At 41.1% G+C, this 115,343-nt stretch carries 93 protein-coding genes; 63 read left to right on the top strand and 30 right to left on the bottom strand.

Translation table 11 applies throughout. The features are described 5' to 3' along the window. Positions 1-62 precede the first annotated feature (62 nt). Positions 63-2,135 (top strand): M13-type metalloendopeptidase, encoded by a 2,073-nt coding sequence (locus tag E5N72_RS00465; protein ID WP_135922771.1) that lies wholly within the window; start codon positions 63-65, stop codon positions 2,133-2,135. A gap of 524 nt (positions 2,136-2,659) precedes the next feature. Continuing rightward, a complete protein-coding gene (locus E5N72_RS00460; protein WP_135922770.1) occupies positions 2,660-3,112 on the top strand; it encodes a transposase in 453 nt (150 codons plus the stop codon). Between the two features lie 112 nt (positions 3,113-3,224). Here the strand turns inward: E5N72_RS00460 and yjgA are convergent, their stop codons facing one another. Beyond that, the gene (gene yjgA, locus E5N72_RS00455) at positions 3,225-3,746 is read right to left on the bottom strand and encodes a ribosome biogenesis factor YjgA (RefSeq protein WP_135922769.1); all 522 of its coding nucleotides are present in this window, start codon (positions 3,744-3,746) and stop codon (positions 3,225-3,227) included. A gap of 137 nt (positions 3,747-3,883) precedes the next feature. Between yjgA and pmbA the strand changes: the two genes are divergently transcribed. After that, entirely contained in the window at positions 3,884-5,221 is a 1,338-nt protein-coding gene (gene pmbA / locus E5N72_RS00450) for a metalloprotease PmbA (RefSeq protein WP_135922768.1), read from the top strand. Between the two features lie 129 nt (positions 5,222-5,350). Next, on the top strand, positions 5,351-5,767 hold the full coding sequence (locus E5N72_RS00445) for a VOC family protein (protein WP_135922767.1): 417 nt from the start codon (positions 5,351-5,353) through the stop codon (positions 5,765-5,767). 372 nt (positions 5,768-6,139) lie between these two features. Here the strand turns inward: E5N72_RS00445 and E5N72_RS00440 are convergent, their stop codons facing one another. Further along, complete coding sequence (locus E5N72_RS00440) at positions 6,140-6,796, bottom strand: LiaF domain-containing protein (RefSeq protein WP_135922766.1); 657 nt, start codon at positions 6,794-6,796, stop codon at positions 6,140-6,142. A 329-nt stretch (positions 6,797-7,125) separates the two neighbouring features. Here E5N72_RS00440 and E5N72_RS00435 point away from each other — a divergent pair, with 329 nt between their 5' ends. The 3 genes from E5N72_RS00435 to E5N72_RS00425 all read left to right on the top strand — a co-directional run bounded on the left by E5N72_RS00435 (position 7,126) and on the right by E5N72_RS00425 (position 8,375). Continuing rightward, a complete protein-coding gene (locus E5N72_RS00435; RefSeq protein ID WP_135922765.1) occupies positions 7,126-7,695 on the top strand; it encodes a BON domain-containing protein in 570 nt (189 codons plus the stop codon). A 57-nt stretch (positions 7,696-7,752) separates the two neighbouring features. After that, positions 7,753-7,911, top strand: coding sequence for a YqaE/Pmp3 family membrane protein (locus E5N72_RS00430; RefSeq protein WP_064971745.1), 159 nt, complete (start codon positions 7,753-7,755; stop codon positions 7,909-7,911). Positions 7,912-8,165: 254 nt separating this feature from the next. Continuing rightward, positions 8,166-8,375, top strand: a complete 210-nt coding sequence (locus E5N72_RS00425; protein ID WP_135922764.1) for a hypothetical protein — start codon at positions 8,166-8,168, stop codon at positions 8,373-8,375. Here the strand turns inward: E5N72_RS00425 and E5N72_RS00420 are convergent. Beyond that, positions 8,360-10,387: a methyl-accepting chemotaxis protein gene (locus E5N72_RS00420; RefSeq protein WP_135922763.1), complete on the bottom strand. Its 2,028-nt coding sequence runs from the start codon at positions 10,385-10,387 to the stop codon at positions 8,360-8,362. The two genes, E5N72_RS00425 and E5N72_RS00420, sit on opposite strands and share 16 nt — an antisense overlap. A 123-nt stretch (positions 10,388-10,510) precedes the next feature. Between E5N72_RS00420 and E5N72_RS00415 the strand changes: the two genes are divergently transcribed. Continuing rightward, entirely contained in the window at positions 10,511-11,281 is a 771-nt protein-coding gene (locus tag E5N72_RS00415) for an NADP-binding protein (protein ID WP_135922762.1), read from the top strand. On the opposite strand, the gene hutC is transcribed toward E5N72_RS00415, so the two are convergent. After that, the gene (gene hutC, locus E5N72_RS00410) at positions 11,282-11,989 is read right to left on the bottom strand and encodes a histidine utilization repressor (RefSeq protein ID WP_135922761.1); all 708 of its coding nucleotides are present in this window, start codon (positions 11,987-11,989) and stop codon (positions 11,282-11,284) included. A gap of 138 nt (positions 11,990-12,127) precedes the next feature. Between hutC and hutI the strand changes: the two genes are divergently transcribed. Further along, on the top strand, positions 12,128-13,369 hold the full coding sequence (hutI, locus tag E5N72_RS00405; protein ID WP_135922760.1) for an imidazolonepropionase: 1,242 nt from the start codon (positions 12,128-12,130) through the stop codon (positions 13,367-13,369). 121 nt (positions 13,370-13,490) lie between these two features. Continuing rightward, positions 13,491-15,164 carry an EAL domain-containing protein gene (locus E5N72_RS00400; protein WP_205994313.1) on the top strand — a complete coding sequence of 558 codons (1,674 nt, stop codon included), beginning with the start codon at positions 13,491-13,493 and terminating at the stop codon, positions 15,162-15,164. Between the two features lie 198 nt (positions 15,165-15,362). Here E5N72_RS00400 and E5N72_RS00395 read toward each other — a convergent pair whose 3' ends face one another. Further along, a complete protein-coding gene (locus tag E5N72_RS00395) occupies positions 15,363-16,412 on the bottom strand; it encodes a formimidoylglutamase (RefSeq protein ID WP_135922758.1) in 1,050 nt (349 codons plus the stop codon). Between the two features lie 5 nt (positions 16,413-16,417). Next, on the bottom strand, positions 16,418-16,915 hold the full coding sequence (gene rraA / locus E5N72_RS00390) for a ribonuclease E activity regulator RraA (protein WP_135922757.1): 498 nt from the start codon (positions 16,913-16,915) through the stop codon (positions 16,418-16,420). A gap of 212 nt (positions 16,916-17,127) precedes the next feature. On the opposite strand from rraA, the gene E5N72_RS00385 reads away from it, so the two are divergent. The 3 genes from E5N72_RS00385 to E5N72_RS00375 all read left to right on the top strand — a co-directional run bounded on the left by E5N72_RS00385 (position 17,128) and on the right by E5N72_RS00375 (position 20,698). Beyond that, entirely contained in the window at positions 17,128-17,664 is a 537-nt protein-coding gene (locus tag E5N72_RS00385; RefSeq protein WP_235403923.1) for a phosphatase PAP2 family protein, read from the top strand. Beyond that, complete coding sequence (locus E5N72_RS00380; protein ID WP_135922756.1) at positions 17,661-18,695, top strand: MJ1255/VC2487 family glycosyltransferase; 1,035 nt, start codon at positions 17,661-17,663, stop codon at positions 18,693-18,695. The genes E5N72_RS00385 and E5N72_RS00380 overlap by 4 nt, the downstream gene beginning before the upstream one ends. A gap of 122 nt (positions 18,696-18,817) precedes the next feature. Beyond that, on the top strand, positions 18,818-20,698 hold the full coding sequence (locus E5N72_RS00375) for a HAMP domain-containing methyl-accepting chemotaxis protein (protein ID WP_135922755.1): 1,881 nt from the start codon (positions 18,818-18,820) through the stop codon (positions 20,696-20,698). Positions 20,699-20,956: 258 nt separating this feature from the next. On the opposite strand, the gene E5N72_RS00365 is transcribed toward E5N72_RS00375, so the two are convergent. From E5N72_RS00365 to priA, 5 genes are all read right to left on the bottom strand, one after another. Then, positions 20,957-21,331, bottom strand: a complete 375-nt coding sequence (locus tag E5N72_RS00365; RefSeq protein WP_135922754.1) for a gamma-butyrobetaine hydroxylase-like domain-containing protein — start codon at positions 21,329-21,331, stop codon at positions 20,957-20,959. A gap of 76 nt (positions 21,332-21,407) precedes the next feature. Further along, complete coding sequence (gene hslU, locus E5N72_RS00360; protein WP_135922753.1) at positions 21,408-22,736, bottom strand: HslU--HslV peptidase ATPase subunit; 1,329 nt, start codon at positions 22,734-22,736, stop codon at positions 21,408-21,410. A gap of 11 nt (positions 22,737-22,747) precedes the next feature. Next, positions 22,748-23,266: an ATP-dependent protease subunit HslV gene (gene hslV, locus E5N72_RS00355; protein WP_008115012.1), complete on the bottom strand. Its 519-nt coding sequence runs from the start codon at positions 23,264-23,266 to the stop codon at positions 22,748-22,750. An 80-nt stretch (positions 23,267-23,346) separates the two neighbouring features. Beyond that, positions 23,347-23,871, bottom strand: coding sequence for an SPOR domain-containing protein (locus E5N72_RS00350; RefSeq protein WP_135922752.1), 525 nt, complete (start codon positions 23,869-23,871; stop codon positions 23,347-23,349). Between the two features lie 17 nt (positions 23,872-23,888). After that, complete coding sequence (priA, locus tag E5N72_RS00345; protein ID WP_135922751.1) at positions 23,889-26,069, bottom strand: primosomal protein N'; 2,181 nt, start codon at positions 26,067-26,069, stop codon at positions 23,889-23,891. A 233-nt stretch (positions 26,070-26,302) separates the two neighbouring features. On the opposite strand from priA, the gene rpmE reads away from it, so the two are divergent. Together rpmE and E5N72_RS00335 are read left to right on the top strand one after the other, a co-directional pair. Further along, on the top strand, positions 26,303-26,518 hold the full coding sequence (gene rpmE, locus E5N72_RS00340) for a 50S ribosomal protein L31 (protein WP_036973208.1): 216 nt from the start codon (positions 26,303-26,305) through the stop codon (positions 26,516-26,518). A 699-nt stretch (positions 26,519-27,217) separates the two neighbouring features. Beyond that, positions 27,218-28,459 carry a malic enzyme-like NAD(P)-binding protein gene (locus tag E5N72_RS00335; protein ID WP_135922750.1) on the top strand — a complete coding sequence of 414 codons (1,242 nt, stop codon included), beginning with the start codon at positions 27,218-27,220 and terminating at the stop codon, positions 28,457-28,459. An 86-nt stretch (positions 28,460-28,545) separates the two neighbouring features. On the opposite strand, the gene metJ is transcribed toward E5N72_RS00335, so the two are convergent. Next, a complete protein-coding gene (gene metJ, locus E5N72_RS00330) occupies positions 28,546-28,866 on the bottom strand; it encodes a met regulon transcriptional regulator MetJ (protein WP_054563330.1) in 321 nt (106 codons plus the stop codon). Positions 28,867-29,132: 266 nt separating this feature from the next. Here metJ and metB point away from each other — a divergent pair, with 266 nt between their 5' ends. Both metB and metL read left to right on the top strand, forming a co-directional pair. After that, positions 29,133-30,392 carry a cystathionine gamma-synthase gene (metB, locus tag E5N72_RS00325; RefSeq protein ID WP_135922749.1) on the top strand — a complete coding sequence of 420 codons (1,260 nt, stop codon included), beginning with the start codon at positions 29,133-29,135 and terminating at the stop codon, positions 30,390-30,392. A gap of 4 nt (positions 30,393-30,396) precedes the next feature. Further along, positions 30,397-32,742, top strand: a complete 2,346-nt coding sequence (metL, locus tag E5N72_RS00320; protein WP_135922748.1) for a bifunctional aspartate kinase/homoserine dehydrogenase II — start codon at positions 30,397-30,399, stop codon at positions 32,740-32,742. Positions 32,743-32,818: 76 nt separating this feature from the next. Here the strand turns inward: metL and E5N72_RS00315 are convergent, their stop codons facing one another. After that, positions 32,819-35,329, bottom strand: a complete 2,511-nt coding sequence (locus tag E5N72_RS00315) for a PBP1A family penicillin-binding protein (protein WP_135922747.1) — start codon at positions 35,327-35,329, stop codon at positions 32,819-32,821. A 132-nt stretch (positions 35,330-35,461) separates the two neighbouring features. Between E5N72_RS00315 and E5N72_RS00310 the strand changes: the two genes are divergently transcribed. From E5N72_RS00310 to E5N72_RS00270, 9 genes are all read left to right on the top strand, one after another. Next, positions 35,462-36,541: a pilus assembly protein PilM gene (locus E5N72_RS00310; RefSeq protein ID WP_135922746.1), complete on the top strand. Its 1,080-nt coding sequence runs from the start codon at positions 35,462-35,464 to the stop codon at positions 36,539-36,541. Further along, positions 36,529-37,101 carry a PilN domain-containing protein gene (locus tag E5N72_RS00305; protein ID WP_135922745.1) on the top strand — a complete coding sequence of 191 codons (573 nt, stop codon included), beginning with the start codon at positions 36,529-36,531 and terminating at the stop codon, positions 37,099-37,101. Before E5N72_RS00310 ends, E5N72_RS00305 begins: the two co-directional genes overlap by 13 nt. Further along, entirely contained in the window at positions 37,091-37,696 is a 606-nt protein-coding gene (locus tag E5N72_RS00300) for a type 4a pilus biogenesis protein PilO (RefSeq protein WP_135922744.1), read from the top strand. The genes E5N72_RS00305 and E5N72_RS00300 overlap by 11 nt, the downstream gene beginning before the upstream one ends. Next, complete coding sequence (locus tag E5N72_RS00295) at positions 37,696-38,232, top strand: pilus assembly protein PilP (protein ID WP_135926194.1); 537 nt, start codon at positions 37,696-37,698, stop codon at positions 38,230-38,232. Before E5N72_RS00300 ends, E5N72_RS00295 begins: the two co-directional genes overlap by 1 nt. A 22-nt stretch (positions 38,233-38,254) precedes the next feature. Then, on the top strand, positions 38,255-40,312 hold the full coding sequence (locus E5N72_RS00290; protein ID WP_235403921.1) for a type IV pilus secretin PilQ family protein: 2,058 nt from the start codon (positions 38,255-38,257) through the stop codon (positions 40,310-40,312). Positions 40,313-40,491: 179 nt separating this feature from the next. After that, positions 40,492-41,010: a shikimate kinase AroK gene (aroK, locus tag E5N72_RS00285; protein ID WP_036973192.1), complete on the top strand. Its 519-nt coding sequence runs from the start codon at positions 40,492-40,494 to the stop codon at positions 41,008-41,010. A 28-nt stretch (positions 41,011-41,038) separates the two neighbouring features. Beyond that, positions 41,039-42,109 carry a 3-dehydroquinate synthase gene (gene aroB / locus E5N72_RS00280; RefSeq protein ID WP_135922742.1) on the top strand — a complete coding sequence of 357 codons (1,071 nt, stop codon included), beginning with the start codon at positions 41,039-41,041 and terminating at the stop codon, positions 42,107-42,109. Continuing rightward, positions 42,109-43,500 (top strand): AAA family ATPase, encoded by a 1,392-nt coding sequence (locus tag E5N72_RS00275; protein WP_135922741.1) that lies wholly within the window; start codon positions 42,109-42,111, stop codon positions 43,498-43,500. The genes aroB and E5N72_RS00275 overlap by 1 nt, the downstream gene beginning before the upstream one ends. A gap of 38 nt (positions 43,501-43,538) precedes the next feature. Beyond that, positions 43,539-44,390 carry a Dam family site-specific DNA-(adenine-N6)-methyltransferase gene (locus E5N72_RS00270; protein WP_135922740.1) on the top strand — a complete coding sequence of 284 codons (852 nt, stop codon included), beginning with the start codon at positions 43,539-43,541 and terminating at the stop codon, positions 44,388-44,390. Here the strand turns inward: E5N72_RS00270 and E5N72_RS00265 are convergent. Then, positions 44,353-44,538 (bottom strand): DUF2970 domain-containing protein, encoded by a 186-nt coding sequence (locus tag E5N72_RS00265; RefSeq protein WP_135922739.1) that lies wholly within the window; start codon positions 44,536-44,538, stop codon positions 44,353-44,355. The genes E5N72_RS00270 and E5N72_RS00265 overlap by 38 nt on opposite strands. A 4-nt stretch (positions 44,539-44,542) precedes the next feature. Next, positions 44,543-44,839 carry a hypothetical protein gene (locus tag E5N72_RS00260; RefSeq protein ID WP_135922738.1) on the bottom strand — a complete coding sequence of 99 codons (297 nt, stop codon included), beginning with the start codon at positions 44,837-44,839 and terminating at the stop codon, positions 44,543-44,545. A gap of 333 nt (positions 44,840-45,172) precedes the next feature. On the opposite strand from E5N72_RS00260, the gene rpe reads away from it, so the two are divergent. Genes rpe through trpS form a run of 3 tightly spaced genes read left to right on the top strand, consistent with a single transcriptional unit; the run spans position 45,173 to position 47,577 of the window. Then, the gene (rpe, locus tag E5N72_RS00255; RefSeq protein WP_135922737.1) at positions 45,173-45,856 is read left to right on the top strand and encodes a ribulose-phosphate 3-epimerase; all 684 of its coding nucleotides are present in this window, start codon (positions 45,173-45,175) and stop codon (positions 45,854-45,856) included. After that, on the top strand, positions 45,856-46,521 hold the full coding sequence (locus E5N72_RS00250) for a phosphoglycolate phosphatase (protein WP_135922736.1): 666 nt from the start codon (positions 45,856-45,858) through the stop codon (positions 46,519-46,521). The genes rpe and E5N72_RS00250 overlap by 1 nt, the downstream gene beginning before the upstream one ends. A gap of 51 nt (positions 46,522-46,572) precedes the next feature. Next, positions 46,573-47,577: a tryptophan--tRNA ligase gene (gene trpS, locus E5N72_RS00245; protein ID WP_063699907.1), complete on the top strand. Its 1,005-nt coding sequence runs from the start codon at positions 46,573-46,575 to the stop codon at positions 47,575-47,577. Positions 47,578-47,711: 134 nt separating this feature from the next. On the opposite strand, the gene E5N72_RS00240 is transcribed toward trpS, so the two are convergent. From E5N72_RS00240 to uvrA, 4 genes are all read right to left on the bottom strand, one after another. Next, complete coding sequence (locus E5N72_RS00240; protein WP_135922735.1) at positions 47,712-48,605, bottom strand: TraB/GumN family protein; 894 nt, start codon at positions 48,603-48,605, stop codon at positions 47,712-47,714. Between the two features lie 54 nt (positions 48,606-48,659). Next, positions 48,660-48,851, bottom strand: a complete 192-nt coding sequence (locus tag E5N72_RS00235) for a hypothetical protein (RefSeq protein ID WP_135922734.1) — start codon at positions 48,849-48,851, stop codon at positions 48,660-48,662. A gap of 303 nt (positions 48,852-49,154) precedes the next feature. Next, positions 49,155-50,213, bottom strand: coding sequence for a hypothetical protein (locus E5N72_RS00230; protein WP_135922733.1), 1,059 nt, complete (start codon positions 50,211-50,213; stop codon positions 49,155-49,157). Positions 50,214-50,225: 12 nt separating this feature from the next. Further along, on the bottom strand, positions 50,226-53,045 hold the full coding sequence (gene uvrA / locus E5N72_RS00225; protein ID WP_135922732.1) for an excinuclease ABC subunit UvrA: 2,820 nt from the start codon (positions 53,043-53,045) through the stop codon (positions 50,226-50,228). 162 nt (positions 53,046-53,207) lie between these two features. Here uvrA and E5N72_RS00220 point away from each other — a divergent pair, with 162 nt between their 5' ends. The 8 genes from E5N72_RS00220 (at position 53,208) to E5N72_RS00185 (ending at position 63,545) form a co-directional block, all read left to right on the top strand. After that, on the top strand, positions 53,208-54,575 hold the full coding sequence (locus E5N72_RS00220; RefSeq protein WP_135922731.1) for an MFS transporter: 1,368 nt from the start codon (positions 53,208-53,210) through the stop codon (positions 54,573-54,575). Between the two features lie 20 nt (positions 54,576-54,595). Next, positions 54,596-55,288 carry a single-stranded DNA-binding protein gene (gene ssb / locus E5N72_RS00215; protein ID WP_135922730.1) on the top strand — a complete coding sequence of 231 codons (693 nt, stop codon included), beginning with the start codon at positions 54,596-54,598 and terminating at the stop codon, positions 55,286-55,288. 174 nt (positions 55,289-55,462) lie between these two features. Then, positions 55,463-56,785, top strand: a complete 1,323-nt coding sequence (locus tag E5N72_RS00210) for a site-specific integrase (protein ID WP_135922729.1) — start codon at positions 55,463-55,465, stop codon at positions 56,783-56,785. Beyond that, the gene (locus E5N72_RS00205; protein WP_135922728.1) at positions 56,772-58,316 is read left to right on the top strand and encodes a site-specific integrase; all 1,545 of its coding nucleotides are present in this window, start codon (positions 56,772-56,774) and stop codon (positions 58,314-58,316) included. Before E5N72_RS00210 ends, E5N72_RS00205 begins: the two co-directional genes overlap by 14 nt. Continuing rightward, positions 58,309-60,381: a hypothetical protein gene (locus tag E5N72_RS00200; RefSeq protein ID WP_135922727.1), complete on the top strand. Its 2,073-nt coding sequence runs from the start codon at positions 58,309-58,311 to the stop codon at positions 60,379-60,381. Before E5N72_RS00205 ends, E5N72_RS00200 begins: the two co-directional genes overlap by 8 nt. Then, positions 60,381-60,908 carry a hypothetical protein gene (locus tag E5N72_RS00195; RefSeq protein ID WP_135922726.1) on the top strand — a complete coding sequence of 176 codons (528 nt, stop codon included), beginning with the start codon at positions 60,381-60,383 and terminating at the stop codon, positions 60,906-60,908. Before E5N72_RS00200 ends, E5N72_RS00195 begins: the two co-directional genes overlap by 1 nt. 16 nt (positions 60,909-60,924) lie before the next feature. Continuing rightward, a complete protein-coding gene (locus E5N72_RS00190) occupies positions 60,925-61,371 on the top strand; it encodes a VPA1267 family protein (protein WP_135922725.1) in 447 nt (148 codons plus the stop codon). Next, positions 61,368-63,545, top strand: a complete 2,178-nt coding sequence (locus tag E5N72_RS00185; protein WP_135922724.1) for an AAA family ATPase — start codon at positions 61,368-61,370, stop codon at positions 63,543-63,545. Before E5N72_RS00190 ends, E5N72_RS00185 begins: the two co-directional genes overlap by 4 nt. A 121-nt stretch (positions 63,546-63,666) precedes the next feature. On the opposite strand, the gene E5N72_RS00180 is transcribed toward E5N72_RS00185, so the two are convergent. Beyond that, complete coding sequence (locus E5N72_RS00180; RefSeq protein ID WP_135922723.1) at positions 63,667-64,260, bottom strand: 3'-5' exonuclease; 594 nt, start codon at positions 64,258-64,260, stop codon at positions 63,667-63,669. Continuing rightward, positions 64,257-64,997 carry a hypothetical protein gene (locus E5N72_RS00175; RefSeq protein WP_135922722.1) on the bottom strand — a complete coding sequence of 247 codons (741 nt, stop codon included), beginning with the start codon at positions 64,995-64,997 and terminating at the stop codon, positions 64,257-64,259. The genes E5N72_RS00180 and E5N72_RS00175 overlap by 4 nt, the downstream gene beginning before the upstream one ends. A 703-nt stretch (positions 64,998-65,700) precedes the next feature. On the opposite strand from E5N72_RS00175, the gene E5N72_RS00170 reads away from it, so the two are divergent. From E5N72_RS00170 to E5N72_RS00140, 8 genes are all read left to right on the top strand, one after another. Beyond that, complete coding sequence (locus E5N72_RS00170) at positions 65,701-66,273, top strand: recombinase family protein (protein ID WP_135922721.1); 573 nt, start codon at positions 65,701-65,703, stop codon at positions 66,271-66,273. A 143-nt stretch (positions 66,274-66,416) separates the two neighbouring features. Next, entirely contained in the window at positions 66,417-67,961 is a 1,545-nt protein-coding gene (locus E5N72_RS00165) for a site-specific DNA-methyltransferase (RefSeq protein ID WP_135922720.1), read from the top strand. 15 nt (positions 67,962-67,976) lie between these two features. Then, the gene (locus E5N72_RS00160) at positions 67,977-70,679 is read left to right on the top strand and encodes a DEAD/DEAH box helicase family protein (protein ID WP_135922719.1); all 2,703 of its coding nucleotides are present in this window, start codon (positions 67,977-67,979) and stop codon (positions 70,677-70,679) included. A 53-nt stretch (positions 70,680-70,732) separates the two neighbouring features. After that, a complete protein-coding gene (locus tag E5N72_RS00155) occupies positions 70,733-72,958 on the top strand; it encodes a TrlF family AAA-like ATPase (RefSeq protein ID WP_346763505.1) in 2,226 nt (741 codons plus the stop codon). A gap of 144 nt (positions 72,959-73,102) precedes the next feature. After that, a complete protein-coding gene (locus E5N72_RS20660; RefSeq protein ID WP_346763504.1) occupies positions 73,103-73,807 on the top strand; it encodes an AAA family ATPase in 705 nt (234 codons plus the stop codon). A gap of 107 nt (positions 73,808-73,914) precedes the next feature. Further along, entirely contained in the window at positions 73,915-74,790 is an 876-nt protein-coding gene (locus tag E5N72_RS00150; protein ID WP_240704479.1) for an HNH endonuclease signature motif containing protein, read from the top strand. A 499-nt stretch (positions 74,791-75,289) separates the two neighbouring features. Beyond that, on the top strand, positions 75,290-77,278 hold the full coding sequence (locus E5N72_RS00145; RefSeq protein WP_135922717.1) for a methyl-accepting chemotaxis protein: 1,989 nt from the start codon (positions 75,290-75,292) through the stop codon (positions 77,276-77,278). A gap of 364 nt (positions 77,279-77,642) precedes the next feature. Further along, positions 77,643-79,355 (top strand): EAL domain-containing protein, encoded by a 1,713-nt coding sequence (locus E5N72_RS00140; protein WP_168246700.1) that lies wholly within the window; start codon positions 77,643-77,645, stop codon positions 79,353-79,355. Positions 79,356-79,364: 9 nt separating this feature from the next. Here the strand turns inward: E5N72_RS00140 and E5N72_RS00135 are convergent, their stop codons facing one another. After that, positions 79,365-80,273, bottom strand: a complete 909-nt coding sequence (locus tag E5N72_RS00135) for a pyridoxal-phosphate dependent enzyme (RefSeq protein ID WP_135926193.1) — start codon at positions 80,271-80,273, stop codon at positions 79,365-79,367. Positions 80,274-80,493: 220 nt separating this feature from the next. Between E5N72_RS00135 and E5N72_RS00130 the strand changes: the two genes are divergently transcribed. The 10 genes from E5N72_RS00130 (at position 80,494) to E5N72_RS00085 (ending at position 93,596) form a co-directional block, all read left to right on the top strand. Then, a complete protein-coding gene (locus E5N72_RS00130; RefSeq protein ID WP_135922715.1) occupies positions 80,494-82,521 on the top strand; it encodes a formylglycine-generating enzyme family protein in 2,028 nt (675 codons plus the stop codon). 132 nt (positions 82,522-82,653) lie between these two features. Next, positions 82,654-83,697 carry a rod shape-determining protein gene (locus tag E5N72_RS00125; RefSeq protein WP_054552787.1) on the top strand — a complete coding sequence of 348 codons (1,044 nt, stop codon included), beginning with the start codon at positions 82,654-82,656 and terminating at the stop codon, positions 83,695-83,697. Further along, positions 83,697-84,539, top strand: coding sequence for a rod shape-determining protein MreC (gene mreC / locus E5N72_RS00120; RefSeq protein WP_054552786.1), 843 nt, complete (start codon positions 83,697-83,699; stop codon positions 84,537-84,539). The genes E5N72_RS00125 and mreC overlap by 1 nt, the downstream gene beginning before the upstream one ends. After that, a complete protein-coding gene (mreD, locus tag E5N72_RS00115; RefSeq protein WP_135922714.1) occupies positions 84,532-85,011 on the top strand; it encodes a rod shape-determining protein MreD in 480 nt (159 codons plus the stop codon). The genes mreC and mreD overlap by 8 nt, the downstream gene beginning before the upstream one ends. Then, positions 85,011-85,580, top strand: coding sequence for a Maf family protein (locus E5N72_RS00110; protein WP_135922713.1), 570 nt, complete (start codon positions 85,011-85,013; stop codon positions 85,578-85,580). The genes mreD and E5N72_RS00110 overlap by 1 nt, the downstream gene beginning before the upstream one ends. Position 85,581: 1 nt before the next feature. Beyond that, on the top strand, positions 85,582-87,054 hold the full coding sequence (rng, locus tag E5N72_RS00105; protein ID WP_135922712.1) for a ribonuclease G: 1,473 nt from the start codon (positions 85,582-85,584) through the stop codon (positions 87,052-87,054). Next, positions 87,054-90,914, top strand: coding sequence for a YhdP family protein (locus E5N72_RS00100; RefSeq protein ID WP_135922711.1), 3,861 nt, complete (start codon positions 87,054-87,056; stop codon positions 90,912-90,914). The genes rng and E5N72_RS00100 overlap by 1 nt, the downstream gene beginning before the upstream one ends. Then, entirely contained in the window at positions 90,904-91,734 is an 831-nt protein-coding gene (locus E5N72_RS00095; RefSeq protein ID WP_135922710.1) for a carbon-nitrogen hydrolase family protein, read from the top strand. Before E5N72_RS00100 ends, E5N72_RS00095 begins: the two co-directional genes overlap by 11 nt. Next, positions 91,731-93,170, top strand: a complete 1,440-nt coding sequence (tldD, locus tag E5N72_RS00090) for a metalloprotease TldD (protein ID WP_135922709.1) — start codon at positions 91,731-91,733, stop codon at positions 93,168-93,170. Before E5N72_RS00095 ends, tldD begins: the two co-directional genes overlap by 4 nt. Positions 93,171-93,347: 177 nt before the next feature. After that, entirely contained in the window at positions 93,348-93,596 is a 249-nt protein-coding gene (locus tag E5N72_RS00085; RefSeq protein WP_205994273.1) for a hypothetical protein, read from the top strand. 58 nt (positions 93,597-93,654) lie between these two features. Here the strand turns inward: E5N72_RS00085 and E5N72_RS00080 are convergent, their stop codons facing one another. After that, complete coding sequence (locus tag E5N72_RS00080) at positions 93,655-94,389, bottom strand: glutaredoxin family protein (RefSeq protein WP_135922708.1); 735 nt, start codon at positions 94,387-94,389, stop codon at positions 93,655-93,657. Between the two features lie 236 nt (positions 94,390-94,625). Here E5N72_RS00080 and E5N72_RS20575 point away from each other — a divergent pair, with 236 nt between their 5' ends. Both E5N72_RS20575 and E5N72_RS00075 read left to right on the top strand, forming a co-directional pair. Further along, complete coding sequence (locus E5N72_RS20575) at positions 94,626-94,784, top strand: hypothetical protein (protein ID WP_168246699.1); 159 nt, start codon at positions 94,626-94,628, stop codon at positions 94,782-94,784. After that, the gene (locus E5N72_RS00075) at positions 94,774-95,367 is read left to right on the top strand and encodes a Fic family protein (RefSeq protein ID WP_135922707.1); all 594 of its coding nucleotides are present in this window, start codon (positions 94,774-94,776) and stop codon (positions 95,365-95,367) included. The genes E5N72_RS20575 and E5N72_RS00075 overlap by 11 nt, the downstream gene beginning before the upstream one ends. Positions 95,368-95,538: 171 nt before the next feature. On the opposite strand, the gene gorA is transcribed toward E5N72_RS00075, so the two are convergent. Next, positions 95,539-96,900: a glutathione-disulfide reductase gene (gorA, locus tag E5N72_RS00065; protein WP_135922705.1), complete on the bottom strand. Its 1,362-nt coding sequence runs from the start codon at positions 96,898-96,900 to the stop codon at positions 95,539-95,541. A gap of 151 nt (positions 96,901-97,051) precedes the next feature. On the opposite strand from gorA, the gene prlC reads away from it, so the two are divergent. The 5 genes from prlC (at position 97,052) to E5N72_RS00040 (ending at position 103,844) form a co-directional block, all read left to right on the top strand. Beyond that, positions 97,052-99,103, top strand: coding sequence for an oligopeptidase A (gene prlC, locus E5N72_RS00060; protein WP_135922704.1), 2,052 nt, complete (start codon positions 97,052-97,054; stop codon positions 99,101-99,103). A 108-nt stretch (positions 99,104-99,211) separates the two neighbouring features. Continuing rightward, positions 99,212-100,390 carry a response regulator gene (locus tag E5N72_RS00055; RefSeq protein ID WP_135922703.1) on the top strand — a complete coding sequence of 393 codons (1,179 nt, stop codon included), beginning with the start codon at positions 99,212-99,214 and terminating at the stop codon, positions 100,388-100,390. Between the two features lie 43 nt (positions 100,391-100,433). Next, on the top strand, positions 100,434-101,189 hold the full coding sequence (locus E5N72_RS00050) for a class I SAM-dependent methyltransferase (protein ID WP_135922702.1): 756 nt from the start codon (positions 100,434-100,436) through the stop codon (positions 101,187-101,189). Between the two features lie 149 nt (positions 101,190-101,338). After that, positions 101,339-103,264, top strand: coding sequence for a methyl-accepting chemotaxis protein (locus E5N72_RS00045; protein WP_135922701.1), 1,926 nt, complete (start codon positions 101,339-101,341; stop codon positions 103,262-103,264). A gap of 106 nt (positions 103,265-103,370) precedes the next feature. Then, positions 103,371-103,844 carry a peroxiredoxin gene (locus E5N72_RS00040; RefSeq protein ID WP_135922700.1) on the top strand — a complete coding sequence of 158 codons (474 nt, stop codon included), beginning with the start codon at positions 103,371-103,373 and terminating at the stop codon, positions 103,842-103,844. A gap of 66 nt (positions 103,845-103,910) precedes the next feature. On the opposite strand, the gene E5N72_RS00035 is transcribed toward E5N72_RS00040, so the two are convergent. Continuing rightward, positions 103,911-106,040 carry a S8 family peptidase gene (locus tag E5N72_RS00035; RefSeq protein ID WP_135922699.1) on the bottom strand — a complete coding sequence of 710 codons (2,130 nt, stop codon included), beginning with the start codon at positions 106,038-106,040 and terminating at the stop codon, positions 103,911-103,913. 323 nt (positions 106,041-106,363) lie between these two features. Here E5N72_RS00035 and E5N72_RS00030 point away from each other — a divergent pair, with 323 nt between their 5' ends. Further along, positions 106,364-107,548 carry an NAD(P)/FAD-dependent oxidoreductase gene (locus tag E5N72_RS00030; protein ID WP_135922698.1) on the top strand — a complete coding sequence of 395 codons (1,185 nt, stop codon included), beginning with the start codon at positions 106,364-106,366 and terminating at the stop codon, positions 107,546-107,548. Positions 107,549-107,710: 162 nt separating this feature from the next. On the opposite strand, the gene E5N72_RS00025 is transcribed toward E5N72_RS00030, so the two are convergent. The 5 genes from E5N72_RS00025 to E5N72_RS00005 form a co-directional block, all read right to left on the bottom strand. Continuing rightward, the gene (locus E5N72_RS00025; protein WP_135922697.1) at positions 107,711-108,760 is read right to left on the bottom strand and encodes a PD-(D/E)XK nuclease family protein; all 1,050 of its coding nucleotides are present in this window, start codon (positions 108,758-108,760) and stop codon (positions 107,711-107,713) included. Between the two features lie 14 nt (positions 108,761-108,774). Continuing rightward, positions 108,775-109,140 carry a hypothetical protein gene (locus tag E5N72_RS00020; RefSeq protein WP_135922696.1) on the bottom strand — a complete coding sequence of 122 codons (366 nt, stop codon included), beginning with the start codon at positions 109,138-109,140 and terminating at the stop codon, positions 108,775-108,777. A gap of 225 nt (positions 109,141-109,365) precedes the next feature. Beyond that, a complete protein-coding gene (locus tag E5N72_RS00015) occupies positions 109,366-111,066 on the bottom strand; it encodes a diguanylate cyclase (protein ID WP_135922695.1) in 1,701 nt (566 codons plus the stop codon). Positions 111,067-111,194: 128 nt separating this feature from the next. Then, on the bottom strand, positions 111,195-113,408 hold the full coding sequence (gene katG / locus E5N72_RS00010) for a catalase/peroxidase HPI (RefSeq protein WP_135922694.1): 2,214 nt from the start codon (positions 113,406-113,408) through the stop codon (positions 111,195-111,197). A 189-nt stretch (positions 113,409-113,597) separates the two neighbouring features. After that, positions 113,598-115,343 (bottom strand): prolyl oligopeptidase family serine peptidase (locus tag E5N72_RS00005; RefSeq protein ID WP_135922693.1); only part of this gene is annotated, 1,746 nt, incomplete at its 5' end.

The raw sequence follows: 115,343 nt of genomic DNA, 5'->3' as shown, positions 1-115,343 counted from the left end.
GATTAATTAGGTTTGCTAGTTTTTCGATAAATACATCAAAAAATAATTAGTACGGGACTCCCATGAAAAAAGTAACACTTACCGCGGCAAGTATTGCACTAGCCCTCGGTCTTGTTGGTTGTGGTGAAAAAGAACAAGAAACTAAAGCACCAGCAACTGCGGCCGTCACTGAAGCAAAAGCACCTTTAAATTCAGGTATTGAACTGGCGAACATGGACAAGTCTGTTCGCGCACAAGATGACTTTTACTATCACGTAAACGGCGAATGGTTAGAAAAAACAGAAATTCCGGGTGATAAATCAAACTATGGTTCATTCACTCAGCTTTACGATGATTCGCAAAAAGCGATGAAAGAAGTGCTAGAAAAGGCAGCGGCAAACACTAATGTTAAACCGGGGTCAGATGAAGCTAAGTTAGCGGCGTTCTATAACAGCTATATGGATGAAGCAGGCCGTGAAGCGGCTGGTATCAAACCATTAACGCCAGTACTTGCAAGCGTTGATGCAGTAAAGAGCAAGCCTGAGCTTGTTGCTTTAATGGCTGAACTTCGCATTAAAGGTGGTAGCTTACCATTTGGTTATTATGTCAATAATGATGCAAAAAACTCGAGCGAATACGCGATGTATGTTTATCAGTCTGGTTTAGGTTTACCAGATCGTGATTATTATCTAAAAGACGATGAAAAATTCACAAAAATTCGTGAAGCTTACCAAGCATACGTTACAGCTATCTTAAGTAAAGCGGGTGTAGCAGATGCAGAATCTGCGGCTAAAGCTATTATTGATCTTGAAACAAGCATTGCTGATGCGCAGTGGAGCCGTGTTGAAAGTCGTGATGCTACTAAATCTTACAACAAGATGAGCGTTGCAGATGCTAACAAACTTACTGGCGACTTTGACTTTGCAGCTTACCTTGATGCGTCAGGTATTAAAACTGAAGAGGTAATCATTCGCCAACCTAGTTACCTAGAAAAATTTGCAGGTATCTACAAGGATACAGACTTAGCAACTTGGCAGAATTACCTTAAGTTCCACTTTGTGAGCAACTACGCTGCACTATTAGATAAAGAGCTTGTAGATCTTAACTTTGATTTTTACAGCACAACGCTTCGTGGTGTGACTGAGCAATCTCCGCTTTGGAAAAAAGCAGTTGATGCATCAAACGGTGTATTAGGTGAAATGCTTGGTAAAGTATACGTTAAAGATAACTTCCCACCTGAAGCGAAAGCGCGTATGGAAGAGTTAGTTGATAACGTAATTAGAGGTTACGCAGTTGCGATTGAAAACCTTGAGTGGATGAGCCCAGAAACAAAAATCGCTGCAAAAGAAAAGCTTGATAAGTTCACGCCAAAAATCGGTTACCCAGATAAATGGAAAGACTACTCAGCACTTGAAGTTAAAAGCGATGATTTAGTCGGTAATTACATTCGCCACAGCGAATGGGAGTATGCCGATATGATTGCTAAACTAGGTAAGCCAGTTGATCGCTCTGAGTGGCACATGACACCACAAACAGTAAACGCTTACTACAACCCAGTGAACAACGAAATCGTATTCCCTGCGGCTATCTTACAACCGCCATTCTTTAACCTTGAAGCCGATGACGCTGTTAACTACGGTGCAATCGGTGCGGTAATCGGCCACGAACTTGGTCACGGTTTTGATGACCAAGGTGCGAAATACGATGGTGACGGAAACTTACGTAACTGGTGGAGCGAATCAGACCTTAAACAGTTTGAAGAGCGCACAGGTCAGCTAGTTGCTCAGTATAATGAATATAAGCCATTTGAAGATGCTAGCGTAAATGGTGAGCTAACATTAGGTGAAAATATTGGTGACTTAGGCGGCTTAACAGTTGCCTATACTGCTTACCAATTATCACTTGGTGATGAAAAAGCGCCTGTGATTGATGGTTACACGGGTGATCAACGTTTCTTCATGGGATGGTCACAAATTTGGCGTCGTAAATACCGTGACGAAGAGTTACGTAACCGCCTAATGACAGACCCTCATTCACCAAGCCACTACCGTGTAATCGGTATTCTTTCAAACATGCCAGAATTCTATCAAGCGTTTGATGTGAAAGAAGGCGACAAGATGTATATCAAACCAGAAGATCGCGTAAAAATCTGGTAATTGATTATCGATTTAAAAAGGCTCTGAGTGAACGCTCAGAGCTTTTTTGTTTTAGGAGCAGAAAGCTTTGACGTAGGAGGCGTTTTAACGCCGAAATTATAGATAATTTTTATGCGTGATGTTCACGGCTAAAGCCGTTCCTACGGGATTGTAGGAGGTGTTTTAACGCCGAAATATTCAGGCGATCTTTGTACGTGATGTTCACGGCTAAAGCCGTTTCTACGGGGTTGTAGGAGGTGTATTAACGCTGGAATGATAGATGATTGTTGTGCGTGATGTTCACGGCTAAAGCCGTTCCTACGGGGTTGTAGGAGGTGTTTTAACGCCGAAATGATAGATGATTGTTGTGCGTGATGTTCACGGCTAAAGCCGTTCCTACGGGATTTTAGGAGGTGTATTAACGCCGGAATGTTCAGGTGATTTTTTTGTTCGTGATGTTCACGGCTAAAGCGGTTCATACGAGGGTTTAACTTGATTCTTATACGTCTTTGTCTAGATTTAAGATAATAAATGGAGGGTTATGGATGACCGCACATTATCAAAATCTAAGAAAGCATAGGGTATCAATCCCATTTCATTATTACTCTGTTACCACTTCAACGCTTGATAGAAAATGTTATTTCTCTGACTTTAATAATGCACGAGCTTTAATTAACACTCTAAGGGCTATAGAAGAAATTAAAGCTAAAACTATCTGTTTTGTGGTAATGCCTGATCACCTACACTGGTTATTTCAATTACAAGATAAAGTACCTTTAGCTCGATTGATTCAAGAGGTCAAAGGGAAGAGTTCATATCTCATAAACAAGCAAACATGCTCTAAACGAAAAATTTGGCAGCCTGGATATTATGATTCTTTAATAAGGAACGAAGAACATTTGCTTGGAGTATCGAGGTACATCATCGCAAACCCATTGAGGGCCGGAATTGTTAAAAGTGTGCGTGATTACCCTTTTTGGGATTGTATCTATTTATAGGTAAATTCTTCACGGCTAAAGCCGTTCCTACGGGGTTGTAGAAGGTGTTTTAGCGCCGAAATGATTATTAAAAAGCCGCAAAACTATCATTAAGCGGCTTTCTGTATACAAATTAAACCATAATCGCATCTTTAAGATACTGGAATAACTCTTTGTACGCTTTGGCTGGCTTTTCAGCTTTTACTTCTTTTGCGGCGCTGCGTACTAACTGGCGCATTTTTTGGCGCTCAAGAGAAGGGTATTGATCAATTGTTGAATTGATCAGATCGTCACCTTGTTTGATTAAATCATCACGTAGCGTTTCGATTTTGTTCATCAAAACATCCGCTTGGTTGTTTTTGTTGAGCATAATATCGATCATCGCTTGGATTTCATCAACGTTTTCAGTAGTACGTAATACTTTTGCGATATAGTTTAAGTTACGACGGTAAGCATCGCTCTTATCACTTACTTTATCAGAAACAACAAGGGCTTCTTTTAAATCGTGATTGAGTGGTAAGCGATCGCGTTGCTTTTTCGGCATTTTCGCGATTTCAGCACCCAAACCATGATATTGCATGGCTTCACGTTTTAACTCGCTTTTTGATACGTAAATAATTTCTTCTTCGATAAGTGGCTTTTTCTTCTTCGCCATAAGGATGCTCATTCAGTAAACTTAACTATTCGCTATTATACGTCATTTAGTTAATGATTAATATTAGCTGATGCACGTCTCGCAGTGTGTTAGCATTCGCTACACTATAAAAAATATCAGAACCTAGGACACACAAGATGAAAGATCCTATTTATCAACACATTTCTGAAGTGAAAGACGCGGTAAGCGAAGTACTTGAGCATGCAAAAAAGTTGGGTGCTACTGCTGCAGAAGCGGCGATGTCGAGCACGTCAGGTTTGTCTGTTAGTACGCGCATGGGCGAAGTTGAAACAATAGAGTTTAACCAAGACGGTGGCTTAGGTATTAGTGTTTATGTGGGGAATAACAAAGGCTCTGCTTCAACGGCTGATTTAAACCCTAAAACATTACGTACAGTGGTCGAAAAAGCCATTGATATTGCTAAATTCACTTCAGATGATCCATACAATGGTATCGCAGATAAAGAACTGCTTGAATTCGCACCACTTGATTTAGATCTGTATCACCCGTGGGAAGTAAGCCCAGAGCAAGGTATTGAGCTTTGCCATCAAGCAGAGCAGGCGGCACTAAATGCCGATGAGCGTATTGTAAATTCAGACGGTGCGAGTTTTTCTTCTCACCAAGGTTTGCGTGTTTATGGCAACAGCCATGGCATGATTGCAGGTTACCCGCGCACGCGTCATAGCATTAGCACCATGGTGATTGGTAAAGATGGTGAGCAAATGCAGCGCGATTCTGCTTATACCGTAGCGCGACATAAAGATGATTTAAACGATGCTGCAAAAGTAGGCCTCGAAGCGGCAACAGAAACATTGGCTAAGCTGAATAGTCAAAAGCTAGGTACCATGAAAGTGCCAGTTATCTTCAGAGCAGATATTGCCAACTCACTATTCGGTCATTTAGTGTCTGCGATTGGTGGCGGCGCGCTTTACCGTAAATCGAGCTTTTTGCTTGATAGCTTAGGCACAAAAGTATTTAGTGATTGTGTAAATATTTCTGAGCGTCCACATTTATTAAAAGGCTTAGCGTCTTCACCATTCGACTCGGAAGGGTTAAAAACTATCGACCGTGAAATTATTCAAGGTGGTGAGCTTCAAACATATCTATTAGCAAGCTACGCTGCACGTAAACTGTCTATGACACCAACGGGTCATGCTGGTGGTATTCATAACTGGTTAGTTGAGCAAACTCATGCTGACTTAAAAGCACTCTTAAAAACTATGGGCACAGGTTTACTAGTAACCGAGCTTATGGGTCAAGGTGTGAACACTGTAACGGGTGATTACTCACGTGGCGCGGCGGGTTTCTGGGTTGAGAATGGCGAAATCCAATACCCAGTCAGTGAAATCACAATTGCTGGTAACTTAAAAGATATGTTTAAAGCGGTAGTCGGTTTAGGTGGCGATATCGAGCGCCGTGGCGGTATTCAAACCGGCTCTGTATTGATTGAACAAATGCAGGTTGCTGGTAGCTGATTCATCAATAACTACTCAATTTTTAAAGCCTCACGTTTGTGGGGCTTTTTTATTTGAAAAAGTGCTTTACCTGAACTTAACTTGAGGTTTTATCTTGATGGCAGTTTAAAAATAAAAAGGAAAACTACCATGTATTTAGAGCACGTAAACCTTGTTGTTAGTAATGTTGATGCCATGCTGCACTTTTATAAAGCCGCATTCCCACATTGGCGGGTGCGTAGCCAAGGTGATAGCACATGGTCAGGCAAGCCGCGCAAATGGCTGCACTTTGGTGATGATTACCAATATCTTGCACTGAGCGATAACGGTGAAGACGAAAACCGTGATTTAGCAGGGCACCAAGTGGGCCTTGCTCATTTTGCTTATGTGACAAACGATATTAATGCCGTAATTGAACGCTTGGTTGACGCTGGTTATGAAATAGATAAACAGGGTCCAGAAAACCCGTATCGTAAAAATGTATATTTTATCGATCCCGCAGGTTTTGAAGTTGAGTTTGTAGAGTATTTCAGTGATATACCGAGTGAAAGGAATAATGACTTGTAGCTAGAGCAGTCAGCTTTTAGCCGAGCACTAGAAGGTCGAGAAAAATATATGCACAAAGAGAAGAGAATGAGGAAGTGATAATTGTGTTTTTTGTTTTCTCTAAAGCGCAGCGCCTCTTGTCCTCTTTGTGAATTAAAGATCTTTTTCTAACCACAGAGGACACAGAGAGCATAGAGGAAGAGAACTGAGTTTTCTCTTAAGCGAAGCGCCTCTTACCCTCTTTGTGCGATTAGATCTTCGATGTAGGCGTGAAATTTATTTCGCGCGCATTCTAGTAGGTCGTGCTTTAGCGCGTCATTGGTGAAACGTATGCAATATCTTGTCGCCATAAATGACGACCTACATTAACATAATCGCAACTCGCAACTTTTACTACATCTTATTCATCTCTTTCCAACTGGCTTTTAGACTGTTGGCAAAGCTGATGAACTTTTCTTTCATGGTACGTTTAACTGAAATCTCGACTGAGCCTAGCCATACATTACCTTCAATGGTGATGGTTGGGCCTTGGCCTTTATTTAAGGCGACTGATCTGTTCTCTACACTGCCAATAACGCTGAACAGCTTTGATACCACATTGACATGTTCTGGCACATAGATTTCGTCGTTACCTAAAATACAGTTCACGTAAATAGTGACATGTTGGTGCTGGAAAATCGCTTCGCTAAAATCGAGCTCAATTGAACCTAAGCAGTTTGTAAGGTGAATTTCTTTTGGCACTACCCACTGGCCGCTGCGCTCATTTGAACCCAAAATGCTACGAAGCTGCAGACTTTCGTTATCGCTGCTGTGGCCATAATGAGGTTTAAATTGCGCATGCTTTTGCGATTTGTAGTCAATATCAGCTTTTAGCTCTAAGTCAGCAACAAGTTCAACGAGTACTTCGTTGCTGGTGGCTTCCATTGCTTGGTCTAAACGGCGTTCAAATGCTTCAGCTGAAATAACAGCATGACTGTAGTTATAAATGAGTTGATCAATTACTTCTTCTCTTACTTGATCGATTGGGCGATCTTCAAGTTTAACGGCCATGGTAGTTCCCTGTTGTGATTATCAAAGTGATTTTTATGTTATTTGTAATAAAGCAAAGCTTAGGCCAAATTTTATTTTATTATAAATCAATATGTTGTGTTTTGTAGTGTCAACGTTACTTAGTTAAATTAACCACAGATTAATAAAATCAGCAACTAAATGGTTATTTTTGCAACATAGTGAACTTCTTACCGAGCAGCCTGTAAATCTTTACCGAATTGAATATAAATAGTCGCTGAATGAGGGTTTAAGGTATTGAAATTAAACAAATAAATAGTTGGCATCATAGTCGCATTAGTAAAAGTGTCTTAAATCAAAAGGAGAAGATTATGAACACTTTTAACAAATCTATGATTGCCGCTTTAGTAATTGGTGCAACAGCAAGTATGTCAGCTCAGGCAAGCAGTTGGGAAAATGAAAGTAAAGATGCTTGGATTGATGGTAAGGCAGAAACTGTGCTTCTTATGAACACAAACCTTAACAACTTTGACATCAACACTGATGTAACGAATGGCAAGGTTGTACTTACAGGTAAAGTTGATAGTGAATTAGATAAAGAGCTTGCTGAAGAGCTTGTTCTTAGCCTAGATGGCGTTAGCTCTGTTGATAACAAACTAACGGTTGTTAAAAACATGAAGGCTAAGAAAATGAAAGCAGATAAAGCTGATTCAACTGAAAGCGATTTAACAGATGCGAAAATCAGTACTGTAATCACAACACGTTATTTATTTAACTCAGAAGTAGGTGGTACAGACATCGATGTTGATACCGATAACGGTGTAGTAACACTTAAAGGTACCGTTGAGTCTGATGCTGAAAAGCAATTAGCAATCAGTATCGCTGAAAACGCTGAAGACGTTCGCAAAGTAATCGATGAATTAACGATTGTTGCTGAATAACAGCAAGCCTAAATTAGCCCAGCTTTGGCTGGGCTAATAGATTTCAAGGAGTGAGTCATGGATTTAATACGTATTATTTTATCGGTTTTAATTCCACCTCTTGGCGTATTTTTACAGGTAGGTTTAGGTGCGCAGTTCTGGATTAATATTCTTTTAACCTTATTAGGGTACATTCCAGGTTTGATTCATGCTGTGTATATCATCGCTAAGCGATAATTACCTCATTAATCAGCAAGGATGAGTCAGGGAACACAGCAAGGAGCAGCTGTAGGAGTAAAGGACGATAAACCGCAAGGAGTTTACAGTATGGACAATGTAGCACAGCAAAAAGGACAGCAAGGAAGTAACAAAGCGTTATGGAGTAGCGCACAATGGCAACGCTTTATGGATAAAGTGAACGGAGATGACAGCAAGGGATAAGCTCAGGCTTGGAGCCAAACAGGATGAAGCTAGCGTAAGGAGGTGACTATATGGAACAAGTACAAACGCAACCAACACAAGGATTGACCGACAAAGGAGTTGCTTTATGGAATAAGCAACAGTGGCATGAATTTATGGAACACGCGAAAGCGGTTGCGCCACGATTAACAGGGAAGGCTGACGATAAAAACCCGATGTCATCTTCAGGTGACATCGGGTTTTTAATAACTTCGGCAATTTATCTTTATAACTTAAACTGATTTACTGTCTTATTTAAAGACGCTGCCAATTCATTTAAATCACGTGCTTCATCTGCCAATTCATGAGCATGATCCGCAGTGCTATTAACAAGGTGGTTAATAGCCGCCAGGCTATTATTAATATCTTCTGCAACCACAGTTTGCTGTTCTGTTGAAGTCGCAATTTGATGACTCTGATCTTGTACATTTGTCACTGATTGCGCGATATCTTGCAGTGCTTGCAATACAATTTGCGTTTGCTCAACGGAGCCTTCAGCACGTTCTTGACCCTGTTGCATCATAGTTGATGCTTGTTGAGCAATTTGCTGTAAGCGACTGATCATATTTCGAATATCATCCGTTGACTCTTGCGTTCTGCTTGCTAGTGAACGAACTTCGTCAGCCACAACTGCAAAGCCTCGCCCTTGCTCACCGGCTCGTGCCGCTTCAATTGCTGCATTAAGTGCTAGTAAGTTAGTTTGCTCTGCAATTGAGTTGATTACGTCGATCACAGCGCCAATGTTGCCACTTTCTTGTTCAAGACCTGCAACTACTTTAGATGCTTCGCCGATGTGGCTTGCAAGCGCAGTCATTACTGACTGAGCTTGTGTAGAGCGCTTAGTGCCATCGACTGTAATGGCTTGCACTTCTTCGGCTGCATTATTGGTATGCTGCGCATTACGTGAAATTTCGAGTACTGTAGATGCCATTTCAGTAACAGCGGCACTTACACTATCAACCTGTTGTTTTTCTTGCTGAATTTCATCATTGGTTTTTTGCGATACAATTTTCAGCTGACTAGCTGCTTGGCTCAGCTGCTCTGCTTGCGCGGCTGTGTTGAGCATCATTGCACGTAATTTATCGATGAAGGTGTTCATATGATGAGCAAGCTGGCCAACTTCGTCCTGACTATGAATTTCAATTTTTTGTGTTAAATCGCCATCGCCTGATGCGATATCACGCATGATGTAAGTCAGTTTTGTAAGAGGTTTGGTGATCATTTGCGTGGCCCAAAAGATCATCGCAATGATAATCGCAAGGATGATGATTAATGATGTAGTGGTTGTCATCACCGCATCGTTAACTGGCTCATCAATCATGCTAGTTGGGATCAAAATCCCGACATACCAATCAAGATATGGACTTTCTAGTTCAAGGCGATTGTATACAACGTAATATTGCTCACCTTTAAATGTGACATAGCTGCTACCATCTTTTTGGCTTTTCATCGCGCGGTTTAATTCGCTAAAGCCTGATGTGTCGCTAAATTGTTTTTCGAGGGCATCTAAGCCTTCTTTGCCATTAGGGCCTTCGTCAGTCACAGATAATTTATGGCCAGTACGCTCAGAGAAGTGAACAACCTTTTGATTGCCATCTAGTAAAAAGCCAAAACCTTGGCCATTAAAGCGAATGGCCTCAACCATGTCGTTGATATTGTTGAGCTGTAAATCAACCCCACCAAAACCAACAAGTTTGTTTTGTTTATTATAAACTGGCTGTTGCACAACCGCTGAGGCATTACCTGTGGTTAAATCTACAGAAATAGGGCCAACATAAAGTTTGTTGATCTTTAAAGCATCTTGCCACCAACCACGTTTATAAGCGTAATAAGGCTGGCCATTGTAGTGGGTGGTTCGCTCGTTTTCTTTAAAGTATTCGCCTGTTGTTGCTGATGCAAAGAAGGCCGATAGAATGTTGTCATCGTTACCACTGATACGAACAAAATCTTGATTAACGTTGTCGTATCCTGGTTGGTTATCAAGGCTTTGATCACGTTTAGTCCAGTTGTCAAACCAGTTTACTAAATGCGGATTTGTTACGAAGGTTTCAACAACTTTACCGTATTTAGCAAAGTAACCTTGCATTGATAGTCGTTCGCTTTGTAAGTAGCTATCAGCTTCGCGTTGAATCGCTTTGCGAGATAGGTCAGCAATATGATTAACAAAGAAACTAGACGCGATGATCAGTAGTACACTAATCGTCCCGCCAATCAGCAGTAATATTTTTTTACGTAAAGAGAGATTGTTTAACATAGGTGCACGTATTTTTATTATCGGTTAGAGTTATCTATCTAATCATATTTGCGCTTAAATCGCTACTTTGCAAAACGGTAGTTATTAATAAAATATTACAAAATACATAGGGTAAGTTACTAAATGGTTGTGAATGATAATAAAATGGTGGTGCTAGGTGCAGGTTGGTTGGGGCAAGCTCTTTGTCTTAAGGCAAAGGGATTGGCGTGGCAGGTGCAGGGGACACACCGTAGTCGCGATCACGAACATGACTTTCAGCGTCAGTTTGCACTTGAAGATGGTGTACTTAAGCATGACGTATCACTTGAAGGAGCATGGTGGGTGTGTGCAATTCCACCGCGTAGCCGCAGCTCAGAAAGTAATTATTTAGATACATTACAAGCTGGGCTTGAACTTGCCAAACACCTAAATTTTAAAGGCTTTATTTTATGTTCTTCGACAGGTGTTTACCCAACTGACAATGGTTGTTACGACGAAAGCACAGAAATTAACTGCCAATCAGCACGCCAACAAACATTATACGATGCGGAGCAATTAGTGCTAAATGCGGGTGGCAAGGCATTGCGCTTAGCGGGACTTGTAGGCCCCGAACGCGACCCAGGTAAGTTTGTTGCAGGAAAAGAGCTTACTAGCTCAAGTCAGCAAGTGGTGAACATGGTACAACAGCAAGATGTAATAGCGGCGATTTTTTCAGTGCTTGAAAACTGGTCTAACGCCAATAGCATTTATAACGTTGTTAACCCAGCGCATCCAACAAAAGCGGACTACTACCAGCAAAAATGCTCTGAACTGGGTAATCAACCACCCACCTTTACAAGTCATGAAGCTGGCGAACGTATCATTGATGGTTCGGCTATTGAGGCGCTGAACTTTCACTATCAATTGCCAATTTAATTACTTTTTAAAGGTTAAGTGACCGCCGAGTCTGTATTTACTACCTGGTGAGACTAAGCGTGCAAAGCTTACAATGCCATTTGCTGACCACGTTCGGCGGATCACTTGCAAACAAGGCTCTTCATTGTAGAGATTAAGCCATTCGCACATTTCTTGGTTAGGCATAATCGCCTCAACCGTATGTCTGGCCTCAGTTAATGGCGCACTGGTTGATAAATACTCATGGGGGGTTAGGCTGTGGAAATCTTGTTGTAAGTAATCTTTTGCCAGAGCCGGGTTCACAAAGCGCTCTTCTACTTGCAGAGGTTGCTCGTTCTCGTTGTGAACGATGACGCTACGATAAACGTGACTGTCTACATCAACGCCCAATGCAATTGCAATAGGGGCAATTGCACGTATTGATTCCATCACTAAAATTGTACAGCTGTAATCACTGTTACGAGCTTTAACTTCATCAGCGATGTTTTTAATTTCGAGCAATGATGATTGTGACTTAAAGCTTGCTACAAAAGTCCCTTGGCCTTGACTACGAGTTAGTATACCGGCGTCTGTAAGTTCAGATAACGCGCGTCTGGCCGTCATGCGGCTAACCTGAAACTGGCTGGTTAATTCGTTTTCTGAGGGCACGCGGCTATTTTCTTGCCATTGACCCGATCGAATGTTTTCCAAAATATATTCTTTTATTTGCGCAAATTTAGGGACGCTCATTATGAAAGTGCACAGGTAAGTTAACAGTGTGTTACAAGGTGGCATAATTTTCTTGTATATACAAGATGAGTTGTTAAACTTTAAGCTAATTTGATTAGGCGCTTTAAAGCTCGCAGCAGATATAAGTATAGGTGAAAAATGCATACAACGAACGATAGCCAAATGCACTGGGATTTAGTGATCACAGATGCCAATATTGCCACTATGGATCCTCAAGTTGATGCGCCTTACGGTGCTATAGAAAATGCAGCGATCGCATTAAAAGAAGGTAAAATTGCTTGGTTAGGTTCGCAAGCTGACTTACCAAACTTTGATGCATTAGCAACACCGACTATCTCAGCTAAAGGGCAATGGTTAACACCGGGATTAATTGATTGCCACACTCACTTAGTGTTTGCCGGTAGCCGCGCTGAAGAGTTCGAGCAACGCTTGCAAGGTGTCAGTTATGAGCAAATTGCTGCTAATGGCGGCGGTATTGCAAGTACAGTACGAGCAACGCGCGCAGCAGACCACGAAACCTTATTTGTCAGTGCGAAAGAGCGCTTAAATGCGTTATACGCAGAAGGCGTGACTACGGTAGAGATCAAATCTGGCTATGGTCTTGATTGCGAAAACGAAATTAAACTACTCGAAGTGGCTCGTTTACTCGGTGAAAATCACCCGATTGATGTTAAAACCACATTTTTAGGTGCTCACGCATTACCGCCTGAATATAAAGGCCGTAGTGATGAGTACATTGATTTGGTTTGCGGTGAGATGCTTGACCGTGTTGTTGAAGCTGAGTTAGCTGATGCGGTTGATGCATTTTGTGAAAATGTCGGTTTTAGTAACGAGCAAACTCGCCGTGTATTTGAAGCGGCTAAAAAGCACAACTTACCCGTTAAGTTGCATGCTGAGCAGTTATCTAATCAACATGGTGCAGAGCTTGTTGCTGAATTTAATGGCTTATCAGCCGACCATATTGAACATTTAGATGAAGCAGGCATTCAAGCAATGGCCAAAGCAGGCACTGCGGCAGTGCTGTTACCGGGGGCATTTTATTTCTTACGCGAAACAAAATACCCACCAATTGAATTACTTCAGCAGTATCAGGTGCCTATTGCTATATCAACCGACTTCAACCCAGGAACGTCACCATTGTGTTCATTGCATTTAATGATGAATATGGCCTGTACTCTTTTTCGTATGACACCAGAGCAAGCGCTTGCAGGTGTAACACGTAATGCCGCCAAAGCCTTGGGTCTTGATGATCGAGGTGTATTAAAAGTGGGGGCACGCGCTGATATTGCTCACTGGCAAATATCCCACCCTGCGCAATTAAGTTACCAATTCGGCGTAAATAAACTGTTAAATCTGTGGATTTTGGGTAGACTTAGTTAGAAGTTATTTTTACGTATTTTTGGATTAGATGTCATTGATTGCCAGTTTAGCGAGTAACGGTGTAGGGCTCGTAAATTTAAGTAGTGATGCAGTGCCAGTGTTTTTAGCTGGCTGCGTTTTTATGGCAATGATTTGTGCGTTGTGTGTCACTCGTCATCCAATACTTAGACTCAGTTTAGTTGTTAATGGTGTGCTGGGGTTGGCAATCCTCAGCTCCGCTATTCCTTGGTTAATCATTTTATTAGCAATGAGTCTTTGCTTTCATTTATGGCAAGCTTTTCGAACAAATAACTGGTTAGCGATTATTTTTACTGTCGCTGCGGCGATTACGTTTACAGTTATGTATTCTGCCCACTTATTGCTCGAAACTTCCGCGTATTGGCTAGTGATTTCAGTTATTGTTTTATCTGTGTCTGGCTTTTTTAACTTTGAAGAACCAGAAGAAAGTGAAGAAGTCATAGTTGATACTCCTTACCATGATGAAATAGACAGTACTCCACTAACAGGTTTGCCAGATCGCAGTGATTTACGACGTAGCTTTGCTAGCTGGGTTGAAGAACACTCGCATAACTGTGCCCTTGTTATGCTGCGTTTAGAGGGATTTGAAAGTGTTAACCAGCATATAGGTCGGGACTTTGGAGATTTATTACTTGCTCAGTCTGCTACTCGTATTAAACAGCAATTAGACAATGATGCAGTGCTTAATATTAGTAGTGGCGCTGGCAATATAGAAAAGCTTGCTCACTTAGGTGGATTAAATTTTGCCTTCATTTGCTCTCTTGAGGAGCAAAAGCATTTGCATGAGCAACTTATAAGTCAAATAAAACAAGTGACCTTAAAACCCTTCAATGTGGCAAATTGCACTATTGAGGTGAAAGTGCGAGCTAGCTACGTTAGCTGTAACGAGCCTGAATACAGTTTTGAAAACCTTATTTCTTTCGCTAACCTTGCACTTGATTCAAACCCAGATCGGGCTATCGTGCCATATCATCCACAAATGATGATTGAGCAGCTAGAGCAGCAAGCAAGGCTACGTGAGCTGGCGCACCTAGATTTTGCTAGTGAGCTTGAGTTGTATTTTCAACCAGTGGTTCGTAATAGTGACAACAAGATAGAGTTTTTAGAATTATTGTTACGCTGGCAGCATCCAAAACAAGGGATCTTAGCAGCTAACAAGTTTATTGATGATATACGTGTTGCAGGCCTTAGCTATCCGGTTGCTGCTTATGTGATTGAGCGAGCAGCAGAGCTTGCTATGGCATTACGTATGGAAGGCATGCAGCTGCCACTCAGTATTAATGTGTTTGGTCCTGAGATGCTGCATGAAGAGTTTATTGAATTTGTAGACCGTATTGCCACCGAGCATCATTTAGAACCCGGCGCTTTAATTATTGAATGCCCGCTTGATCTATTTATGAGCTTGGATGATCAAGGTAAAGCCATGGTTGCAAGGCTAAGTAGCATTGGTATTAAACTGTGTGTAGATGGATTAGGTGATACCCCTGTTTGGCTATCTAAACTACCAAATTTGAATGTTGAGTATGTTAAAGTTGCAGCATCGCTTACCGCAGATTTTGCTCACCAAACTCAAATACGTAGCCTCGTTTCAGGGGTGGTGGCTATGCATAACCAAAATAATGCTAAAGTGATTTGTGAAGGGGTGGAAACCTTAGAGCAACTTAATTTTATTAAGTCATTAAACACCTATGCAGCGCAAGGTTATTATTTTAATTACCCGCTTAGTAGTGTAGGTATGGTGTCATGGTTAAAGCAATGGCATTTAGAGCATCAGTAATGAAGCTAGCGAGTTTCTAGGGGAAAGTTAGCGAGCTGTTTGACTCGTTACATTGCGTTTTATCTTGAACCTTGCTTCCAATTTAACTTGCTTCCAATTTAAGGGGGGCGGCATAAAGCCGCTGCTACAGGTAGGTGTGAAACTTGTTTCGAGCTGACCTCCCCAAAAATCAGTCGTTATCTCGTTTCTCGCATCTTTCTAACTTGCCTCTCTTGCCTGCAAATACGCATTCACTAGGGCAGTGATGATTTGGCCGGCATCGTTCATGCCTGCTTCTAAACTAACAGGATGTTGTGATGGTGCACCTTCACATAAATGAAGGTAGCGAGCAGTTGTCTGGCTGGCTGCTAAATGCACAAAGTGTTCTGCATCACTCACACTAAAGCCGCAATTGGTATAAGCGCTAACTGGCATTAGCGAAATACTGTCTAAGTCAACTTCGACGCCTAATGGGGCATTATCGAATTTATTAAGTGCTTGTTTACATGCGGTTGATAAGTCTATATTGCGACGAACTTGAATGTCTTGATAACTATCAAACGAGAAGTTTGCTTGAGTTAACGCATTCATAATTTCTTGATTATTCTTAAATTCGTGCAAACCCATCACATGATAATCAGCGAGATGATTTTCGCTGTAGGCATACCTAAAGCCATTACCACTATGGCGACCTTCACAGTCTCTAAAATCAGCGTGAGGGTCTAAGTTAATGGCGTTTACTGGTTTGCCATGCTGCTTACTAAGGGCACGTAATATACCTAAGCAGTTGTTGTGTCCGCCACCTATCACAATTGGCTCAAGGCCAGCTGCAAAAATCATTGCCAGTACTTGCTCAACACGGGTGTCGATATCGCCACACAGTTCACGTAGTTTGGCTAAGTCGGCGTCGTTTTTATTATCAAGGTTAGCTGCTTGTTGGTTTAAATCATCAAGCGCAACTTCACCAAGTAGCAATACACGCTCATGGTTTAAAAATTGGTTATGAGTTTGATTCAAAAAGCGCTTTAAGAAAGCTAGCCATGCTTGCTGTGCACCGCCATTACCTAGGTTAGCACGAGGCCCAATATCTTCACACACGCCAACTAAAACGTAACGAATACCAAACTGTTTGGCATCAATAAGAGCCTGAGAGGCGTTTACATGTGTATCAAGAAGAGCAAGAGCTTGCCATGCTTTTTGTTCATTGGCGCGGCGGACACATAAATGTTTTACCGCCGCTTCATCATAAATTTTAAGGGGATTTATCACTGAGATTAGTCTTCTATTATTTCTAACTCTAATTCTTCAGCAGATAATATAATGCCGGTACTATCGGCGTAAACAAAGTCACCATCAAAGAAAGACACACCGGCAAAATTAACGCCTATACCATCTTCGCCTGCGCCTTCACTGTCTGCAGCAACTGGAATAGAAGCAATTGCTTGAATGCCTAGATCTAGCTCTTCAAGTTCGTCAACATGGCGAATAGCACCGTAAACGATGATCCCTTGCCAGTTATTCTCAAGGGCGATTTCTGCTAGTTCAATATCTATTAGTGCGCGTCGGGTTGAACCACCACCATCGATCAAAAGCACACTATCGGTTCCGTCCGTAGTTAAGATATCGCGGATCAGCTCGTTATTTTCAAAACATTTAACAGTTTTCACTCGGCCACTAAAGCTTGGGCGTCCACCAAAATTGATAAACATTGGCTCGAGCACATCGACCACGTCGGCAAAGTGATCGCATAAATCAGAAGTGCTGTAATCCATTTTTTCATCCTCTAAAGAGACTGTCTGTTTAGTACCCAGTATACCTTGATACAACTCAATAACAACGACTTAATACTGGTTTATTCGTTTAAATCAAAGGAATTTCGTTATCGCAACATTAGTGTCTCAAAAGCGTCACCTAATTGTTATTTTTACCGCCTAAGCTGAGATGAGTATAAAAATTAGACGCAAAGTATGACAAGGAGCTTACCATGGCAAACAACATGCTTACTAAATTGGCCAAAGTGGATGAACAGCTGTTTTTAAGTGTGTTTAACGACGCTTCGCCAAATTGGCTCAGAAAGTCAGCGCTTGGTTTATCAAAAAGCGGTGATGGCGGACTTTATGTGGTGTTGTTCCTTGGGTTTTGGTGGTTTACCGAACAACTTCATTTTCAGCAGCTTGCGATGAGTATATTGGTTGGCTTTGCAATTGAGCGACCCATTTACTTTTTAGCTAAAAAGCGAATTGCGCGGGTAAGACCTTGCGACTGTTTAGTGCAAGGTGCGTATTTAGTGCCAAGTGATCAGTTTAGCCTACCGTCGGGGCATAGTGCTGGGGCATTTGTTATAGCGACTATTTTAACCATGTATTTCCCTGAGCTTACTGTGCTTTGGCTTCTTTGGGCATCGGGTGTAGCAGCATCTCGGGTGGTAATCGGTGTGCATTACCCTGCTGATGTAATTATTGGCGCAGGTATGGGGTCGAGTTGTGCAGTTTTAGCAGTCATGGTGGTGGAATCTATATGAGAATTTTGTACGGTATACAAGGAACAGGTAACGGACACATAACCCGTGCTCGCGTGATGGCAACCACCTTTAAAGCATTAGGGGTCGATGTTGACTACGTATTTTCCGGGCGCAAAGAGCAAGATTACTTTGATATGGCTGATTTTGCCGACTTTAGAACATTTAGAGGTTTATCATTTACCAGTAAATCAGGACAAGTTGATAGTTTAAGAACATTAAAAAATGCACGCCCTTTGCAGCTAATTAAAGACATTAAAAGCTTAGATTTACATCATTATGATTTGGTTTTTAATGACTTTGAACCTATCACAGCGTGGGCAGCAAAACAGCAAGGTATTCCGGTTATTGGTATGAGTCATCAGGCTGCATTTTTGTCTGATAAAGTGCCAATGTTTGGTCGAGCTTTCTTTCGTCGTGCGTTGATCCGTAATTATGCCCCTGCGAATGTCTATCTCGGTGTTCATTGGCAACCTTATGCTGAGAATATTATTCCTCCTTTCATCGCGAGTCATCACCATGACAATCCTGTGATGGTTGAAAATAAAGTCTTAGTTTATTTACCGTTTGAGAACCTAGACAGTGTTGTCGACTACTTAAAGGACTTTCCTGAGCGTGAGTTTTACTGCTATCACCCCGATGCGCAAGATTGCTCAATCGGTAATATTCATCTGCGAGCGCCGTCACGAGTTGGGTTTCTTAACGATTTAGCCAACGCTGGTGGTGTGATTGGTAATGCAGGGTTTGAGCTTGCAAGTGAGGCATTACAGTTAGGTAAAAAACTGTTACTCAAGCCGCTTGGCAAGCAGTTTGAGCAGGGGATTAATGCACAAACGCTGCTAGGCATGGGAGCTGCCCATGTTATGAGTTACCTTAACCCCTATGCGATGGATGATTGGTTGCAATCACCACAAAATAAAAGATTGAACTTTCCGAGTGATCCCGCGCCATTAGTTGAATGGGTAAGGAAAAAGCAGTGGCAGAAATTAGATAAGTTACACCAACATTTATGGCAAAAAGTTAACTTACAGTAAATACAGTTTGTTTGTTGGTTCCTTATATTGGAAAATGCATCGCCTTTTCAGGCTACTTTTTATTAGCTGCTTCAAATAGTTTAGCTATACTTTGAAATGCATGTTGCTATAGGGCACTTTGAATGAATGTATTACAAAATTTAACTATAAAACGTCGTTTACAGTTAAACGCGCTTGTTGTTGGCCTTGCAATGGTTGTAATGCTGTGTGTAATTATTTTTGAGTCACGCATGATGCTTAAGCTCAATGAAACAATTCAAAATGCAGAGGAACTCGATATTCATGAGCTTGCCATGCGCAAGCATGAAAAAAACTTTTTGTTTTATAAAAAAGTCGAGAGCCTTGAGCTTTTTGAAAATGAGTATACCCAGTTAAAAACCAAAATTGCTCGCCTAGATGAGTTAGTCGATGATCTTGATATGGATAGCACTAAACTTGATGAGTTTAAAGGATTAGCAAAAACTTACTATGACGACTTCAATAAGGTTGTGGTACTACAAAAGAAAATAGGTCTACACCCGAAAGATGCACTTTATGGTGATTTACGTGGTGCGGTGCATCAAGTAGAAACATTATTAAGTGAGCGCGAAAACTATAAATTACTAACTTTAATGCTACAGCTTCGCCGTGCAGAAAAAGACTTTATGCTGCGCTTTGATTTAAAGTATATGGGCAAGTTTGATGATTTAGTTGCTAGCTTTAGATCAGAGATTAAAAACGCAGGGTTCGATGCAAATTACGAAAACCAATTGCTTAGTTTGCTTGCGACTTATCAGAGTAAATTTAAAGCCTTAGTTGATGCACAAGTTGCCTTGGGCCTTGATTTAGAGTCAGGGGCACTCGGTGAGATGAAACGCAGTGTTGAGCTTAGTGATGCAATTGTCAGCCAACTGACCACACAAACTAAAGAGTTTGTAGAATCTAGTGCTGCTAGTGCGCAGTTGATTGCCATTCTTGTGTTTATTATTGCGAGCATTTTAGTGATGCTATTAGTTTACTTTACTAGCCGCTCAATTATTCAGCCTATCGAACGTGTATACCACACGATTAACGAAATTCGTCGCAATAACGACTTAAGTATGTCGATTACTCAATCAGGTAAAGACGAAATCACCACAATGACGATCGACTTTAATAGCTTGATCAGTGATTTTAAAAAGCTGATTTACGAGGTAAATACAGCGCTAAGTACTCTTAACGTGGCAACAGAACATTTATCTGAAACGACAGCAGCAACAAGCTCAGGTATGCAAGAGCAGCTTCACGAAGCAGATATGGTTGCTACAGCTGCCACTGAAATGCAGGCGACGATTCAAGATATTTCTCACAACACAGAAGCGGCTGCGAAAAAAGCTGAGTCAACTAACTTAAGTGCGCAGCAAGGTCGTTCGGAGGTTGAATCGACGGTGGTACAAATTAATCACCTATCAGATTCACTCGGGAATGCATCAAGTGTGGTGTCGCAGTTAGAAAAAGACGCTGAAACGATTGGCTCTGTGTTGGATGTTATTCGTGGTATCGCAGAGCAAACTAACTTACTGGCACTCAATGCGGCTATTGAAGCAGCGCGTGCTGGTGAGCAAGGTCGTGGCTTTGCGGTCGTTGCTGATGAAGTACGTTCACTTGCCCAGCGTACCCAAGACTCAACACAAGAGATTGAGAGCATTATTTCGACCCTACAAGGTCGCACACGAGAAGTGGTGAGTATTATGCAGCAATGTCGTACACAAGGTGGCGAAAGCGCGGCGCAGGCAAGCAAAGCCGGTGAGTTACTGCGTTCAATTACCGAAGATGTACAAACCATTATGGATATGAGTACTCACATAGCCACAGCAATTGATGAACAAAGCCAAGTGGCTTCTGAGGTCAATAAAAACGTGGTACGCATTCGTGATATCGCTCAAGAGGCATCGGGTCACGCGGCAACTAATGCACAAACCAGCGAAGAAGTATCTGAGCAAGCGCGTGTGCTTTATCAGGCAATCGATAAGTTTAAAGTTTAATAATTACTTGATACTTTATATTTAAACAAAAGCGCGGTGACGGTTTCGTCATCGCGCTTTTTTGTTGCTTGGGAGTGTATGCCGCGACAAGATTTTAATACCAATCCGCTTAATTAAGTAGACTATTTTGAGGCAATAAAACCTCGTTGATAACAAGGCAAAAATTTCGTTATTTAGTTGTTCTAAATGAGAAATTTTTAACGCAGTTAGCGACAGGTTTAATCCCTCAAAATGATTAAGTATTATTGCGGGTTGGTATTAAGGCACAAACTTAATTGGCACGCTGTCTTTGTTGGCTTCGTGCTCTGTGACTCTGGCTTGATATTGTTGCCAAAGCGCATCATGATTTGCTTGTAGATCAGCTAAGTAATGCCAGCTAAACAAGCCACTATTATGATTATCGCTAAATACCAGTCGAATTGCATAATGGCCAACCGGCTCAATTTTACTAATTCCTACTTGCTGTTTGCCAAGCACCAGTTTCATCTGCTCATTACCGTGGCCTTGTACTTCAGCAGATGGTGAGTGAACACGCAGAAATTCAGCACTAAATTGGGCAATAGTCTGATCATCAAAATGAACATCTAATACTTTACTAACGCTGTGATAATGCACTTTAGTGACTTCTTTCATGTGAGCCTCGAATCTACGATTTATAAACTAAAAAGCCTCCAACTGGAGGCTTTTTAGTATAACGCTAATTTGTTGATTAAAGAATGAAACGACTTAAGTCTTCATCTTCAACAAGTGCACCTAAATGCTGTTCAACGTAATTGGCATCAATTGTTAGTGTTGAACCTGCTTTTTCTGAGGCATCAAATGAAATTTCTTCCATTAGTTTTTCCATCACTGTGTGTAAGCGACGTGCACCGATGTTTTCGGTTTTTTCATTTACCTGCCAAGCCGCTTTCGCGATACGCTCAATTGCATCATCGGTAAACTCAACCTCAACTTGCTCAGTTTTTAACAGCTCACGTTGTTGCTCAGTTAATGAAGCATGAGGCTCAGTTAAGATACGTTTAAAGTCATCAGCACTTAGTGCTTCAAGCTCAACGCGGATTGGTAAACGACCTTGTAGCTCTGGGATCATGTCTGACGGTTTAGCCATTTGGAATGCGCCAGATGCAATAAACAACATGTGGTCAGTTTTAACCATGCCGTGTTTAGTGCTTACTGTTGAGCCTTCGATTAATGGTAGTAAGTCGCGCTGTACACCTTCGCGGCTAACATCAGGGCCAGACGCTTCACCACGTTTACAGATTTTATCGATCTCATCGATAAACACGATACCGTTTTGCTCTACCGCGAAGATAGCTTGCTCTTTTAACTCTTCAGGGTTAACAAGTTTTGCAGCTTCTTCTTCAACTAATAGTTTGAAGGCTTCTTTAATTTTTAACTTACGCTTACTGCGCTTGTCGCCACCCATGTTTTGGAACATGCTTTGTAGCTGGTTGGTCATTTCTTCCATACCAGGAGGTGCCATGATCTCAACATTAGGCTGAGCTTGTGCAACATCGATATCGATTTCTTTATCGTCTAATTGGCCTTCACGTAATTTCTTACGGAAAGATTGACGAGTCGAAGAGTTTTCTTCAGTTTTTGATTCACCAAAGGTGTCGCGCGCTGGTGGTAGTAGGGCATCTAAAATGCGCTCTTCTGCCGCTTCTTCAGCACGGTGCTTAAACTTCTTAGTTTGCTGTTCGCGGGTCATTTTAATTGAAATATCCACTAAATCACGGATGATAGTTTCAACTTCTTTACCAACATAGCCCACTTCGGTGAATTTGGTTGCTTCAACTTTAATGAAAGGCGCATTAGCAAGTTTTGCAAGGCGGCGAGCAATTTCAGTTTTACCCACACCAGTAGGACCAATCATTAAAATGTTTTTTGGTGTTACTTCGGCGCGTAGCTCGTCGCTTAGTTGCATACGGCGCCAGCGATTACGAAGCGCGATTGAAACTGCTTTTTTAGCTTTAGCTTGGCCGATAATGTGTTGATCTAGCTCGTGAACGATTTCTCTTGGCGTCATCTCAGACATGGCAGTTCCTATTACAATTCTTCAATAGTTTGGAAGTTATTCGTGAATACGCAGATGTTGCCGGCAATAGTTAGGCTTTTCTCTACAATTTCACGTGCACTTAGGTCGGTGTTTTCAAGAAGCGCTGTGGCTGCTGATTGTGCGAAGTTACCACCACTGCCAATCGCAATTAGGTCATTTTCTGGCTGCACAACATCACCGTTACCTGTGATGATCAATGACGCAGTTTCGTCTGCAACTGCTAAGAGTGCTTCGAGTTTTCGAAGTGCACGGTCACTACGCCAATCTTTGGCCATTTCAACGGCTGCCTTAGTCAGGTTACCTTGGTGCATTTCTAGTTTGCTTTCAAATCGTTCGAAAAGGGTGAAGGCATCAGCAGTACCGCCAGCGAAACCAGCGATTACTTTGCCATTATAAAGACGTCGAACTTTGCGGGCGTTGCCCTTCATTACGGTATTACCAAGTGAAACTTGGCCGTCGCCACCAATTACGACCTTGTCGTCGCGGCGTACACTTACAATAGTGGTCATGATTATTCCTCATCATCGAGCGGCAAAGCCGCTCGTAAAAAGCGATTGATGAGGTGTTTATATGGGTGAATGAACTAAAATCAAGTCCAAAGCCAAATTCCGCAGCCCATTATTTTGATACGTTTAAGTTTATTTTTATCACTTTCGGCCAAACGTTTGGTTTCGTAAGGGCCTAAACGCACTTTATACCAAACACCATTGCTGCCTTGGGTTTTCTTTACCTCGGCAACCAAGCCGGCAAAAGCGATTTTAGCTTTTAATGTTTGTGCTTGCTCTAAGGTTCTAAAAGAACCGCATTGCATTACATACGGGCCCTTTTGTTCAATCTCTTTTACTTCAACCTGAACTTCGTGCTCTTTAATCTCTTTGATAAATTCAGGTGTTTTAGGTGGCGGAATAACTGTTTCTTCTTGTTTAGTAGGATTGGCTTGTTGTTCCACAAGTTCAGGGTCAGCATTATGTTTGATATACCATAAGCCATAGCTAAACCCGCCTACTAAAATAAGCGCGATTAAAATTAGAATAATAGGAAATGGCTTTTTCGCCGGAGCCTGCTTTTTATTTCTATTTGCTGGTTTTTTATTAATGTAATCGTGTTGTGCCATGACTCTTTTATTGGCCTTTAAATCATATCTATCGGATCAACGTCTAGGCTCCAACGCACTTTTTGCGCTAATTTGCTGGTGCTTATGTAGTCGACCATTTGCGCTAAATATTGGTGCAAGTGGGAGCGTTCCTGCGCCTGAATATGTAATTGAAAGCGATACTTACCAGCCACACGTTCCAGTGGCGCAGGTATCGGACCGAGCAATTGTATACCAGATACGTTCTGGACAGGAACCAAATCAGTTAAAAAATCGACCACTTGATTAATGTTATGTCCTTCGGCGCGCACCATAGCCATATTGGTAATGGGTGGAAGCTGAGCCTCTTCGCGCTCTGTCAGGGCATAGCGGGCAAAATCCTGATAGCCATTGTTGACTAAATCTTGTAGTAATGGATGCTCAGGAAAATGGGTTTGCAGTAATACTTGCCCAGGTTCACCACTTCGACCAGCACGGCCTGCCACTTGTGTGACAAGTTGCGCTAAATGCTCGGTAGCGCGAAAGTCGCACGAATATAAACCGCTGTCGACATCTAAGATTAAAACCAGGCTAACATCAGCAAAGTGGTGGCCTTTTGCTAACATTTGCGTACCAACGAGGATACGCGCACCGCCTTGGTTAATATCATCAAGGGCTTTTTCTAAGCTGCCTTTACGACGAGTTGAATCTCGGTCGATACGACTAATCGGAATATCAGGAAAGGTTTGCGTTAAAAACTCTTCGATTTGCTCAGTACCTTTACCATTTGGAAAAATCTGCGTGCTGCCGCAATCGGGGCATTGATGAGGCACCTGATGTTGCTCACCACAGTGGTGACAAATCATCTGGCCAATGGCTTTATGAAAGGTTGCACTGGTGCTACAACGTGAGCACTCACTTAGCCAACCACACTCATGACATATAAGGGTAGGCGAAAAACCGCGACGGTTTAAAAACACCATCACTTGCTTACCACGTTCTAAATGCTGACGCATATAGGCAAGGCTAGCATGGGCAATTCCGGCTTGCTCTGGCTGACCTTTCATATCCATTAATTGAAACTGGTTATCGGTGCTGGTTTGAGCCCGTTCAGTGAGGCTCAACAGCTGATATTTGTTATTAATTGCTTTATGTAAGGTCTCAAGTGCTGGTGTGGCACTGCCTAGAACGAGCACAATATTATGCTGGTATGCCCTATAAGCGGCTAAATCTCTAGCATGATAGCGCAATGTATCTTGTTGCTTAAACGAGCTGTCGTGCTCTTCATCAACGATGATCATGCCAAGTGATAAAAAAGGTAAGAAAATACTCGAACGTGTGCCGATCACTATGGCGCAGCTGCCTTTTTCACAGAAACGCCAAGTTTGTAAGCGTTCGTTATCTGTCAGTGCGGAGTGCCAGAGCATAATCGGTGTATCAGGAAAGCGACGACGAAAACGATTAACCGTTTGTGGTGTTAAGCCAATTTCAGGCACTAATACTAGGGCTTGTTTGCCCTTTTTAAGTACTTCTTCTAGGCATTGCAAATACACTTCGGTTTTACCACTTCCGGTAACCCCTTCAAGTAAAAAGCTGGTAAAGCCGTTAGCTTGATTAATGCTGGTACACGCCACAGCTTGTTCTTTATTAAGTACAGGTTTGCTACCTACCGTCGGCGGGCGTTGCTGCCACTGGTTATCATGTTCGATAAACTGAGTGATCAGTTGTTTGTCGAGCAGGCTATCGATGGTTTTTTTTGTAAATCCGAGAGCTTTTAATTCAGTAACCGATGATTTGCCCGATTCGGCTAGCTGCTTTAATAAACTTAACTGGGTTTTTGCTTTTAGCGACGGCAGCTTTGCACCTTTTTCGGTCAGCTCAACCATGTTAATGCTGGTTTTATCAGGGCATTCGCCTTGTCTTAATGCAGCCGGAAGTGCCGTATGAATGGTTTCACCCAATGGATAACAGTAGTAGCGTGCAGTGAATTTCAGAAGCGCTAAATGTTGCTCAGATAAAACTGGCGTGTCGTCTATTACGTCTATAATCGGCTTTATTTTGTCAGCGGGAACATCGGTTGATGTTTTTAGAGCCAACACCACTGCAACCTTTTTTTGACTACCAAATGGCACGCGAACGCGCATGCCTGGCTTTAACTCAGGGCTGTGCAGCAGCTGTTCAACTTTATAATCGAAGGTACGCTGTAAAGGGACTTTTATGGCAACTTCTACAAAGTGCATAACAACTCTACTGAAACAAAGACGGAAAGATAATGTACTAAAATTACGGTTAAAAACCTACCAACAAATACTGAACAACAAGCCACTTGATTATTTTTTTAGCGAAATATGTATTTAAAGCTTGTCGCAAGGTCACTTGAGCTATAAAATACGCGGCCTATTAATTGTATTAACTGCGTATGGTGCCAGACTTCGGGTTTGGAGAGCGATACGGCCTTAACTAGAGGTTCCCTATGAAAGAAGGTATTCACCCTAAGTACGAAGCTATCACTGCAACTTGTTCATGTGGTAACAAATTCGAAACTAGCTCAACTCTTTGTAAAGACATCCACTTAGACGTATGTTCTGAGTGTCACCCGTTTTACACTGGTAAGCAAAAGATTTTAGACACTGGCGGCCGTGTTGATCGTTTCAACAAGCGCTTCGGTGCACTTAGCAGCAAGAAGTAATTTCTGCTGTTTAGTTAAAAGAAGCACCTTAGGGTGCTTTTTTTATGGCTAAAATTCACAAAATTCGTTATTAACGCTGACACTTACTCATCATCTTCACTCATTTCCTTTGCATAACTATTTCTGGCTGTTATGCCCATTATGTCGTTAATTGTAGAGACAAAGTGCCACCCCTTGGCTATATTATTTTTTGTATAAATGAGTATACCAACCCGCAATAATACTTAATCATTTTGAGGGATTAAACCTGTCGCTACCTGCGTTAAAAATTTCTGATTTAGAACACAACTAAATAACGAAATTTTTGCCTTGCTATCAACAAGGTTTCATTGCCTCAAAATAGACTACTTAATTAAGCGTATTGGTATCTAAAAGTTATTAAAAATAATAAATTTAAATAATTTCGTGAGTAAATGCTGTGAACTTCGTTGAAATGGCTGTTTTAGGCTAATTTCGGCTATTTGCAGTGTTCGTGCATATAAAATACAAAAACACGCGCTTAAAAGGCCATAAATAGGTTGATTTTTATGTTTGATTAATCGCAACTATGCACAGAAATTGTTGGGAAATCCTTTAAAATTAAGCGATATAGCTTATAACAGGATAGACCTGATAATACTTGGAATTTTTATACATTACAGGTATCGTACTGATGCAAGCTCTCTCACTTTTTAACTTTTTGCAGGATACTATCGCGTTATGTCAGATTTTCGTGAAAAAGCATTACATTACCACGCTCACCCCGTTCCAGGTAAAATTAGTGTTGAACTAACTAAGCCAGCCGAAACGGTTAACGATCTCGCTTTAGCTTATAGCCCAGGTGTGGCTGAACCAGTCCGCGAAATTGCTGCTGATCCAGCAAATGCCTATAAGTACACAGGTAAAGGTAACATGGTTGCGGTTATTTCAAACGGTACCGCAATTCTAGGATTAGGTAACTTAGGCCCGCTTGCATCAAAACCTGTAATGGAAGGTAAAGCGTTACTATTCAAACGTTTTGCTGGCCTTGATTCAATTGATATTGAAGTAAAACATCGCACAACAGAAGACTTCATTAATACAGTTGCTAACATCGCTGATACGTTTGGTGGTATCAATCTAGAAGATATTAAAGCGCCAGAGTGTTTTGAAATCGAAAAAGCGCTTATCGAGCGTTGCGATATTCCAGTTTTCCACGATGACCAACATGGCACTGCTATTGTTACCGCTGCTGGTATGCTTAATGCCCTTGAAGTACAAGGTAAAGACATCGAAGATGCAATTATCGTATGTTTAGGTGCCGGTGCAGCTGCAGTTGCTTGTATGGAGCTATTAATAAAATGTGGCGCACTGCGTGAGCACATCTATATGCTTGACCGTAAAGGTGTGATCCATACTCGTCGTGATGACTTAAATGAGTATAAGCAATTATTTGCTAACAATACTGATAAGCGTACATTACAAGACGTTATTGCTGATGCTGATGTGTTTGTAGGTGTATCTGGTCCTAATCTATTAACTGCCGATGATCTTAAACTGATGGCTGATAAGCCTGTGGTGTTTGCGTGTTCAAACCCAGATCCTGAGATTGCTCCAGAAGTTGCTCACAGTGCACGTAACGATTTAATTATGGCAACGGGGCGTTCAGACTTCCCTAACCAAGTGAATAACGTGCTTTGTTTCCCGTTTATTTTCCGTGGTGCGCTAGATGTGCGAGCAACGGCAATTAATGATGAAATGAAAATTGCAGCTGTGCATGCTATTCGAAGCATTGCAAAAGAGCCTGTACCAAGCGAAGTATTAAAAGCGGCTGGCGTTGAGTCACTAGAGTTTGGTGCCGAGTACATCATTCCTAAGCCAATGGACCCGCGTTTATTACCTCGTATTGCTCGTGCTGTTGCTGAGGCGGCAGTAGAGTCAGGGGTTGCGCAAATTGAGATGCCAGAAGATTACATGCGTTAAACTTAATTAACGCTAATAAAAAACTCAGCCTAAGCTGAGTTTTTTTATGCCTGTGGCTATCGGCGGTGATCCGATGGCCGAAATACTTACTCTGAATCAAGAACAGGGATATCTAACCCCATTTCTTGCATAATCTTTTTAACTTCTTCTGGCACCTTTTCAGGGTTGTCTTTACGAAGGTCATCGTCATTTGGTAATGGTTGACCTGTAAAAGCATGTAGGAAAGCTTCACACAATAACTCACTATTCGTCGCATGACGTAAGTTATTGATCTGACGACGTGTACGTTCATCAGTTAATACTTTTAATACATTAAGTGGGATCGATACGGTAATCTTTTTTACTTGTTCTGATTTTTTACCGTGTTCTGCATATGGGTGAATGTATTCACCGTTCCATTTAGCCATAAGTTATTTCGTTGCCTCGGTTGTCAGTTATTTACGCGAGATACCAATTCAAAATAGAACACTTCGTAAAGGTAATTAGTATTTCTCATCGCGCAAGATGCGGAAATTCTATCTCTTTAAAAAAGATAGTCAAATACTAGTTATTTAGCCATCTAGTAGTGTAAATGTATAAACTTCTATTGTGAGCTATAAATACTTTGACTTCTCATAGTCGATCATCTAACCTTTTAGACGTCTAAACATCCAATTTATGAATAGGTGATGAAATGAGTGAAAAAAATAAAGCGACGATAGCGGTTCGTCACGGCATCGAAGCCGATAAGCATCATGGTGCGGTTGTGCCACCTCTATACTTATCAACCACCTATTCATTTGCTGACTTTGATACTAAACGCCAGTATGACTATGGCCGCAGTGGTAATCCGAATCGCGATATCTTAGCTGAAACCTTAGCTGAGCTTGAAGGGGGTGCAAGAGGCATTATTACTGCAACAGGTATGTCTGCAGTGCATTTAGCAACTCAGCTGTTAAACAGTGATGACACACTGGTTATTCCACATGACTGTTATGGCGGTAGTTACCGTTTATTCACTTCGCTTGAAAAGCGTGGCTTATTAAAACTAAAAGTTTTGGATTTAACCAAATCTGAAAACCATCAAGAAATTTTATCGATAAAGCCTAAATTGATTTGGATTGAAACGCCAAGTAACCCAATTTTGCGTTTAACTGATATTAAAGCAATTACGAGCATTGCTAAGCAGTGTGGTGCTTTAGTTGCGGCTGATAACACCTTCTTATCACCTGCATTACAAAACCCAATTGAGTTTGGTGTTGATATTGTTGTGCACTCAACCACTAAATATATTAATGGTCACTCTGATGTGGTTGGCGGTGCGGTGATTGCTGCAACGCAAGAGTTAGGTGATGAGCTTGCTTGGTGGGCGAATAACATTGGTATTACTGGTGCACCATTTGATAGCTACTTAACACTTCGTGGTTTACGTACTTTAAATGTACGTTTGAAGCAGCACCAAGAAAATGCCTTTGCAATTGCTGAGTATTTAGAAAACTCACCTTATGTAAGCCAAGTTTATTACCCAGGCCTTTCTTCACACCCACAGCATGAGCTTGCTAAAGCACAGCAACGCGGTTTTGGTGGCATGGTGAGCTTTGATATTAAAGGCGACATTAACGATGCCGCAGCGTTTTTAACAAGCCTTAAAGACTTTAGCCTTGCTGAGTCGCTTGGCGGGGTAGAGAGCTTGATTTGTCACCCTGCAACGATGACACACGCAGGTATGGAGCCTAAAGCCCGTCTTGAAGCTGGTGTCGGTGATACCCTTATTCGTATTTCTGTAGGCATTGAAGACGTAAAAGACCTTATTACCGATTTAGACCGTGTTTTTAATTTAGTAAAACCAGGTCAAGGCCAGCAAGTTACAAAAGCTGAAGTTAAGCAAACACAGCAAGATAAACAACAAAACGCGTCATTTAAGTTAACGCCAGCACATACGGCATTGTGGTAGAAAAATGGTAAATATTGTTCATAAATTTGGTGGCTCAAGCTTAAGCTCGGCAGAACGCTATCATGCGGTGGCTAACATTGTTTTAGCGAATACGGAGCAGGGCGATTGCGTAGTTGTGTCGGCATCGGGTAAAACAACCGATACTTTAGTAAAGCTTTGGCAAAGTTACCAGCAGCAAGATAGCCAAGCTGTTAGCGATATTCTACTGCTTATTGATAATAATCAACGTGCGCTTATTGAGCAGTTACTTACAGGCCAAAATAAACAACAGGCGTTGGCACAGTTAAAAGATGAACTTGCTGTATTAAACGAATTAATTAGTCAGCAACAGTTACTTGAAGCACCTTTACTTGCACATGGTGAAGTGTGGTCGGCGCGCTTATTGGCGGCTTACTTAAATCAGTTGGGTATTGCTGCACAAGATGTTGATGCAAGGCAGCTATTTACTTTAAATGATGGTCAGCTTTTACATCAAAAAAACCAGCAGCAATGCAGCGATACGATTAGCAAATCACATATCAACGTAGTAACGGGCTTTATTGCCGCAGATTGCCAAGGTAATACGGTTACTTTAGGCCGTAATGGCAGTGATTACAGCGCCACATTACTGGCCAGTTATACTTTTGCTAAACAAGTGTCTATTTGGACAGACACACAAGGGGTATTTAGCACTGACCCTCGTAAGGTTAAAAATGCGGTTAAATACGCCAAGGTATGTCGTGAGCAAGCAAACTTATTAGCGCGCTTAGGCAACCCAGTACTGCATGCAAAGACGTTATCGCCGTTAAAAGACTCAGAAATCAAACTCGTAGTTAGAAGTAGTTTTGATTGCGATGCCACGCCAACCGAAGTGGTAAAAGAAGGCTATAGCAAAGCAAAACGTTTTATTACTACCTTAGATAACATCGATTTATTACGCGTTGATAAACTAAGTAGTGGTGAAGTAGGTGAGCTAAGTCAGTTAATTCAACACAGCTTGCATCACTTTGTTAAAGAAGGTGATACCTACTTGTTAGTGCCTGGTCAAAGTACTCATCAGATTGTCAGCCATTTAGCGGGTCGCGCCAATATTGTAGAGTCTAATTTAAGCGGTTGTGCGGTAGTTGCACCGACTGCTGATATCGGCGCTCTTGCAGAGCAAGCAACAGCGCTTTTAAAAGAGCAAAGCATTCATCCTCGTTTTGTACAGCAAGACGATAACTATGTGTTGATCTTAAATGATCAAGCAATTGATAGTGATGTTTTAACTCTTCTACATGACAAGTTGGTAAACAAAGGCCAAGAGCTGGCCATTATAGTTGCTGGCCTTGGTAATGTGGGTGAAGTGTTCTTATCGCAACTTCAAGCTCAGTTTGCTCGTTTATCTGCCCATTATAAAGTAAAGGTGGTTGCTCTTCTTCGCTCTAAGCAAATGCTATTTAGTGCCAGTGGTTTAAATACTGAAACATGGCAGGAGCAGTGGCACAATGAAGCGCAAAGCTACGACAAAGCTGAATTATTAGCGCGTATCAATGAGCTTGATTATGAGCATAAAGTGATAATTGATATCACTGCGAGTGAGGCTTTTAGTCAGTTGTATCCTGATTTTGTAGAGCTTAACTGTCATCTGATCAGTGCAAATAAATATGCGGGTACCGCTGCAAACGATTGGTATCAAGCACTGCGTAGTCAATTAGCTGAGCGAAATCTGTTATGGCGTTATAACACCAGTGTTGGCGCAGGTTTACCGATTAACTTTGCTTTGGCTGATTTACAAAATAGTGGTGACAGCATTAACCGTATTGAAGGGGTATTCTCGGGTACTTTATCGTGGTTATGTAGCAGTTATGATGGCAAGGTGCCGTTTTCTGATTTAGTGCTACAAGCACAGCAAATGGGTTACACAGAGCCTGATCCTCGTGAAGATTTATCTGGCCGCGATATGCAGCGTAAACTGCTTATTTTAGCGCGAGATTTAGGGCTAGATTTAGAGCTTGATGACATTGCTCTAACACCACTTATGCCAGCAGCACTGGCAGCAGGTAGCTGGCAAGACTTCTTAGAGAATAAACAGCTGCTCGATGAATTCATGACAGAAAAAGCAGCCAAAGCTGCGGCAGAAGATAAAGTAGTGCGCTACACAGGTGCTATCACACTTGTTGATGGCAAGGTTCAGGCACAGGTAGGTTTAGTCTATGTTAGCAAAGATGATGTGCTAGCAAGTCTTAAACCGGGCGATAACATCTTTGTGATTAATTCACAGTGGTATACAGACAATGCATTAGTGATCCAAGGGCCAGGAGCGGGTAAAGAAGTTACCGCGGCAGGGGTTCATTCAGATCTGTATTGGCTGGTGAATAACTTAAAATAATTTTGCTGATCTTAGTTTTAATGGCTAAGCAAAAAGCGCCCCATGGGCGCTTTTTTATTGTCTAAAACTAATATAGTTAGAACAGTTCTTCTTCTGTACTCAGTTTTTCTTCAAATACATCTGTTGGCTCTTCTGTAACATACTTTGTAGGTGCAGTGCCTTTAATAAAGTATTCGAAGCGGCTGGTATAATCATTTTTGTGGCTCAATAAGCCCGTTGCTAAATCAATACGAACCGAGACTAAGCCTTCAGGAAGTTCAATCGGTGCTTCAGGCATGCCATCAAGCGCTGCTCGCATAAAGTCGACCCATGCTGGTTGTGCGGTTTTTGCACCTGACTCAGCCCCAGAAATTTGTGAATTATCTAAGTTTTTATTTCTAGCACTACGGCCAAGTGTAATGCCAGGATTGTCAAAACCTACCCATACGGAGGTTAGTACATTGCGATTAAAACCACTGAACCAAGTATCAACAGAATCATTAGTGGTACCTGTTTTACCAGCTAGGTCGCGTCGGTCTAAAGCTTGAGCACGCCAACCGGTGCCACTCCAACCTGTTTTATGACTCCAACTACCGCCGCCCCAAATGGCACTGTGCATAGCTTGCGAGATTAAGAATGCATTTTGCTTTGAAATAATACGCGGGGCACAACGCTGGACTGGTGTTTGCTCTGTTTCAGTGATGTTAAGTTGGCTCGAATCGCGCGCTGCAAGCTCAACAGTGGCAGCCGGTTTTGGGCTATCACAAGCCAATTGAGGATTAGCCTTAAATAATGTATTGCCTGCTGAATCTTGGATTTCAGTAATAAAATACGGCTTAATTAGGTGGCCACCGTTTGCAAAAGCGCTCATACCGCGTGCAAGTTCAAGCGGGGTAATCGAGGCACTACCAAGGGCTAACGACTCACTGCGATTAATATCACTATTTAAAAACCCAAACTTAAGCAAGTGATCTGCAGTGCGCTCTAGGCCAACACCACGCAGTAAACGAACAGAAATTACGTTTTTTGATTGTGCCAGTGCTCTGCGAATACGAATAGGGCCATTATAAACTGCAGGGCTGTTTTTAGGTCGCCATGCAACGCCTTGGCTTTTATCCCACTGATTAATAGGTGCATCATTCAAAATAGAAGCGAGTGTATAACCATTCTCAAGAGCTGCTGAATAAATGAATGGTTTAATGTTTGAACCCACTTGGCGTTTTGCTTGCACTGCACGGTTGTATTGGCTTTGTTCAAAGCTGTAACCACCTACAATAGCTTTAATTCGACCATCTTGCGGATCAAGCGAAACTAATGCACTCGATGCTTCAGGTATTTGGCTTAATATATAGCTATTGTCTGGATTTTTACGTAACCAAATTTGAGCGCCTGCTGTGAGAATGTCGCCAGCTGTTTCTGGTGCAAAACTTTGGCGGTAGCGCGTAATATATTTGCGAGCCCACTTTAAACCATCCCATTCAACATTAACTTGTTCGCCACTTTTTAATAAAACAGAGATTGATTGCTCAGCTACTTGAGTGACAACACCAGCTAATAAAGGGCCAAACTCTTTTACATCTTTAAGTTTGTTTAAAATCGCGTCTCGAGTTAATGGCGTGTCGGTTTCACTATCCCATAAATGAGCGGTTGCTCCTCTATAGCCATGGCGCATATCGTAGGCATGTAAGTTGTTTACAAGCGCATCTTGTGCCGCCTGTTGGATATTTGAATCTACACTGGTGTAAACCTTGAAGCCTGTATTATAAGCTCGTTCATGGCCATAACGCTCAACCATTTCGGCGCGAACCATCTCAGAAATATAAGGCGCATATACTTCAATTTCAGCACCGTGGAATTTTGCCGTAATAGGCGCGTTAACGGCGTCTTGATACTCTGACTGACTAATATATTTTTCAGTTAGCATACGACCAAGTACAACATTACGACGTGCCTTGGCTCTCACAGGGTTACGAATTGGGTTTAGTGCAGAAGGAGCTTTAGGTAAACCAGCAATCATTGCCATTTGGGCTAACGTAAGTTCATTTAATTCTTTGCCATAATAAACTTGGGCTGCTGCACCAATACCAAAAGCACGATTCCCCAATTCAATTTTATTTAAATATAATTCGAGTATTTCATCTTTAGTTAATATACTTTCAATATGCAATGCGATGAATATCTCTTTGACTTTACGGATATAAGCCTTTTCTCGGGTTAAGAAAAAGTTACGGGCAAGCTGCATAGTTATGGTACTTGCGCCTTGTTTCTTTTCACCTGTAGATATGAGTACAATGGCTGACCGAACGATACCAATTGGGTCTATACCAATGTGTTCGTAAAAACGATTGTCTTCGGTCGCTAAAATCGCATCGATTAACGGTTGGGGGATTTGATCTATTGTGACGGGAATGCGGCGTTTTTCACCAAATTGATTAATCAATAAACCATCGCGTGAAAAAACTTGCATAGGTGTCTGTAATTGAACGTCTTTTAAAACCTGTACGCTAGGAATGTCAGGTTTAACGTAATAGTATAGACCAACTAAAGTGATTAGCCCTAAGAATGAGCAAATGATAAAAAATTGTAAAGTTCGTTTTAATAAAATCACTTATATTTTCCCTAAATGGACTCCCAATTAGAATCGGAGACTGCTAGTATATATTGATTAAAAAATGAATAATATTTTTTCAGATAAAAATTATAACTTGTTTATTATTAAAACAAAGGCAAAGTTGCAATCATGCTAAGTCAGCTATTAAAAAAGCCTTCATCTATGATGGTAGGGATCGACATCGGATCTCACTGCATTAAAGCAGTGTTGTTGCAAGAGACAGACGCAGGTTTGCGGCTTGAGGCATTAGCTATTGAACCTATGCCAAAAGGGGCTATGTCTGAACGCTCAATTCAAGACATTGAAGCTATCGGCAACGTTGTTGCTAAATTAAAACGAAAATTGCCTAAAACAGTCCAAAGTGCCGCCGTTGCAGTGTCTGGGCAAACTGTGATCACAAAGGTTATTTTTATGGATGTATCATTAACTGATGCTGAATTAGAATCGCAAATAGCCATTGAAGCAGACAGCTTAATTCCATACCCACTCGACGAAGTGAACATAGACTTTGAAAAGCTCGCCATTAATGAAGCCGATCCGAGTAAAGTTAATGTACTTTTATCTGCAGCACGCACAGAAAGTGTTGAGGCTCGCATTGGTGTATTAGAAGCTGCAAATCTAACTGCTAAAGTAGTTGATGTTGAAAGCTACGCGTTGAGCCGCTCGTTAGATGTGTACTACCAACAATTGCCTAGCGATGCCTATGATAAGTGTGTGGCAATTGTAGATATTGGTGCTGTGCTAATGCTTGTGAGTGTGGTTCAAGCCGGTGAGACTATTTACACTCGGGATCAGGTTTTTGGTGGCGACCAATACACAAACAGTATTGTCGCTTATTACAACAAAAGCTTCGATGAAGCAGAAATAGGTAAAACCACAGGCGACTTACCTCCTAATTATACGTTTGAAGTACTTGCACCTTTTCAGACTTCGCTGCTACAACAAGTAAGACGTGCAGTACAAATGTTCTTAACGACGAGCGGTAAAGACCAAGTCGATTATATTGTTTTAACCGGTGGCACAGCCATGATTGAAGGCTTAGACCGATTGTTAATTGAAGAGTTAGGGATACATACAGTGGTTGCTGAACCCTTTGCAAATATAGAAATTGCTCCAAAGGTAGACCGTAATATTTTACAGCGTCATAGAACACAGTTCGCGATAGCCACAGGATTGGCGTTGAGGAGCTTTTCATCATGCCACATATAAATCTACTGCCTTGGCGCGAACAAAAACGAAAAGAATCGCAAAATAAATTTGTTACTTTGCTGTTCGCTGTTGTTGTAGTGAGTTTTTTAAGTATGTATATGTTGAGTTCTTTCTATTCGGGATTGCGTGAAGGACAAAATGTAAAAAATAACTTTTTAAGCAACGAAATTGCACTACTTGATCAACGCATACGTGAAATCAACGAATTGGATAAAAAGAAAGAAAACCTGCAACAGCGAATGCGCTTAATTGAGGAGCTACAAAGCAATCGAAATCTTGGTACACAAATTATGGATGAGGTTGCGAAGATTGTGCCTTCAGGTGTTTATTTAACTAAGCTAGAACGTCGTGATGACCGCATACATGTATCGGGACGTAGTGAATCTAATAATCGACTATCGACTATGTTGCGCCAAGTTCAGGGCTCTTATCTTCTAGAGCGACCTGTTATGCAAGGTATCGTGGCTGGTGAGCAAACGTCGAGGTTACTAAGTGACTTTAATATGGATTTTTATGTTAAACCATTTGATAAAATAGGTGAGGTACGCAATGAACCTTGATATCAAATCGTTAACTGAAATAGATTGGAACGAAATAGAGCTCGAAAATATGGGCGATTGGCCCATTGCTGTAAAAGTAATGTGTTGTACTTTTGTTGCTGCAATCGTGCTTTATTTTAGTTATAGCTTGCTAGTGTCTGATGAAATAGCTAATTATCACAGTTCAGTAGCCAAAGAGACTGAGCTGAGAAATACTTACAAAGCTAAATATGCTGTTGCGAGTAACCTAGATTTATATCGCCAGCAAATGATTGAGATGGAAGATAAGTTTTCGCAACTATTAAAGCGCTTACCCACCTCTAATGAAACACCAGGTTTACTTGACGATTTGTCTTATGTTGGCACGACAAGTGGTTTAACGTTTTTAAAAATTGGCTGGTTACCAGAGATAGAAAAAGAGTTTTACACTGAGCTGCCAATTAAGATAGAAGTTGTGGGCTCATATCATGAGTTTGGTGAGTTTGTTGGTAAAGTTGCACAATTACCGCGTATCGTAAGTTTGCATGACTTTACTATTCAAACCCTTGATGATGGTGAACTTACTTTTAGCGTTGTTGCTAAAACCTATCGTTATGAGGGAGGCACTCAGAAATGATGAGAAAGCTTCCGTTAGTTATTATTATGACTTTTGCACTGAGTGCATGTAACGATGATACATCAGAGCAAAAAGAATTTATCGATCAGGTAAAGGCAAGTACTACACCAAAAGTAGAGCCTATTCCTCAGATCGCAAAGTTTGAATATTTTGAATACAGTGCCAGTAAGTTGCGTAGCCCATTTGTTGCACCAAGACCTGAAATTATTCAAAACAACTTAGTACAAGTTAAAAACTGCTTACATCCAGATCCTAGCCGAGTTCGTCAGCCTCTAGAGAAGTACCCGCTTGAAAATTTATTAATGAAAGGGACTATCGGTCAAGCTGATAATAGCTGGGCATTGATTAAAGCGGCCGATGATACACTTTATCGTGTCACAGTAGGTAATTATCTTGGTTTGTATCATGGTGAGATTAAAGAAGTGCATGACAACTACATTGAATTATTAGAATTAATCCCTGATGGGGCTGGTTGCTGGAAAGAGCGCCTGACCAAGCTAGAAATGTTAGAGGCAGGTACAAATGGTGCAGATTAATCATATAAAAGGTAAAAATAAAATGCATAAAGGAATGGCTTGGTTAAAGCACATGCGAAAATACATGTTCGCTGCATTAACCTTACTGGTAGCGCAGTCGGTAGTCGCTGCACCTGTACTTTATGATGTGCGTTACAATCCAATCATGAAGGATGAAACGCAGCTGCAGCTAGTCTTTGATGAAGCCCTTACATTTGAGCCTAAAGTTCAGGTTTATAACGCACCAGCTCGGATAGAAATGTTATTTGACGATGTTGGTGTTGATAAAGAAGTTCAGACTGTAAATATAAACCAAGCAGGTATTCAGCAAGTTACTAGCACAATGACAACGGATGGTTTAAAAGTTGTTGTTATGTTGGATAAATTGAAAATTTATAAAACAACAGCTAAAGACAATGTTTACACGCTGCATGTTTCAGATAACCCAATTGCCAGTGATGAATCGACTGATCCATTATCAGCCTCAAGTAACTTTATAAATACTGTACAATCCATTGATTTTCGTCGTACTGAAAAAGATGAAGCTCGCTTATTGGTGTTTTTGCAAGGTACTCAAGCTGCGATTGATGTACATGAAAGCGGTGGTAAAATTATTGCAGAATTCCATCATACGGATATTTTAGATGAGCTTCTGTATGAACTAGACGTTATTGACTTTGGTACCGTTGTAAGCAAAATCGAGACCTTCAAAGAAGGAACAATGACTCGTATAGTGGTAGAGCCAAATGCTGCGTTTAAATTTACTCACCAACAAATAGAGAACATCTTTACGTTAACAGTTGAAAAAGATGATACTCAACGTGCATACCTAGACGGCGGTATTGAATATCAAGGTCGTCCTATGAGCCTTAACTTCCAAGATATTCCAATTCGCTCTGTGCTACAGATTATTGCGGGCTATAACGAGTTTAACTTAGTAACAAGCGACTCTGTAACAGGCAATATTACGCTTCGTCTAGAAGGTGTTCCTTGGGATCAGGCTTTGGATGTTGTGCTTAAAATTAAAGGTTTGGATAAACGCATGGATGGTTCTATTTTGATGGTTGCACCATCTGAAGAACTGGCAGCGCGTGAAGCCAAAGAGCTCAAAGCTAAACAGCAAGTCGAAGATTTAGAGCCTTTATACAGTGAATATATTCGCCTTAATTATGCCAAAGCTGAAGAGTTTGCTGATTTATTAAAAACCGATACCAACAGCATCATTTCTTCACGAGGCAGTGTTTCGGTTGATAAACGTACTAACACATTATTAATTAAAGATACTTCTAAAAGTATTGATAGTGTTCGCCGTATGGTTGAAACCCTTGATATTCCAGTAAAGCAAGTGGTGATTGAATCACGTATGGTTACTGTGAATGATAACGTGCAAGAAGACTTAGGCGTACGTTGGGGTATAAGCGATGTCGGCAGTGACGGTGCTATCTCTGGGACTCTTGAAGGCGCTGGAGGCATGTTTGGTGCTGGCTCTTACAATAACATTCCAAGTTTAGCTGACCGATTAAATGTAAACTTACCAATTTCAAGCCCTGCGGGAAGTATTGGTGTACAAGTTGCCAAATTAGCTAACGGCACCATTTTAGATTTAGAGCTCAGTGCTTTAGAAGAGGAAAACCGAGGTGAGATCATCGCAAGTCCGCGCATCACTACGGCTAACCAACAAAAAGCACGTATTGAGCAAGGTACCGAAATTCCTTATGTTGAAGCTGCATCAAGTGGTGCAACAACGGTTACCTTTAAAAAAGCGGTATTAAGTTTAGAAGTAACGCCACACATTACGCCTGACAATAAGGTGATTTTAGACCTAGTTATCACACAAGATACACGCGGTGATACGGTGCAAACACCAACGGGTTCCGCGGTGGCGATTAATACTCAAGAAATCCAAACACAAGTGTTAGTAGAGAATGGCCAAACAGTTGTTCTTGGTGGTATCTTCCAACAGCAAATCGTTAACTCAACGAAGAAAGTTCCTGTACTTGGAGACATTCCATATTTAGGAACCTTATTCAAAAGCACCAGTGAGTTTAATGAAAAGAAAGAGCTGTTAATCTTTGTAACACCAAAAATTCAATTGGATTAAGTGATTTTTTCTTAAGCAACGAGCAATTAGCATGTTTAATTGCTCGTTATATGGCTTTTTATGCTAATTGACTTGAAATACCCAAGCAATTACTGAGATAATCCCCTCCTTAATTTTGGGGCCAGGTCGTTAGGCGGGGTTTTATTTCAAATTTTAGAGTTCGTTTGTACTAAAAAGATATGGCTGAGAAACGTAATATATTTCTAGTGGGCCCTATGGGGGCTGGCAAAAGCACAATTGGTCGTCACATTGCTGACCAATTACACCTTGAATTTTTCGATTCAGATCAAGAGATCGAGCGACGCACAGGAGCAGATATTGCTTGGGTGTTCGACCTTGAGGGTGAAGAGGGCTTCCGACTTCGTGAAGAAACTGTTATTTCAGACCTAACTGAGATGCAAGGTATTGTACTTGCAACAGGTGGTGGCTCTGTGATCAGTAAAGAAGTACGTAATAAGCTTTCTGCTCGCGGTATTGTTGTATACCTAGAGACACCTATCGAAAAGCAAGTTGCACGCACGCAGCGCGACAAGCGTCGCCCATTATTGCAAACAGAAGAAGCACCGCGTGATGTATTAGAGCGCTTAGCTGAAGAACGCGAACCGTTATACAAAGAAGTGGCTGATTTTGTTGTCCGCACTGATGAGCAAAGCGCTAAAGTTGTTGCTAATCAAATCATTGAGAAATTAGATTTTTAAAACCAATAATTAAAAAAGGAAACTAGCGATGCTTGAATTAACTGTTAATTTGGACGAGCGAAGTTATCCTATTTATATTGGTCAATCTGCTCTTAAAGACACAGGTCGATTACGCGAACACATTGGCGATTGTCGACCTATCATTATCACCAACGACACCATTGCACCTCTATACCTTGATGATGTAATGGCGTCATTGGCTGATCTTAACCCGTTATCTTTTTCTATACCTGATGGTGAACAATATAAGTCACTAGAGTGGTTTGAGAAAATTTCGGCATTCTTACTCGAACATAACTGTGGTCGTGACACCTGCCTTATTGCATTAGGTGGTGGTGTTGTGGGCGACTTAACCGGTTTTGTTGCTGCTTGTTATCAACGCGGTGTGCCTTTTATTCAAGTGCCTACTACCTTGCTATCACAAGTTGATTCATCAGTTGGTGGTAAAACCGCTGTTAATCATCCGCTTGGCAAAAACATGATTGGTGCGTTTTACCAACCGCAAGCCGTTTTTATCGATACCCAATCACTACATACTTTACCTGAGCGAGAGTTCGCAGCAGGTATGGCTGAAGTGATCAAGTACGGTTTAATCTATGACACAGAACTATTTGCTTATTTAGAGCAAAATATCGCTAATCTAAAATCACTCGATGAGCAAACATTACAGCATGTTATTTATCGTTGCTGTGAAATCAAAGCCTTGATTGTTGCGCAAGATGAAAAAGAAGCAGGTTTGCGTGCGCTACTAAACCTGGGTCATACTTTTGGTCACGCTATTGAAGCGCAAATGGGCTATGGTAATTGGTTACACGGCGAAGCTGTTGCTGCAGGTATGGTGTTAGCAGCACGTTTAGCGCAAACTCGCGGTGATTTAACTGCAGCTGAAGTTGAGCGCATAGTGCAATTGATTGCTCATTACGATTTACCTGTTGATATTCCAGCTGAAATGACTAGCGAGCAGTTTTTAACGCATATGCGTAAAGATAAGAAAAACAAGAAAGGCACGATCCGGTTTATTCTTCCTACCCAATTTGGTCAGTGCGCGCTGGTAAGCGATGTTACCGATCAGCAGGTTTGTGATTTAATAGCGCGCTAATGCAATCGCAAATATTGCCTAGCCGTGCTGCGCTAGTTGATCGAATCGCTCTGCAGTTTGAATATGGGCAGAATTTAATTTGCTTACTTGGCCCTTCAGGGCTAGGTAAAAGTTACTTACTAGAAACATTCATCACTGATAAGTACGCTGAGTTTAACAAAGCATTTGTACAATTGTCTGGCAAAATGACAGATCAACAGCTGCTTACAGAGCTACTCGAACAAAGCTTTAGTAACCCACTTATCGATCATACCCAAACGTTATCAGAAAACTTTTATAACCTGTATAGGCAGCAACCTTGTGGTGATTGCTTGTGGGTGATTGATGGCGGGCGTCATTTATCTGAGGAGATGGTTCATCAACTCGAGATACTGGCAAAGAAAAGCCCAAGTACCTTATATATTTTGATAGCATCTCAGTCTGTTGGGCAATTCACACAAGCTGTTGAAATTCACCTAGAGGCACTTAATCTTAGTGAAAGTAAGCAGTTGATGCGTTGGTTTTTCGATAACCTTCCGGTAGAAGAAGATCCTGTTTTTCGAACCTTTTTGCAAGAAGCTCATGGTAATCCTGCATTATTACTTGCATGGCAACCAGATCAACAAACTGCAGATATTCGCCCTCCAGAAAAGAGCTACAAACCGTTGTATTTAACCCTGTTGTTAATAACAACTATGTTATTAATTATTGGCTTTTTGTACAAAGCAGATATGACCCAATGGTGGAAAGCACATTATCAACAAGAGGAGAGTGCCACTATTGCTACGGCTCTCCCAGCAGAAAAGGTGACTGCGGCTCAACAGAACAGCGATGAAACGCTATCAGAGCCGAGCAGTGCGTCAGTAGAGCTTGATAATAATACTGTGACAGTTCAACAGTCAGAAGCTCCAGCAGTAAGCCATGAAAATAATATTGCTGCAATTGTTGATAGTCTTGCTAGTGCACAACCTGAAGAGCAACAGGCCAAACCAAGTAGCGAAGAAATTGCTGCAGTATTGACTGACGACGCTTTAAATCCTCCTCCAGCTGATATTGAGGCCGTTAATACAGAAACAGTTGAAAAAGCGCCGACAGTGAGTGCAAATGCATGGTACTTAGCAGAGCCAGACGAGCATTTTGTAATACAGCTGTTAGCTGTTACTAAAAAAGAAATCATTGATAAGTTTATTACAGAGAACTCATTAGAAGGGCAAGTTAATACGTATCAAACTTTGCGAGGTGGCAAAGTGTGGTGGATTGTAACTTATGGTAGCTATGCCACCTTAAACGACGCGAAAAATGCGTTATCGACACTACCGAATAAAGTGCGTAAAAATCAGCCTTTTTATAAAAAAATAAGTAAAATTAAGCAAGAAATTGCTTCACAGGATCAGAAAATTAAAACTGATTAGTGTAGAATCGCGCAATATCGAATTGAAGTTAAGAGCAGATGCAGCAAAAGACCAGAGCCTTCCTTAAATGGGCAGGTGGAAAATACAGCCTAGTTGAAGATATTCATGCCCGCTTAAAACAAGCGAGTTTGGATGCTGATACTTTAGTTGAACCTTTTGTTGGTGCTGGCTCTGTATTCCTCAATACTGACTTTAAGCATTATATTTTAAATGATATCAATGCTGATTTGATCAACCTGTACACAGAGCTTAAACGCACGCCGGATGAATTTATTAGCGATGCAAAAAAGTTATTTGTTGAGCTAAATAATCATCCAGAAGCTTACTACGAATACCGTGTTCAATTTAATCAAAGCAGTGATGTATATGAACGTGCAATTTTGTTCTTATACATGAACCGTCATGGATACAACGGCCTATGTCGTTATAACCTAAAAGGGATTTTTAATGTTCCTTTTGGAAAATATAAGCGCCCATACTTTCCAGAGAAAGAAATGAATTTCTTTGCTGAAAAAGCGCAACAAGCAACTTTTACCTGCTTAGGTTATGACGAAGTGTTTAAGCTTATTCCTAAAAACGCAGTAGTGTATTGTGATCCACCCTATGTACCACTCAGTAAAACGGCGTCGTTTACTTCTTACGCTAAAGGCGGCTTTAATTTAGATGACCAAGCTAACTTGGCTAATTTAGCTGAGCAGGCTGCATTCGAAAATAATACGCCCGTACTTATTTCTAATCACGATACAGTGTGGACTCGCAAAATCTACAGCCAAGCATCACTTGATGAGATTAAGGTGAAGCGGACAATAAGTCCTAAGGGTGGTTCACGAAATAAAGTGAATGAATTGATGGCTATGTATTTAGCACCAAAGAAACCGCGAAATAAATAGCAGCAATAAAAATAATAAACAAAATGACTGCAATCACAATGATGGCCAGTGGTGAATGCTCTTTGAAGTCAGCTTGACGTTTTTGCTCTGACTGCACACCAAAAAATGCCGCAAAGACACTTTGTAATGCACTAATAAAGCTGCTCATGTAATTAGAATTTTGAGCTTAAGCTACTAACGTTCTTTGACTCTTCGCTACTTGTTAAAAGCTCAAGTAAATCGAGGTAGTGGAATTGTGCGCTACGACTGTCACCAGTCAACCAAGAAAACCATCCAGTTTCTTGTTCTGCTTTCATACATTGAGCAGAAGATGATGATGCGTTTAGCGTATTGCATGAGCAACCAGACGCCGTTGCTAAAAACTCGTCTTCATCGGCAGATGAAAAAGATACAAACGTAGCAACAGTAAGTGCGGACGCGATTAAGATCCCTATTTTAAAAGCACGCATGAGAATAACCCTTGTTTGTGTTATTTAAACAAGCATACCTAATAATTGCTCAAATAACAAACTTAATTCATGCTGAATTGATTAAAAAATTAATAAAATTAGCGCGTTAAAGTTAATTTTATGTTTAATTTTTGTTTTGTTTTTTGGTGCTTTTGACACGTTTAATCGGTTTAGGTAGCAGGTCAGCTAGTTAATAGTTCTTATATTCGAATGATCTTAAAGGTTTTCTACTATTCAGCTAAGTATTTACCCTGTGTCGTACTGTTTTAATCAGTAAGCGATTAGGTTACATTAAGCGCTCCTTTAGCGTAGCAAATTATTATTGGATCACTCATGTTAGAAACCTTACAAAAGTATTTAATAGCCCCTTCAATTTTATCGGCTGACTTTGCTCGCTTAGGTGACGATGTCGATCGTGTTCTTGCAAGTGGTGCTGACGTTATACACTTTGATGTAATGGATAACCATTACGTACCTAACCTCACATTTGGACCAATGATTTGTAAAGCGCTACGAGATTACGGCATCACAGCACCAATTGATGTACATCTTATGGTAAAGCCCGTTGACCGCATTATTCCTGATTTTGCTGAAGCAGGGGCGTCGATTATCAGTTTTCACCCAGAAGCCAGTGAGCATATAGACCGCACTTTGCAATTAATTAAAGATAACGGCTGCCAAGCTGGATTAGTGTTTAATCCTGCAACAAGTTTAAGTTACCTTGAACATGTGCTTGATAAAGTTGATGTAGTGCTATTAATGTCGGTTAACCCTGGCTTTGGTGGCCAAAGTTTTATTCCACATACTCTCGAAAAGCTCCGCCAAGCACGTAAAATTATTGATGCTTCAGGTCGCAATATTCGTTTAGAAGTTGATGGTGGTGTCGGTGTTGATAATATTGCCGAAATAGCAGAAGCGGGCGCTGATATGTTTGTATCAGGCTCAGCAATTTTTAATCAACCAGATTACAAAGCGGTCATCGATGCGATGCGCAGCGAACTTGCGAAGGTTGAATAATGAAATACGATGCGGCATTTTTCGATTTAGATGGCACCTTGGTCGATAGCGTTTATGATTTATACATTGCGATGAACCTGACTTTAACCGATTTAGCGTTTCCGGTTGTTACACAAAAGCTAGTAGAAAGCTGGGTCGGCAATGGTATTGAAACCTTAGTTAAGCGTGCTTTGAGCGGTGACATGCAAGTAAGCGAGCATTTGGATGAAGCCCTTGCAGAGCGTGCTATTAATTTGTTTTATCAGCACTATGACCAGGTTGTGGGTGACTATAGTGCGCTTTATCAACATGTTGAAACGGGGCTTGCTGCACTTGCTGGTATTCCTAAGGTGGTGATCACCAATAAGGCACGCCGTTTTACCGAAAAGCTACTTGATAAACTCTCATTGACCAGTCATTTTCAGTTTATTGTCTGTGGCGATGATATGGCAAAAAAACCATCACCTGAGCCATTGCAATATGCTTGTCAGCAACTCGATGTCAGCCCTGAAAAAGCGGTTATGATCGGCGACTCAAAAAGTGATATTTTGGCAGCAAAAGCTGCAAATGTTGACGTTGTTGCACTCGGTTATGGCTATAACCAAGGTGAAAACCTCGCTGATTTCAATCCAGAGTACCTCTGCGAGAATTTCTTAGATATAATACCCGTTCTTACCCAAAGGTAAGTGCATTTTAAATTCGTCTTTTTAGTTTAGTAAAAAATATAAAGGAACATCATGAGTAAACCAGTAGTGTTAAGTGGCATTCAGCCAACCGGTGGTATGACAATAGGCAACTATGTTGGCGCTATTAACCAGTGGCTTAAGCTACAGGAAGACCACGAAAGTTTCTTTATGTTAGTAGATTTGCACGCCATTACAGTTCGCCAAGATCCAGAGCAATTACGCTCGCGCGTGCTGGACGGTATTGCGCTATATGCTGCATGCGGTATCGACCCAGAGAAAGCTGCGTTATTCGTGCAATCTCAAGTGCCAGAACATGCACAGCTGAGCTGGGTATTAAACTGTTACGCGCAAATGGGTGAGCTTAATCGTATGACGCAGTTTAAAGATAAGTCATCTAAACATGCGAATAACGTGAATGTGGGCTTATTCTCTTACCCAGTGCTGCAAGCGGCAGATATCTTGTTATACCAAGCGGATCAAGTGCCAGTGGGTGAAGATCAAAAGCAACACCTTGAATTAACACGTGATATCGCAACACGTTTTAACAACCTATACGGTGACGTGTTCAAACTACCTGAGCCGTATATTCCTGAGTTCGGCGCACGTGTAATGAGCTTACAAGATCCGCTGAAGAAAATGTCTAAGTCAGATGAAAATCCAAACGGTTACATCATGTTATTGGATGAGCCGAAGAAGATTGAAAAGAAACTGAAAAAAGCAGTAACCGATTCAGACGAACAAGCACGTATTTACTTTGATCGTGACGAAAAACCAGGTGTATCTAACCTACTTACTTTATTATCAGTTGCAACTAAGCGCTCAATCGAAGACTTAGTTCCTGAATACGAAGACAAAATGTATGGTCACCTGAAAAAAGACACTGCAGCAGCGGTTGTTAATATGATTGAGCCAATTCAAGCGCGCTTTAAAGAGATCCGTGAAGATCAATCACTACTTGATAGCATTATGAAATCAGGTGCTGAAAAGGCGAGTATTCGCGCTGAAAAAACATTAAAAGCTGTGTACGATGCGGTAGGTTTTATTCCTCGCCCGTAAGCTTGCAACAAATAATTGAAATAAAAATACCGCTTAACAGCGGTATTTTTTTTATTCATTAAAAACTCAGCACAATTAAAACAGTAAAAAAACACATCAGCGCGGCAGCAGTTTTGTCTGTTTTTTCCATTTTTTTATTCCTCATCTGTGTTCAACTGTTTAATTGCATAGCCTTTATTTTTTAATAGGCCTAACAAGCTATCTTCACCAGCCAAGTGGGCTGCACCAACGAGCACCAGCTCTTTTTGATGATTAGTAAAATAGCGCTCTATCTTACTAAGCCAGGTTAAATTACGTTGCTTAATTAACATTTCATAAGTAAGGGGATCACGTTGTTTTAGTGGTAGGGTAGTAAGCTGAGCCATTGCTTGCATATCGCCATTTCGCCATGCATAGAGCATTTCAACATACAGTTGCTGGAAGTCAGAAACTTGTGCCAATAGTGATTCTATAAAGGTATTCTCATCTTCATTGCCTAATTGTTTAAACAAATTTAACTGGAAAGCTAAGGTTTCAAGGTAAGCTATTTTTTTATTATCTTGTTTGGCCAGTTTCGCAAGATAGCTATCGACGCCTTCACCTAAGAGCTGCTGTTTTTGTAACTCTAACGACATGATTAGCAAGCTCACCATAAAAGGTCGAAAGCTATCCAGTTCATAGAGATGCATGCCATAGCTATTAAGCTGTAATTTTAATTGTTGCTTAACTTTTTCTGTCAGTTTGCTACTTAAGGTTTCACCTGCTTGATAGCTAAGAGCTTTAAGCAGGGTTAGTTGTGCCGAGCTATCGCTTGGTGCAGGTACATCGGCTTCAAGCACTAAGGTATCTATCAGTTTATAAGCCTGATTAAATTCAGTGGGAAGTGGCAGCTCTTTAGAAGGTAAAATATGAATTGAACCAGCAAGATAAATATATTCATCACCTTTACTTACCTGCCAAATGGCACTTTTAGCGATGCTAAAACTACTTGCTAATAAGCCTGATGTAGCAATGAATGAGATGAGCAAGTATCGAGTTAATGTTTTCATTATTTTAGCCTGTTAATTGATGAGGTTTGCCCAGCATGCTGGGCAAACTAGCTGTTAGTTATTGAGCTGTTGTTCAATTTGGTGATCAATTTTATTGTTCATTTGCTCAATAGAGGCGGCTATAGATGTCTCTAACTGTTGATCTAGTTTTTGAGCACCTTGATTATTTAGTAAAGTGTTCGGTGCTGTAATAACGAGTGCAGCGACTGCTAGTAGTGGCATCATTTTTAAAATTGAATTGCTCATAATGTAATTCCCTTAATTGGTTGATTGGTTTTATCAACGAGGCAAAAGTGGTTGGTAGCCCGTTGATGGAAACTACAATAGCGAGGAATTCGGATAGAGTCGCTTATCTAGTTCTAAGCGATTTATTTATAAGGTTTTTAAAATTTAATTAAAACAATTTCAATGGTTTAAGTCCAATCCTTATGGGCCGAAATAAGGTTTTAAAGGATATTATTTTTGAGGGTTTGCTTTATCGAGGGCTATTATTCTTTCACTGGCTGGCAGAAGCGCAGCAAGCCTCATTAATAAAAGAGGATTACTGCGTTACTTTGCAACAGGGGTAACGCCTGGCGAGTCACACGCAATGACTTCAAATCGATAGCCATATTCAGCATTGTGATCAGGGGTTACTTGCACTATTTCGTAATCATTCAGCTCAACAGCTTTACTGTTTTCAGCCTTTAAACAGCGCGAATAACTATCGGCCTCAAAGCTGTAAGCAAACATGGCAATTAAGCGTTTGCTGCGCTCAAAGTAACCTTTACTATCTAAAAACTGACGTAGATTTTCAGCCGTTTCGTTATCAGCTTGTATGTTTATATCACGGCTAGGTACCTGAGCTTCTTCGTTGATGTCAGGAATTTGTTGCTCAATTTTTTCACTGAGTTCTTCAACCGCTTTTTGCTGCTCTTCACCTGACTCTTTGGCAATGACTTTGCTATCGATAAAGGTACTGACCATGTTGTCGAGCACTTCTTCAGGTGGCTTGTCATCAAGAAACGAAATTAAGTTAATAAATACTACGGTTGCTAAAATAAAACGCACGATGGCGGTTAATAGCGGCGAATAGCTTTGACTTATAAATTTAACTCGCTCAGAGCCAAATGGTTTTATCAGCAATAGAATAAAAATATAAAAAGGCAAAAAGAGTTGAAATAACAATAATGTACCTAGTGTTATTCCCAGCGCCCAAGGCGGTAAATATAACAGAGTGGCAAAGTTATGTGTGTAGTTAAAATGATTGGCAGAAACATGGGTTACATCATTTACTATGCCGCTTGCACCTGCCAATACAAAGTTAGCGATACTAGCATAGAAGATTAAAATCAGTGCTTTGCCGGCAAGCGAGTGCCAAAGTTGGTTAAACTTGGGCCAAAATTCAATAACAAGCGCAATAATGGTGATGGTGGCACTTAACCAGCCCGATTGCAGAACAATCAGGCTGCTTAATGCTAAAAGATAGAGCTTTTGTGCGGTACTTAAGTTAAACCAAATGGCCTGTAATCGTTCAACCAGCCTCGTTTTATGAGGCTGCCAGCTACGTTGCTGTTGTTGAAACTGTTTATTAGCGCGCCATTTTGCAATTTTTAAATACCTACGCACGCAATATCCTTTTTATAGTAGTGGTTTTAAGTACCTTCCTGTGTGTGAACGCTCACAGTCAGCGACGTCTTCAGGTGTACCTGAAATTAAAATTTCACCACCGCCTGAGCCACCTTCTGGGCCTAAATCGACAATCCAGTCTGCGGTTTTGATCACATCAAGGTTATGCTCAATAACAACAATGGTATTACCGTGATCGCGTAAGCGGTGAAGTACTACTAATAATTGCTGAATATCAGCAAAGTGTAAACCCGTAGTTGGTTCATCAAGGATATATAAGGTTTTACCGGTATCGCGTTTTGAAAGTTCACGAGCCAGTTTCACACGCTGTGCTTCACCACCTGAGAGGGTTGTTGCAGCTTGACCTAAGCGAATATACGACAAGCCAACATCCATTAACGTTTGCAGTTTACGTGCAATGGCCGGGATTTTATCAAAGTAGTCACGGGCATCTTCTACGGTCATTTCGAGTACTTGGTGAATGTTTTTACCTTTGTACTGTACTTCGAGGGTTTCACGGTTGTAGCGTTGACCTTTACATACATCACAAGGCACATATACATCAGGTAAAAAGTGCATTTCTACCTTGATCACGCCATCACCTTGGCAAGCTTCACAACGACCACCTTTAACGTTAAAGCTAAAGCGACCGACCTTATAGCCACGTGAACGGGCTTCTTGCGTACCCGCAAATAGCTCTCGAATACCGGTAAAAATACCGGTGTAAGTGGCAGGGTTTGAACGTGGAGTACGGCCAATCGGGCTTTGGTCAATATCAATCACTTTGTCAAAATGATCTAGGCCCTTGATCGACTTATACGGTGCTGCTTCTGCGGTCGTCGCGCCATTTAACTCGGTATGAGCCAGCTTAAATAAAGTGTCGTTGATAAGCGTCGATTTACCTGAGCCTGATACACCTGTGATACAGGTCATTAAGCCAAATGGAATACGTAAATCAACGTTCTTTAAGTTGTTACCTGTGGCACCAAATAACTCAAGCCATTTGTCGGTAGTTTGATGGCGAGTTTCTGGTACTTCGATTTTCTTTTCACCAGAGAGGTACTGACCGGTGATAGAATCTTTGCTCGCTAGAATATCGTCATGGGTACCTTGTGCAATAACATGGCCGCCATGAACACCGGCACCCGGGCCGATATCGATAATATGATCGGCAGCGCGAATGGCATCTTCGTCATGCTCAACCACAATGACGGTGTTGCCTAAATCACGTAAGTGAATAAGGGTTTTTAGTAAGCGGTCGTTATCGCGTTGGTGCAAACCAATTGATGGTTCATCCAGTACGTACATAACACCAACAAGGCCTGCACCAATTTGGCTTGCTAAACGAATACGCTGAGCTTCACCACCTGAGAGGGTGTCAGCGCTTCGCTCAAGTGATAAGTAATTAAGGCCTACATTAATTAGGAAAGATAAACGGTCGCGAATTTCTTTGAGGATTTTATCGGCAATTTGGGCACGTTGACCTGTTAGGCTTAAGCTATCAAAAAATGCCATGCTTTCACCAATACTCATTGTGGTGATGGCAGGTAGATTGGTTTGGCCAATAAATACATGGCGAGCTTCTTCGCGTAATCGAGAGCCATGACAGCTTGGACACGCTTGGCTCGTTTGGTATTTAGCCAGCTCTTCGCGCACCGAGTTTGATTCTGTTTCGCGGTAGCGGCGGTTCATATTATTTAAAACGCCTTCAAACTCATGGTTACGCGTAATTAAGTCGCCACGGTCGTTACGATAGTTAAAGGCAATTTTAGTTTTGCCTGAACCTTCAAGAATAACTTTTTGTGCTTCTTTACTCAGATTTTGAAACGGCGCTTCCAAATCAAACTTGTAATGCTCCGCGACGGCTTGCAGCATTTGGAAATAATAAAAGCTGCGTTTGTCCCATCCTTTAATTGCGCCGCCCGACAAGCTTAGCTCTGGGTTTTGTACTACACGGTTTGGATCAAAATACTGACGTACACCTAAACCATCACAGCTTTGGCATGCACCTGCTGGGTTATTAAACGAGAATAAACGCGGTTCAAGCTCGCCCATTGCATAGCCACAGGTTGGACAAGCAAAGTTAGCTGAAAACAGCATGTCTTCGCTAAGAGAGTCATCCATTGCCGCTACATGAGCTATACCGCTTGAAAGCTCAAGCGCCGTTTCGAATGATTCAGCTAAACGCTGTTGTTGGCCATCTTTTACTTTAAAGCGGTCAACCACAACTTCGATAGTGTGCTTTTTATGAAGCTCAAGGGTTGGTGGATCTGATAAGTCACAAACTTCGCCATCGATACGGGCACGAATAAAGCCTTGGCTTGCAAGTTGCTCAAGCAGCTTAACATGTTCACCTTTTCGGTCTTTCACAACTGGTGCTAATAGCATTAGCTTGCTACCTTCAGGTAGCGCTAAAACCGTATCGACCATTTGGCTGATAGTTTGTGCTGCAAGCGGTAAGTCGTGAGTAGGACAGCGTGGCTCACCTACACGGGCAAATAATAAACGTAGGTAATCGTAAATTTCGGTGATGGTTCCGACTGTTGAGCGCGGGTTATGCGAGGTTGATTTTTGCTCAATAGAGATTGCAGGCGATAAACCTTCGATGTGATCCACATCGGGTTTTTCCATCAGCGATAAGAACTGCCTTGCATACGCAGAGAGTGATTCAACATAACGACGTTGCCCTTCTGCATAAAGCGTATCAAACGCTAAAGACGATTTTCCTGAACCAGATAGGCCAGTGATAACTATCAGCTTATCACGGGGAATGGTTAGGCTGATGTCTTTTAAATTGTGCGTACGGGCGCCTCGGACTTCAATGTTTTCCATGCTATCTCGTTTTGTTACCTAATTATTTTTTCAGTATCTCACAATACGCGATAAGATTAATCCTTGATCAAAGAAAAAATCATCACTCACAGGTGATTATTTAGTTTTTGCTTGTGGTAGAATCCACGCTCACATTTTAACAGACAGCAAGATCAGTAATTCATGACAGCATCTTCACTCAACTCTCGAGAAAAACGCGCTGCCGTTTCGTTGGCGAGCGTATTTGCATTTCGCATGCTTGGCCTATTTATGCTGATGCCAGTATTGGCAATTTATGGTCAGCAGCTAGAAGGGTTTTCGCCACTATGGATTGGCTTTGCTATCGGTGCTTATGGTTTAACGCAAGCTGTATTACAGATACCTATGGGCTGGTTATCGGACAAAATTGGTCGTAAAAAAGTCATTATTGGTGGTCTTTGTGTGTTTGCGCTTGGTTCTGTGATAGCGGCAACAGCTGAGTCAGTACAAATGGTGACGTTAGGGCGTGCATTACAAGGCATGGGCGCAATAGCCAGTGCATTGTTAGCACTGGCTTCTGATCTAAGTCGTGATGAACAGCGTCCAAAAGTAATGGCCGTCATTGGTATGTGTATTGGTATGAGCTTTGCCGTTGCTATGTTACTTGGGCCAATAGTAGCCGCATCATGGGGTGTTGCAGGAGTATTTTGGCTTACCGCAGGGCTGGCGCTTTTAGGTATTTTTATCGTGTTGTTTTTAGTGCCAAATGCAGTTAGTAAAGCCCCAAAAGGCGACACGCTTGCAACACTTGATGACATAAAGCAACTTATTAAACACCCACAATTAGCGCGCCTTGATTTTGGGGTGATGCTGCTTCATCTTACATTAACTACCGTATTTGTAGCATTACCAGGTCAGCTTATTAAAGATGGATTGATTGCAGATCATCATTGGTATTTATACATACCTGTATTATTTTTAGCATTTTTCTTGATGGCACCTATGATGATAGTGGCTATTCGCAAAGAAAAAGAAAAACAAGCATTCATTGGTTCAATCGCACTGCTGGTGTTAAGCATGTTAGCCATGTCGCTATGGGTTGATTCGGTGATTGGCATTGGTATTTGTATGTTGGTTTACTTTATTGCTTTTAACTTTTTAGAAGCCACCATGCCAGCTCTTGTTTCGCGTATTGCCCCTGCAAACCAGAAAGGTTCTGCAATGGGGGTGTTCTCATCAACGCAGTTTTTTGGTGCCTTTTTAGGCGGTTTATTGGGTGGCTATGTTGCCCAAGCATTAAGTGCGCAAGCAGTGTTTGCGGCAGCGGCACTTGTTGGGGTAATATGGCTTATCATTGCTTGGAATATGCAAGTCCCACCAAGAAGTAAAATAATTAGCTTAATGACCGAATTAAGTTCAGAGCAGCAAGCACAAGCACTTGCTTCTCGTCTTGTTGCTTTACCGGGCGTCATTGAAGCAACGGTTGTTTGTGATGAAAATCGCAGCTATTTAAAGATTAATGACAAAGAATTTGACCTAGACCAAGCACGTAAAGTTGCTGGTTTAATCTAACGTTTTATAGGAGAAGTTCCATGGCACGCGGTGTGAACAAAGTTATCTTGGTTGGTAATTTAGGCCAAGATCCAGAAGTACGTTATATGCCTAATGGCAATGGTGTAGCGAATATCAGCATTGCTACGACTGATAGCTGGAAAGATAAAAACACAGGGCAAATGCAAGAGCGTACTGAATGGCACCGTGTTGTGTTATTTGGCAAACTAGCTGAAGTTGCTGGTGAGTATCTTCGCAAGGGCTCACAAGTTTATATTGAAGGCCGTTTACAAACGCGTAAATGGACTGATCAATCAGGCCAAGAAAAATACACCACAGAAATCGTGGTAGATATGGGCGGTCAAATGCAAATGTTAGGTGGCCGTGGTGGCGATCAACAGGGTGGCGGCTATCAAGGTGGTCAATCACAAGGCGGTTACCAAGGTGGTCAACAGCAAGGTGGCGGTTACGGTGGTGGCTCACAACAAGCACAAAGCAATAATAGCTATGCACCACAGCAACAGTCTGCACCAGCACCACAGCAACAACGTCCACAGCAGTCAGCGCCGCAACAACAAAACAATAACCAATACGGTGGCGGTTATGGTGCTCCACAGCAAAGCAGTGCACCACAACAAGGCGGTTTTGCTCCTAAGCCACAAAATGCACCACAAGGCGGCGCATCAAACCCAATGGAACCACCAATCGACTTTGATGACGATATCCCGTTCTAATTTCTGGTATATCTAAAACTGTGTAATTAGTTTTTTAAAAGCCCTCTCCAGACCTTGTAGATTCTACCTTATCTGAATTTGTGAAGTCCGGAGAGGGCTTTTTTTTTGTGTAATAAAAATTAGCTTCTAAAAATAGTTGTGCTAGTATATTTTTTGTGTAACAAGGAGCTGGTTATGAGAGTTAAAGACAACATCTTTTCAGATGGAGAACGACGTCCTCTGTTAGTCGATGACAATGGTGAAATCGACTTTTGGACAACTTTGTATTTGAGCGTCGAATATAGAGGTGATGGCAAGGCCTCGACGATGAAGAACGAATTATACAAAATAGAAGTTCTTCGTAAGTGGGAAGCGCATACTGGCAGGAATATACTGGCTGAGTTCCGTCAGCAAGTATTTCTCGACAAACAAACTATCTTATCTATCAAACGCTTCTGTGGTTATTCGATAAAAGAACAAAAAAAAAGCTCCAATAAGGTCGTTCATTTTTCACGTGTTGCGAAAAGTTCTTCGGCATTAAGTTCTGTAAGCAAAGAGTTTCAGTATCAACGTATGCTGACGATTAATCAGTTTCTAGAGTTCTGTGCGAGAGAAATCTGTAAGTTCAAACCAAATGCTGGTGAGTTGAACCGTAGAATAGATGATATGTGTTCACTTTTTAAGAAGCACTACCCTAAGGGATTATCCAAGGGCTCCAAAGTAACCCACGCCGAAACTGAAATTTTGGACTATTTTCTCAAAGTGGCTCACTATAGTCATGAATTAAACCCATTTTCCAACTTCAAGCTGAAGTTTCGAAACTATCTCCTTATTCAGATACTTTATTGGACAGGTGTTAGGCCATCTGAAGTATTGGCGTTACGTCTTGAAGATTTAGAGCATGATACAGAACAACCTGCACTCCTGTTTAGAAGACGGCACGACGATAAATACGACCCTAGAGAAGATCAACCCACCCTAAAAACACAAGAAAAAGAACTCGTCATTCCGAAGTGGCTTTATGATGATATTGAGTTATATATAAGGCAGATCAGACCTTCTTTTGCAAAGTCGAAAAGTCATCCCTACTTATTTGTATCCCACAAAGGAAACTCTGGTACAGCTATGGGGAAAGCATCATTTACAGACTTAATATTTAAATTGAAACAGGTAGATAAGCGTTTTGAAAATGTTCAGCGCCGAGGGTTTCGTATTTATTTCAACGAAAGAATTACAGATAAAATTGATGAGCATAATGAGGCGATTCGCGACAAAATTCGTGAAGCAGAACAAAAAGGTTACCTTGAAGAAGCGAGATTGCTCAAGCGTGATATTATCTCTGAAGCGGATGAGATAGATACTCGTATGCGATTGAATGGACATGCTCACGAGGAGAGTGCGAATGCTTACCTCCAACGACACGCTAGGAGAACAGCGAATAAAGTCCAAAAACAAATGATGGAAGACCATAGCCAAGTAATTAAAGGAATAAAGGACGCAAGAAATGGCGCTAGTTAATTATCAAAAAAGGACTGAAGTTCGCACTAATAAACTTGGGTATGACTTTGACGTATGTGATAGCAAGTGGAGGCTAGACAATTCAACAGTTATAAATTGGAAATTATTGCCAAATGACTGTGAAGCGATATTCATACATGGGTTTAAAGAACAGCTTGCGGATTGGGCATGCGAGTTATCCCCCAGTAGTTGCGAGATTATTTTCACTACAATCCTGAGTCTTTTGCGAAAAACAGGTGAAGTAAAATTGACGCTTGGTGCTGTGCAAAATTACCTTTCGATGCTCGATAGTGCTAATGAGTACAAGCTTGGCTCTATTCGTTCTTTTCTTCTTAATTGGATTGATAAACAAATTGAGGGAATCGATCCAAAACTAGGTTCTTGGCTAGAGCAACTTACACTGAAAGGTATGAATAAAGGTGTTCCTGTAGCCAAAGGTTGTCCATTCACCGGGGCTTATTCTATGCAGGAGCAACACGCAGTGCTTAACTGGGGCGTTAATGCATTCATGGACGATAAGCTTTCGCTTCGAGATTATTGTTGGTTGCTACTAAATCTCTACCTTGGCGCTCGTCCTACTCAATTTTGTCAATTTCGAGCGCGTGACCTAAGAATTGAGAATAATGGTGCTGAGCAAAAGTTCGTGCTGGATATTCCGCAAGCAAAAAAACATGGTCAAAGGAACTTTAGAGATGACTTCGTAACTGTTGAGATTGATGAAGAGCTTGCTTTACTTTTTACTAATCAGGCGAAGGCAACATTAAGCTTAATTGAGAAGCAAGTTGGCGAACTACCAGAAGAATTGAAAGGGGAAATGCCAGTATTTGCTGCTCCACGTAAGATAAGCTCGTTAGTTTCAGTTGGTGATCTTAGAGATGGGTTGACTAAAAAGCCAGATAGAATACATATGTCGAGGAATGTTGCAGTGAAAATTTTGTATTCTTTGTCTGTTAAATGTGATGCCAAATCTGAAAGATTAGAAGGTGAGTATATTCACTTAACAGCAAGGCGCTTTCGCTATACGTTGGGCACAAACGCGGCTAGAAGAGGTTTGAGCTTGTTTGTTATAGCTAAAGTACTTCACCATTCAGATACGCAAAACGCCTCGGTATATACGGAGAACGTAAAAGAGCTAACGGAAGAAGTTAATGAAGCTCTAGCGCCTGTTTTAGCTCCATTAGCTCAAGCATTCTTAGGTCAACTTATTGCTAGTGAAGCTGATGCCATAAGGGTTAATGACCCTCGTTCAAGAATCCACAACAGAAATGGAAATGCGGTTGGAAATTGCGGTTCATTTGGGTTTTGCGCTACAGGTGGCCGCGCATGTTATACGTGCGCAAAATTTCAGCCATGGGTTCATGGGCGTCACCAGGTAATACTTGATGACTTGCTTGAGGAACGTGAACGATTAAAAAGCAAGGGAGCGTCGGCTTACGTGTTGCAATCTACGGATAGAACCGTCTTAGCAATTACACAGGTAATTCAACTATGTGAGAAAGCGAAGATGGATGAAGGAGTAGTCAATGGATAAAAAGGCAAGTAACGTTATAAATATTTGGCAAGCTAAGCAAGAAAGAGATGGTCGAGATAACCTGGCCGAGTTTGTCAACTTCGCTAAAACAGAGCTCACCTTATACAACGAGCAAGGTTGGGAGGCAGAACGTTGGAAACCTAGTAAAGGGCAGGCACTTGTTTTTGGCTTTCAGGAAGAGGGAAACAATTACTCCGAAGTTGAGTTGTTTAAGCAACCGTACCTTAATTTCGTGAAGGCATTTATTAAGCAGCAAATGACCATCAAAGAAATTACCTCCGCTCACATTTGGATATCAATGTTTCGTTTATTGTATAAGGCGCTTCTGTCTCAGTATCCTAACCAAGCACCATGCATTCTGAATGTTAATGGCCAGACATTGAAAGAGACAAATACACTGATTGAAATTGAAAAATACTCTCCGATGCGAAAGTACCACATTGGCGGAAAGCTAAAAAACTTGGCTGATTGGTTGGTAAACAATAATTTCGTATTAACTTTGCCTAAGTACAAAAACCCTTTCAGGAAACCTGCACATACGGCAGAACAGGTCAGTGAAGAAGGTGATAAATTCCGAGAAGAACGCTGCCCTACAATGCATGAAATGCTTACGTTTGCTGATTGCTTTTCCAAAGCTGAAACTGTTGCTGATAAGTACTATACATCAGCATTAGTGTTACTTTGCTTCGCTCCTGCACGTATAAATGAATTAAGTGGCTTAACAATTCACTCTCTCCAAGAAGGAGATGATGGCGGCTGGTACCTTGTTTGGTATGGCTCTAAAGGGTTTAAAGATCATAGGAAGGGTGTACCAGAGCTTATGTTGGATGTAGTCAAAAAGGCCTTTCAGACGTTAAAAGAAATAAGTGAACCAGCAAGACAAGCTGCAAAGTGGGCTTATGAACACCCATCTGAATTCTATCGCCATGAAGGATGTATAACGGCAAAAACTCATAGTGAATCTATGCAAATGAGCCAAAAAGAGTTTGCCTATGCAATGGATGTCGTCGGTACATTACATCATACAAACAAAGAGGTTATAAATACTCCAGTTAAATGGATAAATGCCTTTCTGGCCAAGAATGAACTCACTTACGAACGCTTAAATCAGCTAGTACACGATAAATATAAGAAAAATGATTGGCCCTACAATCCAAAATCTGAAAGGCCGGTATGGGAAAACCTGTTATTGATAAGAGATCTTGAACTAAAACCACGCTCCAGTACAAAGCGTTTCAGTTGGGTGATGCCAAGTGTCGATACCTTCAATAATCAGATTTCAAAAAAAGACAAAAAAATGTCTACTCTTTGGGAAAGATTTGGTGTGTTTAACGAAGATGGAAGTGTGATTAGTTTGACCACTCATCAGTTTCGAGTTTGGTTAAATACACATTGTAAGCGAGGTGGTGTTGACGACTGGAAGATAGCGCAATGGTCTGGGCGAGCTGACATGAAACAAAATGCCGCATATGACTTACGTACTGCTCAAGAGAAAAACCAACTGGCAAAACAACTAATGGTGACCAGTTACGAGGAATCGCCTTCCGCACTAGCTTTGACAAAGGCGAATTTACCAGTTCCTTTAAAATCACTTGGCTTTAATCGTGAAGGGGTTGCTGATTTTACGGGCATAGGTTTTTGTACACATGATTTTGCTCAAACGCCATGCACAAAAGCGGGAGAATGTGTTACCTGTAAAGAGCATGTTTGTATGAAAGGTGTTCCTGAAACGTTAGATGAGTTAGAGCACTTAGAGAAACTCATATCAGAGCAATATGTTGCTGCCCAAAATGCTGCTGGAGATAGTGTATTTGGGGCAGATAGATGGGTTACTCACTTAGGTTGGAAGTTGGCACATATTCGAACTCTTATTCACCGTATGACAGACGATGAGCTTGATGACGGAGCTATCATTCGGATTCCAGTTGAGCATGATCCTTCACCCACAAAAAGAGCTTTAGAAGATAAAGGACTACAAAGTGAGTTTGGTGGTCAAAAAGACAATCAGGTTGCTAAAAACGCAATTGGTGGTGCAACTATGAGCCAATTATTGGGGATATGCTGATGCCTAGAATCGTAATGACTGACAAAAATATCCAAGTCATGGTTAGAATTATCAACGAGTGGAATCACAAATTGTCGATGAAAGCTCTTTGTGAAAATATAACTAAGCAATTGGGTTTAGATAAGCAAATATCAAAGAAGACATTGCTTGAAAATGAGGATGTTTCCAATGCTTACTACGCTAGGAAAGAGTGGCTCAGAAATAATAAATATACGACACCGAAATCTAACGATTTAAATCTGCAAAATGCGTTTGATGAAATCGATAAGTTGAGGGCTGAACTAGAGAGTACTAAGGCCAAGAACAAGGCGTTAATAGAACAATTTGTGCGATGGCAGTATAACCTATACATGATGAGCATCAACATGGATCAACTGAATTGGGAGCTACCTCAGAATGTGGCGATGGATAAAATTATGGAAGTCCTCAAAGATGCGCCGTTACCACCTAATGTAGATGCTTATAAATTGAATGAGCCTATGCCTCAAATCACTCGTGCGGACGATAATAAGCTCAAAAGAATATAAAGGTTAAAGAGTAACAGTGGCAGTAAGTAAAGGACAAAATGGTGCGCAAGTTGCGCAAAATAATCTCGAAATATTCAGTGGCTGGGCTGCGGCTCAATCCCATGATGATTTTATACAAATCATAAACAGGGGTAAGCTAAATCGCAGGGATATTGCGGCTGCATGTGGGTTTGGTACAAGCGTATTTTCTCAGAACAAAAATGTAAGAGCCGCGTTGAAAAAGCTTGAAGATCGACTTCGAGCAGATGGAGTATTGCCACCAATTGCGGTTAAAGCTACAGATAAAGAATCCAAACAGTATGATAACTCATCACGTAAAATAGCTAAGTTGGCCTCACATAATGGTAATTTGGAGCGTGAAAATATTGAGTTAAAGGCCAAAGTTAAGTTGTTAGAAGCAAAATTAGAAAGATTTTGCGAATTAAACGAGACCTTAGCCGAAATGGGTTTTATGCAACGATGAATGAACATGAAACATCGGACAAGTTTCGTGTAACGAGTGTCCCTTATAAATCACTTGATTATGTCATATTTACAGGTGTGCCATTGCATCAAGACTCCTATAGAGTCAAAAGCGGCAAGTATTCAATAAGCGTTAAAGCCAGAATCGAGTCTTTACCAATTGCACCTCAACCTGGTCAGCACTGGAATGTGCAAGGCAAGAGTACAATTAGTAAGCAAGACCGCAATGGATATTTAATTGATCAACATACTTACGATTCACCAGAACACGCAGAATGCAGCCTTCCAGAAACAGGGGAACAGCTCATTAAATTTATTGCAAATGAAAGTGATTTTAAAGGTATCGGCGAGAGTAAAGCTAGAGCTCTTTGGGATGCTTTGGGAAGGGATTTTCACACAATTGTTCGTAATGGTAATGATTCATCGAGAAAACGTCTTAGAGAGCACCTGACAGATGATTCTATAGATGCATTGTTTCATGGGTATAAAAAATACGCTAATTTGCGTGACTTCAATTGGATGTCAAACAAGAAAATACCAGCATCAGTTCAGCAACGCCTCATCAAATATCATGGTGAAAAAACGTTAAAACGTCTTCGACGTAACCCATATCTTTTAATGGCTTTTGGCATGTCGTTTGTTCAGACCGATGAATTAGCTCGAAGTGAATTTAGCTGTAAATTAGATGATGAAAATCGGCTTAGTGCCGCCTTAGAGGCTGTTCTTGCTGATGATGTAAAGCGAGGTAATACGTATACACCACAAAAATACCTTCGTGCAAACCTGATTAAATTACTTAATGACAAGGAGCTTGTAGAATTAGCATTCAAAGCTGGATATGACAAAGCTCAATATTTATTAAATCCGGACACAGATAATTTTCATCAAACGGCTACGTTATTGATGGAATCAGTAGTTGCCAAGCGCTTGTTAAAATTAGCGAATTCAACAACAAGCCGTTTCGATTCGGAAGCTAACAAAGCATACTGTAAAGCGTTGTTAGAGTTACCCTACGAGTTGACAGAGAAGCAACATGAAGCTGTAACTACTTGCTTGGGTAACGATATATCATGTATTACTGGAGGCGCGGGGACTGGTAAAACTACAGTGTTGCGTACAGCACTAAGAGCGTTTGATTCTATGGGATATCAAATTCATGCAGCGGCTCTTTCTGGACGAGCGGCAATGCGCCTGAGGGAAAGCATTGGTTTTGATACAACAACAATTGCTGGCTTTCTTAGAAATGAAGCAATAGTGCCTTGTGAAAAGCAACCACTTCATTTACTAGTTATTGATGAAGCTTCTATGATTGATGTTCCCACCATGTACCGTATCGTGAATCACGTTCACCCATCGGTGAGGATTATTTTATCAGGTGATCCTGACCAACTGCCACCTATAGGCTGTGGCAAAGTATTGGCTGATATTGTGGATTCTAATGTAATTAAGAATACAGCTTTAGATATCGTTAAGCGTCAGGATGGTCATTCAGGAATACCTGAATATTCAAGAATGGTTAATACTGGTCAAATTCCGTTGGAATTGAGCATTGGAAACATTTTTTTTCATGAAACCGACAAAAAATTCATTGTAGAACAATGTACTAAATTATATGCGCAATCTCCAAATTGTAGCAGAGTAATGGCTCCAACACGTAAATTAGTTGAAGATCTAAATGCTGGAATTCAAAAAAGGTGCAATTTTGAAGGTGAGCTTCTTCAATTCATGATGGATGGAGATAGTTATCATCAAAACCTGAGAAAAGGCGATGAAATTCTGTTTACTCAAAATAACCATTCATTAGGGTTTCAAAATGGCTCATTAGGTAAATTGATTAGCGTCGAGTTTGATGAAGAAAGAAAACTGTATGGCAAGATTGAGCTAGATACTGGAGAAATAATCGACATAACTCAGCCTGTTTTAGACTGCATTGAACTGGGTTATGCTATTACATTGCATAAAGCTCAGGGGTCTCAATTTCCGCGTATCATAGTAGCCATAACTAAAGGCCGGATAACTGATAGGGCTTGGTTATATACAGCTATTACTAGAGCTGAAACGGAAGTTCACCTAGTTGGTAGTGCTGAAGAATTTGAAGTTATAATTAGAAATATAAGCAATGCTAACCGAAGACGTAGCTTCCTTCTATCGTTACTGAAAAATCATAAGAACTAGTCGAAAATACATGTGCAGTTAGGTGTTTAAAAATGTATTGATTACAGCTCAACTACACTTTTTTTGTCAAAGCCGCTCACTCTTATGTTGTAGATATCTTTAAATTATATTTGTTTATATCTCAGTAACTAATTTCTTCTAGCGAAGATGAAACTAAAGCAAATAACTTCGCTGTATTTCGAGCATCATCAAGCGCCCTATGGTGAGTGCCTACAAATGTACCAAATGAAATTTCGATGGCTTTTTTTAATCCAACTGGTTTTTTTAATTTACAGGCTCTTCTATATGCCTGTTTCAAGTTCAATGTATTTGATGGAGAAAATGGTGTTAATTGGTGAAAAGAACAGTCTATGTTGATTTGAGTTAAATCATATGATCCCCAAGTGACTAATAGAAGCTCATCGTCCGATGGTAACCAATTCAGAAAATCCTTATAGATATTTTGAAATGGCTCAGATTCCTCCAATTCAGATTGTTTAATACCTGTGAGTTCAGCGCAAAAATTACTGATTACAGGGTGTCGAATTGGTCTTATGAGAGATTGAAATTCATCAATAACCTGATAGTGTTTAGTATCAATTAATACTGCGCCAATCTCTATAGTTTCTCTCTCTTCCCTAGGAATAGAGTTGTTGCTTGTGCAAGTATGCTCTATATCTAATACTACGACTCTCTCAAGAGAGTTTTGAGAACAAAAACGATGGACTTTATTCATTCTACTGAATCTTTATATTTAAGGTTCGGGAAAATATTTAAAAGATGTATTTTTACCTGTTCTAATAACTCTTCCTTGTTCGTCGCTTCTCGTTCTATAGATACCGATATCGCACCTTTCCCATTGTGACCAATGAATGCGTCGTTAAATCCCGCTTCATATAGACGGTTATCAATATCATCCATACTGAGCGATGTGTCACCAACATTTAGGTAAATTGTGATTTCAAATACTTCCAAGGCTTTACTATCGCCACTTGCTATATACAAACTGTCAAATTTAGCTTGAGCTCTTAACCAGAATGCGTCAGGCATTCCAGTAACAGTTCTTAGCTTGTTCGCTAAAACCTCAGTAACCGGGACTTCCTTCTGCATAAAGCCATAAAACTGCTTTTCAGGTATGTCTAAGCTGTCGATAACCTCTTTTTCGTCTAAACCATTTGCTAGGGCTTCGGTCAAATATAAATCCTTGAAAAACGTTGCTGGATGCAATGATTGTTTATTGTTGGGGACGTTAACAAAGCCGCTAGCATCAGTATCTTGGTCAATAGAAATTAAATCTTCTACTAATGCGTCAATCTCTAGCCTTGGCGGCGAAGATATATTTGAATTGGCACAATTGATTTGTCTGAGTTTATTCTTGCTTCTTTTTCTTGAAGACCGAATATCAACTCCAGGGTTCTTAAGTGAGCCAGTTTTAAATGGGTTTGCGCGTTGTGGTTTACTTTCTTTTGCCATGTTAAAAAATATCCAAGGCGTTTCTAACAAAGGCTAACATAACTATAAGAGAAAGCAGTATTTCGATAACATTAAGATCAGAATGAAGGCTTATTTAAGTATTTAGATCAGAATGAAGGCTTCATTCTGATCTAGAGTCAGCTAACTTATTATTTTCCTATCAGAATCAAGCCTTAATTAAGCGTCTAGATCTAAATGAAGCCTTATTTCAATATTTATATCAGGATGAAGCCTTGATTCTAATGTAAAACCAAGTTTGTTTATTTTCTGGCGATCAGAATCAAGTGCTTAATTAAGCGTCTAGATCTAAATGAAGCCTTATTTCAATATTTATATCAGGATGAAGCCTTGATTCTAATATAAAACCAAGTTTGTTTATTTTCTGACGATCAGAATCAAGCGCTTAATTAAGCGTCTAGATCTAAATGAAGCCTTATTTCAATATTTATATCAGGATGAAGCCTTGATTCTAGTATAAAACCAAGTTTGTTTATTTGTTGCGATCAGAATCAAGACCTGATTTGAAGGTTTAGTTCTAAATAAACCTTACGTCTTGATATTCGCTTGTTGAATGTAAATTAAACGGTCGTTTAATTACCCACTACTCACCTCACAATATATGTATTAATTAGCTTGCCTAAGCGTAAAACAATCCGTAAAGTAATCAATGTAAAGTAAACCTACCTTTGATTTTAGGATTATGATGAAAATCGGCTATGCAAGAGTTAGCACGGACGAACAATCAGAAAGCGCTCAGCTTGATGCTTTAAAAGCGGCGGGCTGTGAGCGTATATATAAAGAAAAATGCAGTGGTAGATCAAAGCAACGACCAGAGCTCGAACGTATGATAGATACATTGCGAGCTGAAGATGTTGTAGTCGTGCAGCGGCTAGATAGGCTTGGTCGCAGCTTAAAGGACTTAATTGAGTTACTTGATGGCTTTAAATCTGAGCAAGTTCAGTTTATCAGCCTCAATGAAAACATAGACACAACAACGGCTGTTGGTGAGCTAGCGTTTCATATGATCGGTTCAATTGCTCAATTTGAGCGTAGATTAATATCAGAAAGAACCAAAGCAGGTCTTGAAGCAGCAAGAGCTAGGGGTCGTAAAGGTGGTAGAAAGCAAAAGTTAACACCTGCTGATATTAAGAAAGCACAGGCTATGTTGTTAGATCCAAATATGACAAAAGCTGAAGTAGCCAAACATTTTGGTGTTAGCCGGCCTACGTTAAACAAAGGCCTCGAAGGTAATTGTTTAGAAGTTAGAAAACAGTAATCAAAGTTTAATTTTTCTAACTACCTACCGAGAATTTGAAGAAGCGTCCAAATAAGTTTCGACAATGATTTAAACAAATTGAAACCCTATAAGCCAATGGAAACTAGCAGGCGTATAGGTAGATGATATTTAAGGAATTATAAATGCCTATTTTGAATTGGCTGAATAAAGACGACGCTATAACAACGTCTAAAAAATGCACTTACAGGCTCTTGGAAGAAGTTCCTGAGCTCTCCTATGGTGATGCCGACAATGAGAACCTACTGATTCAAGGTGATAACCTTGAAGCGCTTAAAGCTTTAATCCCTCATTATGCAGGCAAAGTGAAATGCATATTCATTGATCCTCCATATAACACTAGGTCCGCATTTAAGCACTATGATGACAATTTAGAGCATAGTCAGTGGTTATGCTTGTTGTACCCAAGGCTAGAACTGCTCAGAGATTTACTAGCTGAAGACGGTAGTATATGGATAACCATAGATGATAATGAATGTCATTACCTGAAAGTTATACTAGATGAGATTTTTGGTCGGAAAAACTTCGTGACTTCATTTATCTGGAGAAAGGTAGATAGCCCTAACGATAACAAAGTAACTATAACTCCCGATCACGAGTATGTACTTTGTTACGCAAAAAATGAGAGCAAACTTGAGCTAGGCCGAAAGTCAGATATTAGTCTTATCGACTCTTATAGAAAACCTGATGAACATTCAGATCGTCCCTACAGAGATCGACTACTCAAAAAAAATGGAAAAAGTAGCCTTAGAACAGATAGACCATCAATGTTTTTCGGAATTTCTGATCCTGATGGAAATACTGTTTATCCCATCCATGATGATGGTAGAGAGGCGTGTTGGGCAATGGGGAAGAAGGGAGTTGATGCTCTTGTCGATAATGATGAACTTATATGGAAAAAACGTGGTTCAAAATGGGTACCTTACACAAGAGAGTATGCGCCAGAAAACCCCACTAGACCGTGGCCTACCATATGGAGCGATCTACATACAACTCGACAGACAAAATCTCATTTAAACTCCCTGCTTGGAGCAGATAAGGCCTTTGATACGCCAAAACCCGAAAACTTAATTGCAAGAATAATAGAAATATCAACAAAGAAGGATGATCTAGTGCTGGATTCCTTCGCTGGTACTGGTTCAACAGCTGCGGCAGCCCAAAAACTCGGCAGAAGATGGATTACCGTCGAAATTGGAGAACATAGCTGTTCGATAATCACTCCTCGATTAAAGAAAGTCATTAATGGAGAAGATCCTGGTGGGGTATCTGAACTAGCCAATTGGCAAGGTGGTGGCGGATTCCATTTCTACAAATTAGGTGAAGCCGTATTCGACGAATATGGTTGCCTCAATACCGATATTAAGTTTCCAACATTGGCATCACATATCTGGTATTTGGAAACTAAAACCCCACTCGGCAATAAAGCGAATACCCCACAGCTGGGTGTTCATAACGATACCGCATACTACTTGCTCTATAACGGTATCTTAGGTGATCGCCGACCAGCAGGTGGCAATGTACTAACAAGCAAAGTACTCAACAACTTACCAGACATTGACAAACATGAACGCATCGTGATTTACGGTGAATCGAGCCGTTTGGGTGAGGCTCGCTTGAAGCAAGCGAACATCACGTTCAAGCAGATCCCATACGACGTCGGCACTCTTTGATAAGGAACCCACAGAATGTTTAAGTTAAAAGGTTATCAACAACGTGCCGTTGATGTGATGCAATCTTTCTTGTCTCACTGCCTCAGTAGTGACAGTGTTGAAAATGCGTATAAGTTAGCCCTGGAAGAACAAGAACTTCCTTTACACGCTTACCGTGATTATGGTTTCGAGCAAGTCCCGTACTTTTGTATGCGTATTCCAACAGGCGGTGGTAAAACTGTTCTTGGCTCATATGCTATCGAAGTTGCTGCACGTCATTACCTAGAGACCGAAGCTCCTATTGCTCTATGGCTGGTCCCAAGCATCACGATTCGCGAACAAACAGTAGAAGCGTTGAAAACACCAGGTCACCCTTATCGTGAAAAGCTTGATGCAGCTTTTAATCGTCAAGTACTAGTGTTGGACATTGATGAAGTGACTCAAATACGTCCTCAAGACTTAGGTAGCAAGGCTATTGTAGTGGTATCGACTTTAGCTAACTTGAGAGTTTCCGACACCTCTGGACGCAAGGTTTACGCTTATCACGAAAACTTTGAGCCGCACTTTGCCAAGATTCCTGCAAACCACCCTTCCTTGCCGCTGCTGGAGACGGTTTCTGAGGTTGATGTACAAGAGAATGGTTTGAGTAGTCGTGAAATTGGCAATATCAAATTCTCTTTTGCCAACCTATTAGCGCTGTATAGACCAGTAGTGATAGTTGATGAAGCTCACAATGCGCGTACCAGTTTAACCTTTGATACGTTGCGACGTGTGCATCCTGCTGCGGTCATTGAGTTTACAGCTACACCAAACACCAGTAATGCAAACGGCAGTAATGTACTATTTCATGTGTCGGCAGCCGAGCTGAAAGCCGAAGAGATGATTAAATTGCCGATTGTTTTGACAGAGCATCAAAACTGGCAAGATGCTGTTCAGGATGCCGTTATTACTCGCAACAAGCTCCAGGCTGACGCTCAAAAAGATGAGGATTACATCCGTCCGATAGCTTTGTTCCAAGCTGAAAACAAGACGGGAGAGGTCACTGTTGAAATTCTTAAAGGTCACCTGATAAATCAACTCGGCATTGATGAAAATAAAATCGCTGTAGCAACAGGTAGTCAGCGAGAGCTGGATGGAATCAACCTGTTCGATCAAAGCTGCCCGATTGAGTACATTATTACAATTGAAGCGCTCAAAGAAGGTTGGGACTGTTCCTTTGCCTACGTATTCTGTTCAGTTAAGCAAGTCTCCTCTAGCAAAGATGCTGAACAGTTACTTGGTCGTGTACTTCGTATGCCGTATGCCAGCCGTCGAACCATTGAAGACTTAAATCGTGCTTATGCACACCTTGCAACGTCGAAGTTCGCTAAAGCAGCTCAAGAGCTGACAGATAAGCTTATCGCTATGGGCTTTGAGGAAATGGAGATCGCAGCATTTCTGCGTGAGCAAGCTCCATCTGGTGGTCAAGGGGAGCTATTTGGTAGCGAACAGGAGCAGACTCAAGCAAAATCGACACCGCCTCCTGCTATCGTTATAGAGGTTGAAGATTTACCAGACCTAACAGAGCTTTCAGATTCAGAGAAGAAACAGATCACGATGACTCGGGATGAGGGAAGTGGTACTGCTGTAATCAAAGTTACTGGCGAAGTTTCAGCAACCATACAGAAAGCTATCACTAAGCATGTAAAAGCGGGTAAGAATCGTAAAGCATTTGAACGTGATGTTCGAGTGCACAATCAAGCAATCGAAGTCACGAAAGCACCATCAGAACGTGGAGAGAAATTCGGCTCGCTTCCTTATCTGTGCATGATGGAACAAGGCGAGTTGGAGCTGGTTGAATCAGAAGTATTCCTCCACGCACATAGCTGGAATCTGCTCGACTACCCAGCAGAGTTGACCAATTTTGTAATGAACGAAACTAGCAATAGCTTTGCTATTGACATGGATGGTAAATCACTGACTTATAAAGTTGCAGAACAAAAGGAAGTAATCGCCTTTAACCAAGGCTTTATTGACGTTACAGAGCAAGATCTCGTGCGCTGGCTAGACAGAGAGTTGCGACAACCAGATGTACTACAGAACCAACTTATTGGCTTCTTGGGTCGTCTAGTCAAAAATTTGCTGCAAAAACCAAACTTGACCCTTACAGCTTTGGTTCGCAATAAGTTTCCATTAGCCCGTGCTATACGAGATCTTATCCGCTTGTACCGAAAGCAAGCTCAACGGAGTGGATATCAAGCGTGTCTGTTTGGAGCTGAGAGTACAGCATGTATATCCGATGAATTCATGTACCACTTCGATCCAAGCCATTATCCATCTCGTCCACCGTATTATTCCGGCCGATTTAAATTCGCCAAACATTACTTCCCGCAAAACCTTATCGAGGATTTGAAAGCTACGGGCGAGGAATACGAGTGTGCCAAAGCTATAGATGGCCTGCCTGAGGTGAAGCATTGGATTCGCAATCTGGTACGCAGAGATCAAGCTTCATTCTGGCTACCTCTAGCTCACAACAAATTTTACCCAGACTTTGTATGTGAACTTAATGATGGTCGGATGCTAGTTGTTGAGTATAAAGGCGAAGCATATGTAACTAACGACGACTCGGCTGAAAAGCGTGCTATCGGTGCTAAATGGGCAGAGCTGAGTAACGGAAAATGTCTGTTTATTATGGCTGTTGAACAAGATGGGCAAGGACGTGATGTTCGTCAACAAATCCAAGCGTTAATTTCCAAATAATAATGAGGGAGTAAGCTGTAAAGCCTACTCCTATAACAAACAAGGAATAGTAGATGGTTAAGAGTAAATACCCTCGTGGTTCTGAATGGCGTAAATGGGACTTACATATTCATACACCTGCATCCTTTCATTGGGATGGCCAAAAGTTTAATTCAGATCCAAATTCTCCTGACAACACTCGGCTTATCGATGAAATGATCCATGCCTTGAACGCAGCTGAACCTGCTGTATTTGCAATAATGGATTATTGGACTTTTGATGGCTGGTTTGCATTAAAAAGGCGCTTAGCACAATCTGGGGCCCCAAAACTTGAAAAGACGGTTTTCCCTGGAATTGAGTTGCGATTAGTTGCTCCAATGGATGGGCGATTAAATGCTCATGTTTTGTTCTCTAATGAAATAGATGATCAAGTTCTGCGTGATTTTCGAACAGCACTAAATGTTGCGCTTATCGATCGCCCTCTATCCGATTATTCATTAAAATGCTTAGCGCGCCATGTCGGTGAAGATTTACTTAGGCAAAAAGGTTTTAGCAAAGCAGATGTTGATAGTGTTGATGAGACTGCTTTAAAAGCTGGCTCAACAATCGCAGAAATATCTTGTGAAAGTTATAAGCAGGCAATACGAAATGTTCCGAACCAGATGGCTCTCGGTTTTATGCCATTCAACACAAACGATGGTTTAGCTGACGTCAAGTGGCAAGAGCATTATGCCTACGTTCTAGGTTTGTTTGACACATCACCGATTTTTGAAACTAGAACCCCCGATCTTTGGGCTGCTTTTGCTGCGGTAGAGACAGATACAAATAAAAAGTGGATTAGTGACTTCCAACGCGCATTAGGCAATGTACCAAGGCTTGCAGTTTCAGGCAGTGATGCTCATAGATTCACTGGTGAACCTGGAAATAATGATCGCCGAGGATATGGTGACTACCCGTCAGGAAAAGCGACTTGGATAAAAGCGAACCCAACATTTGAAGGGTTAAAGCAAGCGATAAAGGAACCGGCGAAGCGATCATTTATTGGATCAACTCCTCCAAAGAGACAGCTTTCAAGTGAAAACAGAAGTCGTTTCATCGACAAGTTAGAAGTCAGAAAATCTGACGGTGCACCACTTTCAGATACCTGGCTTGACCAAACTGAATTACACTTAAACCATGATTTAGTAGCAATCATTGGCAATAAGGGGAGTGGTAAAAGTGCATTAGCAGATATTGCTGCACTACTTGGCAACTCCAAGCAAAGCCGCCATTTCTCTTTCTTAAAGGAGAATCGATTCAGGGGGAAAACAGGCGAGCCTGCAAGCCACTTTAATGCAAAAATCACATGGGGTGATGAAGAAGAGCTAGAGAAAAATCTTAATGAAAATCCAGCAACTGAAAATGTTGAGCTTGTAAAGTATATCCCACAAGGGCATTTTGAAGAACTGTGTAACGCACACGTATCAGGCCAATCCGACGCTTTCGAGAAAGAGTTAAGATCTGTTATTTTCTCACATGCAGATGACTCTATACGTTTGGGAGCTCATGACTTTGATCAGCTTATTGAGCAGCAAGAAAGCTCACTTCGAAGTCAACTAGAAAGCTACCGCAGCCAACTACACAAGATAAATAAGCAGATGGCATTCGTTGAAAGTCAGATGACCGATGAAGCGCGAAAAACACTCGAAGAGTTATTAGCGCAGAAACAGCGGTTACTTGAAGAGCTGACAAAGGGTAAGCCTGAAGAGATTCCAGAGCCAACGAGTGAACTGACACCTGAACAACAGAAAGTATCTGAACAGCTTACAACGATTAGCCAAGAACTTGAAAAGTTACAGCAACAGCAAGACTTAAATCAACAAGAGATAACAAAACTGGCAGCAAAGAAAAAAGCATGTAAAAACATCAAAACAGGCTTTGATATTGTTAAGCGCGCAGTCAGTCAGTTTGCTTCTGAGTTTAGTTCTGATGCCAATATTCTAGGCTTAAACGTCGAGAGTTTAATCAATGTAGAAATTGATGAAAAAGCAATTTCAGATTTTGAAAGCGCCAGCAACACCCGAGATCATGAATTAAAAGAAAGTCAATTGGCACTTGATGCTCAGAAACTATCACTTACAGAGAAAAAGGCTCCATTAAGTGCACAGCTAAATGCACCACAGCAAGCATTTCAGCAATATAAAGAACAGCTTAAAGTTTGGGAAGAAAAGAAAACACTGCTGTTGGGAACTAAGGACGAACCCGATTCTCTTGAGGGTGTTAAACATAGAAAAGCTCAACTGGAACAGCTGCCAATTTAAAGACGAGAACTACATGACCAAAGACTAGGTTTAACTCGAAAAATATTCAAAGTTCTTGATGAGCAAAAGGCAAATCGCGAGGCACTCTTTGCTCCAGTACAGTCTCTCATCCAGAACAACGCCCTCATCCGTGATGAATATAAATTGCAATTTAGAGCTGAACTGACTAGTACAACAGACCAAGTTTCAAACAAATTATTTTCCATTGTAAAACAAGCTTCAGGAGAGTTTAGAGGTGAATCTGAAAGCCTGTCTGCAATGAAAGAACTAATGGATAGGTACGATCTTGATAACGAGGACTCTCTGATCAACTTTGTTCAAGAGTTGTACCAAAAGTTAGAGGATGCGTCTAAGAACCCAGTTGGCATTGCTTCACTGCTACGTAAAGAACGTACTGCAAATGAAGTCTACGATTTTATCTTTGGCCTAGATTACCTTGAGCCAAGATATACATTAATGTTCCAAGACGCACAAATTGGACAACTGTCACCGGGGCAAAGAGGTGCATTATTGTTGATTTTTTATCTTCTTGTGGATAAGGGCAATACCCCAATTATCTTAGATCAACCAGAAGAAAACTTGGACAATGAAACAATTGTCAGCTTACTTGTGCCAGTATTGACTGAAGCAAAACAAAAACGACAAATCATTATGGTTACACATAATCCAAACCTTGCGGTTGTCTGTGATGCAGAGCAGATAATCCACTGTGAGTTTGACCGAACAAACGGTCATAACATCACATATACACCCGGTGCTATTGAATGCAGCATCATCAACAATAAAGTGGTTGATGTACTAGAAGGCACGATGCCAGCTTTCGATAATCGCAGAATGAAGTACATGTAAATCTTACATGTCGATGTTTACTACAAAAACATACTGGGATATTTGAAAATATGTCAGTAAAGATGTTGGGAAATATAGGAGGTACATGGATGTCTAGGAAGAAGTTTATGGAATCGCATGGAGCCACGAATCGAAACGATCGCTATGGATGGGCTTTTGTAAATCATGCCGATAAAGTAGTTATTTTTGGTGCTTGGGATGTTCATACTGAACCTGACAGGGCGCTAATAATGTCCACGAATTGGGAGCGAAATGAGTTAGGGCGAAAGCAAAACGCTTATGGTGAAGCAATAGAGTATATTGGACTCGTTGAAAATGAAGGTTATTCATTAAAGACATTCCCTATGATATTGGGAGAGGAATATGACAAAAAAACAGGAACAACAAGAGCAAAGATAAAAGATTACATCGCGGTTGTCTCAGATATGTCTCTTGAGGTTATAAATGGAGATTATTACGCTGTTGGTAATCATGATGTTAGAGTTTCTAGAAAAGCGCCGTCGAACGTTGCTCAAGACGTAACTGACATATTCGACACAATAGTTGAGAAGACTGAGCGGGAAAGTATGGTTTTAGCTCGCATCGGTCAAGGTAAGTTTAGGCAAAATGTTATAGACGCTTGGGGTAACGGTGAAAGTTGTGCTCTTACCCTTACGAATATTCGTGAAATGCTGATCGCATCGCATATAGTTCCTTGGTCGAAATGCAACAGTAATGAACAGCGGCTTGATGGTGCAAACGGGATATTGTTATGTGCCCATATTGATAAACTTTTTGACGCGCACTTACTGACTTTTGTTAAACAAGGCTCAAAATTTATTTTGAAACTATCGTCTAAGATTGACCCATCCTTATTAAAAGGTCTGGGTATAGAGGCCGGTTATGAGTTATGTACCGACCGATTAACCAATCTACACCGAGAACGATTCGAAAATTATATGGCTGAGCATAATAGTCTTTTTATGCAAAAGGCTAATAGTTAGTTTAAATGGTTCGCTCTGTTAAAGGTGAATACTAAGTTTTTGTATAGTAAAACTGGTTTTGAGGCCAAATCATCGCTTTGCTACACAAAAATCAAAGTTATTGTTTATTAAAATTGGTTTTTAACTTGGTTTTAAGCTCCTGTTTTAGAGGGGTTTCACTCACTCACTCACTAGTTTGTGGTGCGTTTTTGCAATTTATTACCCTTTTAGACAAAGACAAAATTAGAAATGTATAAGAGAGCCGCTAAATAGCGGCTCTTTTTTTAACTAAAAATAATGTTGAAAAATAACTTAGAATGCATGCTGGCCGCACAAATTTACCCACTCATTTTGTTCTTTACTTTGCATTGAATCGTTTATCTTTTAATTGAGTCTGTGAAGCTAGGATTAGAGCTTACGTTCTTTTTTATGGCTGCAAGTATGCCTGGAGCAGAGTTATAAATACTGGCGATATCAATCGTATGGTCTAAGTTTAATAAAAAACTTTATTCCTACACCCATGAAAATACTTAGTAAGATAAGCTTTCAACAAGCGCTAGCAGCAGTGATTGCATTTGCTTTGGTTGTGATGCTTACAACATCTTATATTGTTATTGATGCGTCCCTGCAAAAAAAGCAGCTTGTGAGTCAAGATGCTGAATTTATCAGCGAAGTATTGATGATAGATAAAATAGCGCATGAAACGGCAGTCGAAAGGGGATTAACTGCTGGCTTTATTGGTTCAGGGTATCGCAAAAATGGTGACAAAGTTGCTAAGCAACGCTTGATTGTTGATAAAGTTTTTAACGAATTTTCTAATTATACTCAAACGAAAAAACACTCAATAGCCCTATTTACTGCAGTGTTAGAAAAGCACAAAAATATAAAAGCGTTAAGAGAAAATATCGATAGGCAGCAAGGAAAATCAGCGTTTGCCGTTTATTCTAATGCCAACCAGTTTATGTTGGATGTTGCTAACAGCCGGGTTTCACACATTAGACAATCCGAAGCAATCTCTTCAGGTTTAGCTATTATCAGAATGTCTTTGTTAAAGGAGAGGTTAGGCCAGATTAGAGGAAAGGTGAATGGTATTTTATCATTACAATCAATATCTAAAGATAGTCAGGTTCAAGTTGCTGGCTATTTTAATAATATTGAAGAAAGTTTGGCTATGCTCGCTTTAACACTCACCGCAAAAGAAGATAAAGTATGGCTATCAGAATTGACTAATTCACAAGCCTTTAAAGATATTAAGGCAATTATCGAAAACCTAAATCAAGAAAGTGGCAAGCTGGCTTTGTCTTACCCAGAACCTTCGGACTGGTTTAGTTTGTCAACGGACTTAATTGGCAAAATTCACAAGCGTATTACTGAAAAACAAAGCGCGTTAGAGTCGCTTATCGAGGAAAAGCACGTTGATGCTAAAATGGAGGCTGTGGTAACGGTAGGTCTTGCGATATTTTTTATTACTTTTTTTATCGCCTTCGGTTTATTTGTAATCAAGGCACTTGCTAAAAAAGTTAGAAAAGTACGAGATTTAATTGGAAAAATTGCTTCAAGCCATGATTTAACAGTGAGGATTGATGACCAATCGAGTGATGAAATAGGTGCAATTTCTAGAAGTGTTGATGAGTTGGTAGATACCCTCACTAAGTTGATACGGCAAGTGCAACAAGCAAACAGCAGTAGCGAATCCAGTGTTAAATCATTAATCACTTTTGCAACAGAACTCTCAGAGTTAGTTGAGAGTGTTAATTCAACCACATCGGTGCTTCAAGATAGCTTCGCGAGGCTATCTAACCAGATCGAGCAAATTGCACTGTCAGCAGATGAAAGCTCTAAAAATACAGCAAAGGCAAATGACTTATCGAATAATACAAAGCAAATAATTGGCACAAACAAAGTGAGCATTAACTCACTATCTACGCTGATTCAGCAGGCTCATCAGCAATCAGATTCTTTAAGTGCAAAAACGAACAGTATTCAATCAGTGCTTGATACAATTTCGAGTATTGCTGAACAAACTAATTTACTAGCCCTTAATGCTGCTATCGAAGCTGCTCGAGCGGGTGAACAAGGGCGTGGTTTTGCTGTTGTTGCAGACGAAGTGCGGGGTTTAGCAACGCGTAGCCAAGATTCAACATCAGAAATATCTTCAGTGCTTGATGACATAAAGCAGCAAGTGCAACAACTTCAGGCGTATATGGAAAATACCTCTGAATCAACGCAGAAGGTGAGTGAAAATAGTGAAAATGCGCTCAAGAATATCGATATTTTGACAACTAATATCACTGAGGTGAGCGGCCAAACAAACATGGTGTCATCAGCGATTGAATCACAAAATCAGTTAGCTGAAGAAGCGAGTAAGGCAAGCCAAAATATCACTGAAAATATGCAGGAAGTACAAACCGAATTGGCGCTATTATCTAAATTGATAAAAGATTTAGAACAAGCTCAATATAAGACATCAAATGCTATAAATGTATTTAGAGTAAATACATCTTCATGAGCCTGGTGTGCATCAGCTACGCTGTCATGATGGCGCTTATTTTTGCGGGTAATGCGCATCTACGAAGGCTAAATAATAATGCCTTTCATCATTACCAACAGTTATCTTGGGGTTGATTAAAGGTTACTGTAAAAGTTTGCGTATCTTTATTTAACTCTGTTGCAGAGATTCAGTTGCGACCTTTTGAATTGTTGATTACAAAATAATTCTCATTAACAGTAAATGCTAGGTTGTTAAATTTACGGAATTTTTGACAGCGTTGGTATTAGGATTCTTCTGAAATTACTTTTAATCAGCCTGTAGCCTTGTATTTATGGGGTTCTTGAACAACACTTTGTATATCTTTGGGCAACAAAATTGTGAAATGAAAAAAGACTTTGCTTCACAGATCAAGCGACCAGTGGTCATTTATGTGACGATTGTGCTTTTGCTTGTGGTTGTTTTTAACATTTTTCTTAATGATGTACTTCATGACAAGGTTCATCATACTGGCACTGAGCTGGCTAAAGAAGTATATGAATTAAACTTAGATCCTATCACCTCGCAAGACATCATCGCGTCTATTGTAAAAAGTCAGGGTTTTGTCTTGGATGTAGCTGATTTGCCGCAAAACTTTGCAAATTTTATTGATGTAGAGCAAGAAGTATTTAGTTATAAAACAGTCAGTTTACGATTGTTTCATTGGCCAGCTTGGTTACTAGAAAGCCACTTATTTATATTATTAAACCTTATTTTACTAGCAACAGGCTATTGGGCTGGGCGTTGGTGGCGAAGTATGGCTAAGTCTACGGCTATTAAAGAGCAACCTGTTATCAAACCGCAAGCACCAGCCGATGCACAAATTGAACCCCAATTTAAATCACAAAAGCTAGCATCGCCAAGGCCTTTACCGCGACAAGACCTCAATATTCTTTATGGGGTGCCAACAAGTTATAACCATTTATTTGCTTTGTTCTTTTGGAAAACACCTTTTCCATCGAACCTGGATGTTGATAACTACTTTAAATTAGTGATTGCGAAAGGTTTTGGTGAGTTGGTTAATCGCTCCGTTAAGTTGCTTCCTTCAGGTGGCATCGCGGTTACTTTAAATAACATCCCTGCAACTGAGCTTGATAAATACACCAAACGGCTTCATCAAGTTATTTACCAAGCGTGCTTAAACTATCGCAGTGATTTATCACGTGCTGATGTCAAGATCGGTGTTTGTAATTACCGAACAGGAGCAGACCAAGCTGTTGTATATCAGCTAACTAAATCAGCATTGGCTATGGCTAAACAAAGTGCATGGCAACATATTCATCGCTTGCCGTTCGGGCATACCCAATCAAGCATGTTAGCAGACAGTAAAGAGCACTTGTTTGAGTACATTAAAAACAAACATTTTATGTTGTTTTTTCAACCATTGTTCGATTTACAAACAGGTGAAATTTTACAGCATGAAGCGTTAATTCGCATTCGTCATAAAAATTTGGGGCTATTGGCAGCTCGGCATTTTATTCCCCACATGAGCAGTAAAAATGACGTGTTGTTTTTAGATAAAATCGTTATTACTCAAGTGAAGAGAATACTCTCTAACGAAGCTGGTGCAATCACAGTCAGTATAAACTTACATGCTATGAACTGGTTCAATGACAAGTTTTGGGTTTGGTTTAAAGAACATATGAGTGACTATGAGGGAATTAGTAAACTTCAATTTGAACTCAGTGAAGATGATTATCTACGCCAACATAAAAAATTAACCTCACAGTTTAAGTGTTTAGAGAAACTGTCAGCTGGTGTGGTAATTGATAACGTGAGAAGTGCAGAGCACTTAGCTACTTATGCGCAGCTTAATAATATACGCAGTATTAAACTGGCCTATGAGCTAATACATAATATAGATACAAATGCTCAACAGCAGAAGATCGTAAAACAGATTATCAATAAGGGCAGCGAATTAAGCTTTCCTGTTTATGCTGTGGGGGTCGAGACGCAAAATGAACTTGCGACCCTCAAAAACTTAGGGGTGGTTGCAGCTCAAGGCTTTTACTTTGCTGAGCCCTTACAAAAGTTAGCAGATATAACACCGCATAGCTAATACAGCTAATTAGTCGATTAAATTGCGGTATCGCAAGCCATCTAAACCTTGTAGCCCACCTGTATGAATCGCAATAATGTGTGTGTGTGGAGCAAAAAAGCCCTGCTCAATGAGTTGCCATAGTGCATACATCATTTTGCCACTGTAAATAGGTTCAAGAGGAATGTCGTGCTGGTGGTTAAATGCTTGACAAAACTGCCACAAATTAGCACTAAACTTGCCATAACCGCCATCATGAAAGTCACATAACAGCTGCCAGTTTTGTTGTTGTTTGGCGCGGTTGCTCAATTGTTTTATGTCAGTTATTAAATACTCAGCTTGCTTAAGTACAGCCACCCCTAATACTGTTGTACTTTGTGATGCGCCCTCAATTAAACCTGCTAATGTTCCGCCACTTCCCGTAGGGCATATAATATAGTCTGCTGGGGGAAGGCTTTCGGCCAACTCTTTGCAGCCTAGAAGGGCTGCTGAATTAGTGCCGCCTTCAGGTAAAATATAAGCATTAGGAAATTGATGTTGTAATTCAGCTAAGTAATTTTGATCATGCCTCAACCGGTAAGTAACACGGTCAACTGGATGTAAATTCATGCCACATTGCTTTGCATAGCGCAGTGTTGGATTTTCGCTATCAAGTTCGGGACCCCGAATTATACCATGAGTAGTAAAACCAAATAGTTTCCCCGCAGCAGCGCTGGCATGGATATGATTTGAAAAAGCACCACCAAAAGTGAGTAATTCAGATTTTCCAAGTTGTTGCATTGCGGCTAAATTAAACTTTAGTTTACGCCACTTATTGCCACTAATTTGCGGGTGAATAAGATCATCTCGCTTTATGGTGAGCTGAATTTTACGAGCAGCCAATAAGGGATGGTTTATGGTTTGTAAAGGTGACTCAAAAGAACTATACACAGCAGCAATTTTAATAAAAAACACGCTCTATTGTAGCAAACTGATCATCAACTAAGAAATTAAACTAAAATGATTTTGTTATTTACTGGCATCAACTAAGGTAATAGTTGTAAACTCAGATAATAATTGAACAAAGCTTGTGTTTTGCTTTCCAAGTACATAGCATAAGAGTTTAATTATAAAAAAATAATAATGACCAAATAATTGCCGCTTTTTGGGAATGGAATATATGCGAATCGCTCCTTTATCTCTATTTATTTCAGTTAGTTTGCTAGCAACTAGTGCATTTGCACAAGATACTGCTACGGTAACTGGTATAGAGTCAGAGATCAGTAAAAAACAAGCCGAGTACGATAACTCGACTGTTATCCTTGAAAAACACCTAAAAGAAGAAAGTCAGTTACAGAAGCAACTCGAATTATTGCGCGCACGCTCGACAGAGTTAGACAAAGAAAAAAACCAAGCGCTAGATGCAATGAACGAGATGTATCGCCGACTTATTGATGATCCAACAATAGACATTAGCAATGCACAAGCACGCTATCAAAAAGCAGTTGTTGACCACAAACAGAATAAAGATGATATTTCGATGCAATTGGCGGCAATTGCATCGCATAGAAAAGACATTGAGCAAATTCGCGTAGCTAAACATACCCAACTCAATACATTAGAAAGTTTAAAAGAACAACTCGCAACGGCGCGTGTTGAGCGTTTACGTAATGAGTTTACACGTGAAGGTACATTAGAAGTTAATCACACCATCAATTGTAAACGCACCGAAACGCTTGCTGCCTGTGAGCAGCGCGGTCAGCAAATGGGCTTGCAAAAAGCAACTAAACGTTTTGTTGATCAAATTTTTGCTAACTTAACTGAAGAGCGATTGGTTGAACCAAAACGCAATCTTGCGGGTGCGCAAGTTAAGGTGTTAAGTAGCCATGTTGTCAACAGCGCATTTAGCGGTCAAGGTAACTATAACGTCAACTTAAGCGTGACCATGCGCGGTGATGTAAATAGCAGCCGCTTATGTAGTTTACTTAATTTAGATAACCGATTCTGCGCTGATTATGGCTCGCCACTTGCAGGCAACTATCAGTCTAATTACTCGGCATCTTACCCTGATAGTCAGTTAACATTCAGTGACCCTTTGGATAATAGTCAGGTGGTATCGGTATCACGTATGACTAATGAGCCTGTTAGCGATTATTCATCAAAAAAGCCAGTAAAGGTTGAACCGTTACCTGATTTGAAAAAATCTAAAATGGTTGAGCTAACACTTCGTTCTAATGTGTATGACGATGAAGTGTTTATCGATGGCGTGAGTTTTGGTGCGACAAAATTAACCACTTCGTTGCCTGTAGGTTTTCATGAAGTTGAAATTCGCAAGCGTGGTTATAAAAGCTATAAAGCGCGTATTGATCTTCGCAAAGCGCAAACAATTCATGCAAATTTGGTAAAAGAACCAGAGCCAGTTGTTGCAGCGGTTACAGCAGCTGAAAAACCAGCAATGTCTTCACCAGTTGCAAGTATCGTCAATAAAAACAATTCAGCAGGTATCGTTGTTATTCCTGCAGGCAAATTTAAGATGGGCGATATTAACGGCAATGGTTTAGCCAACGAGCGTCCAGTGGTAGAAAAAACCATTGCTAATTCGTTTGCAATGCAAAGCAAGGAAGTGACTGTTGCAGAGTATGAGCGTTTTGTTGCAAATACAGGTTACAAAACAGAAGCTGAAAAAAATCGTGGTTGTGCTTATTACTTAAATGGTGAACCAGTATGGGAAGCTACGTTAAATTGGCGTAACCCAGGTTTCGAACAAGAAAGTGATTTTCCGGCGGTATGTTTAACCTATAACGATGCAAAAGCATACGCAGATTGGTTATCGGGGCAAACGGGTCAGTTATTTCGCTTACCAAACGAGGTTGAGTGGGAGTATGCTGCGCGAGCTGGTACTGAAACCGAGTACCCTTGGGGTAACGAAATCGGTAAAAACTTAGCGAACTGTGGTTGGTGTGGGAGCGAATGGTCAAATAAAAGCGCTGCACCGACAGGGTCGTTTTCTCCTAATGCATTTGGCCTATTTGATACAGTAGGTAATGTATGGGAATGGACATATAAAAAGCCAGGACAGTCTGATGTAACGGTTCGTGGTGGTGCTTGGAACTTTGCGCCTAGCTTAGCCCGCGTATCAACACGCCTAATTTTAGCGCCAGACTTTCGTGCAAACTATATCGGCTTTCGTTTAGTACGCGAGCGATAAATATTTAAAAAGGAAGCGCTATAAGCTTCCTTTTTTAGCAATTAATTTAAGGCAGTTGCGCTTTTTCATGATTAGCATGATAGAGTGAGAGCAGCTAGTATAAGAACGTATTTTCAAAGGTCATCCAGCCTCATGTTTAAAAAACTCCGTGGTATTTTTTCAAACGATCTATCGATCGACTTGGGTACAGCCAATACCCTAATTTATGTAAAAGAAGAAGGTATTGTATTAAATGAACCTTCTGTAGTTGCTATTCGCCAAGAGCGAGCTGGTGGCCCGAAAAGTGTGGCATCAGTGGGTACAGAAGCAAAGCAAATGTTAGGCCGTACACCGGGTAACATTAAAGCGATTCGTCCTATGAAAGACGGCGTTATTGCTGATTTCTACGTGACCGAAAAAATGCTGCAACACTTTATCAAGCAAGTACATAACAACAACTTTATGCGTCCAAGCCCGCGTGTTCTTATTTGTGTGCCTTGTGGTGCTACACAAGTAGAAAAACGTGCTATTCGTGAATCAGCGATGGGTGCTGGTGCACGTGAAGTGTACCTAATCGAAGAGCCAATGGCGGCTGCAATCGGTGCAGGTTTACCTGTATCAGAAGCAACGGGTTCTATGGTTGTTGATATCGGTGGTGGTACAACTGAAGTTGCTATTATTTCGTTAAATGGCGTGGTTTACTCTTCATCTGTACGCATCGGTGGTGACAAATTTGATGAAGCTATCATCAACTATGTACGCCGTAACTTTGGTAGCTTAATTGGTGAAGCAACGGCTGAAAACATCAAGCATCAAATTGGTTCGGCGTTTAAAACAGATGAGCCTATTGAAATTGAAGTACGTGGTCGTAACCTTGCTGAAGGTGTTCCGCGTTCATTCACACTGAACTCACACGAAATTCTTGAAGCGTTGCAAGAGCCATTAATGGGTATTGTGAGCGCGGTTATGGTTGCGCTTGAACAGTCTCCACCAGAGCTTGCTTCGGATATTTCTGCACACGGTATGGTATTAACCGGTGGTGGTGCATTATTAAAAGACCTAGACCGTTTATTAATGGAAGAAACAGGTATTCCGGTTGTGGTTGCTGACGATCCATTAACTTGTGTTGCTCGTGGCGGCGGTAAGGCGCTAGAAATGATTGATATGCACGGTGGTGACGTATTTAGCTACGACTAATGAAGTTACTTTTTGGTCGTACCATCTCTTTGCAACTGCGACTTTTTGTCGCAGTGCTTTTGAGTGTCGTGCTGATCGTGGGCGATCGCTACACACAAGGTGGTACAACAATTCGCACCAGCTTAAATACCCTCGTTAGCCCACTTATTTATCTCGCCAATTTGCCGTATGAGCTATTTAGTATTGGCGCGAAGAATCTGCACACCCGCGAACAGCTTTTAACTGAAAACGAAGCACTTAAGAAGAAGCAGTTATTGCAAAGCGAGCAACTCCAACAACTGCAATTTTTATCTCGTGAAAACGATAAGTTACGTGCTTTGTTAGGTTCATCTGCTAAACAATCAAATCGTAAAATTATTGCCCAGGTCTTGTCTGTTCACTCAAACCCATATAGTCATCAAGTGGTTATTAACCGCGGTACTACCGATGGCCTAAGTGAAGGCCAAGCAGTTATTGACGAAATGGGTGTGGTAGGGCAAATCACCCAAGTTGGTTCGACTACTTCGCGCGTGCTGTTAATGACCGACACCACCCATGCCACACCTGTGCGTATTTTACGTAACGATGTACGTACCGTGGTTGAAGGCATAGGTAAAATTAATGTAGTTAAGCTTTCGCACGTTCCGCACAGCCTTGACGTACGTATTGGTGATATTTTGGTTACCTCTGGTCTAGGTGGAACTTTCCCTGAAGGTTATCCTGTTGCTGTAGTAACTGAAATTAACCGTGACGAAGGGCGTCCTTTTGCGCAAGTATATGCTGAGCCAATTGCACAACTTGACCGGATTCGCTTGTTGGTTGTGCTGTGGCGTAATCAGCAGGAGAGCATAAGCAATGAATAGTCGTCACTCTTTGCTGATTGCTATCAGTATTTTCTTTGCATTGGTTATGGCGTTAATGCCGTTACCGATTTCGTTTGAGCCTTATCGCCCAGATTGGGTGTTAATGGTATTAATGTATTGGTCGTTGGCGGTACCACACCGTTTGAACATTGGTACAGCTTGGGTGGTCGGTTTATTAATGGACTTAGCTTCAGGCTCACCACTGGGGGTAAACTCACTGACTTACTCAGTGTGTATATTTATCACTGCTAGTAACTTCCAAAAGATTAGAAACTTTTCTTTATGGCAGCAAAGCATTTTAGTTGCTTTGTTTTTAACGCTTTACCACCTTATGCAATTTTGGCTAAATCACTTTTTAATGGGCATTTATTTTAGTCCGCATTATTTGTGGCCTGTGCTAACAGGTATGCTTTGCTGGTGGTGGATTTTCTTAATTTTGCGTAAATATCGCCGTCATTTCAGGATTAGATAATGCAGACCGCAATTTATTTGGCGTCTGCATCACCGCGCCGAAAAGAGTTGCTCAGCCAGCTTGGCGTTGAGTTTTCTCAATTTAGCGTTGATGCAGATGAAAGCCAATTTCCGAACGAATCTCCTCGTGATTATGTTGAACGCTTAGCTAGACTCAAAGCACAATCAGGTGTAGCTATGGGCTACACTGATCGCCCTGTGTTAGGAAGTGATACTGTAGTCGTCATTGATGATACAGCCCTAGTTAAACCTGTTGACCAAGCAGACTTTACAGCCACTATGCAGCGCTTATCTGGGCGCACCCATCAAGTGATGACAGCCGTTGCAATTGCAAATAGTGAGCAAGTAAAAAGTTGTGTTGTTGTCACTGATGTGACATTTAAAAAGTTAAGTGATGAAGAAATTGATGCTTACTGGCATTCGGGTGAGCCCCAAGATAAAGCTGGCGGTTATGGCATACAAGGCTTAGGCGGACGCTTTGTTAGCCATATTTCGGGTAGCTATTTTGCGGTGGTCGGCTTACCTTTATATGAGACTGAACAGTTATTAAATGAATTTTTAAGAGGGTAACATGAGCACTGAATTACTGATCAACGTTACACCGAGCGAAAGTCGCGTTGCGCTAATTGAAAACGGCGTATTGCAAGAGATCCAGCTAGAACGTATTGGCAACCTTGGCATCGTCGGCAATATTTACCTAGGTAAAATTAGTCGCGTACTTCCGGGCATGCAAGCTGCATTTGTCGATATCGGCTTAGATAAGGCGGCTTTTTTACACGCATCAGACATCGTTAATAGTGCCTCAATTGTTGAAGGTGTTGACGAACAACCAATTAAAAAAGTGCAAGATATTCGTGAACTAGTGCGCCAAGGCCAATACATCATGGTGCAGGTTGTTAAAGATCCCCTTGGCACTAAAGGCGCGCGTTTAACCACCGACATCACTATTCCTTCTCGTTATTTAGTTTTTATGCCAGATGCGACGCATGTTGGTGTGAGTCAGCGTATTGAATCAGAAGATGAGCGTTTACGTCTGAAAAAAATTGTCGCTGAATACGGCGACGAAGACGGCAGCTTTATAGTGCGAACTGCAGCTGAAGGTGCCTCAGAAGCAGAACTGCGTCACGATGCTGAATTCTTAAAAAAATTGTGGCAAAAAATCGTCAACAAACGAAAAAAAATCAGTAAAGAAAGCATCTTGCACGAAGACTTAACACTGGCATTTCGTACCTTGCGTGATTACGTTGGTGAAGACATGGAGCGTATTCGTGTTGACTCTAAACTGACCTATCAAGAGCTTAAAGAGTTTACTGAAGAGTTTGTGCCTATTCTGTCTGAAGCACTTGAGTATTATCCCGGTGAACGCCCGATCTTTGATTTATTTGATGTTGAAACAGAAATTCAAAAAGCGTTGCACCGTAAGGTTGAGTTAAAGTCAGGTGGTTATTTAATTATTGATCAAACTGAAGCGATGACCACGGTTGATGTAAATACCGGTGCGTTTGTAGGGCATCGTAATTTAGAAGAAACCATTTTTAATACTAATATCGAAGCAACCTCTGCGATTGCTCGTCAGCTACGTTTACGTAACCTAGGCGGTATTATTATTATCGATTTTATTGATATGGTCAGTGATGAGCATAAGCGTCGTGTCTTGCATTCGCTTGAATCAGCGCTGGCAAAAGATCGTGCTAAAGCCAACATAAATGGTCTATCTGCACTAGGCTTAGTAGAGATGACCCGCAAACGTACCCGCGAAAGCTTAGAGCATATTCTTTGTGATGTGTGTCCTGCTTGTTCGGGACGAGGGTCGCAAAAAACGGTTGAAACTGTCTGCTATGAGATTTTACGAGAAATCGTCAGAGTAAATCGCGCTTATGCTGCCGATAAATTTATGGTTTATGCCTCACCATCAGTGAGCGAGGCGTTGCTAAATGATGAATATCATAATTTAGCTGAACTGGAACTATTTATCGGTAAGCAAGTCAGTATTCAAACAGAGAGTTTATATAATCAAGAACAATTTGATGTGGTAATGATGTAATGAAGGCAAAAACGGTCTGCTTTTATTGTTTACGTAAGTTATGGCAAGTATTTGCTATCACTCTCGTACTGCTGGCCGTTATTGTCTCAGTCGTTAAGTATTCATTACCCTATGCTAATGATTATAAAGATGACATTGAAGTGTTCTTGTATGAGCGCTTTGATGTCAATTTATCAATTGGGTCTATCTCGGCCAGTTGGCAGGGGAAAGGGCCTGCTTTAGTTATCGAAGACATTTCGTTTGAAGATAACCAAACTTCACCTATCGCACTAACCATTGATAAAGCCAGTCTTGAAGTAAACTTATGGGAATCACTAAAAACCCGTCAGCTTAAATCGAGCTACTTTGTGATCAATGGTTTTCATGCTGATGTTGATTTACCTACCATGCTTGATTTGGGGAACACTCAACAAGCAGGCAGCTTTGAGCAAAAAGAGCTGATCGAAGGCTTGTTCCTTGGTGAAACTGGCCACTTTGCGGTGCAAGACAGTAGTTTAAACTTTACCTTGAGTGATGGTAAAAAACGTAAACTCATACTTGAAAACATTGTTTGGCAAAATACCCCAGAACAACATCAGGGATCAGGTAGCTTGGCCTTACCGGGGATCTCGGTGGGTAGTTTTGATGCTCGCATGGCCCTTAATGGCTCAACTCTTGAGACTATGGCCGGTGATATATATGTACAAGCTGCCAATGTGGATGTTTCTAAATGGCTTGCTCAATTTATCAATACCGATAAACAGCAGCTCAGCTCCGATATTAATTTACAAACTTGGTTTAGCCTAGAAAAAGGCTTGATCAGTGATGTTAAAGTGCAATGGCTACCGAGCTTTATTAATTGGCAACAAAACCAAGAAGCACATCAAATAAGTTTAAATGAAGGGGGCTTTCATTTATTTCCTTGGCAAGATAATTGGCGTTTAAAAAGCACGGGTCTCACGTTTGAACGAGACTTAAAACAGTGGCCAACACTTCAGTTTGAAGCGCAGCTAGGTGATAAAAATCAAATATGGCTTAAGCAGTTTGATTTTGGGCTGTTGGCTAAATTAGCCCAGCTTAGTAACTTTGAAGTGCTGGCACCTTTCTTAGCGCGCCAACCTAAAGGCCAACTCAGCGACGCATATGTTGAATTTGATAACCAAGATCATTGGCAATTGTGGTTTCAAGGTGAGCAGATCAATTGGTTATCATTACAGGGGATTCCTGGTGGCCAAGCAATTCGCGTTGAAGGGTTACTCAACCAATCAGCAGGGCGCATTCAATTATACGGTGAAAACAATCAGCTGTTGACCAATGGCAGTTTCAGCCAAGATATTCCCTATAACCAGTTAAATGTAGAGCTTGATTTACATCACTTTGATGATGGCTGGCGCATTAGCAGCGATAATATTTGGCTTGATAACGATGAAGTCACGCTTGCTGCAGAGATGAAACTAAGCCTGACTGACGAACCGCGTCTTGACTTATATGCCGAAGCCTATGCAGCTGATGCTAAGGTTGCAGGGCACTACTTTCCGCTACCTGTAATGAGTGAAAAGCTCGTTAATTATTTGAATGGGGCAATTAAGGGCGGCGAAGTAAATAAAGCGCAGGTATTGTTTTCTGGGCCATTTAAAGGGTTTCCATTTAAAGAGCAACAAGGTCAATTTGAAGTCTTAGCAAATGTCGAGAATGCCAAGTACAAGTTTTCACCAAGCTGGCCTGAGGTTGAAGAAGCCAACGTTATTTTGCACTTTGAAAACGAACGCATGGATATTTATAGTAAATCCGGCAAATTAGTTAACTTAGCGCTTGATGATAGTGTTCATGTGAGCATTGCTGATCTGATGCATGCTGATATGTTAAAAGTTGCTATAAATAAGCGTGCTCACGGTAGTAAGCTTAAGCCTTTCTTTGCTGCTACACCGCTGGCAAAGCCGCTTGCAAATGTATTTGATGTTGTACAAGCGCAGGGAGAAGCAACAGCAGCTATCGATTTATTGGTTAACTTACGTTCAGGCCATGTTGATGCTGTAGGCGAGGTTGAATTAGCTAACTTACCCGTTTACCTAGCCCAGCCGGGAATAACGCTGAGTCATATGACAGGCATAGTTAAATTTAATAACGACAAAATTGTGCTAAACAATGCCCAGGCAAACTGGTTAGGAATGCCACTTACCGCAAGCTTTAATAGTGAAAATGTTGGTGATAACTACCGAGCTGAAATTGCCATAGAGCTTGCCCTTGAGGCAGACCCATTGATTGAGCAAGCACATGGCTTATTGTCTGGCTATTTAGCAGGGCAAAGCAACGTTGATGTTGGTATATCGCTTAACTTTTTACCTAATGACTTTAATTATCGTGCAGACATAACGGGTAATTTAGTGGGGGTTACTAGCCAACTACCTGCACCTTATAACAAAAATGCAGAACAAACTTGGCCACTAAATGCGGTTGTGCAAGGTGATCATATTTCTAATTTAATCACAGCTAATATCGATAATAAGCTGTTTTTTAATGCGATTTTAGATAATGGCAAAAAGAAGTTTAATAATGCTCACCTTATTTTAGGGTCACAAGATTTAGGGTTAAATCGTGAAGGGTTTGCGGTATCAATCGATTTACCAGAAACCGAAATAGTGCCTTGGTTTGGCTTAATTGATCAAATTATTGCGCTTACCAAAGTTAAGTCTGATGCGCCTAGTGTGATGCCAGCTTTTAACAATGTAACTGGCAAATTTAACAAACTTGCACTGAATAATATTGATTTTAATGACTTTGAATTTAGATTAGCGCCAAAACAATCAGACTTAGAGTTAAAGTTAAATGCCAAAGAATTACGTGCTGACGCACTTATTCCAACCGGTGAAACGCGCAGGCCGATTCAAATTTTTACCGACTACTTACGGATGAATTTTTCGCCAAATGAAAGCGAGCCTTCATCTGATAAGAATGAGCCAGAGGATTTAAGTTGGCTTACGAATATACCTGCAATCGAGTTTTATTGTGAAGACTGTAAAGTAGGCCAATATCAATTAGACAAAGTAAAAAGCAGTTTAGTCGGTGAGCAAAATAAGTTGATATTCTCTGAGCTTGTAATTGATAAAGGTGATCATGTATTACGCGCAAAAGGGCAATTTGCCGATGGCTTAACTCAGTTTAGTGGTAATTTAGAAAGTGATGATATTGGTGAATTATTTGATGAGTTTGAATTAACCACCACAGTAAAAGATTCAGACGCCAATATTAAGTTTGATTTAGCATGGCAAGGCGCACCCTATAGCTTTGATGTACCAAGTTTAGCTGGAGAGCTAGATTGGCGTTTAGGAGAAGGTCACCTTGCAGAAATAAGTGATGGTGGTGCGCGAGTATTCTCATTACTGAGTTTAGATTCGTTAGTGCGTAAGCTGAAACTCGATTTTAGAGATGTATTCTCTAAAGGTTTTTTCTATAACAGTATGCAAGGCACCATGCAGCTAGAAAAGGGCATTGCTTATACTCAAGATACCAAGCTTGATGGTGTGCCTGCCGATTTAACGATTAAAGGGCATACAGACCTAAATACCTTTGAAATTGATTACGACCTTGCAGTTGCCCCGCAGGTGACATCGAGTATTCCCGTTATTGTGGCATGGATGGTCAACCCGGTAAGCGGGCTTGCAGCGCTTGCTATCGATAAAGTGATTCATTCAGCGCGAGTGATCTCAGAGATCAACTTTAAAGTAACAGGAAGTATGAACGACCCTGTAGTGAAAGAAATAGATCGTAAGAGCCGTGAAGTGACATTACCGCAAGCTGCGCAAAGCCAACCGCAGTCTTCTAGCCAATTAAAGTTAAAAGATGCCGCATCTTCAGCGAGTTTAGATACCAATGAAGGCTAATAATCAGCCACAGGTTGTGGCAGTACAAATGTGCTCAAGCATGAATGCTGAGCAAAACCTCGCTTTTCTGGCGGATACATTATTAAAGCTACCTGCAACTCGCCCATTGCTTGTGTGTTTACCTGAAAGCTTTTTGATCTTTAGTAAGCAAAGCCAAGCAAGCTATCAATTAGGTCTACAAAGCGAGACTTATAAAGCGAAACTTGCCGATTTATGTAAGCAACATGATATTTGGTTAGCGGCTGGTACACTGCCAGTGTCGCAGCAAAATGGTAAGTATCTAGCAGCCTCGTTTTTATTTAACAACCAAGGTGATGTGGTTGCGCAATACAACAAAATTCACTTATTTGATGTGGATGTTGCCGATACTACGCGCAGTTACCGAGAGTCTGATGCGACCGAAGCCGGCAAGGATATTGTGGTGGTTGATTCGCCATTTGGTAAAATTGGCTTAGCAGTATGTTATGATCTACGTTTTAGTGGCTTATTCACTGCCATGCAGCGCCAAGGAGCTGAGCTTATTTTAGTGCCTAGTGCCTTTACCACAGTCACCGGTGCTGCTCATTGGCATATTTTACTAGCTGCGCGCGCAATCGAAACACAATGCTATGTGGTTGCTGCAGCGCAGTGGGGCGAGCACGAAAATGGCCGCCACACTTATGGCCACAGCATAATTATTTCACCATGGGGAGAAACGCTCAGTGAGCTTGCCTCTGGTACCGGGTTTATCAGCCATGGGCTTGATTTAAACCGCTTGAATACAATTCGCCAAGACATGCCTGTGCAGTCTCAGCAACGATTTAGAGAGCATTTATTATGAACACGGTTGAACAGCATTTATTACATGACAGCCAACTAACTAGAGAAGAATTAGAAAAAACGCTCGCTTTTATTCATCAGCACCAAGTTGATTATGCCGACCTGTATTTTCAATCGAGTCACCACGAATCTTGGGTACTTGAAGATGGCTTAGTGAAAGAAGGCTCATACAACGTTGAGCGTGGTGTGGGTGTGCGTGCTGTTAGTGGTGAAAAAACTGGTTTTTCATACTCAGATGCGATTAACCTTGAAGCGCTAAATAAAGCCGCAACTGCAGCACGCAGCATTGCCAATGCTGGCGAAAACAAAACGATTCAGGTGTTCAGTGATGTTGCTGCTAAACAGCAGTATGCGCCGCATCAACCAATTCAAAGCATGAGCAACGATGACAAAGTAAGCCTGCTTAGAGAACTAGAAAACTATATTCGTGAATTAGCGCCGGATGCTGAGCAAGTTATCAGCTCAATGTCGGCGGTTTATGAAGAAGTGTTAATTGCTGCAAGTGATGGCACCTTTGCAACCGATATTCGCCCGCTTATTCGCTTAAACTGTTCTGTGTTACTTGAAAAGAACGGTCGCCGTGAGCGCGGTGGTGCAGGGGGCGGTGCGCGTTTAGATTATGGCTATTTTAAAGAATTAGTCGATGGCAAACCGCGTTGGATGGAATACGCCGAAGAAGCTGTTCGCCAAGCAAAAGTAAACCTTGAAGCCATTGATGCACCTGCTGGTAGCATGGAAGTTGTGCTAGGCGCAGGTTGGCCGGGTGTGTTACTACACGAAGCAGTAGGCCATGGTCTAGAAGGTGACTTTAACCGTAAAGGCGCATCGGCGTTTAGCGGTAAAGTAGGTCAAAAGGTGGCATCTGAGCTGTGTACAGTCGTGGATGATGGCACCATTGCAGATCGCCGTGGTTCATTAAACGTGGATGACGAAGGGACACCAGCTGCGTATAACGTGCTTATTGAAAACGGTATTCTAAAAGGATACATGCAAGATAAGCTAAATGCCCGTTTGATGGGTGTTAACCCTACTGGTAATGCACGCCGCGAATCGTATGCTCACTTACCTATGCCGCGTATGACCAATACGTATATGTTAGGTGGCGAGCACAGCCAAGCCGATATCATCAGCTCGGTGAAAAAAGGTATCTTCGCGCCTAACTTCGGTGGTGGCCAAGTGGATATCACGTCAGGTAAGTTTGTATTTAGCGCCTCTGAAGCTTACTTAATTGAAAACGGTAAAATCACCCAACCTATTAAAGGCGCTACACTGATTGGCAATGGCCCAGAAGTGATGCAGCAAATTTCGATGGTAGGTAATGACTTAGCCCTTGATAAAGGCGTTGGCGTATGTGGTAAAGATGGCCAAAGCGTACCTGTTGGTGTGGGTCAGCCAAGCCTTAAAATTGATAACCTTACTGTGGGTGGTACGGCTTAAAAGACTCCATCACATGGCAGGTTAAACTCTTAACCTGCCTCATTTATCTTCGCTTTCTGTTTACACAAAAACTTACACAAATTTTGTATCAATAAAGGTACTTTTGTCGTTAACTTAATTGTGTGAGCTAACCTATTGCTTACAGCAAAAATAAAAATAGCATTATAGGATCAAGATATGAAAGCAATTCCAATTGTACTTGCACTTGCTATGCTGGCAGGCTGTGCATCACAGGCCGTAGTTGATGGGGCTGAAAATGAAATCTACGCTGAGCATGAGTGTCTAGGTGGTGAACTCGAAACCGATTACAGCTATACGATTTTTAGCACCGATGACGACGACAGTAAAAAGGCTGAGGTTAAATCGACCTGTCATTCAGTAAAAACCGAAAGTGAATTCGAGCGCGATTTACGTAATGGTGGTTAACCATTCGTTTAAAGTGGCTTAATTACTTAATTAAGCCACTTTAAATACTAATAAAACGCTAAAAAGTAATAAGCATCCATATACCTGCGGCTATCATAAATAAGTTCTCACTCAGTGAGATAAAGCCGAGTGGCACATTACTGTCGCCACCAACACAGGCGCATTTCAGCTCTCGTTTATCGATATACACAGCTTTAATAACCGATACCGCACCTATGCCACCAATAAATAGTGAAAAGGGTGCTACAGCTAAGGCGGGTAATTCAGCCACCATACCAATCGCTACATACGCCTCGATAAAGGGATAGACATAGGCATAGGGCACAATGCGCATCGCCAGTAAGTCATAGGTAATAAATGAGTTAGAAAAGCTGTATAAGTCTTGCAACTTTTGTATCGCTAGTACCGCCATTGATAATGCAACGAACAGCATCAGGTTCTGCACAGAGAATAAAGCCTCACCGCTGGCATAAGTAAAACCGCAGCTCAGTAGCATAGCCACAGCGAAAATGGCTAAAACTGGGGTATAACTGGTACCTTGTTGGCCAGCCTCGGGCAGATTAAAAAAGTCGCGCAACTCATCGTAACCACCAATGCGTTTATCATTGATAAAGGTTTGCGGTGTGGTTTTTACATCATGCTGCTGTTTGAATTCGTCGGTTTGCTCACGATTGGTTAAGTGACGATCATCAACATCGTAACCATTACGCTCTAATAAATCTTTTGATTTTAAACCGAATGGGCAAATATGCTCATCGGTTACCATGCGATATAAAATTGCAGACTTAGACACAGTGCCTCCTTGTAAAAATGCCATGTTTACTGCGTAATAATTGCTTAATTACACAGTAAATAAGGGCAAATTGTTGCTATAACTGGTTACTTTATTAACAGTTACAAGGTTTATGCCAGCACTGTTTATTGCTTCTAATAGCCTATACTCTCCCTTATAGCTGTACTTTCAAGTAAGTTAGTTAATGGCAATTTTTACCTGAATAAGTTAGAATTATTAGTATCACAGGAGGGGTTATGGCTACCAAAACAGCTAAGACAAGCAATCAGCAAAAGACTAAGTTTACGCCAGATATGGATAACTTTAAGGTCAGTTTAAGCTATGAAGGTCTAACGCTGAAAACTAATAGTGAAGGCAAAAGTATTGCTGAATTGAAGCGTAAATATGCGCGATAAATACGGGGTAGCTCAAGATAAATATTGCTACCCTGCCTCTGATGTATTAATTAATCTATTAGGTATTCGAGAATCGGATATATTAGATCAAGCCGAAGCTGAGTTTACCGCTGAACGCTATAGAACCTATGACTCCCCCCAACAACCTCTCTCTAAGTTCTCACTTGAGCATTTAAAACACCTTCATCATCACTTATTCCAAGATTTATATGTGTGGGCAGGTCAAATTAGGGATGTTGACATCTCAAAGGGTAATACCCGCTTTTGTACTTGGACGCGTATTGAGCCTGAAGCTAACAAATTATTTCGAACCCTTCCGGCAATATCGAATTGTCAGAATAATGATGAACTAATTGAAAAAGTGGCAGATTTGTTTTGTGAGCTTAATTTACTTCATCCGTTCCGTGAAGGTAACGGCAGAGTACTACGTTTCTTTTTTGAAGAAATGTTATATAGCATCGGCTATAAGATTTCGTGGCCTCCAATCTCTCAGCAAGAGTGGATTGATGCGAATATTGCAGGTGTTAATTTAAACCTAGATTTGCTTAAACATATTTTTAGTCAAGCTATTTCTGAGCTTTGATAGTGTACTGAAATCATTGCCAAATTTACCCAATAAAAAACCTTGTGGCAGCACCACAAGGTTTTAAAATTGACTCGCAACTCGCAACTCGCAACTCGCAACTCGCAACTCGCAACTCGCAACTCGCAACTCGCAACTCGCAACTCGCAACTCGCAACTCGCAACGCGAGTTTATCTCATCGTAACAAACTCTTCAGAACCCGTTGGGTGAATAGCCACAACAGCATCGAAGTCTGCTTTGGTTGCGCCCATCTTCATTGCAACTGCAAAGCCTTGGATCATTTCATCAACGGTAAAGCCAATGCCGTGTAAGCCAACAACTTTTTCGTTATCACCTGCACACACGAGCATCATATTACATGCTTGGCGGTGCTGAGTAACTGCTGTGTACATCGCTGCAAAACTTGATTTATAAACCTTTACGTTTTCAGCACCATATTGCGAAATTGCTTCTTGCTCTGTTAAACCAATCGTGCCAATAGGCGGGTGGCTGAATACCACCGTTGGTACTAGCTCGTAGTCCATTTTTAAATCATCAGGCAATTCTTTATTGAATAAGCGCTCTGATAAAATACGACCTGCTTTAACGGCTACTGGCGTAAGTTCGATACCGTTTTCGATGATATCGCCAACTGCATATACATTTTTAGCTGTGGTGTTTTGAAACTCGTCTACTTTTACATAGCCGCTTTCGTTCACTTCAACACCAGCTGCTGCAAGGTTGATCTTGTCAGTTGTTGGTGTACGGCCAATTGCCCAAATAACTTCATCAACGTTTTGGCTGTGACCATTTTCAAAGTGAATTGTTAGGCTACCGTCGTTTTCTTTAACCACTTCTTTAGGTGTGCACTCAGTATGAAGAGTTGGGCCTTCTTTTGCCATAATATCGACAAGGGTATCAACAATGTATGGGTCAAAAGTACGTAGTGGTTTGTTTTTACGAACAAATAAATGTGTTTCTGTACCTAGGCTATGAAGAACACCCGCAATTTCAACAGCAATATAACCTGCGCCAACAACTGCAACACGTTTAGGTTGTTCATTTAGCTCAAAGAAACCGTTCGAATCAATACCAAGCTCAGCACCAGGGATATTAGGAATAGTAGGGCGACCACCAACAGCTACGAGGATATGATCAGCAGTGTATAGCTCACCGTTTACTTCAACTGTTTTACTATCAACAAATTTAGCAAAGCCATTAATAACCGTTACGCCGTTACTTGCTAAGTATTTATTGTAACCTTGGTGAATTCGGCCAATATACGCTTCGCGGCTTTCTACTAATTTAGCCCAGCTAAAGCTTTTAAGCTCAACATCAAAGCCATAGTCTGGTGCGTATGCATTAATTGCTTCAGCAACTTGTGCGCCGTGCCACATTACTTTCTTTGGAACACAACCCACGTTTACACAAGTACCACCCATGTGTTTTGCTTCAATAAGAGCGACTTTTGCGCCACGCATTGCAGCACGGTTTGCAGAGGCAATACCGCCACTACCACCACCAATAGCAATGTAATCAAAATGCTGAGCCATAGTTTGTCCTCAAAAATAGATAAATTTTTATTAATTAATCGATTTATTAATAAGTTGATAATAGCATAATAAAGACCAAGGTTAAGCCCCTTGTATTTCATCAATTCGCCCCAACTTCAAAATCATCTTCGCATAAAATTTGAGAACGAAAATGACAATTGCAGAAAATAACCCACTCATTGGTTTAGAAGGGCTTCCGCCGTTTTCTAAAATTAAACCAGCGCATGTCGTGCCAGCGTTAAAAGCAGCCATTGCTGAGTGCCGCACTAAAATAGACGAGGTACTGGCGATTAAATCGTACACATGGAATGACTTGGTACTGCCGCTAGAAGAAGCTGATGACAAGTTATCACGTTTATTTTCACCGGTATCACATATGAACTCTGTCGTTAACAACGATGAGTTACGTGAAGCTTATGAGCAATGTTTGCCATTGTTATCTGAGTACTCAACCTTTGTAGGTCAGCATCAAGGTTTATATGATGCTTACAATGCACTTCATAATAGTGATGAATTTAAAACACTTACTACTGCCCAGCAAAAAACCATTACCAACGCACTGCGTGATTTTGAATTGTCGGGTATTGCTTTAAAACCTGAGCAGCAAAAGCGTTATGGCGAAATCAGTGCACGTTTATCTGAACTGGCTTCTAAGTTTGGTAACAATGTAATGGATGCCACACTCGCTTGGCAAAAGCATATTACTGATGAAAGTGAACTTGAGGGGTTACCTGAGTCTGCGTTAGCACTTGGCGCTGATACTGCAAAAAGTAAAGAGCTAGATGGCTGGGTATTCACGTTAGATTTTCCATCTTACTTACCAATCATGACTTATGCAGATAACCGCGAGTTACGTGAAGAGTTTTATACTGCGTTTGTAACACGTGCCTCTGATCAAGGCCCCAATGCGGGTGAGTTTGATAACTCAGCTATTATGACTGAAGAGCTTGCACTGCGTCATGAACTTGCTGAGTTACTTGGCTTTAACAGCTACGCTGACATGTCACTGGCGACTAAAATGGCCGAAACGCCAGAGCAAGTTTTCTCATTCTTAGAAGATTTAGCCGATAAGTCTAAACCCCAAGCTGAGCAAGAACTTGCTGAGCTAACGGCTTATGCCAAAGATAAGCACGGTGTAACTGAACTTGCTGCTTGGGACTACGCTTACTACGGCGAAAAACTTAAGCAAGAGAAATACGCGATTTCAGACGAAGTACTGCGCCCTTATTTTCCTGCCGATAAGGTATTAAGTGGCTTATTCACTACAGTAAATCGTTTATTTGGTATTAGTGTTAAAGAAGTGACAGACTTTGATACCTACCACCCTGATGTACGTTTTTTCGAAATTTACGATAGTAGTAATACTTTACGTGGTCGTTTTTATTTAGATTTATACGCTCGTGATCGCAAGCGTGGCGGCGCGTGGATGGACGACTGTATGGGTCGTAAAGTACGTGCAAACGGCGAATTACAAACCCCAGTTGCCTATTTAGTATGTAACTTTAATAAAGCAGTTGGCGATAAGCCTGCGCTGTTCACTCATAATGAAGTGACAACCCTATTCCATGAGTTTGGTCATGGTATTCACCATATGTTGACCCAAGTTGATGCTGCGCCGGTTGCGGGTATTAATGGTGTTGCATGGGATGCAGTTGAGTTACCAAGTCAGTTCCTTGAAAACTGGTGCTACGAAGAAGAAGCGCTGAACTTTATTTCGGGTCATTACGAAACTGATGAGCCGTTACCAAAAGAGTTATTAGATAAACTCCTTGCGGCGAAGAACTTCCAATCAGGTATGCAAATGTTACGTCAGCTAGAGTTTTCGTTGTTTGATTTTACAATCCACCACGATTATAAAGCGGGTGAACCATGTAATATTCAAGCAACTTTAGATGCTGTTCGTAGCAAAACCGCGGTTGTTAAAGCGCCAGCGTTTAATCGTTTCCAACATGGCTTTAGCCATATTTTTGCTGGTGGTTATAGCGCTGGTTATTATTCGTATAAGTGGGCAGAAGTTCTGTCTGCTGATGCGTTTTCTAAATTTGAAGAAGAAGGCATTTTCAACCCTGAAACGGGAGAAGCCTTTTTGAAAAACATTTTAGAAAAAGGCGGCAGTGAAGAGCCAATGGAGCTGTTTAAAAAGTTCCGAGGGCGCGAGCCTAAAGTTGATGCATTGCTTAGACATAGTGGCATTGCAGCATAAAGAATATAAAAATATAAAAGCGCCGTAAGGCGCTTTTTTTATTAATATTTCTTCGCAAAATCACACGCTCGTACTATCCTTCTAAAAAAGAGTATATAGGAATTAAGCATGTCTAAACTGGTATTAGCCATTGATGATGATAAATACGTGCATCATGTGATCGAAGAATCGCTCGCGGGCTTTTGCACACTGCTCCATGCTAAAAATGGTGATGAAGGGTTAAGACAAGCAATAAAACATAATCCAGACATAATATTGCTCGATATAGAGATGCCCGGAAAAACTGGGTTTGAGGTTTGTAATGAGTTAAAAGCAAACCCTGAAACCAAAGATATTCCAGTGATGTTTTTGTCAGGTAAATCAGACTTACCAGACCGTGTTAAAGGGTATAACGCAGGTGCTGCTGACTACATTGTAAAACCATTTAATGCCGAAGAGCTTATGGCACGTATTCGCGTGTTATATCAGTATCGCCAACACTCGAAAAAGCTTAAAAGTGATGTTGAGCGAGCGCAGATCACTGCCGAAATTGCGATGACAGATTCAGGTGATATGGGGCGCATCATGCGTTACGTCGGGCAAAGCTATCATGCACATGATATTAAAGCCTTATCTGAGTATATGTTCGAATTTTTTAACCCCATGGAGCTCGATGTTGTTTTGGCGTTTTGGTATCAAGATGTTGGCGTGTTTTGTAGTGCTAAAGGTGGCGTATGCCCACTTGAGCAAGAGTTATTAGAACAACACCGTGAGTCAAATCGCTTTGTTGACTTTAGTCATCGCACCATCATTAACTACCCAAAAGTATCGATGTTAGTTAAAAACATGCCCTTGGATGATGCACAGCTTTATGGCCGCTACAAAGATTTGTTTCCGCATATTTTGGAAGTGACTAATGCGAAAGTGCAAGATATGGAAATAAACGAACGAGCATTGACGCAGGCAAACCAAATAGGCAATGCTTTTAACGAGCTATCTGAACAAATGCATCAAAACAGTGACTCTCGAGAGCATGCCGTTAAACAGCTAACAGTTCAGCTTGCTGAATTGAACCAATTAGTCGAACATAATGAGCAGTTAAATAGCAGCGATGTGGCTTTGTATTTACAGCAATTGCAGCAAACTCAGCAGTTATTTACCTCTTTAAACGACGATTTAACTCACATTAAACATCAGCTTAATCATATTATCGAATCGCGTAGTGAGTTATTGGTAAACTTACAAAAAATGGCTGAGCCTAGTCATACTGAAGATATCACTTCACAAACGGATATCGAGCTATTTTAAGCCATGCTATACTGGCGCCGAATAAAATAGCTCGGAGTTATACGTGGTAATTCATTGTCCTTTTAAAGAAATGCGTCCTTATTTAGATGCCATAGAGCAACGTTTTGGTTTAGCCAAGTGGGCTGAGCTTAATGCGGGCTTTTCGCTTCATTATGACGATCAGGGCTTGAGTTTGAAAAAAAAGGATGAGCCAAAGCTTGGTGCTATTCATGTTGATTTTGTAACGGGTGCTGCAGCTCATCGACGCAAGTTTGGTGGTGGTAAAGGGCAGGCAATAGCTAAGGCTGTAGGGTTAAACAAAGGTGCCACGCCAGTGGTGCTTGATGCCACTGCAGGCCTTGGCCGCGATGGCTTTGTACTGGCATCACTAGGCTGTAAAGTGATTTTGCATGAGCGCCACCCAGTGGTAGCTGCACTATTATTTGACGGCCTAGAACGCGCCTATAACGATGCTGAAATTGGCCCTTGGATGAAAGAAAACATGAGCCTAGTGTTTGGCTCAAGCCATACTTTACTAGCGCAGTGTAGTGATACACCTGATGTTGTGTACTTAGATCCTATGTTTCCTCATCGTGAAAAATCAGCCCTAGTTAAAAAAGAAATGCGAGTATTCCAAGAGCTTGTTGGCGGAGATAGCGATGCCGATGATCTATTAGAATTTGCTTATCCGCTTGCTAGTAAGCGAGTAGTTGTGAAGCGCCCTGATTACGCCCCATTTCTAAATGACAAAACCCCGAGTATGCAAATCAAAACCAAGAAGAACCGCTTTGATGTATACGTAAAAGCTGCAATGGTCTGATACCATCCGCAATATTAAGCGAATTGGTATTTATTTAACCCTTTTGGGTTAGTTGTTATCGCTTTTACCTGTTATTTTTTACGGTTTACATCAAACTGTCATAAAAGGTTAATATTCTACGCGCGTAACGTTACTTGGGAATATCGTTTATGCGCGTGTCATCATTTACTCGGCTATTGGCCGTTTTACTCACACTCGCCAGTATCTTACTGGCAGCCACTCTGTTCTGGTCAAGCCAAACATTAATAGGAATAGAGCAGCAAGATAACGCTTATAACAAGCTTAAAAACACCATCATAATTGATTTAAAAAGTTACCTAGATGACTATTTAGAGCAAGGTGACAGCCAGTACTTAACTAAAGCCTCAGCACTGATTAGTGAGATTAAAGCACAGCAATTAGCTGGACTTCCCAATGAGTTAGCAGCAACACTGAATACGCAACTCACTGAATTAGATAAAGACATTAATGGTAAGTATCGCGCTTTGGGCAAGTTGTCTGGTAACGAAATGGCTTTACTTGATAACTCGATAAGACAAATGGCCGGATCTGCCTCATCGTTAATTGGTTATGCTAAGAAAGCAGAGCCGCAAACAGCGCTTGCACTTGAGTATTACCAACTTGCCGCTGACTATTACAGCGAAGTCACATCACTTGCTTTGTATACTTATAAGTTGGTTCTTAACTATGATCAAGATACTAAAAGCAGCCTTACGCAAACAGTTACAACACTAAACACACTCGCAGATAAAATCGACAGCCTTGATAACCTAGGTGTTATGAGTGAAGTTGAAGAAGATGCTTTGTTTTTTGGTGAAGAAGCCGAAGACTTAGCGGGTGATATTAAAGCAGAGCTAAGTAGCTGGCCTAAACGTTTTCCCCGTGACTTGGCATCTACTCTTGAACAAGCTGAGCAACGTCAAACGGGTATGCAAGCATTACGCGAACAAATCGGTGCGTTATCTGTAACCGTGCTCGGTGCTGAGCAAAAGCTAAAAGACGAACAAAGCAATCTTAAACAGCAAGTATTTATCGTGTTTTGTGTCGCTATTGGCATGCTTGTAGTGTTGGCGGGTGGTGTGTATTTTGTGCAGCGTAACCAAGTGCTTAATCCACTGCGTCAATTGCGTGATGGTTTTGCCTTCTTGATTGAAAGTAATGAACTTAAAAATATTGAGAGTAAAAACCCGAAAACCGAGGTAGGCGAAATTGCCAGTTACTTTAATCAATTAATAGAGCGTCAACGTGGTGAGGCAGAAGAGCGAGCACAAATGCTTAAGGTTATTAATGACTTTATGCTAGAAATGAGCGAGCACTTACATACCATAGCCCAGCAAACCGATGCCAGCCATTCTCAGGTAGAGCAAAACCAAGATTTACTGAGCGATATTCAACATATAGGTGAGCAAGTAAATAACATTAATAGCCAAGTCGCTGATAATGCTAAACAGACTTTTAATGCGATGGAGCAGAGCCTTGGTTTTGCCGACAGTATGTTAACGGCGAGCTCTCACACAGAGCAGCGAGTTGAACAAGGCCTTGAGAGTTTAAAAGAGTTATTAAAAGGGGTAGATGATGTTGGTCAAGTCATTGAAGTAATTAAAAACATTGCTGAACAAACCAACTTATTGGCGTTAAATGCGGCGATTGAATCGGCGCGTGCTGGTGAGCATGGTCGGGGTTTTGCGGTAGTCGCCGACGAAGTACGAAAGCTGGCAAGACAAACACAAGGCTCGCTTGATGATATTAACAACCAACTTAACCGCTTGAGTGAAAACTCAACGATGGTATCAGAGCAAATTAGCGCACTGGCTAATGATGCTGAGCTGCAAACTCAAAATGCTCAAGAACTTAAACGTAACTCAGAAGGCGTAGCCGGCAACGCGCAAGATGCCAATAAAGTAGCGTTTGATGCCATGGAGCTGGCTAAACAGCAAAATGCCTTACTCGAAAACTTTAGCCAATCAATGCAAAGCATGAAAGGGCAGGTAGGTGAGTCAAACTCATTAGTTAGTGATATTCAGCATCGCCTACAAGAGCAAATGCATACCATTAAAACCAGCTTAGGTTTATAACTCTTCAAAGGGCGAGCAATGTAGTGCATTGTTTGCCTTTAAATCATGCGGTATTCAATTTTTTGGGTATATACTCTGTATTCTTATTTTATTTCAAGGAATCACGATGATCGAACAAGGCCAAACTTTACCTGCGGCAACCCTTAGCGAATTAACCAGTGAAGGCATGCAAACTTTATCAACAGAGGCATTATTTGCTGATAAAAAAGTGGTGCTATTTGCTGTGCCAGGTGCATTTACACCAACCTGCTCAAATGCTCACTTACCAGAGTTTATTACTTTAGCTGATAAAATTACCGCAAAAGGCGTTGATGCAATTTACTGTGTATCAGTAAACGATGCATTTGTAATGAAAGCATGGGGTGAAGCTCATAATGCTGAGCATATTCGTATGCTTGCTGATGGTGATGCAAGTTTTACCAAAGCACTTGGTTTAGATAAAGACACAGCTGGTTTTGGTGGTGTACGTTCAAAGCGTTATGCGATGATTGTTGAAAACCTAACGGTAACAGGTCTGTTTGTTGAACAGGACAAAGAGTTTGTAGTAAGCCGCGCTGAAGCTGTGCTCGAAAAGCTTTAATATAAATACAAAAAAGCCGGACGTGAGTCCGGCTAAAAGTCCCTGGGGGTAAGGGGAGATCAACTATTAAGGTTGATACTGTGCATCCAATGTCAGACCTGAGAAGGTTTTGTATGCATTTAAGCTTAAATGCCAAGTACCTGCTTGTGGGTTACTGAATGTACATGTTTCTGCGTTACCGTTTTTGTACGGACGACAGTCATAGCTTGAAGTAGTTGGTTGGCTACCAAACTTAACAAATAAATCAGCATCGCCAGAACCACCAGACGTTGTTACTGTGAAGCTTGCCATACCTGCTGGCACGTCAATCGTGTAGTGTTTCCATTGACCTGCACTTGCAGAAATATCAGTCACTGTACCACCACCAGCTTGCGGTGCACCTGTGCCAGTACCTGAAGTTGTTAAATCGCCCACTAGGCTAACACCTGAATAAGCAGAGTAGCCGTTAAGCATGACATGATAAGTACCCGCAGTTGGGTTATCGATAGAACATACTTCGTTATTACCGCCTTCATACGGACGACAATCATAGGTTGATGTTGTTGGAGCGCTACCGGCACGAACGTAAAGGTCAGCATCACCTGTTCCACCACTCATAGTGAAAGTTACATTCGTTGCGCCTGCTGGTACTTCCATTGTGTAGAATGTTTGGCTGCTAGCTGAACCACTTAAACCAGTGAGTGCTTGGCCATCTTCTAACACGTTACCTGTTGGTGGTGGCGGTGTTGTGCCTGATGCTGCTGCAACAGCGGCTGCCGCATCAACAATACCTGTACCACAGCTAGTACATGTTGCTGGGAATGAACGCGTTGTTGATTTTAAGATGTTTTCGATTTCATCTGGTGTTGCTGATGGTTTCGCTTGTTTAATTAGCGCCGCTACACCCGCAACATGAGGTGCCGCCATCGACGTACCTTGCGAGTAGTGATATGAATCGCTGCTTGGGCCAGTAGATCCTGAGTTGTGTGTTGATAGAACACCTTCAGAGTCATTAGCAAAGCTTTGTGCGCCACCTGGTGCTGCAACATCGATGTTGCTACCATAGTTTGAGTAGTAAGCACGTCCACCGTCACGACCTACAGATGCAACGTTTACAACGCCATTACAGTTACCTGGATTGTAGTTCGCAGAGTTATCGTTATCGTTACCTGCTGCAATTACGATCACAGAACCGTTGTTACGAGCTTGGTTAATGGCACTTTGCGTGGTTGAGCTACATGAACCGCTACCACCTAAGCTCATGTTGATAACATCAGCAGGATTAGCATTCGCTGGTACGCCTGATACAGAACCACCTGAAGCCCAGATAATACCGTCAGCAATATCAGACGTTAAACCACCACATTTACCAAGTACACGAACAGGAACTACTTTTGCATCGTATGCGACACCGGCAACACCTTCTCCATTGTTAGTCACTGCTGCAACCGTACCTGCAACGTGAGTACCGTGCCAACTAGAGCTTTGTGCACTGTGCGTGTAACCACATTCGTTAGCGCTGATTGCATCACCCGGATCGCGTGCATCGCTATCACGACCACCGCCGTCATTTGCTACAGACAGATTAGAGATCATGTCGTAACCCGGTAAAATATTGGCATTAAGGTCAACATGCGGACGGTAACCTGTATCGAGTACCGCTACAACCACACCACTACCTGTTGCTGTGTCCCAAGCGGTAGGTAGGTTTAAACCACCCGCTTGCTCGTAGTAGTGCCATTGGTCGTTATAACGAGGGTCGTTAGGTGTTGCGAATGGCTTTAACATTTGGTCGATTTCGATGTATTCAACATTACCTGTTGCAACCATCTCTTGCATGAACTCTTGCGCTTCTTCAGCAGAAAGTTTTTTATCAGCACGCATTACGTGGTGATTACTCATCGCCATTGCACGAACATATTGGGCTTTTACTTTGCCTTTTTTACTGGTGAAGTTTTTAACAAAGCCTTGAGCCTTTTTGTTCATCATAGTTGGCGATTGTTCTGCTGCCGACATCGTCATCATTTCATCACTGTTGTTTTTATACTTAATGATGAACTGCGTACCAAAGCCGTCTTGACCTTGTAGTTTTGCTGCCGTTTCCTGCATCGATGGTGTCATAAGTTGGTTTGGAGTCGCCATTGCTGCCGTCGTCCCAAACAACGCAGTCAAGCTCAGTGCAATTGCGCACTTTTTCAAGTTGTTGTTAGTTGTCATAATGATCCCTAGATTGTTATGTTAATCTCCACGATATTTTTCGCGAAGGGGGACAAAGGTAAAATAAATGTAAATTAAGTTAAAATATCGTTTTATTATGTTTGTCTCTATTTTGGTTATAACTAAATGTATAGATGGCTAAATGGTGCTTTTTTCGTGTGTTTTTCGTTCTTTTCTAATTAAAAAGTTTTAATTTTTAGATTTTGAGTTTTTACTTTATTTCGTTTTTTGGTTTTATCTTTTTTGTAAAAACACCTCACAGTTAACACCTCACGTAAAATAACTTGTTATAATCAGCTAAATTTTTTTAGTGAGTATGAGTAATGACCCAAGTAGATGTAATTGTGATAGGCGCTGGCGCTGCAGGTTTGATGTGTGCTGCACAAGCAGGCTACCGTGGTCGCAATGTTACTGTGCTTGATATGGGCAAAAAGCCGGGCCGTAAAATATTAATTAGCGGCGGCGGACGTTGTAACTTCACCAATGAAAATGCAAGCCCAGACAACTACTTGTGTGGTAATCCTCACTTTGTAAAATCGTGTTTAAGCCGATACACCCAGCATGACTTTATTGAGCTGGTGGACCGTCACGGCTTGGCTTATCATCATAAAACACTGGGTCAGTTATTTTGTGATAACAGCGCGCAAGATATCGTCGATATTCTTCTAACTGAGTGCGAGTGGGCGGGGGTTAACATTACTCTGCGTAACGAAGTACTCAGCGTGACTAAAACCGATGCGGGTTATGAAGTTATTACCGAACAAGACAGCTATCAATGTGAGTCGTTAGTTGTCGCATCGGGCGGATTAACCATGCCTAAGCTTGGTGCATCGCCAATTGGTTATAAAATTGCTGAGCAATTTGGTTTAACAGTGCTGCCAACCATGGCGGCATTAGTGCCATTTACTTTGCATCAGCATGATAAAGATCGCTTTGACGGGTTATCGGGGATCAGCATTCCTTGTCTGGTTACCAGTGAAGATGGCACCCAATTCAAAGAAAACATCTTGTTTACTCACCGCGGCCTTTCGGGCCCAGCGATTTTGCAAATCAGCTCATTCTGGCGTGCAGGGCAAACGGTGTATATTAACTTGTTACCAGAGCTTGATTTAAAACAGCAGTTCGAAGATTGGCGTCAAAGCCAAGGTCAAAAGTCATTAAAAAATACCCTTGCGACAATTTTACCAAAACGCTTTGTTGAAATGCTGCACGACAGCAAAGCAATTCCTGATTGCAATGTAAACCAGCTAAGCCATGCTCAAATCGACGCGCTACATGATTACATTCACAATTGGCAAATTAAACCAAACGGCACCGAGGGTTACAGAACCGCCGAAGTCACGCTTGGCGGTGTAGACACCGACGAGTTAAGCTCAAAAACCTTCGAAGCGAAAAAGTCACCGGGCCTCTATTTCATCGGCGAAGTCACCGACGTAACCGGCTGGCTAGGCGGCTACAACTTCCAATACGCCTGGAGCTGCGGCTTTGCAGCAGGGCAGTATTGTTGATTGAAGGTTGCTAGTTGTTAGGAGCTAGGAATTAGCTTAGCAGGTGGTTGTAGGTCGTGCTTTAGCGCGTTTTTTTATGACGCCATGAATGACTACCTACATTACTGAAATCTAAGTTTTGGCTAATAAATAATCAAAGCATAATCACAATATAGTCTCTATTTATGTTTTCATCTCAGCTCTTTCTTGCGACTCTAATAACATGCTGAACCTTTTTAATAAGCTGGCAGCTATCGTAGATAAATCTTGATGAAGGCAAAACTCTTCAAGTATGTATCTAGAATCTTTATAGCCCTGCTGAGTTCCTTTTAATGGTATGGTATTAAAAAGGAACGTTAAATATTTCTTTGATTCAGCATCTCTACCGAATAGTTGTAATTGCCAGCCGCTAGGAGCTATAAACAAATCAAAGGCTATTTTGTAGGAGAAAAACTCAAAGTCATGAACAAGACAGGATTTAGAGTATATCCATTGCCTTTTGCATTGAGGCGGTTTTTCAATTTTTTGTTGTAGCTCAACGACTTTATTATTGAGTTTGGCTAAGAATTTATTTCTTTCTCCAAGTAGTGCTTCTATTTTTTCAAAGTTATCTAGAAAAAACTGATCATTTTCGTCAATTTTCATTTTGCTTCCAGCTAGTCCTTCAATGCTATTCATAAAATCTAGTAAGTAAAAGTACCACTTGTTTTTTGTGATTTGATAATGAGACATGCGTCTTCTTATCTCAGTAAATAGTTCTTCATAAGTGACGTTTACAAAACCATCACTTGGTTGCTCTTTTTTTATACTTAATACTATTTTCACTATCTCTAGATTATTCGGTTGAGCCCATTTTTTGAGCGCATAACTGTAGTCATTTAAATCATTATTAAGATGATGGAAAATTTTATTTTCTATACCTATTAGTAAGTTGTCAGTTTCAATTAATAAGTCTAACCGCTTTTGATTGAATGTAGATTCTTCGCGACTAACTAGAACATTTTTTAGATTCCTATCCTCAATGGCAACTTTGTTAAGAATGGAACTTAGAAGTAAATCTTGTAAACCATGTTCATTGTGAGGATTAAGATAAAATGCGAGTACATTACTTGCCACATTTTCATAGTGAGGGTAGCCAGATATATCGAAAATACTCATTTCTAGCTGACTTTTTGGCAGTTCCTCAAACTCGCTGAGTAATCTTTTGAAGTCAGCAGGTGTGTAAGTAGACATAAAACTAATTCCCTTTAAATATTCTTAAAGCATTTATAGTGAGGGTCGGTTAAAAATATTGTTTTAACCTCAAACAAAGAAAATGCATGCTTAATTTTTTTTACTATGTGCTTTTTAAATAGCTTTCTATCTAAGTATATATACGTAACTAATTCGTTGAAATTATATATGACCCTGCCTCTTGGGAAGTTGTAGTAATCGCTCTCGCTCAGATAGATATCAAATTGTTCAAAGATTAAGTTTTCTTCCCATTCTTCATGGTGTAAAAAGGGACTGTCAATTAGGCCCAAGGTGTCTACTTCTAAATTAGCTGTATTAATAGCTTTATAAATTAGCGTATTTTCAACATACCAAAATATTCCCACTTTGTTTTTAATCATAAGACTCTCCTGTTAAAGGTCCCATCAAAACTCGATTTGATGGCACTTAGAACCCTTTATGGAGCTAAAATGTAGGATGTCTTATGTCATATTTATTTAAAGTTAGAGTAATATCTAATGGCAGAATAAAGGGGGCTGCATAATGAAAATAGTTATAAGGACTGTCTCGCTAAAAATTGTCGCCATAAATGGCGACCTACATAATACCGCTTACCGATTTTTTCTCTAAGCCGCTACTTCAACACAATTACGGCCATTACTCTTCGCTTTGTACAGTGCTTTGTCAGCAATGGTGAGTGTTTCTTTTATAGTAGTTGCGGCATGGGCTACGCTGTGAACACCAATGCTTACTGTAAATTTAACTGTTTGTGTATCATCAACATTAATAATGGTTTCTTGTGCTTGTTTGCGAATTCGTTCGGCAACCTGCTTGGCATCTTCAAGGTTACAATTAAGCAGTAATACGAACTCTTCACCGCCGTAGCGACAGGCTATATCCCCTTTGCGCTGCTTTGCTGTAAGTATATTGGCAAACTCAATAATAACTTTGTCACCAATATCGTGCCCATAGGTATCGTTTATATTTTTGAAATGATCGAGATCGGCAATCAGTAAAGATAATGGCTGATTATTTGTGGCTGTTGCTGCAATTAACTCTTCACTTTTTCTATCGAAGTAGCGACGATTAAACAGGCCTGTCATTGGATCTGTGTCGACTAAGCGAGTGAGCTCTTTTTGCTGCGCTTTTACTTTTTCAAGTGTTTTAATTCGGTATGAGAGAATAAACGCCATCATTAAAGCTTCGAGTAAAATGCCTATTCCCACGCCATGACTATTGATCACGTTAGCATCACTGATCCCTTTGTAATAAAGCACTGCCAACATATTGAAAATGACAAACATAGAGTGACCAAGTAAAAAGTATTTTGCTAGTGGGTTTCCTTTGCGCCATAGCGAAATAGATACCCCGAATGTCACCGTCATCATAAGTGCGGCTAAGCTACTAGCTGGCTTTAATGCGCCAACGATATCGAATAAGCTGTAGATAAAGTCGCCAACAAGCAACAATAATATAATTGAAAGGGCAATATGCTCTTTAGGGTAATGTTTCTTGGTCTCGAAAATGAGCATTACAAAGATCACCAAAAAGCTTGGCATACTGAGTAAGTTTGAGTTTAGTTGGAAAAGCTCTGCACTAAATACACCAAAAAAATTTGCCGCTACACCGTAAGATAACGCCACCCATACGGTGCCTGAAATCAAGTATAGGGCGTATACGATGTTCTCGATTTTTCGGGCCGATAAATACAAGAAAAAGTTATATATCATTAGCGCAAGCATCATTCCAACGAGTAGCGCAATGTAATTACCGTTACCGACTAATGCACGTTTAGAGTGCTCTTCGTCATATATATTAAGAGTAAACCACTGGTGTGAGTAAGTTACAGATTTCACATAAAGGATTTTTTGCTGAGCTGGTGCTAAAGCAAACGAAAAAACGGCACTCCCGCCAAACATATTGGCTTTTACCCCAGATTTATCTAAATAAACATCTGTTTGATTAATGAGTTGCCCATTGTGGGTTTCGTAAAATCCCACCTCTTCTAGATGGTAAGCATCGGGGTTGTGAACAAATAAACGTAAGCTATCGCTATAGTTATTTTTGATGATTATTTTTGACCAGGTCGTTTTTGCGTTAGTACCTAAAGTGAGCTCATTTTTACTGTTGATAAAATTTTCACTTTGTATCTCAGTGAATGGAGTATTGCCTTGCTTATCGATGAAATAGCTCATGTTGAATTGCGTAAGATTAACGCTGCGCTCGTTAATAAAGATTACAGAGTTAGCCTGATCCGCATAGCTGTTTTCTGTCACAATTAAGCATAGTAAATAGAAAACAATGAGCTGTGATAAGCGTGCAATCATCCTTAATGCCTACATCTTGATATTAATAATAAAGTGTTATTTTTAACTTAAAACACAGGATTGTCGAGCGAATTTTATCCAAAATAAAAAAGCCGCTAAGTATAGCGGCTTTGTTGGTTGCGAAAATATTAACGTAGGTCGAAACGATCTAGCGTCATTACTTTAGTCCACGCTGCTACGAAGTCATCAACAAACTTCTGTTTAGCATCGTCAGATGCGTACACTTCAGCAATTGAACGTAGCTCTGAATTTGAACCGAAGATTAAATCTACAGGTGTTGCTGTCCACTTAAGTTTGCCTGACTTACGGTCACGGCCTTCGTAAACACCTTCTTCAGAAGACTTAGACCACTTCGTTGACATATCTAGTAGGTTAACGAAGAAATCATTGCTTAATGTGCCTGGTTTTTTCGTGAATACACCGTGTTTAGTTTGGTCAGTATTCGCGTTAAGGGCGCGCATACCACCTAGTAGTGCAGTCATTTCTGGTACTGATAAGCTTAGTAAGTCAGCGCGCTCAACTAACATTTCAGCAGGTGATTTCCATGCTGAGCTGTAGTAGTTACGGAATGCATCTGCCGTTGGCTCAAGTACTTCGAATGATTCAACGTCAGTCATTTCTAATGACGCGTCCATACGACCTGGCTTGAATGGTACTGTGATAGAGAAACCAGCGTCGCTTGCTGCTTTTTCGATTGCAGCCGCACCACCAAGAACAATCATATCTGCTAGTGTAATTTCTTTACCGCCAGATGCTTTTTTGTTGAACTTAGTTTGGATTTTCTCAAGTTTGTTCAGTACTTTAGCTACTTCTTTCGGATTATTTACCGGCCAATCTTTTTGCGGAGCAAAACGAATACGTGCACCGTTTGCACCACCACGCATATCTGTGTCGCGGTAGCTTGCTGCTGACGCCCAAGCAACACGCACGAGTTCAGATACAGATAAACCAGAATCTAAGATGCTTGCTTTAAGTGACGAGATATCTTTGCTGTCTACTAGTTTGTGGTCAACCGCAGGGATGTAATCTTGCCAAATTAATACTTCTTCTGGCACTAAGTCACCTAGGTAACGAGCACGTGGGCCCATGTCACGGTGGTTTAGTTTGAACCATGCTTTAGCAAATGCCAGTTCGAACTCTTTCGGGTCGTTTAAGAAACGCTCTGAAATCTTACGGAACTCAGGGTCTGCTTTTAACGCGATATCAGTTGTGAACATGATAGGCGCATGACGCTTACCTTTAATGTGTGCATCTGGCACTAGGTTAGATGCTTGACCATTTTCAGGGATCCACTGAGTTGCGCCTGCTGGGCTCTTCGTTTTAACCCACTCAAAGCTGAACAAGTTTTGTAGGTAGTTGATTGACCAACGTGTTGGTGTCACTGTCCATGCGCCTTCAAGACCTGAAGTAACAGTATCTTCTGAGTGACCTTTACCACATTTGTTTTTCCAACCTAAACCTTGCTCTTCGATAGCCGCAGCTGCTGGCTCTTTGTCTAAGCAGGTCGCTTTTTTCGCACCGTGTGCTTTACCAAAGCTGTGACCACCGGCGATAAGTGCAACGATTTCTTCATCGTTCATTGCCATGCGGCCGAATGATAAACGAATGTCTTCTGCTGCTAGCAGTGGATCAGGGTTACCGTGAGGGCCTTCTGGGTTTACATAAATTAAGCCCATCTCAACTGCCGCTAATGGGCCTTTAAGTTTGCCTTTTTTGTCACGACGTTCGTCAGTTAGCATTTTGCCTTCAGGGCCCCAGTATACGTAATCTGGCTCCCAATCGTCTTCACGACCACCGGCATAACCGAAGGTTTTGAAGCCCATTGATTCAAGCGCAACGTTACCTGTTAACGCCATTAAGTCAGCCCAAGAAATGCTGCGACCGTATTTTTGTTTTACAGGCCAAAGTAAGCGACGCGCCTTATCAAGGTTCGCGTTATCAGGCCAGCTGTTTAGTGGGTCGAAACGTTGTTGACCACCGCCTGCGCCACCACGACCATCAAAAGTACGGTACGTACCTGATGCGTGCCACGCCATACGGATGAAGAATGGACCATAGTGACCGTAGTCAGCAGGCCACCAATCTTGAGAATCAGTCAATACTTTCTCAATATCGGCTTTCACTGCGTTTAGGTCTAACTTTAAAAATTCTTTTTTGTAATCAAAGTAAGGACCCATTGGGTTTGATTCTGCGCCATGGGCACGAAGTTGGCTAAGATCTAATTGTTCTGGCCACCAGAATTGGTTTGATTTGATGTCGTTAGTTGCTTGTACGCCTGTTGCTACGAGTAAAGATACTGCAACAGCGACTTTAGACAACGCTGACGTTGATTTTTTAAACATTGTGTAGTCTCCAGTTAGAAGTTGGATGAAATATAGAGTTGTTCTGATTAACTTTCCACTTACAAACTGGGGTTTAAATCGATTGATAAAATCGAAAAAACAGATTGTTTGATTGATTTTATAGAACAAAGCCAGCAAAAATGCTGGCTCTGGGGGAGGTGTGCTTTAAGCTGAAAATCAGCTTGTTGCTTATTCTTCAATAAAAGGGATGCCGTTTTTGATCCAATCAGCAGCTGGCTTGCCTTTTAAGTAATGATCAAAGTATTCCATCATGCGCACCGAGAAATCCACTTGATTAGGGAACTTCTTCAAGTGATGTGGTTCACCTTCGTATTGTAAGAAGGTGGCATCTTTACCTGCGCGACGAAGCGCTAGATAGTACTGAACCCCTTCGTGCCAAGGCACAGCGTCATCTTTGTCACCAAACATAATCAGAATAGGGGTATTCACTTTATCGGCGAAGAACACCGGTGAGTTTTCGATGTACAGCTCTGGCGCTTCGAATAAGGTTTTACCAATGCGGCTTTGCCCTGTTTCGTATTGGAATTGACGCGCAAGGCCTGATTTTAAGCGAATACCGCTATACGCACTGGTCATGTTAGATACAGGCGCACCCGATACAACCGCCTTAAACATATCTGTTTGCGTGATCATAAAGGCACTTTGATAGCCTGCCCATGAGTGACCTTGTAAACCAATTTTGTCTGGATCAGCAATGCCTAAATCAATTAACTTTTGAGTGGCATTGATCATCGTTTGGGTTGACGATTTGCCCGGATGACCAATTTCAAAACGGATATCAGGTAAGAAAATCGCATAGCCATTTGAGGTAAACATCGGGAAGTTAGGACGATGATTTAATTCCATTTTCGGGAAGTCATACATGCGTTGGCTCATATAGCGGTAGAAGTACACAACCACCGGAACCTTATCGCCTTTTTTGTAGCCCGCTGGCTTGATTAATACGCCTTGTAAATCTTCACCATCAAACCCTTTGTAACTAATAAGCTCAGGTTTTTCACCCCATGCAAAGTTGCTAATTTGTGGGTTTAGGTTGGTAACACGCTGTGGCTTTTTAAAGCTAAAGTCAGTTTGGTAGTAATCAGGGAATTGCTGATATGTTTGCGCAGTAAATAGGTATTTGTCGGCATTTTTTGCCTTTTTCACCACATCATAGCGCTTTTTACCCGATAGTACTTTGCTTACTTTATTGCTTGCTAAGTCAAGCTTGGCAATTTCAGTTTGCTTATCTTGCAGGTTGGTTGCGCTTAGCAATAATGTTTCGTCTTTGGCAAAGCCCACTTGGTCTTTATCAAGTTTAATAACACGATATTGGGTATTGGTTTCTTTACCTTGGGTTAGGCGCGTTGCCTTTTGTGTTTCGACATCAAAAGCCCAAATATCAAATTTGCTGTAAACCAGTACTTGGCTGCTGTCGTTTAACCAGCCCGCAAAACCATAGCCCGGTTGAGGTGATGGGTAGTCATGCTTATCATCGGTAAAAATAGCATTAATTGCTTTAGATAACGTTGAAACCTTGTTGTTACCTAAATCTTTTAGCTGAACTTGGCTGTCTTGGAAAAATGCTGCAAATTGGCCATTTGGCGCAAGGCTTGGTCTAAACGGATAGTCGCTGATGATAGCGGTTTGTTTACCAGTTTTAACATCCACGCTGAAGTAATCTGCGTAAAAACCGCCATACATAACACGTTCTAGGTAAGGTAGGTCTGAGTAACCTAATAGAGCTTCGCGATGAGTATTAAGCGAAACCTCTGGCATGTTTGGCGTGCTTAACTGCACAACTTGCTGACCATTTACATGATATACCGCTTGGTAGTGGCGCAGCTTATTGGCTTTGTTCCATTGCTGCTCTTCGCGTGGTTTTATTTCAGCGTCTTTGTTGTGCCAAACGTTTAGGCCTTTTTGGTCGCGAAT

It is taken from the genome of Pseudoalteromonas sp. MEBiC 03607 (assembly GCF_004792295.1).
GTDB lineage: Bacteria > Pseudomonadota > Gammaproteobacteria > Enterobacterales > Alteromonadaceae > Pseudoalteromonas > Pseudoalteromonas lipolytica_C.
Note: the sequence above shows the minus strand (reverse complement) of the source record. Positions and strands in the feature narration are given on the sequence as shown.

Bases quoted from the DNA above. Each gene is read 5' to 3' on its own strand.
- E5N72_RS00350 (WP_135922752.1), bottom strand. From the start codon at position 23,871: ATGGCACAACACGATTACATTAATAAAAAACCAGCAAATAGAAATAAA.
- hutI (WP_135922760.1), top strand. From the start codon at position 12,128: ATGCATACAACGAACGATAGCCAAATGCACTGGGATTTAGTGATCACA.
- E5N72_RS00205 (WP_135922728.1), top strand. From the start codon at position 56,772: ATGGCGCTAGTTAATTATCAAAAAAGGACTGAAGTTCGCACTAATAAA.
- E5N72_RS20575 (WP_168246699.1), top strand. From the start codon at position 94,626: ATGGCTACCAAAACAGCTAAGACAAGCAATCAGCAAAAGACTAAGTTT.
- E5N72_RS00100 (WP_135922711.1), top strand. From the start codon at position 87,054: ATGAAGGCAAAAACGGTCTGCTTTTATTGTTTACGTAAGTTATGGCAA.
- uvrA (WP_135922732.1), bottom strand. From the start codon at position 53,045: ATGGAAAACATTGAAGTCCGAGGCGCCCGTACGCACAATTTAAAAGAC.
- yjgA (WP_135922769.1), bottom strand. From the start codon at position 3,746: ATGGCGAAGAAGAAAAAGCCACTTATCGAAGAAGAAATTATTTACGTA.
- pmbA (WP_135922768.1), top strand. From the start codon at position 3,884: ATGAAAGATCCTATTTATCAACACATTTCTGAAGTGAAAGACGCGGTA.
- katG (WP_135922694.1), bottom strand. From the start codon at position 113,408: ATGTTTAAAAAATCAACGTCAGCGTTGTCTAAAGTCGCTGTTGCAGTA.
- ssb (WP_135922730.1), top strand. From the start codon at position 54,596: ATGGCACGCGGTGTGAACAAAGTTATCTTGGTTGGTAATTTAGGCCAA.
- E5N72_RS00335 (WP_135922750.1), top strand. From the start codon at position 27,218: ATGTCAGATTTTCGTGAAAAAGCATTACATTACCACGCTCACCCCGTT.
- E5N72_RS00185 (WP_135922724.1), top strand. From the start codon at position 61,368: ATGAATGAACATGAAACATCGGACAAGTTTCGTGTAACGAGTGTCCCT.
- E5N72_RS00180 (WP_135922723.1), bottom strand. From the start codon at position 64,260: ATGAATAAAGTCCATCGTTTTTGTTCTCAAAACTCTCTTGAGAGAGTC.
- E5N72_RS00445 (WP_135922767.1), top strand. From the start codon at position 5,351: ATGTATTTAGAGCACGTAAACCTTGTTGTTAGTAATGTTGATGCCATG.
- metJ (WP_054563330.1), bottom strand. From the start codon at position 28,866: ATGGCTAAATGGAACGGTGAATACATTCACCCATATGCAGAACACGGT.
- E5N72_RS00095 (WP_135922710.1), top strand. From the start codon at position 90,904: ATGAAGGCTAATAATCAGCCACAGGTTGTGGCAGTACAAATGTGCTCA.
- E5N72_RS00380 (WP_135922756.1), top strand. From the start codon at position 17,661: ATGAGAATTTTGTACGGTATACAAGGAACAGGTAACGGACACATAACC.
- E5N72_RS00465 (WP_135922771.1), top strand. From the start codon at position 63: ATGAAAAAAGTAACACTTACCGCGGCAAGTATTGCACTAGCCCTCGGT.
- E5N72_RS00460 (WP_135922770.1), top strand. From the start codon at position 2,660: ATGACCGCACATTATCAAAATCTAAGAAAGCATAGGGTATCAATCCCA.
- E5N72_RS00200 (WP_135922727.1), top strand. From the start codon at position 58,309: ATGGATAAAAAGGCAAGTAACGTTATAAATATTTGGCAAGCTAAGCAA.
- E5N72_RS00160 (WP_135922719.1), top strand. From the start codon at position 67,977: ATGTTTAAGTTAAAAGGTTATCAACAACGTGCCGTTGATGTGATGCAA.
- aroK (WP_036973192.1), top strand. From the start codon at position 40,492: ATGGCTGAGAAACGTAATATATTTCTAGTGGGCCCTATGGGGGCTGGC.
- aroB (WP_135922742.1), top strand. From the start codon at position 41,039: ATGCTTGAATTAACTGTTAATTTGGACGAGCGAAGTTATCCTATTTAT.
- E5N72_RS00400 (WP_205994313.1), top strand. From the start codon at position 13,491: ATGGCAATGATTTGTGCGTTGTGTGTCACTCGTCATCCAATACTTAGA.
- E5N72_RS00195 (WP_135922726.1), top strand. From the start codon at position 60,381: ATGCCTAGAATCGTAATGACTGACAAAAATATCCAAGTCATGGTTAGA.
- E5N72_RS00250 (WP_135922736.1), top strand. From the start codon at position 45,856: ATGAAATACGATGCGGCATTTTTCGATTTAGATGGCACCTTGGTCGAT.
- E5N72_RS00140 (WP_168246700.1), top strand. From the start codon at position 77,643: ATGAAAAAAGACTTTGCTTCACAGATCAAGCGACCAGTGGTCATTTAT.
- E5N72_RS00240 (WP_135922735.1), bottom strand. From the start codon at position 48,605: ATGAAAACATTAACTCGATACTTGCTCATCTCATTCATTGCTACATCA.
- E5N72_RS00235 (WP_135922734.1), bottom strand. From the start codon at position 48,851: ATGAGCAATTCAATTTTAAAAATGATGCCACTACTAGCAGTCGCTGCA.
- E5N72_RS00440 (WP_135922766.1), bottom strand. From the start codon at position 6,796: ATGGCCGTTAAACTTGAAGATCGCCCAATCGATCAAGTAAGAGAAGAA.
- E5N72_RS00430 (WP_064971745.1), top strand. From the start codon at position 7,753: ATGGATTTAATACGTATTATTTTATCGGTTTTAATTCCACCTCTTGGC.
- E5N72_RS00365 (WP_135922754.1), bottom strand. From the start codon at position 21,331: ATGAAAGAAGTCACTAAAGTGCATTATCACAGCGTTAGTAAAGTATTA.
- E5N72_RS00015 (WP_135922695.1), bottom strand. From the start codon at position 111,066: ATGATTGCACGCTTATCACAGCTCATTGTTTTCTATTTACTATGCTTA.
- E5N72_RS00165 (WP_135922720.1), top strand. From the start codon at position 66,417: ATGCCTATTTTGAATTGGCTGAATAAAGACGACGCTATAACAACGTCT.
- E5N72_RS00435 (WP_135922765.1), top strand. From the start codon at position 7,126: ATGAACACTTTTAACAAATCTATGATTGCCGCTTTAGTAATTGGTGCA.
- E5N72_RS00425 (WP_135922764.1), top strand. From the start codon at position 8,166: ATGGAACAAGTACAAACGCAACCAACACAAGGATTGACCGACAAAGGA.
- gorA (WP_135922705.1), bottom strand. From the start codon at position 96,900: ATGGCTCAGCATTTTGATTACATTGCTATTGGTGGTGGTAGTGGCGGT.
- rpmE (WP_036973208.1), top strand. From the start codon at position 26,303: ATGAAAGAAGGTATTCACCCTAAGTACGAAGCTATCACTGCAACTTGT.
- E5N72_RS00175 (WP_135922722.1), bottom strand. From the start codon at position 64,997: ATGGCAAAAGAAAGTAAACCACAACGCGCAAACCCATTTAAAACTGGC.
- E5N72_RS00045 (WP_135922701.1), top strand. From the start codon at position 101,339: ATGCGCGTGTCATCATTTACTCGGCTATTGGCCGTTTTACTCACACTC.
- E5N72_RS00125 (WP_054552787.1), top strand. From the start codon at position 82,654: ATGTTTAAAAAACTCCGTGGTATTTTTTCAAACGATCTATCGATCGAC.
- E5N72_RS00265 (WP_135922739.1), bottom strand. From the start codon at position 44,538: ATGAGCAGCTTTATTAGTGCATTACAAAGTGTCTTTGCGGCATTTTTT.
- prlC (WP_135922704.1), top strand. From the start codon at position 97,052: ATGACAATTGCAGAAAATAACCCACTCATTGGTTTAGAAGGGCTTCCG.
- hslU (WP_135922753.1), bottom strand. From the start codon at position 22,736: ATGTCTGAGATGACGCCAAGAGAAATCGTTCACGAGCTAGATCAACAC.
- E5N72_RS00085 (WP_205994273.1), top strand. From the start codon at position 93,348: ATGAAAGCAATTCCAATTGTACTTGCACTTGCTATGCTGGCAGGCTGT.
- E5N72_RS00110 (WP_135922713.1), top strand. From the start codon at position 85,011: ATGCAGACCGCAATTTATTTGGCGTCTGCATCACCGCGCCGAAAAGAG.
- E5N72_RS00155 (WP_346763505.1), top strand. From the start codon at position 70,733: ATGGTTAAGAGTAAATACCCTCGTGGTTCTGAATGGCGTAAATGGGAC.
- E5N72_RS00055 (WP_135922703.1), top strand. From the start codon at position 99,212: ATGTCTAAACTGGTATTAGCCATTGATGATGATAAATACGTGCATCAT.
- E5N72_RS00310 (WP_135922746.1), top strand. From the start codon at position 35,462: ATGCTAAGTCAGCTATTAAAAAAGCCTTCATCTATGATGGTAGGGATC.
- E5N72_RS00025 (WP_135922697.1), bottom strand. From the start codon at position 108,760: ATGTCTACTTACACACCTGCTGACTTCAAAAGATTACTCAGCGAGTTT.
- rraA (WP_135922757.1), bottom strand. From the start codon at position 16,915: ATGGATTACAGCACTTCTGATTTATGCGATCACTTTGCCGACGTGGTC.
- rpe (WP_135922737.1), top strand. From the start codon at position 45,173: ATGTTAGAAACCTTACAAAAGTATTTAATAGCCCCTTCAATTTTATCG.
- E5N72_RS00040 (WP_135922700.1), top strand. From the start codon at position 103,371: ATGATCGAACAAGGCCAAACTTTACCTGCGGCAACCCTTAGCGAATTA.
- tldD (WP_135922709.1), top strand. From the start codon at position 91,731: ATGAACACGGTTGAACAGCATTTATTACATGACAGCCAACTAACTAGA.
- E5N72_RS00290 (WP_235403921.1), top strand. From the start codon at position 38,255: ATGCATAAAGGAATGGCTTGGTTAAAGCACATGCGAAAATACATGTTC.
- E5N72_RS00145 (WP_135922717.1), top strand. From the start codon at position 75,290: ATGAAAATACTTAGTAAGATAAGCTTTCAACAAGCGCTAGCAGCAGTG.
- E5N72_RS00375 (WP_135922755.1), top strand. From the start codon at position 18,818: ATGAATGTATTACAAAATTTAACTATAAAACGTCGTTTACAGTTAAAC.
- hslV (WP_008115012.1), bottom strand. From the start codon at position 23,266: ATGACCACTATTGTAAGTGTACGCCGCGACGACAAGGTCGTAATTGGT.
- E5N72_RS00385 (WP_235403923.1), top strand. From the start codon at position 17,128: ATGGCAAACAACATGCTTACTAAATTGGCCAAAGTGGATGAACAGCTG.
- E5N72_RS00420 (WP_135922763.1), bottom strand. From the start codon at position 10,387: ATGTTAAACAATCTCTCTTTACGTAAAAAAATATTACTGCTGATTGGC.
- E5N72_RS00305 (WP_135922745.1), top strand. From the start codon at position 36,529: ATGCCACATATAAATCTACTGCCTTGGCGCGAACAAAAACGAAAAGAA.
- E5N72_RS00130 (WP_135922715.1), top strand. From the start codon at position 80,494: ATGCGAATCGCTCCTTTATCTCTATTTATTTCAGTTAGTTTGCTAGCA.
- mreD (WP_135922714.1), top strand. From the start codon at position 84,532: ATGAATAGTCGTCACTCTTTGCTGATTGCTATCAGTATTTTCTTTGCA.
- E5N72_RS00415 (WP_135922762.1), top strand. From the start codon at position 10,511: ATGGTTGTGAATGATAATAAAATGGTGGTGCTAGGTGCAGGTTGGTTG.
- E5N72_RS00270 (WP_135922740.1), top strand. From the start codon at position 43,539: ATGCAGCAAAAGACCAGAGCCTTCCTTAAATGGGCAGGTGGAAAATAC.
- E5N72_RS00170 (WP_135922721.1), top strand. From the start codon at position 65,701: ATGAAAATCGGCTATGCAAGAGTTAGCACGGACGAACAATCAGAAAGC.
- metL (WP_135922748.1), top strand. From the start codon at position 30,397: ATGGTAAATATTGTTCATAAATTTGGTGGCTCAAGCTTAAGCTCGGCA.
- hutC (WP_135922761.1), bottom strand. From the start codon at position 11,989: ATGAGCGTCCCTAAATTTGCGCAAATAAAAGAATATATTTTGGAAAAC.
- E5N72_RS00300 (WP_135922744.1), top strand. From the start codon at position 37,091: ATGAACCTTGATATCAAATCGTTAACTGAAATAGATTGGAACGAAATA.
- E5N72_RS00020 (WP_135922696.1), bottom strand. From the start codon at position 109,140: ATGATTAAAAACAAAGTGGGAATATTTTGGTATGTTGAAAATACGCTA.
- E5N72_RS00075 (WP_135922707.1), top strand. From the start codon at position 94,774: ATGCGCGATAAATACGGGGTAGCTCAAGATAAATATTGCTACCCTGCC.
- E5N72_RS00210 (WP_135922729.1), top strand. From the start codon at position 55,463: ATGAGAGTTAAAGACAACATCTTTTCAGATGGAGAACGACGTCCTCTG.
- trpS (WP_063699907.1), top strand. From the start codon at position 46,573: ATGAGTAAACCAGTAGTGTTAAGTGGCATTCAGCCAACCGGTGGTATG.
- E5N72_RS00030 (WP_135922698.1), top strand. From the start codon at position 106,364: ATGACCCAAGTAGATGTAATTGTGATAGGCGCTGGCGCTGCAGGTTTG.
- E5N72_RS00275 (WP_135922741.1), top strand. From the start codon at position 42,109: ATGCAATCGCAAATATTGCCTAGCCGTGCTGCGCTAGTTGATCGAATC.
- E5N72_RS00220 (WP_135922731.1), top strand. From the start codon at position 53,208: ATGACAGCATCTTCACTCAACTCTCGAGAAAAACGCGCTGCCGTTTCG.
- E5N72_RS00035 (WP_135922699.1), bottom strand. From the start codon at position 106,040: ATGACAACTAACAACAACTTGAAAAAGTGCGCAATTGCACTGAGCTTG.
- E5N72_RS00260 (WP_135922738.1), bottom strand. From the start codon at position 44,839: ATGCGTGCTTTTAAAATAGGGATCTTAATCGCGTCCGCACTTACTGTT.
- rng (WP_135922712.1), top strand. From the start codon at position 85,582: ATGAGCACTGAATTACTGATCAACGTTACACCGAGCGAAAGTCGCGTT.
- metB (WP_135922749.1), top strand. From the start codon at position 29,133: ATGAGTGAAAAAAATAAAGCGACGATAGCGGTTCGTCACGGCATCGAA.
- priA (WP_135922751.1), bottom strand. From the start codon at position 26,069: ATGCACTTTGTAGAAGTTGCCATAAAAGTCCCTTTACAGCGTACCTTC.
- E5N72_RS00150 (WP_240704479.1), top strand. From the start codon at position 73,915: ATGGAATCGCATGGAGCCACGAATCGAAACGATCGCTATGGATGGGCT.
- E5N72_RS00295 (WP_135926194.1), top strand. From the start codon at position 37,696: ATGAGAAAGCTTCCGTTAGTTATTATTATGACTTTTGCACTGAGTGCA.
- mreC (WP_054552786.1), top strand. From the start codon at position 83,697: ATGAAGTTACTTTTTGGTCGTACCATCTCTTTGCAACTGCGACTTTTT.